Raw genomic sequence first — 90955 nt, 5'->3', positions numbered from 1 at the left:
CTGGGTAGATAGGCCAGAACTGTAAGCCCAGCAATGGGTTCAGGTGACTGGTACTAACCGGCCGAGGACTTCAACACACCACAGCAGAAAACATATGCCCTGCACGCGTCCACTTTGCACATCACAACTTGCAAACAACCCCCGCAAAAGGGAAACAGCAAGTTCATAGAGTTTCGGCGGTTATAGCGGCAGGGAAACGCCCAGCCACATTCCGAACCTGGAAGCTAAGCCTGCCAGCGCCGATGGTACTGCACTAGCGATGGTGTGGGAGAGTAGGACACCGCCGGACAATACTTCAAATATGGCCAGCCCACACGGGCTGGCCATATTTGTATTTCCCTGCCAATTCGAATTGCTTAGCTAATAGCGATAAGGACGGGCCGGTGAGTGAAGTAATAAGCATCGTCGGTCGAATCTTCCTCGATGACGTCCGGGTTGATTCGCTCTATGACGACATATTGGTTTGTCGCGTAAGTGATGCGGGCTTCGTATGGGGTTTCCGGCTCGTGCAAGAGGTTGATGCCTGAGCGGGCCATATCGCTGCCGTCGAGTCCGTTGACGGTGGCCAGGACGCGGCCGCTCACGAGCACGATGACGCGTTCGCCACTTGTCGCGAGCAGTGTTGACGGTGCTGGTGCGGTCCAGTGCCAGATGACGTTGCCGGTTCTCGGGTCTTGTCCCGTTAGCTCGGTGAGCTTCTTCGGGTCGTTGGGCACGATGGCGACGTCGCGGGCTAGCAGAGCTCCGGGTTGTGCCAAGGGGGCTGACTCGATCGGTTGAGATTCCGTCAGGAGCCAGCCGGTGTGGGTGCCGTCCGTGGAGGTTAAGCGCACGGCACGGCACAGTGAGGTGACGGTCGCGCAGGAGATGGGCTCTACTGACTTCACTGATGTGCCAAGGGGTGTTTGCGCGTTGCCACTGTGGGTGTCGATGCGCCGGACCGTCTGCGTGCACGTGTCGAGGAGGTAGATCTGCTCAGAGGTCGCGAACTCTTCACCGCGGCACTGGGCGTTGACCGGGTTGTCGATCTGCCACAGGCGTGTGCCTTCGGTCGAGTAGGCACGGATCGTTTCAGCGCCAACCGTGATGATGCTCGTGTCTGTCGTGAATAGACCGGGCGGGCTATAAACGGTGTCAGCACCCGTGCGGCGGCCGGTGTATTCGTCAGCGAGCACTTCGCCTTCGACCCGCCAGACAACCTTGCCAGTCTTGGCATCGATGCCCACGAGCACACCGTCAGACCATGACGTGACAACGATGGAGCGTGGTGACTCGGCCACGACGACGCCGGTGAGTTGAGCCGGCCAGCGACGGTAAGCCCAGTAGGCGCTTCGTTCGTAGTGATAGGACGGTGGACCGTCAGCCCACACCTCGCGCTTCTTGGCGAAGATGCGGATGCGGTCGTCGACGATAAGTGGTGCGGCGACAAAGACTCCGCGCTTACCCGGCCCGACAGTGTCTGTTTCGGACTGTGGATAGGGCGTGATGGCTGGAGTGGACACGTCTGCCGGGCGCAGGACTCGCCAGACCGTGACGCCAACCGCAGCAAGCAAAGCCCCGGTGACGACTCCGGCTAGGGCGACTCGGACCCGGCGGGATAGACCGCGTTCTGTCATCAGCTCGAGTGACTTTGGTCGGCTTCAGGGCCGAGATACCTCTCGGCCGCTGCGAGGAAAGCATCGTTTTCTTCAGGCGTGCCAATCGTGACGCGCACGCCGTCGCCCGCGAACGGCCGCACGATCACACCGTGGCTCTCACAAGCCTGGCCGAACTCAACGGCCCGTGCGCCCAGGGGCAGCCAGATGAAGTTGGCTTGGCTGGCCGGAACGTCAGGGAGCCACTTGGTCACGATGGACTGCACGCGCTCACGTTCGCTGATGATGATGTCGCAACGGCGGCGCATCTCCGCTTCGGCGTCAAGCGCCGCCATAGCGGCGCTTTGAGCCAGGGCGTTGGTCGAGAACGGTGTCACGACTTTGCGGATCGCGTCGGCGACGTCAGGCTGTGCCACGAGGTATCCGATGCGCAGCCCTGCCAGGCCCCAGGCCTTGCTGAGGGTCCGCAGGACGACGACGTTGGGGCGGTCTCCGTAGGTCTCAAGCCCGTCGGTGACCTCGGGATCAGTGACGAACTCCCGGTAGGCCTCGTCGAGCACCACGATGATGTCGTCAGGCACCGCTGCCAGGAACTCATCGAGCTCGGCGCGGCGGACACTCGTACCCGTCGGATTATTGGGGTTGCACACCAGAATCATGCGGGTATGCGGGGTGATCGCCGCGGCCATGGCCTTGAGGTCGTGCTCGTGCGATGCCGTGTTGGGCACCTTGATCGAGGTGGCGCCGGTGGTCGAGGCGATGATCGGGTAGGCCTCAAACGAACGCCAGGAGTAGAGCAGGTGGTCGCCAGGCACGCAGGCCGTCCGCACGAGGTGCTCAGCCAGCGCGACCGAGCCGCAACCGGTGACGACGCGGTTAGCCGCGACGCCCAGGCGATCGGCGATCTTGTCGCGCAGGGCGGCGACGCCCATGTCGGGGTAGCGGTGGACACCGTTGGCGGCTTCCGTCAGGGCTTCGACCACGCCAGGCAGCGGACCGAATGGCACCTCGTTACTTGCCAGCTTGATCGCGCCGGGCACGGACCGCCCAGGCACGTAGTTGGGTAACGCGGCCAGGTCGGGACGGGTGAGGCTCCTGGTTCCCATGGTTCTAGTGTCCTTTCTTGCCGGGCGAGCCCGGAAGTTGCACCACGAAGGTGCCCGCGGATCGATCGTGCCAGGCCATCCGCTGGGTGGAGTCGATGGCAACGAACATCACATCAAGTATCTGGGCTATGAAAACGAACGGTCCACAGAAAAACAGGAAAAGCAGCGGCAATGCCATCGGATTCCATCGGCGCCAGGACCGGAGCATGCCAATGGGCTCAAGGCTTTCCGCTCGTACCACCTTAATGCGCATCAACCGTTTACCCAATGTCTGTCCAGATTGGGCAGTTGAGGGCACTTCGTAGGCAAACCAGAGGGCCAGTCCAAGCAGCGTAATGATGATGGACAGGGTGTCGAGTTCGCCTGTGCGGGCCTCGGGCAGCGGGTCGCCGGTCGTGAGAACGGTGCGCATGAGCGGGATCAGCGTCTGGAACCACTTGTAGATGAACCAGCCGTTGATCAGGGCGTTCAGCAGCACCACGACGCCAATATCGATCAGCCGTGCGAGCATGCGGGCGCCTGGTGACGCCAGCGCCAGACCGTGCGGGCGGATCGGTGGGCCAGCCGGAAGACGGGTGGGCGGCCGCTGCCCGGGGCGAGGCGGACCGCCCGGGCTAGCGATGATTTGCGGCGGTGGCCCCGGGGGTGGTGGCACATCCTTGGGGATGGGTGCGCCAATCCAGCCGGCCCCGTCCCAGTAGCGCTGGGTATTTGGCTCGGCCGGATCCTGGTACCACCCGGGGCTGATCGTCATGGAGATATTTAACCGGCCTTCACCACGACGGTGCCGGCCGCCTTGTCATGTAGGCATTGCTGCAAGGGCTTATCCCACAGTTGCCAAAGACCATCGATCCATATCAGGAACGGTACGAAGGAAGCGGCGACCCACTCGACAGCCCACCGTTTGACCAGGTGAGCGCGAGTCAACGTGGCGTTGGGGTCGACCGGGATGATGCGCGAGCCCATGACCCGTTTGCCGATCGTCTGTCCCTTACGCAGCTGGTATTCCACGAAGTAGAGATACGTGAAGCCCAGTGAGACAAGGATGGAGGCCGCGAAGTAGGCGAGGAACGGAAGCCAGAACCGCGAGAAATCAAACGGGAAGGCCGCCGAGTCAACGTGAGTCTTCGCGGCTGCCGCGTTCATCTCCTCGAACATGACGAACATCCACCAGATGAGGAACGGCAGCGTCAGCACGAGGTAGACCCCGTAATAGATCGCGTAATCGATGATGAACGCGAGCGCACGGTTGCCAAAGTCGGCCAAGGGCTGGCCGTTGGGGGCGGCCGGCGGGGGTGCCGGCCGCCAGGGTGACGTAGGCGGAGGGGATGGGTAGCTCACGGGCGTCATCTTTCCATGAGCCAGCAATGATCAGAGGTTCCCGCGGATGTCCTGCTCGCGCTCGATCGCCTCGAACAATGCCTTGAAGTTCCCCTTGCCGAAGCCAAGTGACCCGTGCCTTTCGATGAGCTCGAAGAAGACGGTCGGGCGGTCCTGGACCGGCTTGGTGAAGATCTGCAGGAGGTAGCCGTCTTCGTCACGGTCGACGAGGATCCGCCGCTTCTTGAGCTCTACGATCTCGGTGCGGACCGTTCCAATGCGCCCACGGAGCACCGGGTCGTCGTAGTAGGAGTCCGGCACAGCCAGGAACTCCACGCCCGCGGCACGCATCGCGTCAACGGTCGCCAGGATGTCGTTGGTCGCCAGTGCTATGTGCTGCACGCCAGGGCCACCGTAGAACTCGAGGTATTCGTCGATCTGCGACTTCTTCTTGGCCACGGCTGGCTCGTTGAGCGGGAACTTCACCTTGCGGGTGCCGTTGGCGACCACTTTGCTCATCAGAGCGGAGTAGTCGGTCGCGATGTCGTCGCCCACGAATTCGGCCATGTTCGTGAAGCCCATGACGCGGTGGTAGAACTCCACCCACTCGTCCATCTTGCCGAGCTCAACGTTGCCGACGATGTGGTCGATGGCCTGGAAGAACCGCTTTGGTCCGCCCGCGGGACGTTCGATGATTGGGTCGGCGGCGACAAAGCCGGGGCGGAACGGTCCGTTGTAGGAAGTCCGCTCGATCAGGGTGTGGAGCGTTTCGCCATAGGTCGCGATCGCGGCGACGCGAATGGTGCCGTGCTCGTCGGTCTCGCTGGCAGGAGCATGCACTCCACGAGCGCCGTGCGCGATGGCGTATTCATAAGCGGCGTCCACGTCGGGGACCTCAAGAGCGATCTCGGTGACCCCGTCACCGTGCTTGGCGTGGTGCTCAGCACCGGGCGCGGCGGCGTGGACGGCACCGCGCAGGACGAACCGCGCCGAGCCTGATTCGAGGACGTATTCCGAGAAATCACGGAAGCCCTGTTCGGGGCCGCGGTAGGCGACAAGCTTCATGCCGAAGGCCGCCGAGTAGTAGTAGGCCGCCTGCTTGGCGTTGCCGACGAGGAAGGTGACGTGATCGACGCCCTTTACCGGGAACGGATCGTGAGCCTGTTTGGCCCGTGCTTCAGCGACAGCGGTCATGTGGTGATGGTGGTCACCTGGATTGATGATGCGCAAATGGTCCCGTGAACCCTGGGCAACGTGCGCAGAATTGTGCAACGATTCCGCCAGGAGGTGTACAACTTGTCCAGTGCAGTGGACGCCATCGATGTAATGATCATTGAGCTGCTGGCCGCTGAGCCGCGCATCGGCGTGCTGGAGCTATCGAGACGGCTCAAGGTCGCCCGCGGCACGGTGCAGGCCCGGCTCGACCGGCTGCAGGTGCGCGGGATCATCACGGGCTACGGTCCAGATCTCGATCCGGCCGCACTTGGGTTTGCCGTGATGGCGTTCGTGACTTTGGAGATTCGTCAGCACGAGGGACATGACATCGTCGCGGTGCATCTGTCGACGATCCCGGAAGTCCTTGAGGCACATACGATTACGGGAAGTGGCGATATTTTGTGCCGCATTGTGGCACGGTCCAATGCGGACCTTCAGCGGGTGATCGACGAAATTGTTGCCTACCAAGGGATCTTGCGAGCGTCCACTTTGATAGCACTTGCGGAACAAGTCCGTTTTCGTACGCTTCCCTTGGTGCGTAAGGCTTCTGGGGGATGAGCGCTATCCTGCTTGGATGGTTCAGGCCAAGGCGGGCACAGGCTGGCTCGTAGCCGTCGTCGCGGCCATGACCCTGCTTGTCACCACCGGACTCTGGAATCCGTTCCCGGGACTTTGGGATTGGATGACCAGGAGCCGTCCGCTCGCCGAACCCGCGGTGCATTGGCAGGAGCGCCTCGGGGGAGTACCAACGACGGTCACCCTGCTCGATCGCTTTGTTGTCGTTGAGCAACGTGAGTCAGTTGAGGTGCGCCAGCGTGCGAGCGGGCGGCGGGTGTGGGAGACGAAGGCCGATTGGGCGGCGATAGCGGGCCCTCCAGGCCGGACGGTTGTCGTCTCGGGAACCCTGCTCAAGAAGGGTTACGAGGTGCGCGACGCGGCCACGGGAATGGTGCTGCGCAAGGACGACAAGGCATCCGCGGTCTGGAGTTTCACCAACGCCATGCTCGACGTGTCCTGCCGGTCGTCACAGGACTGTGAAGTGCAGGCACGCGAGCCAGCCAGTGGTGATGTTCTCTGGCGTGCCGGGCTGCCCGGCATTGGCTTCGTGCTCTTCGCCGACAATCCGAAACTTGGCCTCGGCGCGACGTTTTCGCCCGAGCGCATTGAGCTCAACAGCCAGCTGCAGCCCATGCCACCTCTGCTCGCCTTTCCCATCGACGGGCGGCTGCACCTCGTGGAAACCAGCGAAGGCAGAGTGACCGCGGCGGTCGAGCCCGGAAAGCTCACGTCAGTCACGGTGCTCGGGGGACGGGTGGTCCACAGCATCGCGACGCGCAGTGAAGGCACCTGTCTGATCGCGTTGACGGGACGTGACGGGGTCTCGGGAGCGGAGGTCTGGCGCAGGCCGGGCTATCAGCTCAGGACACTTTCGGGTGCCGGGTGTGATCAGCCCAAGGAACCGGTCTCTGGCGGCAACGCCGTGCTCGCCGTGCGCCCGGACGGGCGGGAAGCGCTGCTCGACGCCGGCGACGGCCGCGAAGTCCTGACGTGTGAGACGGGCGAGAAAGTGCTCGCCACGAACGGCGTTTACGCCGTCGTCCTGAGCGCGGACAAGAGTAAGGTCAGCGCGTTTCAGCTCGGCAAGGCCAAAGCGCTGTGGAGCCGTAAGGCGGGAGCCGATGTCTCGGCTGTCATCGGCCCGAAGACTGTGATCATCTCTGAGCACACCCCGGACCGGATCACCATGCTCGACGCCGTGACCGGGCGCGTGCGCACGGAACTGCGCAGCGAGGCGACCGTCTCGGCCTTCGACGGAACCGGCGTGCTGCTAAGTGATCGGCGTGAACTCGGTTACGTTGCGCTCGTGGACTAGCGGGGGCCCAGCGAGAAGATTTACAACGGCGTTACGCTTGCTCCTCGTGACTGACTTCTCCTATTCACCGCTGCTGCCCATCGGGGCGGACACCACCGAATACCGCCTTGTCACTGACGAAGGCGTGGACGTCGTCACGGGACCGGGTGGGCGCCAATTCCTGACCGTCGAGCCGGAGATCCTGACCCAGCTCACGGCCGAGGCGATGCACGACATCGCCCATTTCCTGCGGCCAGCTCACCTGTCACAGCTCCGGTCGATCATCGATGACACCCTGTCGTCACCCAACGACCGTTACGTGGCCCTAGACCTCTTGCGCAACGCGAACATCGCGGCCGGAGGCGTTCTGCCGATGTGCCAGGACACGGGAACAGCCATCGTCATGGGCAAGCGCGGCCGGCACGTGCTCACGGATGGGCACGACGAGGCGGCCATCGCCCGCGGTGTCTACGAGGCCTACACGAACCTGAACCTGCGCTATTCGCAGCTCGCTCCGCTGACGACGTGGGAAGAAAAGAACACCGGCACCAACCTGCCCGCTCAGGTCGAGCTTTACGCCGAGGACCCGGACGGTCATCCCAACGCTTACAAGTTCCTGTTCATGGCCAAGGGCGGCGGCAGCGCCAACAAGTCCTACCTGTACCAGGAAACCAAGGCCCTGCTAAATCCCAAGGCGTTCATGCGGTTCCTCGATGAGAAGCTGCGCCTGATCGGCACGAGTGCCTGCCCGCCCTATCACCTGGCGATCGTCATCGGGGGAACGTCGGCCGAGCACGCGCTGAAGACCGCGAAGCTCGCGTCAGCTAAGTACCTCGATCACTTGCCGCGCCAGGGTTCGATGCTCGCGCACGGGTTCCGTGACGTTGAGCTCGAAGAGGAAGTGCTTGAGCTGACGCGCAACTTCGGCATCGGCGCACAGTTTGGCGGCCGGTACTTCTGCCACGACGTGCGCGTGATCCGCCTGCCCCGGCACGGGGCTTCGTGTCCAGTGGCGATCGCCGTGTCATGTAGTGCGGACCGTCAGGCGCTCGCCAAGATCACGCCAAGTGGTGTTTGGCTGGAGCGCCTGGAGACCGACCCGGCCCGGTTCCTGCCCGACTACGTGCCGGCGAGCGACGACGTCGTGAAGGTTGACCTGAACCGGCCGATGGCCGAAATCCGCAATCAGCTCTCGCAGCTGCCCGTGAAGACGCGGCTGTCGCTGAGCGGGCCGCTGGTTGTCGCCCGGGACATCGCCCACGCGAAGATCGCGTCCCTTTTGGACGATGGGCAGCCGATGCCCCAGTACATGAAGGATCACGCGGTCTACTACGCCGGCCCGGCCAAGACGCCCGAGGGTTATGCCTCAGGCAGTTTCGGGCCCACGACCGCTGGCCGCATGGACTCCTATGTGGAGCGATTCCAGCAGGCCGGTGGCTCGATGGTGATGCTCGCCAAGGGAAACCGTTCGGCACAGGTCACCAAGGCTTGCCAGGCTTACGGCGGCTTCTATCTCGGCTCGATCGGCGGCCCTGCGGCACGTTTGGCGCAGGATTGCATCAAGAAGGTCGAAGTCCTGGAGTACCCAGAATTGGGTATGGAAGCGGTTTGGAAGATTGAGGTGGAAGACTTCCCCGCGTTCATCGTGGTTGATGACAAGGGAAATGACTTCTTCGCCGAAACGTCCAAGCCCGTCCTGAGCATTAGTTCAGCGCGTTAGCGATCGCGGCGGCGGCCTGCTGGACCAGTGGGCCGACCGTCGGAGCGTCCAAACGCGACAATGCGATAACGCCGACGCTCGCCACCAGACCTGGAACGCCGAGCACGGGTGCGGCCAAGCCGTGGGCGCCTGACTGCAATTCGCCTTCGCTGATCTCCCAGCCTTCGGTGAGCGACAGCGCGCGGCCAGCGGCGCCCCGGTCAACAGGGTGCCGCGAGCCCACGCGATAGGCGACGTGGAACATCGTCGAACTCGGCTCGACGACTGCGACGGCCACGGCGTCGAGGCCATCGGCCAGGGTCAGGTGCGCTGTGGCGCCCACGCGTTCGGCCAGGCGCCGCAGGGGCGGAAGCGCCGCTTCGGCCAGCAGAGGCTGAGCGCGGCGGGCAAGGTGGAACAAACCGAGGCCGGTCCGCAGCCGCCCTTCGGGGTCGCGCCGCACGAGCGCGTGCTCGGTCAAGGTCGCCGCCAGCCGGTAGATCACCGCGCGTCCCACGCCCAGCCGGGATGCGGCCTCCGTCACAGTCACCCCGCCAGGCGTATCGGTGACCAGCGTCAAGAGCTTCAACCCGCGATCAAGGGTCTGGGCTGTGTCCATGCGGCAAAGGTATCGTGCGGAGCGTGATCACGACCGTTGCCTTCGATGCTGATGAAACCCTGGTTGCTACGTCGGCGGCGGTGAAGCTGGCGATCGAGGCCGTGGTTCAGCACGTGAATGACCCCGCGCTGACCTTTGAGGTGTTCCGCGAGGATGGCCGTCATTACTGGAAGATCATGCCGGAGAAGCACGCTCGCGTGATCCGGACCCATGCCCTCAGGCACTCCCTCGCTCGCGCGGGCCGGGAGCACCAGATCGATGAGGTCGCCGAGCTTTTCTTCAGCGTGCGGCTGGGCAGCACCAAGCCTTTCCCCGGTGTCGTCGAGACGCTCACCTCGCTGAAGGCTGACTATCAGCTGGGTTACGCCACCAACGGCAATAGCCTGAGCCACCTGTGCGGGCTGGAGGGCTACTTCGCCTTCGAGATCTACGCCCACGACGAAGGTGTTGTGCCAAAGAAGCCCAGTCCGCTGTTCTACAAGGGTCTGCTTGAGGCGGCCGGGGCGACTCCAGAGCAGGTCGTCTATGTCGGAGACGACTACGAAAATGACGTCGTGGGGCCCAAAGCCGCAGGCATGCGCGGGGTCTGGCTCAATCCAGGAAATCAGCTGGTACCGGGTGAAACGCGGCCAGACGCGGTCATCGAAAACTTAATAGAGCTCCCGCGTATCCTTGCAGGGTGGCGCTGAGACTCTATGACACGCTGTCCCGGCAGGTGCGCGACTTTGAACCGCGCGTAGCGGGCAAGGCCTCGCTGTACCTGTGTGGGCTCACCGTGCAGTCCGGCCCTCACATCGGTCATCTTCGGTCCGGCATTAACTACGACGTTTTGCGGCGCTGGCTTGTCCACCTTGGATACGAGGTCACCTTCGTCCGCAACATCACCGACATCGACGACAAGATCCTCGCCAAGTCGCTTGAGCAGAACCGCCCGTTCTGGTCGATCGCCTATGAGAACGAGGTGAAGCTCGGTGCGGCTTACCGCGCGCTGAACGTTCAGTCGCCGACCTATGAGCCGCGCGCGACACAGTGCATCCCAGAGATGCACGAGCTCATCGGTGAACTGATCGAGCGCGGTCACGCCTACGTGGCCAACGACGATAGCGGCGACGTCTACTTCAGCGTGCTGTCCTATCCCGACTATGGCCAGCTGACGAACCGGCGCGTGGAGGACATGCTCGCCGCTCCTGACGGCCCGGAGCGTGCCAAGCGCGACCCGCGTGACTTCGCGCTTTGGAAGGGTGTGAAGCCGAGCGAGCCGCAGGACGCGTACTGGCCGTCGCCGTGGGGACGTGGCCGTCCCGGGTGGCACATCGAGTGCTCCGCGATGACCTACCGCTATCTCGGTCCGGCTTTTGACATTCACGGTGGGGGGACGGATATCGCCTTCCCACACCACGAAAACGAGCTGACACAATCGCGTTCGGTCGGGCATCCGTTCGCGGGCTTCTGGGTCCACAATGGAATGCTCGACCTCGCGGGCGAGAAGATGGCGAAGTCCGTCGGCAACGTCATCGACGTGGGATCTGTTGTGGCGCGCGGCATCCGGCCGGTGGAGTTGCGCTACTACATGATCTCAGCGCACTACCGCGGCCGGATCGAGTTCAGCTGGGGTGCGCTGGAAGAAGCGGCGCTCGGCTATCAGCGCCTCGAAGGGTTCGTGCAGCGGGCGACCGAGCTGACCGGGCACTCCGATCCGACCATCATCTGCGCGGACTTCGAAGAGGCGATGAACGACGACCTGAACACGTCGGCCGCGGTGGCCGCGATTCACGAGGTCGTCCGGGAAGGCAACACGGCACTTGCTTCTGGCGACATGAAGGCGGCGCACGGCGCGCTCGGCAGTGTGCGGGCGATGCTCGGCCTGCTCGGGGTCGACCCGTTCGACCCGGCCTTCGCCGCCACGGAAGACAAGGGCCTGTACGAGACGGTCGACGCACTGGTGGCCCTCGCGCTACAGCAGCGGACAGCCGCACGCGAACGTAAGGACTGGGCCGCCGCGGATGCCGTGCGCGACCAGTTAAAACAAGCAGGCGTAGCCATTGAGGACACGCCCCACGGACCAAGATGGACACGCCATGCCGGGTAATTCGCAACGCCGCAACATTCGCAAAGTAGCCAAGAAGACGGCGGTGAAAGGCACCGGCGGCAAGAACAAAGACACGCTCACCGGGCGCGGCAAGACGCTGCCCGCTGACGAACGCCCGTGGCACAAGGGCTACTCCGGCACGGAGAAGCTGCCCTCCAAGACCGCGTGGAAGCAGGACAAGGAACGCAAGGCGGCGGCCGCCGAAGGCCGTGCCCCGAAGATCGGCAAGCCGGGAACCAAGGACACCACTTGGGGCCGGGGCGGCACGGGCCGGGGAACGCCACGCAAAGCCGCCGCTCCCACGCGCACGGGACCGCGGGTCGCTGCGGGACGCAAGAGCGCCACGCCCAAGGACGCCCCGGAACTGCTCGTCGGGCGTAACCCTGTCGTGGAAGCAATGCGCGCTCACGTTCCGGGCACGGCACTCTATGTGGCGCAAGGCATTGAGATCGACGAGCGGATCAACGAGGCTGTCCGCACGGCGGGCGACCGCGGTATCGCGATCCTCGAAGTCAGCCGCACCGAACTCGACCGGCTGACCGGAGGCGTGCTGCACCAAGGCATTGGGCTTCAGGTGCCGCCCTTCTCGTACGAGAACTTCGACGATCTGCTCATGAGTTCACTGGAGCACCCGTCACCACTGCTCGTCGCGCTCGACGGCGTGACCGACCCGCGTAACCTCGGTGCGGTCATCCGGTCGGCGGCAGCCTTTGGCGCGCAAGGGATTTTCCTGCCCGAGCGCCGGTCGGCAGGCATGACAGCGACAGCCTGGCGCACGAGCGCCGGAGCCGCCGCCCGCATGCCGGTCGCTCAGGTGACGAACCTGACCCGTGCGCTGAAGCAGGCACAGCAAGAAGGCTTCATCGTCGCCGGGCTCGACGCCGACGGCGAAACCTCCTTGTATGACTTGGAAGCCGCCATCGGCCCCATCATCGTCGTGGTCGGCTCCGAAGGCCGGGGACTGTCGCGTTTGGTCGGCACTACGTGTGACCTGCGTGTCAACATCCCGATCGGGTCGGAAGTCGAGTCTCTCAACGCCTCCGTCGCCGCCGCCATCACCCTCGCCGAAGTCGCCCGCCGCCGCTCGCTCTAGCCGCAGTCGCCCTAACCGAGGTCGGGGCGGGTCATGGCGAGGACGTCGAGGATCTGGTCGAGGTTGCCGATGTCGTGTCCGCGTTCGAGGACAACGTCCTTAATGGACTTGTTCTCGGCGAGGGCTTGTTTGGCGATGGCGGCCGCTTCTTCGTAGCCCACGTATTTGTTCAAGGGCGTCACGATCGAGGGGCTGCCTTCGGCGTACCCGCGGAGGATGTCCTCATTGGGACGCAGGCCCGCCACGCACTTCTCGGCCAGGAGAACCGCGGCCCGGCTCAAAAGGGTGATGGATTCGAGCAGGTTGCGCGCGATGACGGGCAACATGGTGTTGAGTTCGAAGTCGCCCTGTGAGCCGGCGAAGGTGACGGCGGTGTCGTTGCCGAAGACTTGGGCGCAGACTTGGCGGACCGACTCGCAGATGACCGGGTTGATTTTGCCCGGCATGATCGAGGAGCCGGGTTGCAGGTCGGGCAGCTGAAGTTCGCGAAGGCCGGCGCGGGGGCCGGAGCCCATCCAGCGGATGTCGTTGGCAATCTTGAACATCGAGACGGCGACGGTCTTGAGCTGACCGGACAGTTCGACCAAGGCGTCGCGGGCGCCGTGTGCTTCGAAGTGGTTCGCGGCCTCCACTGTGGACGGTAGGTAGGTGTAAACGGACCGCCGGAAGGAGGCTGTCGCGTTGATGCCGGTCCCTACCGCCGTGCCGCCTAAGGGGATTTCGCGCACGCGGGGAAGGACGGCCTCGACGCGTTCGGTGCCGCGGCGGATCTGCTGGGCATAACCCGAGAACTCCTGGCCGAGGGTCACGGGTGTGGCGTCCATGAGGTGCGTGCGGCCCGCTTTGACGATCTGCGTGAACTCAACCGCTTTGGTATCAAGGGTTTGCACGAGCAGCTTCAAGGATGGGAGCAGCTCATCGGTGACGAGGTTGAGCGCGGCTAGGTGGATCGCCGAGGGGAACACGTCATTGCTCGACTGGGACGCGTTGACGTGATCGTTGGGGTGGACCTTGTTGCCGATCTCCACGCCCGCGAGCGCTGCCAGCACCTCATTCATGTTCATGTTGGTCGAGGTGCCCGAGCCCGTCTGGAACACGTCGAGCGGGAAGTGCTCGTCGAGTTCTCCCGTTTGGACCCGCCGGGCCGCACTGGCGATGGCGTTGGCGACGGCCTGGTCCAGGACGCCGGTGTCCGCGTTGGCCTTCGCGCAAGCCTCCTTGATCTGTGCCAAGGCCTTAATGAGCGCCGGGGGCATGACCTGCCCCGAGACCGGGAAGTTGGCGATGGCCCGCTGGGTTTGCGCGCCCCAAAGCGCGTTGACCGGGACCTGAACCTCGCCCATCGTGTCGTGCTCAACGCGGTACTCCGTCATACGAGAATCCTATTTCCTCACCCTCGCGCGGAAGTAGAACTGCGTGCTACCTTGCTGCATAGCTTCCACATAAACAGATAGCGTCCACATATGTAGACAGGACATGTTGACGATGCGGCTGCAAGGACTCCTTTCCTTCCCCTTGACCCCTTTCACCGCTGAGGGTTCCGTCGACCTGCCGGCGTTCGCTGAGCATGTTGAGACCCAGATCAGCCACGATCCAACGGCGATCTTCGTGGCTTGCGGCACGGGTGAGTTCACGGCCTTATCTCTTGCCGAGTTCCGGGACGTGGTCTCGGCCGCGGTGGCTGTCGCTAAAGGACGGCTCCCCGTCGTCGCGGGATGCGGCGGCGGTCCTCAGGTGGCAAGCGAGTTCGCCCGCGCCGCCGCTGACTGCGGGGCTGACGGTCTGCTGCTCCTGCCGCCTTATCTCGTTTCGGCACCGCCGGCTGGCATTCTGCGCTACATCTCTTTTGTGGCCGCCGCGACACCGCTTCCGTTGGTCGTTTATCAGCGCTCCAACGCCAAGCTCGACCCTGCTACCGCCGTCGCGTTGCTCGATCTGCCCACGGTGGTGGGAATCAAGGACGGCCTAGGCGACGTCGATGCCATGCTGCGGATCGTGACGGCCATCCGCACGAGTGGGCACCCACGGGCGGCGTCCTTTGGTTTCCTCAACGGGCTGCCCACCGCTGAGCTCACGGTGCAGGCGTATCAAGCGATCGGTGTCGACAGCTATTCATCAGCCGTGCTCTGCTTCGCGCCCGACATCGCGAAGGCCTTCTATAAGGCCTACGTCTCCGGTGATGCTTCCATGGTCGAGCGGCTGCTGAGCAACTTCTATCTCCCGTTCGCCGCCTTGCGCGACAAAGTGCCTGGTTATGCGGTCAGTCTCGTGAAGGCGGGAGCTGGTCTTGGCGACGTGCGGCCGCCGCTGATAAATGTCACACCCGAGCACCAAGATGAACTCCACGACATCATCGCTCGCGGAAGGGCAGCGCTGTGATCGCCAAAGTCGTCATCACACCCGTCGCCTTCGCTGACGCGCCCTTGCTCAATGCCTCGGGCGTGCACCAGCCGTGGGCGCTGCGGTCCATTGTGGAGGTTCACTGTGATGAGTTCGTTGGGCTGGGCGAAACCTACGGGGACGCGCAGCACCTTGATCTGCTGCGCAAGGCTGGAGCGACGCTCGCCGGGCTAGATCCCTTTGACCTCAACGGCTTGGCCCGCCGGGTCAGTGCCGCCATCGGCGACGTGGACGCCCCGGATAAGCACGGTTTGACCGGGCCGTCCACCGCCGAGAAGACCACCCTGCGGGTGCTCAGCCCGTTTGAGGTGGCGTTCCTTGACTTGCAAGGCCAGATGACGGGCCGTCCCCTCGTCGACCTGCTCGGCGGAAAGGTCCGCGATCGGGTTCCGTTCTCGGCCTATCTGTTTTACAAGTGGGAGGGCGACGATCCTTATGGCGAGGCTGTCTCCCCCGAGGGCATCGTCGCGCAGGCGGGGCAGCTAATCGAGCGCTATGGGTTTACGTCCATCAAGCTCAAGGGCGGCGTGTTTAGCCCTGATGAGGAAGTCGAGGCGATCAGGGCGCTGCGCGAGGCGTACCCCCTGATGCCTTTGCGGTTGGATCCCAACGCGGTCTGGACCGTGCCGACGGCCGTGCGTATCGCGAAGGAAACCGAAGGCCTGCTTGAGTATTTGGAAGACCCGACCCGCGGCATAGCGGGAATGGCCGAGGTGGCGCGCACGGCACCGATGCCGTTGGCCACCAACATGTGTGTCGTCAAGCCCGATGACATCGAACCGGCCTTCACACAGAAGGCGGTCGGCGTGGTGCTCTCCGATCACCACTATTGGGGTGGACTGCGGCGCAGTGCCGAGCTGGCCGCGATCTGCCGCACCTGGGGCATCGGCGTCTCCATGCACTCCAACAGTCATCTGGGCATCAGCCTTGCCGCCATGACCCACCTGGGCGGAGCGTTGCCCGAGCTGACCTATGCGGCTGACACCCACACGCCTTGGCAGCTTGGGGTTGATGTGCTCGCTTCGCCTCTGCCGATTGTTGATGGTGCGGTGACCGTGCCTTCCGGTCCGGGACTTGGTGTTTCGCTAGACCGTGATGTGCTGGCCCGGATGCATGAGGACTATTTGTCTTGCGGCATCAGAGAACGTGACGACACCGGTTACATGCGCACGTTCCAGCCGGATTGGCAGCGGCCCACATGGTGATCTCGGCCCACGCCTATCCCTGGGATGTGCTGGGGGATAAGGCTTTCGTCGAGCGCGTGCAAGCGTCCGAAGTGGACAGTGTGACGCTCGCGGCTTCGTATCACACCACACGGGCTGCCACACCAAACCATCCGTCGCGCCGGGTCGTCGATGTGCCCTACGCGGCGCTTTACCGTCCGGTGCGGGATCTGCCGTGGGGACGTCTGGCACCGCTGTCTTTCGGTGAGGGGGACAGTTTTGGTGAGGCCTGCGGTGTCCTGGCCGATGCGGGGATCAAGGTCAACGCGTGGATCGTGCTGGCACACAACACACGGCTCGGTCTGCTCAACCCTGATGTGACGGTGGTGAACTGCTACGGCGAGCGGTATCCGTACGCGCTGTGCCCATCGTGGGCTGAAGTGCGCGATCACTGCACGCTGCTTGCCGCCGAGGCCGCACGAGATGTGCCGATCGCGTCAGTGTCGCTGGAGTCATGTGGGCAGATGGGTGTGACGCATCTCGGCTGCCATGACAAGACCTACTTCACGCCCTATGAAGCGCGCCTGTTGTCGATTTGCTGCTGTGCCGCATGCGGGGTTTCTGCCTCTTTGGTGCGGTCCCTGCTGGAGTCCGGCGATCCGCCTCCCGCTGACTTGCTTGAGCCGCGCGTCAAAGCGACTGATTTGCTCCGGCGGCAGGTGCTTTCCGCTCTGCCGTCCGGTGTCGCGGTGACGTTGCATGCCTCGGCCGACCCCTGGGCCACCGGACCGTCGCCCGGGCTGACGCCGACGGCACGCTCCGATGTGGACGAAATACTACTCCCGTGCTGGGCTGCGGACGCGTCAATATTGCCTGGTGCACACGCATATGTGTCCATCCTGCCGCCGTTTAGCGCCGACCACGTGGCTAGGCTCATCGCAGAAGGAGCAGGTGGGCTGGCGCTCTATCACCTCGGCCTGGCCCGCTCGCCGTCGTCAGCTTTTGCCGAGCTAGCCCGGATGTGGAGGAGTTCCCGTGTCGCTCTATGAGTGCGCTTCCCTGCTCGAGGACAGGGGCGCCGAAGTCATCGCGGTCGCCATGGAGGAGACCGGGCTAAGCGAGGCCCGGCTGCAGGGCGAACTCGCCCGCACCACCGGGCAATTGCGGCTACTGGCCGACGTCAAGCCGTGGCGGCGCGAAGCCGGGGGCATCGTGACCGTTCCCGTGCCGGTTGGCCGGGTCGCGGTCTTCGCCGCGTCCAACTTTCCGCTCGCGTTCGGGGTTTTGGGCGGGGACACGGCTTCGGCAACCGCGGCGGGTTGCCCGGTCACCGTTAAGGCTCACCCGGCGCAGCCCGCGCTGAGCTCGCTATTGGCGGGCATCGGTTCGCAGACGCTGCCCGGGTTCGAGATCGTCTACGGTGGGCCGGCCACATCCATTGCCCTGGTTCAGGATCCGCGCATCAAGGCGGTCGGGTTCACCGGCTCACTCGCCGGAGGCCGGGCGCTCATGGACGCGGCCGCGGCGCGGCCCGACCCGATCCCGGTCTACGCCGAGATGGGCTCGCTTAACCCCGTTTTCGTCCTGCCTGGCTATGACGGTGACGTCGCGGCGCTGGCCGCTTCGGTGACGGGCTCGTCGGGGCAGCTGTGCACGAAACCCGGCCTTGTAGTAACGCCATCGGCATCCTTTGCCCGGTCGCTGGCTGACGCCGTGGCCGCCTCACCCACGCACCGGATGCTGACACCGCACATGGCTTCCGCTCACGCTGACTGGCTTTCCTCCGCTCGTGCGCACGGAGAAGTCGTTGCGGGACAGGGAGATCCGGCGCCGTTCGCGGTCATTGTCGACTCACTGGCAGCGGCAGAGCTTCGCGAAGAACACTTCGGGCCGTCCGTCGTGATTTATGTCGGCTCCGAGGTGCCCGCGCTTGAGGGCTCTTTGACGGCAACGATTCTCGCCGGACCATCCGATTTGGACAGTGCGCGATCGATGCTGCCCTCACTGATGTCGCTCGCGGGACGGGTCGTATGGAACGGTGTGCCCACGGGAGTGCTCGTCAACGAAGCACAGCAGCACGGCGGGCCCTGGCCGGCCACGTCGGCGTCGTGGTCAACCTCCGTTGGCACAGAAAGCATTGAGCGCTTTAGGCGGCCGGTCGCGCTGCAAGGAGTACCAGCCGAGTTGCTCTGATGCTTTAGTTTTAGCCCCATGACGTACATGCCACCGCCGCCGCCTGCGAAGCCACGTAACAACCTGCGCACCATTCTCATCGTCGTGGGGATCGTGCTCGTGCTCTGCTGCGGTGGCGCTGTGGCGGGCGGGTTCTTTCTGTTCCGTACCGTCAGCGACGCCATGGGGCCGGCTCAAGCCAGCGCCAAGGCGTACACCGACGCCATCGTGGCCGAAAACTACCCGGCGGCCTACGGGCATCTGTGTGCGAAGGTGCGCAACGAGATGTCACAAGCGGCATTCGCGGACGCGATCAAGAAGACCTTTGACGTCGAGTCGTACTCGGTGACGGGGACGAACGTGACCACGATGAACGGGCGCACCACCGCGACCGTGACCCTGCGGGCCACCTTGAGCGATGGCACCACCCGCACGCAGATCTACCCGATGGTCCAGGAAGACGGCTCCTGGAAGGTATGCCAGTAGAGAGCCCAGTAAGGGACTCGAACCCTTAACCTCCTGTTTACAAGACAGGTGCTCTGCCAATTGAGCTAACCGGGCGTGCCGCTCGATGATACGTGGGAGACGATAACAGGGAGAAATCGGCCCTGACGACCGGTTTAGCGGCACGCCAGTACCAAATAGTGATCCTCAGGCTTGTTAACGGCGTCACTAGGCGGATACTTTGGCGAACGCACCAACCACCTTTTACTCGGATCGTCCGGCACGTTCCTGCCGGTGAAAGGAAACACCCCTAATGGCAACTGTTACCTACGCTGGGGCGACCCGGCACTACCCGGGCACTGACCGTCCCGCGGTCGACAAGCTCGATCTCGAGATTCGTGACGGGGAGTTCCTCGTCCTGGTCGGCCCGTCGGGTTGTGGAAAGTCCACCAGCCTGCGGATGCTGGCCGGTCTGGAAGACGTTGACGGCGGCAAGATCCTGATCAACGACAAAGACGTGACCAACCTCCCGCCGAAGTCGCGCGACATCGCGATGGTCTTCCAGAACTACGCTCTCTACCCGCACATGACGGTCTACGAGAACATGGCTTTCGCGCTCAAGCTGCGCAAGACGCCTAAGTCGGAGATCGACGTGAGGGTCAAGAAGGCTGCTGACATGCTGCAGCTCGGTGACTACCTCAACCGCAAGCCAAAGGCGCTCTCCGGCGGTCAGCGCCAGCGCGTCGCCATGGGCCGGGCCATCGTGCGTGAGCCGCAGGTCTTCCTCATGGACGAGCCGCTGTCCAACCTCGACGCCAAGCTGCGGGTGCAGACCCGTTCGCAGATCGCCACGCTGCAGTCGCAGCTGGGCATCACGACGGTCTACGTCACCCACGACCAGATCGAGGCCATGACCATGGGCCACCGGGTGGCCGTGCTCCTCGACGGTGTGCTGCAGCAGTGCGACACGCCGCGGGCGCTCTACGACACCCCGGCCAACGTGTTCGTCGCTGGCTTCATTGGCTCGCCGGCCATGAACATCAAGACGGTTGCCCTGACCGACGAAGGTGGAGTCTTCGGTCAGATGATCCTGCCGCTGACGCGTGAGCAGGTCGCCGCGGCTCGCGCCGGTGGCGACGGCAAGGTCACGGTTGGCTTCCGCCCCGAGGACTGCCAGCTGGTGTCGGCAACCGAGGGCGGCATGCCGGTCGTCGTGGACCTCGTTGAGGACCTCGGCTCCGGTGCCAACGTCTACGGCCACGCCGCGATCAACGGCGGTGACGAGCGGTTCGTCGTCTCGACGGAGCGCCGCTCGATGCCAAACCTTGGTGAGACCGTGTTCGTGAAGCCGCGGACCGACCACCACCACGCGTTCCACGCGACGAGTGGTATCCGGCTCGCTTAAGGGCTCAATGAAAAGGGGGACCCGATCTCGGGTCCCCCTTTTTCATTTCCTGCCGAGAGTGATCAGGCAGCGTGGCCACTCTCGATCGGGAGGATGCCGACGACGCCACCAACGAGCGGCAGGCTCTTGAGCACCTGCATCGGCGTGGAGAGCTGGCCAACCAGCGGCAGCTCACTTGCCAGCGGCAGCTGACGCACGAGCGTGCTCAGCGGCAGGCCACCGCCGCCGGTGAGAGCACCGAGCAAAGGCAGGCTCTCCTCGGCGTACTCGGGGTCGTTGACCATCGGGCGAACCGTGTCGGTCGGTGCACGGTGCTTGCCAACCGTGGGCTCCTGCGCCGGGCGCTGAATGCCTGCCCGGGCCGGTGCCTGCGGCTGGTTGACCGCGACCGGCTGAGCAACGGCGCGCGGGGCACCGCTAACCGGGGCCGGTGCGGGAGCACCGGTCAGGGCACCGAGCGGGCCGGCTCCCTGTCCACCGGTCAGTGCGCCCAGCGGGCTGGTGAGCGCGCCGAGGGCGTTCAGTGGGCTGGCGCCCTGGCCGCCGCCGGTCAACGGGTCGGTGAGCTTGCCCAGGAACGGGATGCTTCCGACCACTGGCAGCGACGGGCCGTCGCTTTGCAGCAGTCCCTGGCTCAGCACCTTGCTGACCACGGGCAGCTTGTCGAGGGCGGCAAGGTCAAGGCCACCATCACTGGTCAGGCTGCCGACGACGGGAAGCTTGTCGAAGATGTCGCCGACCACCAGGAACTGGCTGAGCGGGCCAGCCGGCCCAAGCAGGTCGCCGACAACCGGCAGGCCACCGACGATCGGCAGCGCTTCTTCGTGGGTCAGGGACTCGTCGTTCGGGTCTGGCATCAGGTCGGGCGAGCCGAACTGAGACGCGACCGCGTCGGCGATGAGAGCCGACACCATGGGCGAGGTGGCGTCATTGACCTGGCGAGCGATGTCCGGGTGCAGCTGCACCGGACGCTGGTCCGCCGTGTCCAGGGCGGTTCCACGCAGAGCCGGGTCCACAATGTCCGTGCTAAGTGGACCTGGCGTGCCGAGGTCACTGACCGGAAGGTCGCTCAGACCCAGGTCATCATTGTCCTCGCCACCGCCGAGCATGCCGCCGATGCCACTGAGCGGTCCGCCAGAGTTGGCCAGGCCGCTGGTTAGGGGAGCGGTGAGACTGCCCAGCGGGCCGTCTCCGCCAGTGAGCCCGCCAGTCAGGCCGCCCAGGGGACCGTCTCCCCCGGTCAGTCCACCGGTGAGGCCGCCCAGCGGGCCGCCGCCCTTGGTGAGACCGCCGAGCAGTCCGCCGCTGTCGCCACCGGTGAGACCACCGAGCAGACCGGCGCCTCCACCACCGGTCAAGCCACCGGTAAGCCCACCGAGCAGGCCACTGCCGCCACCTCCGGTGAGGCCACCCGTGAGCCCGCCGACCAGGCCGGAGCCACCGCCGGCCGCGCCGGTCAGGCCGCCCAGGAGGCCGCCGTTGCCACCGGCACCACTGGTCAGGCCAAGGCCTGGCAGCAGTTCCGGCTGACGGGTGCTCTCCGGGGCGATGCCGACCTTCGCCAGGTCGGGCATCGTGCCCGCGACGAAGGTGTCCTTGGCGACGCGCGACTGCGGGAACGTTCCGGGAATGTCGATTTGTAGGCCGAGGTGGTGCTGGCCGCCGGTCGGCGTGAAGAGGTCAGCCAGTAGCCCGCGCATCGCCTGCGGGTCGACTGTGCGATCTGCCTCGTTCACCGACCCGGCGTGCGCGACGCCTCCACCCAGCATCAAGGCGCCGCTCGCCACGCCAACGGCACGGTACAACCACTTGTTCATGTCCATCCATTCGATTGCTGACCGGTGCAATTCACCAGCTCTTTGAATCGCTGGCGGGTGCATTCGTCCGATGGTGCAACGAACAAATAGGGCATATCGTCGCGCTCGGGAAAGATCCGGCGGGGTGGTGCGGTGTGGCGCCCATCGATAGCATCCTGAGGTGTCTACGCCCCCTCAAGCGCGGCGCAACCGCAGCGGCCATTTCATTATCAATGGATCCGATGGGTTGGCCTACCGCCTCGCCGACCAGCTCACGCAGCGTTATGGCGCTGATGTTGTGGTCCTCATGACCCGCGATCAGCACCGGTCGGGGCGCGACTTCACTGAACTCAGCCGCGTGCGACTGGTCATTGTGGACCGCGTCGACGAAAAAGCGTTGCTCCAGGCGGAAATTCAGGAAGCCTCCGGCATCGCCCTCACGGTGCAAGACGATGTGGGCAACATCCACATTGCTTTGCAAGCACGTGACTTGCTGCCCAACCTTCGCGTCGTGGTCCGGATGTACAACACCCACCTCGGGCAGGCGATCGAACGTCTACTGGGCGATTGCCGGGTGCTGTCCGATGCGGAGATCGCCGCTCCGGCGCTGGTCGCCACGGCACTCGGCGAGGTCGCGGCGACGCCGGTGACGGTCGCGGGACGTACGCTCATTGTCGCCAAGCGAAACGACGTCCCTGAGCGCGACATCGTTTGTGGACTGGCCGACACCTCAACCCTGGGTGATCCGCGGTTGCTGCCAGCTGGCGAGTCGGATCTGGTGCTGGCGGAGGCACGCAGTGCCGAGGCGGTGGAACTGATCAATACGGTTCGTGTCCCGGGACCGGCGCCTAAGCACCGTTGGTGGCGGCTTCGCGCGGCACGGGCGATGGTGCGGGCACTCGTGTCGCGCAAGCTCGGCATCGCCTTCATCACGGTCATCTTGACGCTGCTCGTTTCCGGGGCGCTGCTGGCGTTCGCCAACGAGAGCATCGGCGGCTGGGACGGGTTCTACCTGACGCTCGTGAACGCGTTTGGCGGTCCGCAGGAGCACGCTGACTTCAGCCGGTTCGAGCAGGTCCTGCAAATCCTCATCGGCATCGCTGGGCTCGCGGTCGTTCCGCTCGTCACCGCGCTCATCGTGGAAGGCATGGTCAACGCGCGGATTGCGGTGACCCAAGGCAAGCTGGTGCAGCCGTTAGTTGATCATGTTGTCGTGGTGGGGCTTGGTGGCGTTGGCACGCGCGTGATCCGGCTCCTGTCTGACCGTGGCATGCGCGTGGTCGCGATCGACAACAATCCGCAAGCCCGTGGTGTCCCGCTGGCCAACGAGCTTGGCATTCCCGTGATCGTGGGCGACGCGAGTCGCGAAACGACACTGCGGTCCGCCGGAGTGGACCGTTGTCGCGCCCTGATGGCGGTCGCCAGCACCGATGTCATCAACCTGGAGGCAGCGCTGCACGGGCGAAATCTTCAGCCCAGTCTGCGTGTGCTGGTCCGGTTGTTCGACGGTGACCTCTCGCGCCGGGTGCGCACGGCCTTCAACCTCAAGTTCACCCGAAGCGTGTCCTACGTTGCCGCTCCAGCATTCGCGGAAGCGTTGATGGATCGCGATGTCATCGGCACCATCTCAGTCGAGCGCCGTGTGCTGCTGCTCGCCCAGATCGTCGTGGCACCGGGGTCACGCCTGGCAGGCAAGAAGGTGTCCGATGCCGACGAGGCTGGCGAGGCACGGGTGATCGCGCTGACCGAGCTCGGGGAACCGCGTCCGATGTGGAATCCCGCCGAGCACCGCGAAATCCAGGCGCGCGATTTGCTGACGGTCGTCTGCACACGCGATGGATTGAGCCGCCTGATCCGGCGCGCGGCCGCGCCACAACCGGTCGCTTAACGCGGAAACGGTGCGGCCGAGGCGCGCAGTCCTTGGCGGCGGCGGACCGTTGAGCCGAGTTGGGCGGCTAGGCCGGTGACCGCTCCGGAGCGGCGCCCGAAGCGAGATGCGGAAAGCGGCCTGCCAGGAGACGGAGTGGGGAAGAGCGAGCGCCGGCGCAGGCTTAGAGTCGCACTCGACAGGCCGAGGCCACCGAGCAGGATCAGGCCAGCCGTGCGCGTCAGGCCTGACTGGTCGACCGGTGGGCCGTCGAGTTGGCGCCACGAGTTAAACGCGACCCCGGCCTGGAAGACGGCGACCGTGGCCTCGCAGGTGAGGCTGGCGGCGCTGCACTGCACGTGCAGGTCTTTACTGAGCTGAGCGTCGATCTGGGCGCGCGCTGTTCCTGGCAGCTCGATGTTCTTCTTCCCGGCGTACCGCAAAAGGTCGTAGCCGTAATCGTGGGCCTGGCACGCGACGGTGAAGTCAAAAGGCTTGCCCTCGCCCGGTACCGAGCACGACCCCCGCGGGTTGATCAAGCGGGTCGTCCCGTCGGCGAGCTGACCGGCGACCGGCGTGTACCCCATGACGGCCGCGAAATCCGAAGGCACCTGTGAGACGTCAAGCGAAACGGCGGCGCCACTGGACGGCACGGCGACCGTGAGCGCGGCGGCGATGCCCAGAGTGAGCACAGCCAGCCGAGGCAGCCATCGCATCGTCGCGACCTCCACTTTTGGGGGAAAGGGGCTGCCCAGAGTACCTGACGTTTAGTCCTCGGGATCGAAGCCGAGGATCGCCTGTTCATCCGGACGGTGGATCAGCACATCCGCGAGGAACGATTGCACGGCTGGAGCGAGACCTACGTCACGTCCGGCTTGTTCGCTGAGCTTGTACCGGTGCTCGATGACCTGGACGAAAAGTTCCGGCGGCTCAAGCTTTCCCCGTAGGGCCGGGGGCACAGCCCGGTTGACCGGTTCGAACACTTCGGTCAGCCACCTGTGCGCGGCTTGCGCTTCGTCGGGCACGTCGGATTCAGCGCGGTACGCGTCGAGGTCGTTGAGCAGGGCCCTAGCTTGGTTCTCCTCGGCGTCGAGGCCTGTCAGGCGCATGAGACGGCGGGTGTGGTGTCCCGCGTCGACGACCTTGGGACGCATCGTCACGCGGCGCTCGCCGTGGTCCTCAACGACTGACATCGATACCTCTTCGACGTCGAACCCGAGTTCGTTGAGACGCCGGATGCGCCGGTCCATCTGCCGCCGGGCGTCGGATTCGACAGCCTGCTCAAACGTCAGCTCGTGCCACAGGGTCTCGTAGCGCCGGACAACTTCGTCGGAAACCTGCTCTGGATCGACGGTCTCGTGCAGCAGACCGGCGGCTTGCAGGTCGAGCGCTTCGCCAAAGATGTTGGTGCGCGCGATTTCCAGATCCTCGTCCCGCTGTCCGTTGGACAAGCGTGGGTGCAGCGCGCCGGTCTCGGCGTCCACGAGGTACGCCGCGAAGGCGCCCGCGTCCCGGCGAAACAGCGTGTTCGACAGCGAGCAGTCGCCCCAGAAGAAGCCGAGCAAATGCAGGCGGACCAGCAGGGCGGCGAGCGCGTCGAGAAGCCGCTCAAGCGTTTGCGGCCGCAGCGTGTGGGAGAACAGCGCACGGTAGGGCAAGGAGAACTGGAGGTGACGCGTCACCAGAACGGGTTCGAGGTCGCCGGCCCGGTCAGCGACGATGGCGATCGCCTCGACTGCTGGAGCGTCAAGGCGTTCCAGCGCACGCAACAGGTCGTACTCCCGCTCGGCGATCCGTTCCCGGGTCTCCTTCACGGCATAGACGGAACCGTGGAGTTTGACGAACCGCACGACGTGCCGCGAGATGCCCTGTGGCAAGGCGACGAGGTGGTCGGCCGGCCACTCCTCAAGCGGAGTGGACCACGGCAGGTCGATGAGGGCGGGGTCGACCAGGGCGGAGGTGATGCGCACGCCCTATAGCATGACCGTTTGGCCGAGCCACTGCATCAGGGCGTGTCTCGTTACACATGCGTGCGACGGACTATCACCTGGATCATCGGCACATTGACCGTCTTCGCCCTGGCCACGGCCGCGGGCGCCGGAACGGGCGGCGGCCCAGACTTTGAAATACCGCGACCCGCCGAATCAGGACGGGTAGAGCGGGTCAACACGGTGGTCGGCTATCTCGATGGCCAGAGCACCGCGACGTTTCGCTACCCCGGGGCTGAGTACCTGAAAATCCACGTGGGCAGTCTGCTTGTGCTGCCTGGCGACTATCTGACGGTCAGCAACGCTGATGGCACGGAGGAGCACCGGATCACGGGCACCGGCTGGGCCATGTCTGTCAGCGGCGACACGGCGAAGGTCAGGCTGCACCAGTCGACCGTCCTGAGTGCCACCGTGGGGCAGCTGACCACCGTCATCGACAAGGTCGCGCGGGGGTTCACCGAGCCCGAACGCCAAACCAAGGCGCAGGAAAGCCGGGACCGCAAGCGCGGCCGCGAAGAATCCGTGTGCGGGGGCAACGATCAGCGGGACGCGGTTTGCTACAAGTCCACTGACCCGACCATCTACCGCAAGACCAAAGCGGTCGCGCGTTTGCTGATTCGGGGCGTGGAGCTATGTACGGCATTTCGGGTCGGGACCTCGAACCGGCTCATCACGAACCACCATTGCGTCGGCAACGCCGAGGATGCCGCTGACACGGAAGTGTGGTTCAACTACCAGTGCGCCGAGTGCGGGGGCTACGACGTGTTCCGGCCGACCAAGGTCTGGCTCGATCAGGTGCTCGCGACCGACAAGACCCTCGACTACACCTTGTTCACGGTGACGAGTTTTGACCTCGTGCAGAAGTTCGGCTTCCTGGAGCTGGACCTGCGCCGGCCGGACAAGGGCGAGGAGCTTTACATTCCGCAGCACGCCACGGGTGCTCCGGGGACGGTCGCGATGACCAGCGATCAGGACCGGGCCGGGGTGTGCGCGGTGTCCGACAACGCTTATGACGGCTACGCCGCCGACACCGACGTGGGGTACTACTGCGACACCGAGGGCGGCTCCTCCGGATCGCCAGTGCTATCGAGGAACACGAATAAAGTCGTGGCTCTGCACCACTTCGGCGGCTGCCCCAACTCGGGCGTGCGGATGGAGCTGATCTACGAGCACCTCAAGGGCCTGCTCTAACCTTGGCCTCGTGCTCTGGAAATTCCGGGCGGAGGCCGCGTACGCGGCGGCCTTCGCCCTGATCACGGTCAGCGCGGCTAAGGGATGGACGGCCAGCGCGGATCTCGCGGTCGCCGATTGGTGTGCGCAGCATCAGCAGATCGTGATCGAGTGGATCGCCATCGTGCTCAACAAGCTCGGCCAGGGCTGGCTGGTGATGGTGCTCCTGAGCGGGGGGCTGACCGCGTGGCTGCTCTATAAGACCCGCAAGCTGATCGTCGCCGCCCCGATGGCGCTCGCGTTCGCGTTGACCTACTTCACCACCGGGCCGCTCAAACTCTGGTCCGAGCGCGACGCTCCTAGCTCGACACTGCCTAACCGCGTGGAATTCTTCAATGACGCCGCCGCCTATAGCCTGAGTTACCCGAGCGGGCACGTGGTCAATGCGATCGTTTGGTGGGGCGTCATCGAGATTTTGCTCAATCGCCAACTGACCTGGCTAAGGATCGCCGCACCGGCCATTGTCCTTTGCACCACAACGTATTTGGGCCACCACTGGCTTACCGATGGGCTTGGCGCGCTCACCCTGGGACTGCTGCTCGACCGTATTATCCATCGAGTGAAATGGGATGCGGTGCTTCCCCGATGACCACCCTAGCCAGGCGGCTTGGCCTGGCCGATGCGGTCGTCATTGGACTGGGCGCGATGCTGGGCGCCGGTGTATTCGTCGTGTGGGGGCCAGCGGCCAGGGCTGCCGGGAGCGCCACCGGCCTGATGATCGCGCTACTGCTCGCCGCCACGGTGGCGGCGTGTAACGCCACGAGTTCAGGGCGCCTCGCGGCTCGTTATCCGGAGTCGGGCGGGACCTATGTCTACGGGCGCGAACGCTTGGGGCCATTCGCTGGGTACCTAGCTGGCTGGGGTTTTGTGGTCGGTAAGACCGCGAGTTGCGCGGCGATGGCCCTGACGATCGGGTCTTATCTATGGCCGCAACAGGAACGCCTTGTCGCGGTGCTCGCCGTCGTGGTCATGACCGCGGTCAATCTGCGCGGTATCACCAAGACCGCGGGCGCCACCAAAGCCCTCGTCGTGGTCACCCTCGGGGTCCTTAGCCTGGTCGTGGTCCTAGGCCTTTCTTCATCTGGTACGCCGAAAGCACTCCCCGAGACAACGGCAACCCCTTTGGCGGCGGCAGGGCTGTTGTTCTTCGCGTTCGCCGGCTACGCCCGCATCGCGACACTTGGCGAAGAGGTCACCGATCCACATAGGACGATCCCACGCGCGGTCCCGATCGCGCTGGGCATCGTGCTCGTCGTCTACGTCGTGGTCGCGCTCACGTGTCTGGAAGTCCTTGGAGTGACAAGGCTAGGGTCCTCGAGTGCGCCACTCGCCGAAGTCGTTTCCGCTGCCGGTTTCCCAGAACTGTCCACAGTGGTCAGAATCGGCGCCGGAGTCGCGGTTTGCGGTGTGTTGCTGAGCTTGGTCGCGGGTGTGGGACGAACCGTTCTGGCGATGGCGCGCCGAGCGGATCTGCCCCGGCCCCTGGCAGCGGTGCACGAGCACTGGAAGACGCCCTGGATCGCTGAGCTGACCGTCGCCACTATCGTCATCGCGGTCGTCCTGGCCGCTGACATCCGTGCGGCCATTGGCTTTTCCTCGCTGACCGTGCTGGTTTACTACGCCATAACGAATCTAGCCGCGTGGACCCTAGGTGGCCCTTGGGTCCCGCGGCTAGTCGCTGGTGCTGGCTTGCTCGGCTGTGTGCTGCTCGCCGTGACGTTGCCGTTGTCTTCTGTCCTCGCCGGAACAGCCGTGCTGGCGGCCGGCGCTATCGCTTACGCGTTAAAGCCTCGGCACCGGCGGCAGTGACGGCGGTGTGCCCGTCGGTCTCGGCACCGGCACCGGAACCGGAGCTGGTTCTTCAACGCGCGGTGGGCTGGTGGTCCCCGCGGCGAACGTGATCGTGGCCGGTCCCGTGATGGGGACGGCTGTCGCGTCGCCGAAGGAATTGCCGCCATGCCAAGTGTTCACGTAGGACGCCATGGGCTCCGGCTCGTAGTACAGGTGGAGTTTGACGCTCTGGCCGTCCACGACGTTGAAGTGCAGTGGGCTTGCGTTGCACGGGTAGGCGTCCGCCTGCCCGGCCCGGTCACCACTCGCGGTGACCAGCTCCAGCCGGCAGCCGGAATTGCCGATAGGCACCACTACATCGATCGGGGCGCCTGCCCGGAACTGGAAGTTGTAAATCTTCACCGTGTTGGCGGCGACCTGAACCCGGGTGGCCTCGTGGCGGTTTCCCTTGCCGCCGCTGAATTGCGTGGCCTGGGTGTGGTGATAGAACCGCAGCGGCCAGGCATAGGGTCCGAGATTGTCAATCGAGTAGTTGCCCTCAGCGTCGGCGTAGATGTCGCCGTAGCCGCCGTCCCACGTGTCCACAAGCGACACTTGCGCGTTTGGCACCGGGGCACCATCGGGCGCGGTGATTTTGCCGCTAATGGTTCCGGCCTTGTCGAGCTTGACGACGGGCGCTTGCGCGGCTTCGCCCTTCTGGACGTAAATCGACACGGCTTCTAGCTGACTGCCCTTGCCTCCGGTCGTGCCAACCCATTGCCCGCCATAACCGTTGGCGCTCTCATCGACCGGCATCGCGAAGAGCTGATAGCGACCCGGAGTCTCGTCGTAGATTTCGAACATCGTCTTGCCGTCCGCGCCACTGCGGTAACAGGGATAGTCCCCGCCCATCGAGAAGCGCTCCAGGGTTCCCCCGAAGACACAAACACCAGCGACAGGCTGGCCGGTCTGGGCGTCAACGACGGTCGTCTCGATCCGCGACTTGGGCTCCAGCAGCACTTCGAAGTTCGTCTGCTGACCGGCAACGATCGTCACCTGCCCGGCGGTGAAGTTTTGGTGGTAGCCATAGGCGAAGGCGCTCAGCGAGTAGGTGCCGACAGGAATGCTGGCGAAAAACTCGACGCCGTCATCCGGATTGCCGTCTGGTACATGCGGAAGGTTACCGACATCGAACCTCGCGATGGGCCGCCCCGTGCGCTTGTCTCGCGCGGTCACCCGAAGCGAACCGCTAGCCAGCTGCGTGTCGTTGACCGTCGTGGTCTGTCCATCAAGGACGGTGAACTCATCGGCAGCGTCGGCGTCAACCGTGCCGTACGCATACTGCGAAATGTTGAGCGGGAAGCTGTGGAAGCGGACTTGGACCACGCGGCCAGCCTTCATTCGCTGGCGCCATGTTCCATCCGCACCCGTGGTGGTGTTGTGCTGGGTCGGTGTCGGACTGCTCGCGGTGATGCTGACTCCGACATCCTTCAGAGGGGCTCCAGCAGCATTGCGGAACGTGCCGCCGATGTGGCCGGTTGCCATGACGGTGTCGTTGACCTGCATCGTCTGGCCACCAGCGATGGTGAACACTTGCGCGTCGAGGGCACTGTCCTTGCCCGGGATGTGCTGGTAAAGAAAGTCCTGCGGTGTGCCGTCGCCGCGCAGCGTGAACCGGAACTGATAGCTGCCCGGACGCACTCGCACCAGATAGTCACCGTTGGCGTCGGTGTTGTGCCAAACGGTGGCGGTGCCCCAGAGGAATAGTTCGGTCTCGCCGGCTCCGGTCAGCCGGCCGGTGAAGGTGCCGTAAGGCATGATCTGTTCGTTGACCTCGATGCTCCCGCCCATGCTCACGGTCACCTTGAGCGCGTCCGCGGTTTCGACGGCCTGCGGTGCGTATTGGGACGGATAGCCCGCCGGGGCGAACCAGAGGAGATAGTTGCCTGTCGGCACGGCCTCGAAACTGTACTGCCCGCTGGCGTTGGTCGTGCCGGAAGCGGCAATATCCCAGGGCGTCTCCCACTTCTTCAGGTGAACGCTGACGCCGCCCATCCCGGAGCCGTCAAGCCCGGTGAACGTTCCGCTTACGGTGCCGGTTTCGGCCGCGGTGGCAGACCCGGACAGGCCAGCCGCGGCAAGAGTGGTGGCTAAAAGTAGCGCGGCGGAGCGCGCCCAGATGACTCGTCGCATGCTTCCTCATGAGGGTGGAGGGTTAAGGAGCACACGGGTGCTAGATATCCCCGTAGCGAGCACACTAGCGGGGATCGAGTCAGCTATGTGGTCACAATCTTGAGGAAATGCGCCACTGTCGCGGCCATCGCATCGCGAGCCGGGGCAACGTACTTACGCGGGTCGACCACCTTTTCGTCACGATCCAGAACAGACCGGACAGCTCCGGTAAACGCGATATTTAGCGCTGTACCAATGTTTATCTTGACGAGTCCACCCGCGACGGCGAGGCGAAGTTCGTCGTCGCCAACACCCGAGGAGCCGTGCAGCACGAGCGGGACGGGCACGGCGGCTTTCAGCTGTGCGATCAGCGAATGGTCCAGCGCGGCGTCACGCGATGTCATGGCGTGTGAGGAGCCGACCGCGACGGCCAACGCGTCCACACCCGTCGCCTCAACGTAAGCGGCTGCCTCCTGCGGGTTGGTCCGGGCGCCCGGTGCGTGTGCGCCGTCCTTGCCGCCGACTTCGCCGAGTTCACTTTCGAGCCACAGTCCGTGCGCGTGCGCGAATTCGGCCGCGGCACGGGTCGCCTGAACGTTGCCTTCATAGTCCAGTTTGGACGCGTCGAACATGGCTGAGGAGAAACCGTGCAGGGGAGCTTGCTGAAGCAGGTCATAGGATTCGACGTGATCCAGGTGCAGCGCGCAGTCGGCGCTGGAGGCCTTGGCCACGGCGACGGTCGCGGCGGCGATCGCGTCTACGCGCCCGCCGTGGAACTTCACCGCGTTCTCGCTGATCTGCAAAATCACGGGCACGCCCGCGGCCTCGGCTCCGGCAGCGATCGCCTCGGCGTGCTCCAGGGAGATGACGTTGAAGGCACAGACACCCGGGCCGGTGCGGCTGACGAGGCTACTGGTCGGCACGAGCGGCATTACGACTCCTCCATCACAATTTGCGGCAAAAGTTCCTGGTACACCGTGAGATCGACGTGACCGGCCACGGGGGAGGCGACAGCGGCCGCTGACAACGCCGCCGCGTCACGCAGCAGCTGCGGCCACGGGGTGCCGTGCAGCAGACCGCGGGCGAGGGCGGCCACGCACGCGTCGCCCGCGCCGGTCGGGTTTCCTTGCACGACAGGCGGTTTCGCGCGCCAGCCCGCGGCGGTCAGCCCATGGGGCCCATCCGAGGCCACGATGGTCGTTCCCTCCGGAATGCCCTTCGGAGCGGCCTTCGAAGTGGCGCCGGACTCGGTCGCGTCGTGGGCGGTGAGGAGGTCAGCCAGCTCGGTGGCGTTGGGTTTAACCACCGTCGGAGCGGCCATGAGGCCGGCGGCGAGGGCGGGACCGGACGTGTCCAAGATGGTCAGACAGCGCGCGTCCCGGGCGAGGCCAATCAGCGAAGCGTAGGCGTGCTCTGGCAAACCGCCCGGCAAGCTGCCAGAGAGCACGACGACTTTGGCTTCTTTGGCGAGCCGTGCGAACGAGACCGTGAAAGCGGCCCATTCCTCAGGCGTGACAACCGGTCCCGGCTCCCAAAAACCTGTAGCGTCAACGGCATCAGTCACCACGACGGTCCGTCGTGGGGCGGCGGCGATGGGGGAGAACGTGGGCGGTCCGTCGCGCAGCAGTCCCGTCGCCGTCACGGGGATGCCGAGCTGTGCCAGCACACCGGCAACGTTCACGCCTTTGCCGCCCAGTCGCTCGCTGACGCGCGACACCCGGTGCGTAGCGCCGGGGGTGAGCGCGTCCACGTGATACGTGATGTCGAGCGCTGGGTTCAGCGTGACCGTCAGGATCACTGAACTGATCCGGGGGAGTGCACCTGGAGTACCCTCAAGTGCTCATCGAGAATGACCACGTCGGCGTCGCACCCGGGCGCGAGCCTCTTGTCCAGCCCCAGAATCCGGGCTGGTGTGGTTGACGCCATGGTCGCCGCATCCACCATGGACAGTCCGGCCCCCACGGCCTGGCGGAACGCCGCATCCATGGTCAGCGTGCTGCCAGCGATCGATCCGCTGGCGAGACGGGCGACGCGGTCGCTGACGATGACGGCCTGGCCGCCCAATTCGTATGTGCCATCGGGCATTCCAGCGGCCGACATCGCGTCCGTGATCAGCGCGGCGCGATCTGTTCCCGCCGTGTGCGCCGCGAACGCGAGCGTCCCGTCATGCAGGTGCACGCCATCGGCGATCAGCTCGACCGTGATTTGCGGTGAGTCAAGGAGCGCGACGATCGGCCCGGGTTCACGGTGGGCTAGCGGGCGCATGCCGTTGAACAGGTGCGTCGCGACAGTCGCACCGGCGGCGATTCCAGCCAGCACCTGCTCGTAACTCGCGTCGGTGTGGCCGATCGCGGCCACGCAACCGTTGGCGCTCAACAGTTTTATCGCGTCAAGGGCACCGTCGCGTTCAGGCGCGATGGTCATCATGCGCACCGCGGTGCTCTTGGTCAGCTCACCGATCTCATCCATCGACGGGTCGCGCAGGAACTCGGGATTCTGCGCACCGCAACGGGCATGTGATAGGTACGGGCCCTCGAAGTGGATGCCGGCGATAACTCCCTCGGCGACCAGCGGCTCGAACGCGGCGACAGCGGAGCGCATCAGCTCGAACGGTGATGAGACAAGACTCGCCAAAAGCGTTGTGGTGCCGTGCTTGCGGTGGAAGGCCGCCGCTTCCCGCCCCGAATCCGCATCACCGGTCGTGAACGTGTGCCCGCCGCCGCCATGGTTGTGGATATCGACGAATCCGGGCACGATCCACTGATCGGCGGCCTTACCCTTGCGGATAGAGGCGATCTTTCCGTCCTCAATGGACAGAGAGCCCTCGACGATCCCTTTCGGGGTAACGATTCTTCCGCTGAGTTTCATGTCAGCTCCAGGGCCATCAGCGCCGCGCCAAGGCATCCGGCCTCATCGCCAAGCTTCGCCTTCATTATTTCTGGTACGCGGTGGAAGGTGACCTTTTTAGCCAAGGATTCCCGAAGCGGCCCAAGAAGCGTCTCGCCAGACTCTGCCAGCCCGCCACCGATAATGATCAGCTCGGTGTCGTAAAGCGCTTGTCCCGTAAGCAATCCATCGGACAGCGCGTCCACGACTTCGTCCCACACCTGCGCGGCCCTCTTGTCCCGCTTGAGCGTCGCGGAAACCTGAGCGGCGGTTTTCGTCTTGCCGCTCAGCTCGGTATAGCGGCGTTGCAAAGACGCGGCCGAGGCGACGCTCTCCAGACAGCCGCGCTGACCGCAGCCGCACTGGGGTCCGTTGGGCCGCACCACGATGTGCCCGATCTCGCCAGCGGCACCATGCGCACCGGTCGCGACAATGCCGTTGACGACGTGGGCGGCGGCGATGCCGGTGCCGATGGGCACGAACAGGACCTGTGAGCGCCCGGCGCCCGCGCCGAGCTTCGCTTCGGCTAGCCCGCCGGCCCGCACGTCATGGCCGATCGCGACCGGCATCCCCAGCGCTTGCGTGACCGTGTCGCGCAACGGAAAGTCCCGTGCGCCAAGGTTCGCGGAGAATCTCAGAATGCCGTTCGTCTCATCCACGATGCCGGGAACGACAACGCCGATCGCACTAACGTCGGCCCGTTTCGCAAGTCCTTTAGCGACGTCGATGATGGTCCCGACAACGGCCTCAAACCCACGCTCACGGCCCGTCGCATGCCGTTCGGTGTGCAGCACGCGGTGCTTGCTATCCACGAGCGCACACTTCATCCCGGTGCCCCCGACATCAATCGAGATCACCGTCTGCGTCTTCACCCGCGTCTTAGCCCCACCAGCCGCTTTAACCGAGCCGGCCGCCTTCGCAGGTTGCGCTTTAACCTTCGCTGGGGCGGCTTTGACTTTCGCGGTTTGCACCTTCTCCCCCGGCGAGGCGGCCTTGGCGGCAGCGCGAGCGCGTTTCGCCGACGGCACGGGTTTCGCCGGCGTCGCTTTGACTTTCGCGGTTTGCACCTTCGTTGTCGCGGAAGCGGCCTTGGCTGCAGCGCGGGCTGGCTTGACGCCGGAAGCGGTGGCGATGCGTTTGCCTGCCGCTGCGGTCGCCGGTGTGCCGTTGATTATTGGGGTCACCGCAGCACGACCGAGCGGGTGAGGTTGCGTGGTTCGTCGGGGTTGATTCCCTTCGCTTCAGCGATGGCGATCGCCTGGCGCTGAGCCAGGATCAGTTCGGCGAGCGGGTCACGGTCGTGGTGGACGAACGTCGCGCCGGTGGCCTCGACCTGGGCGGGCAGTCCGTCTGGCACCAAGCCAAAGGCCCACACGCCACGGCCGGGAGCGGCGATCGAGACCGGGCCGTGCCGGTAATCCATGGCCGGATAGGACTCGGCCCAGAACACGGCGGCCTCACGGCACTTGAGGGCGGCCTCGTGGGCGAGACCCACGGTCCAGCCCCGGCCGAGGAAGGTGATCTGCTCGGGGTCTCGCAGCGGCAGCTCGGCGGTCAAAGCGGCCGAAGCGTCGGCGATGGCCTGGGTCAGGTCTTCGCCAAGGGATGCGCGCAGCAGGGTCAGCGCGGTGGTCGCGAAGCGGGTCTGCACGACCGACTGCTCGTCAGCCCAGGGCAGCCCGATGACCCGCTTGAACGAGGCGGCAGGGCTGTCGATGTCGCCCAGGATGACCGTGTCCGGCTCCAGGTCGAGCACCTCTGTCGTGGTGCCGGAGCGGGTGATAGCGACCACACGGTCATAGCGGCGGCCTGCCGGGAACTCCGAGGCGGCGAAGGCGTCCGTTTCGCCGTGACCAGCCGCTTCGCGCAGGCTGGCATAGGCCATGGCCATGAACCATGACGTGCCACAGCCGACGACCGCGACGCGCTCGCCACGTTGCGGCAGAAGGTGTTCCACCTCAGGTACCAGGGCAACGGCACGGCGCCAGCAGTCAGGCTGGCTCTGTATTTCCGCGGCGACAAAGGTCATGACCGTTGCTCTCTCCTGGTGTCGTGCCTGCGCGTATTAGCTCGAAACTCAGTGGTTTCGCGCGTCATTCTGCTTGGCCGGATTCTGGTGCGGCAACCTTCGAGCAGCACCTTGCTTTGCACACGTGCGTTTCGAGCATTATTGTGCAGCAAACGAGCAGGAGTTGACACTTATGGACCGGTACACGAGGTGGAACTCGCTGCTGGAGCTGCTAACAGACTCCGGCCGGGTGACGGTCGAGGAGGCCGCGGAGCGGCTAGACGTCTCTCAGGCAACCATCCGACGCGATTTCGATCAGCTGGCTCAGCAGCAAATGATCACGCGCACCCGAGGTGGTGCGGTGGCCAACGGCGTGTCCTATGACTTGCCGTTGCGGTACAAGACGGCGAAGCACTCGGCGGAAAAGCAGCGCATCGGCACCATCGCCGCTTCACTGGTCAGTCCAGGGATGGTGGTCGGGCTCAACGGTGGCACCACGACCACCGAAGTCGCGCGGGCACTTGCCGTGCGGCCCGAGCTCAATTCGACGTCAGACGACGCTCAGCTGACCGTCGTCACCAACGCGCTGAACATCGCCAACGAGTTGCTCGTGCGCTCGCGCATGAAGATTGTCGTCACCGGCGGGGTGGTCCGGCCGCAGTCGTTCGAGCTCGTCGGCCCGCTTGGTGGCGGCATCCTGCGTGAGATCACGTTGGACCTGGCGCTGCTCGGTGTGGACGCGATCGACGTCTCGCTGGGAGCGGCAGCGCATCACGAGGGTGAAGCCGCGATGAATTCGCTGATGGTGGCACGGGCGAAACGGGTCGTCATCATCGCTGACTCGTCCAAATTAGGCAGTCATGCCTTCGCTCGCATCTGTCCCGTCGAGCGGGTTGAGACGCTGGTGACAGATGCTGGCGCGGCTCCTGAGACCGTGGCGGCGTTCCGTGCGGCGGGCCTCAAAGTCATAGTTGCGTAAGTCGTTTAAGGGATTTTTTCAGGGTTTCCCCGGGGCTGCTCAGCGCTTGTATACCGAGTATGGTCTGGCCATGACTTCCTCCGTGTTGGAGATCAAGGGCCTCAAGAAGACGTACCGTTCGCGCGGTGGCCCTCGCCGCGCGCTCGACGGTTTCGACATGCATGTCGAAGCTGGCCAGGTGCACGGCTTCCTCGGGCCTAACGGATCCGGCAAGACCACCACCCTGCGCACGCTGCTCGGCCTGATCAAATCTGACGGCGGCGAGATGCGCATTCTTGGGTCTGAGCTTCCCGAGGCGCTGCCGAAGGTCGTTTCCCAGGTCGGCGCCATCGTCGAGAGTCCGCAGTTCTTCGCCAACTTCACCGCGCGCGACACGTTGTCCCTACTGGCTGACGCTGGGGACCTGCCGCAGTCGCGAGTGGACTGGGCCTTTGAATTGGTGGGGTTGCGCGACCGCGCGAACGAGCGGGTCAAGACGTACTCCCTAGGCATGAAACAGCGCCTCGCGGTCGCTTCCGCGCTGCTCAAGCAACCACGGCTGCTCATCCTCGACGAGCCGGCCAACGGTCTGGACCCGGGCGGCATCCGGGAAATGCGCGAGATGATGGCGACGCTGTCGGCGGGCGGCATGACCGTCGTGCTGTCGAGTCACATCCTCAGCGAGATCCAGGTGATCTGTGACCAGGTGACCATCATTTCGCTGGGCCGCCGCGTCGCCTACGGCCCGGTTTCTGAGGTGCTGGCCGCTCACTCCACCGGGCAGGTCAAGGTCGTGCTCGAGTCTGCCGTTGACCTCGGGCTCGCCGCGTCGGTGCTGATGAACGCCGGGCTGGCCGCGACGGTCAACGGTGATCATTTGCTGGTGTCCGGAGTGGACAAGCCCGCTTCGATCAGCAGAGCCCTTGCCGCGCAACAGCTTTACGTCGCTGAGCTGACCCCACAGCACGCCGACCTGGAAAGTGTCTTCCTTGAACTGACCGGCACGGCCCCCGTGCCAGGACAGCACCGTTCCGTTGACGACAGCGTCAGAGTTGAGAGTGGCCAATGAGTCTCGTCAAGGCGGAACGCCGCCGGTTCTTCAAACGCCGCATGACGGTCTGGATGCTGGTGATCGGTTTGGCGATCCTCGGCGCGATCGGGGCCGGGTTTGTCGCGACCCACTCCAAGCACACTCCCGAGGCCGTGGCGGCTGGCGAGGCGAAAGCCAAAGCCGCCTATGCCAAGGAAGTGCGCGAGTTCGAGGACAAGTGGAAGAAAGAGTGTGAAGCCACATCGAAGGACCCGGCTGCCTGCCAGGGGCCACCCGCTGAGTACTTCACCGCCGAGCACTACATGAAGCCCGAGTTCGACTTCAAGCTGTTCTACGGCGAAATCCTCATCATCTGGGCCGCCATCATGGCGATGATCGCGTTCGTCCTCGGCGCGACCTACATCGGAGCCGAGTGGAGTTCCGGCGCGATGATGAACCTGCTCACCTGGCGCCCGAAGCGCATTAGTGTGCTCGGCACCAAGCTCGGTGTCCTCTTAGGGTCCATGGCCGCCATCGGCACCGCGACCCTTCTGCTGTGGACGGGCATGCTCTGGGGCATCGCCAAAGTCGCGGGGCACACCAACGGGATGACCGGCAGTGCGTGGGGCTCGTTCGGGCTGGCCGGCCTGCGCGGGGTCGCGATGATTATGGCCTTCGCGGCGCTGGGCTTCGGTCTGGCCTCGCTGGGCCGGCATACAGCGCTCGCCTTAGGTGTGGCGATTGGTGTCGTCATCGTGGGCCAGATCGGTTTGTCCATCGTTTTGGCGATGGCCGACGTGCCGTTCTTTGAGCGCTATCTGATCCCGGTTCACATGGACGCGTGGCTGAAGAAGTCGGTCGAACTCGAAGGCGGTGGCTACACCTGTGGCCCCAGCGGCTGTATCCCGGAGGCGGTGAGTGAACTGACCTACAAGACGTCAGGGCTGATCGGGCTCGCTGTCGTCGTCGCCGTCACCGCACTCGCTTTCTGGTCGATCAAGCGTCGCGACGTGGCATAACGTCGTTAGGCCACATAGACTCAAGGTTCTCGCCGGTTTGGCCCTGTGCCAGGCCGGCGAGAAAACCGGTTGAGCGAAATGGCCGAGAGGATCGCGATGCGGGATGACACGCACGAAGACGTGAAGGTGGATTCCCCGCTCCGCATTCCCGGTCAGCAGCGCCGCGTCGTCGATGACGAAGTCGACACCGATTTCGAGGCCACCGAGGTCCTAGAAGCACAACTTGAGGACACGGCGGCACTGTCCGAACGCGACCTGAGCATTCTCGCCTTCGAGAAGCAGGCTTGGCGTCACGCCGGCGCGAAGGAACAGGCCATCAAGGAGAAGTTCGGGCTGTCCGGCACCCGCTATTACCAACTGCTGAACGCTCTGCTCGACAATCCGGCCGCTCTGGAGCACGATCCGGTGCTCGTGGGGCGGTTGCGCCGCATCCGGGGTTCTCGCGCCCGGCAGCGCTCCAGGTAATTCTCGGGGTTCCCCGTAAGGGAAACCCCGAGCTTCGCACCCACCGTCCGCCAGAATCACAGGCTCCTTGCAGGAACGTGGGTCGAAACTTTCAGCAATCTTTCGCACTACCGCACGTAGTCTGGCTCCCATGCGTAAACGCTGGGTATCCATCGGTGTGGCAGCCGCCGTCCTGATCGGGCTCGTGACCTGGGCGATTCTGCCCGCTCCGGTCACCTATGACGAGATCGATGAGCGGATCACCGCTGGCGATGTCACTTTGGACGCCCGGCTCTACCGGCCCAAGGATGGCGACAAGGTTCCCGCGATCCTGCTGGCCCATGGCTTTGGCGGCACCAAGCTGAGCGTCGCCGAAGACGCCAAAGAGCTTGCCGCCCAAGGATATGCGGTCCTGACATGGACCGCCCGTGGCTTCGGGCAGAGCACCGGCCAGATTCATTTGAACTCCCGTGACCACGAGGTCAAGGACGCCCAGGCCCTGCTCGACTGGCTGGCGGCCCGCGACGACATTGAGCTCGACGCGGCCGGTGACCCCAGGGCGGGCGTGGTCGGCGGTTCCTACGGTGGAGCGCTGGCGCTGATGCTGGCGGGTCAAGACACGCGCGTTGACGCGATCGTTCCGATGATCACCTGGAATGACCTGAACGAGTCGCTTTTCCCGGGCGGAGTGTTCAAGCAGAGCTGGGCGGGGCTCTTCTTTACCGCTGGCATGTCGCGCAACCCGCTCGCCGGGGGCAGCCCGCAGTGCGGCCGCTGGGCTGATGACGTCTGCCAGACCTATCTGCGCATCGCCGAGACCGGCGTGCTCGACGCGGATGCCAAGGCGCTGAACCTGACCCGCAGCCCGTCCACGACACTGAACCAGATCAAGGCTCCGACCCTGCTCATCCAAGGTGAAGCTGACTCGCTGTTCCCGCTGTCCGAAGCGGACGCCAACGCGCGCGGCATCACCAACGCCAAGGTGCGGCTCGCTTGGTACACGGGTGGCCATGACGGCGGTTCCGGGCCACAGTCAGATCAGAACCGGGTCAAATTCCTTACGCTGCAATGGCTTGACCACTATGTGAAGAAGACCGGAGCCGAGCCGTCAGGCACCTTCACCTATTCGCGCATCGCTGGCCTTGACCCCGTTGAGCAAGGGCGCCTGGCCACGGGGTTCCAGCTCGGCACCTATCCCGGTCTGGCCGGCACCGAGGCGGTGACCATCCCCGTGAACGGATCGTCGCAGCAGATCGCCAACCCGCCCAACGGCAATCCCGCCGCGATCACGGCTTTGCCACAGGCGGGCGCACTGTCGTCTTTGGCGGGGCTGGCGGGAGGTGCTGGCTTCGCCGCGGATCTGCCTGGGCAGCATGGCAATTGGCTGTCTGAACCGCTCACGGAATCACTGAATGTCGTTGGCAGCCCGACGGTTTCCATCAAGGCGGCGTCACAGACCGGGGAAGCGGTGCTGTTCGTCAAGCTCTACGACGTCGATCAAAACGGACAGTCGAGCTTGAGCAACGGCCTGATAGCACCGATCCGGCTCACGGGGCTTCCGGCCAGCCTGGATCAAGCCCAGCCGATTAAGGTCACGCTGCCCGCGATCGTGCGCAACTTCGAAGACGGGCACCGCATTCGCATCACCATCGCGACCGCCGACCAGGCCTACCTCGGGCCGGTCGCGCCAATGCTCTACAGCGTCGATGTCGCCAGCGCGGTCGCGATCCCGGTAGTCCCAGCCACTGCCATCGCGACGGCTGACACGCTTTGGATCTACGTGCTGGGCGGTCTGGTCGCGCTTTTGGTCATCGGGCTCGTGGTGGGCATCATCCTGGCCCGCCGCCGGCACAGCCGTCGCGATAAGACAATCATCGACGGGTACGCCGATGTGCCCCTCCACGTTCGTGGACTGCGCAAGACATACGGCGATTTCGTGGCCGTCGAGAGCATCGACTTCACCGTGAAACGCGGCCAGGTCGTGGGTCTTCTGGGACCCAACGGTGCTGGCAAGACGACCAGCCTGCGGGTGCTGATGGGGCTAACGCAGGCGACCGAGGGCGAGGTGCTCATCTTCGGTCACCCGCTCGCGCCCGGAACCCCTGTCCTGTCAAGGATCGGGGCGCTCGTGGAGGGTCCGGGCTTCCAGCCGCACCTGACCGGACGCCAGAATCTGCACTCCTATTGGAAGGCCACCGGCCGTCCTACTGAGGACGCGAAGTTCCCTGAGGCGCTGGAGATCGCGGGCTTGGGCGACGCGATCGATCGCCGCGTCAAGGACTACAGCCACGGCATGAAGCAACGGCTCGCCGTCGCCCAGGCGATGCTAGGCCTGCCTGAGCTTCTCGTCCTCGACGAGCCCACGGACGGCCTTGACCCGCCACAGATCGCCGAAATGCGGCGGGTGCTGCAGCGCTACGCCACCGATGGCCGGGCGGTGCTGGTGTCCAGCCACCTGCTCGCTGAAGTGGAGCAAACCTGTACGCACGTTGTCGTCATGCATAAGGGCGTGGTCGTCGCGTCCGGCAAGGTCGACGAGATCGTGGGCGACTCACCGACCACGGTATTCGATGTGTCCGATGTGGACTTGGCACAGAAGACGCTCGACAAACTGTCCGTCACGTATGCCTTGGACGGCAACGGTTCTCTCGTCGTCGATCTCGGTGAGCACACCCGCGCAGAGACGGTGGCCGCTCTCGTCGCCGCGGGCGTCGGGGTCGACCGGGTCACGCCACGGCGCCGCCTAGAAGACGCCTTCCTTGCCCTGGTGGGCACCTCGACGGCTGGGAGTGGAGACCGATGAGCACGACTGTCACTAACGGAGCGGCTGCGGGTTATCGTCCAACCGCGACACTGACGTTCGCTTCTGAGTTCATGCGGCAGTGGCGCCGGCGGCGTACCCAATGGGCGTTGGGGTTTATGGTTTTGCTCCCGGTCATCATCTTGATCGCCTTCGAGATCGGCGGCGAGGGTGATGATGACAATGGCCGGGGCACCTTCGCCTCGATCATCGACGTCGCGCTAGCGGGCGGGCTGAACTTCGCCCTGTTCTGCCTGTTCGTGTCCTCGTCGTTCCTGCTCGTCGTCGTCTTCGCGTTGTTCCACGGCGACACGGTCGCGTCCGAGGCGAGCTGGGGAAGCTTGCGTTATCTCCTGGCGGTGCCGGTCCCACGTGGGCGGTTGCTCGGCATCAAACTCGCTGTGGCGCTTACCTATTCGCTCATGGCGGTCGCGGTGCTCGTGGCGACCGGGCTTCTGCTCGGCACCTTGCGCTACGGCTGGCATCCGCTCGCCTCAGGCATTTCGGCCGATGTTCCGCCTGGTGAAGGCTTGCTGCGCCTGCTCGGCATCGCGGGCTACTTCTGCATTTCGCTGCTGGTCGTTGCCGGGATCGCGTTCCTGCTCTCAGTGCTGACCGACGCACCCCTGGGCGCGGTCGGCGGAGCGGTGCTGTTGTTTATCGTGTCGAGCATCCTCGATCAGATCACCGCGCTCGGCGAGATCCGCAACTTCCTCCCGACGCACTTCGCGCGCAGTTACTTAGGCTTGCTCACGTCACCGGTGCAGTTCGATGGCATGGTCAAGGGGACGATCTCGGCCCTGTGTTATGCCGCCCTGTTCTGGGGTCTGGCCTTCTGGCGCTTCACCCGCAAAGACGTGACGAGCTAACGAGGTTTACCTAATTCTTACATTGGGCATGCAAAAGCCTTACTCGCTGAGATCATTGTCGGCGGGCGAGTCGTAACAACAGGCAGGGATCTTCGACTGGCCGCCCCTGAAGAAGATTTCTGCACTGCCCTCCCCAAATATCCCGCAATGCCTTGAGCCGGGCTCTCCCTGAGAGCCCGGCTCAAGACCTGTTACAGTGGGCGCGCAACGCCATAACTGAAAAGACCTCATCCAGAGGAGCAGAGGGACACGGCCCGATGAAGCTCCGGCAACCGGCCAGGTCGCAGGCAGTAACGGTAGAGGGACACGGCACAGTGATCCCCACCGAAGCTCCGATGACCCACGTTCGCTGAAGAACGGTTTGGTGCCAACTCCGTCCGGGATAACCCGGAAAGATGAGAGGAAAATCCTCATGACTCTTGCTGCACCCACATCCGTCCTCGGCGCCGCTTCGCCCGCTCGTGGCCTGGAATGCCGCGGCTGTGGAGCCCGCTTCCCCCTCGCCGCGCAGCACGCGTGTTACGAGTGTTTTGGCCCGCTTGAGGTGTGGTACGACGCCGAAGCGCTCGCCACGGTCACGCGGGAACAAATCGAGGCAGGTCCCCAGAACATCTGGCGTTATGCCGGGCTGTTGCCCGCTGGCCAGGACGCCGCTGCCCGCGTCACGCTCGATCCCGGCTTCACCCCGCTCGTGCGCGCTGACCATCTCGCGGCCGAGCTGGGCATCACCGGCAAGCTGTGGGTCAAGGACGACTCGGCCAACCCGACACACTCGTTCAAGGACAGGGTCGTGTCGGTGGCCCTGACGGCGGCCAAAGCGCTGGGCTTCACCCGCTTCGCCTGTGCTTCCACGGGCAACCTCGCCAACTCGGTCGCCGCTCACGCGGCCCGCGCGGGCGCGCCCTCGATCGTGTTCATCCCCTATGACCTCGAGCTCGGAAAGGTCATCACGACGGCGGTTTACGGCGGTGACCTGGTCGCGATCGAAGGCTCCTACGACGACGTCAACCGCCTGTGCTCCGAGCTGGTGGAGACCGACGACTTCGAAGACACCGCTTTCGTCAACGTCAACGTCCGCCCGTTCTACGCCGAGGGCTCCAAGACGCTGGGCTACGAGGTGGCTGAACAGCTCGGCTGGCGGATTCCGGCGCAGGTGGTCATCCCGATGGCCTCGGGCGAGCTGTTGACCAAGGTGGACAAGGCGTTCGAGGAACTGGTCGCGGCCGGTCTCGCCGTCGCACCTCAAGGGTGGCGTGTCTTCGGCGCTCAGTCGGCCGGGTGTAACCCGATCGCGACCGCGCTGCACGGCGGCGGCACGGAGATCGTGCCGGTAAAGCCGACTGGCATCGCGAAGTCCCTCAACATCGGTGACCCCGCGGCCGGGATCTACGCGCTCGAATCGGTCCGGCGCACGGGCGGCTGGATGGACTACGTGAACGACGACGAGATCCGCGACGGCATCCGGTTGCTGGCCCGCACGACCGGCATCTTCGCCGAGACCGCTGGGGGCGTGACCACCGCGGTGACGTCCAAGCTCGTCGCGAGCGGGAAACTTGACCCAACGCTCGAAACGGTGATCTACAACACCGGCGAGGGCCTCAAGACGATCGACGCCGTCGCAGGTCAGGTCGGCCCGACCTATCAGGTCAAGCCGTCACTGCGGGCCGCCCGGGAGGTCGGCCTCATCCAGTAATTCGGGTGCGCGCCAGCCGAGCAGTGCGCGAGGCTGGCGGTATGGCCATCGTTATCAAGCCGGCGGTTCCCGCTGATGCCGCCTCGATCGAGGCGTTTGTCGAGGCGGGCAACGCCGTCCGCGAGGTGAGCTTCCCAAAGTGGCGGCATTACACGCCACGCATGGCGGAGCTGATGCTTTCCGTGCCGATGCCCGCGGTCCGGCACGAGTTCTTCGTCGCCTGGCAGGACGGGCAGCCGGTCGGCCGCATCATGGCCGATATCCCGACTAAGGAGAACCTCGACGTTCTGGCCGCCGACGTCTGGGTGATCCCCTCCGCCCGGCGCAAGGGCATTGGCACCAAGCTCTTCGAGTTCACCAAGAGCCTGGCTGACTCCTATGACCGCAAGCGCCTGTTCGCTTCGTCGCTGTGGCCTGCGGAAGGGTTCGAGTATCCGGACTCTTCCGGGGCCGCCTTCGCCGAGCACCTGGGCTATAAGCCGTCGATGGTGGACATGAGCCGGCGTCTCGACGTGACAGCGGCCGATGATGCCGCCCACGAGGGAATGCTGCAGCGCGCCAAGGCCAAAGCCACCGATTACACGGTGGTTCAGTGGAAAGGGCTGCCGCCCAGCCAGTACGCCGAAGATCTCGCCTACCTGGATTCCCGTTTGGGAACCGATGCCCCCCAAGGCGAGCTGAACATCGAAGCCCCGAAGATCGACGCTGACCGGATGCGTGCCTTCCAAAAGGCCAACCTCGCCCGGGAAAAGATCGGCTATCACACCGCCGCGGTGCACGCGCAGACCGGGCGGCTCGTTGCCTGGACCACCATTACCAAGGAGCAATCCCTTGCCTGGCATGGCTTCCAGCAGATCACCATCGTCGATCCTGATCACCGGGGAAACCGTCTGGGCGCACTGGTCAAAGTGGAGAATCTGCGCTTCCTCCGAGCCGAGGAGCCGACCGTCACCTCGATCGATACGTTCAACGCGGCGGACAACTCTTACATGATCGCGATCAACGAATCGATGGGCTTTAAGCCGCTCTATGCCTTCCAGAACTGGCAACGCGAAATCTAAGGATTACCAATGACTTTCAGGATCACCTCAGACCTTGACGCCGCGTCAGCTGCCGTATGGGCACGCCTGCACGGTCAGGTCGCCGATCACGACCGCCCGGGCTGGCAGCATATGGACCCCGAAGCCGTGCTGCGACAGTGGAAATATCAGTGGGTCGGCAGGCAAACCGAGTACTACATCGCCTGGGAGGGCGAAGAACCCATTGCCATCATGGAGATTTCGGTTGGCACCCGGGAAAACCTCGACAAGGCTCAGGTCAGCATCGACGTCATGCCGCAGTGGCGTCGCCGGGGCGTTGGGCGCCAGCTGTTCGATCTCGCGGTTGAGCGATCGAAAGCCTTGGGCCGCAACAAAATATTGTCGCACACGGCGTGGTCGCTCCCCGGCATCCTCGCCCACGACGGCGGTGCCGGACCAGCGTTCGCACAGACGATGGGTTTCGAGAGCGCCAACCTGCCCGAGGTCATGCGGCGCCTCGATCTATCCACAGTGGACAATGACGTGCTCGATGGCTTGCTTTCCAAGGCCAAGGACAAATCCAGTGGGTACGCGGTGCGGCAGTGGATCGACACGGCACCGGATGATCTCGTCGATGACGTCGCCTACCTTGACGGCCGCCTGTCCACAGACGCACCCATGGGCGATCTCGACATGGACGCTGATCAGGTTGACGCGGCACGGATTCGCGAAGTCGAGCAGACGATGAAAAAGCGCGGCCGCAAGAACTATCACACCGGTGCGGTGCACGTGGAAACTGGCCGTCTTGTGGCCTGGACCACCATCAACACCGGTCCAGACACCCCGGAACACGCCTGGCAGTTCATCACGATCGTCGACCCCGACCACCGTGGCCACCGGCTGGGCGCTCTGGTCAAAGTGGAGAACCTGCGCTTCTTCCAGGCCAATGAACCTGCGGTGGAACGGATCGACACGTTCAACGCGGCGGAGAACAGCTACATGATCTCGATTAACGAGGACATGGGCTTCCGCGCCAAGTTCGCGTTCGCGAACTGGAAGCGTGACGTTTAGTGGTAGGGATTGAGCAGCTTTATCAGGCCTAGAGCACGGGTTGTCATGGCACGAAACACTTTGTGCCGTGACAACCCGATGAGGTCCTCCAGATAGGGCACGGCCAGCTCCATGACTTTGGTCGTGCGCTGCTGGTTGGGCGACTGGTCGTGCACCCAGTAGGCGACCAGGCCCAGTTGCGCCAGGAAGAGAAAGTCCGGCAGCTGTTCGCGCAGCTGTGCGTCCATTTTCAGCGTCGTCCCGGCAACGAACCGCCGGTAGACGTCCATCGCCATCTCCCGCGACTGCGCCGACTCGGGCGAGAACGGGCTCAGCGGCGATCCGGGGACGGCGGCGAGCCCGATGAACTTGCCGCCAAACTCGTGATGCGGGCGCCAAACCTCGATCCCGGCCCGCAAGATCCCCATCAGCTGCTCGGAAAACGATCCGCCTTTGGCGAGCACTTCGTTGACGCCGGCCAGATGTTCCTTCTGCAGCTGCAGATAGAACTCTTGCACCAGCACCTCTTTGGAGGCGAAGTAGTAATAGGCGTTGCCGACCGAGACCCCAGCGGCGCTAGCTATCGCACGCATCGTCGTCTTCTCATAGCCCAGTTCACTGAACAAGCGCAGTGCTGTGTCCACGATCAGCTTGCGGGTCTGCTCACCCCGGCCGGATTCGGTAGTCGTCATCGATTCACCAGCCTAACGATTCCCCAGACGATCGCCCCCGCCGCGGCCAGAACGGCGAACAGCCCGGCGAAGAACGGGGCGAGCGGAACCGCCCACAGTCCCAGCGCGAGAGTCAGTGTCCACAGCAGATAGCAGACGGTGGCCAGACCCCAGAGGTACCAAAGGATGCCGCTGTTAGCTGGTCTGTCCCGCCGGAGGCGGCGTGCTGACGCGACGCTCATCAGGACTCCGGGAAGCTGTGCCGCCGCGATGAACACCGCGATGAGGACGACGACACCCCAGCGCTCACGCGTGTGCTGCCAAGCCTCCGCGCTCGTGTATCGCACGTAGTTCGTGTGTATGAACACCGTCACGCCAGCCACCGACAGCAGCAGGCCGGTGATCCATACGCCTGCGTACCAGAGGGCGGTTTTCGCGTACCACGTCATCGGTTTCATAGCCGCGCAGCCTTGCACAGATTGACCGGGGTCATGACCCCGCGCTTGCGGACGACCCGGATCGCGTCTGCCAGAGCGAGCAGGGCCAGCCCGCCAATCACAGGAAACGCGGCGAACATGCTGACGTAGATGGCGCCAATGAACCAGCCGTATGGTCCGGCAAGCCAGCCGAAGGCGATCATCGCGGCCAGGGTGCCGGCGAAGGCCACCCAGAGGAGCCAAAGCATCGCCTGGCGGGGCCAAGCCAGAGCTCGCGCGGCTGGCTGGCGCAGCTGCACGAGCCCAAGGCCGGCCGCGTAAGCAAGAGGCACCAGAAGGTGGGCGAGCACGACCGCCGCGCCGAGGATGACGAGAGTCTCGGCGAATCCGACACCCGGCGTGGTCGTGCGGGCGATGAGGTTCAGGTGACCGATGATGCTGAGCACCCAGGCCGTGACCCAGACGGGCACGCACCAGAGCAGAACCAGAACGTGCCGGTTCATAGGACTGTCCTTTCGTGAGTTTTGAGGTGGTGGCCCGCCAGACACGAGCCACCACCTCCCCCGTTTGGTGCCGAGTTACTGCGGAGCGGTCAGGCCGCCCTGGGTGGGTGCGAACCGGGGCGCGCGCGGCGCGGGCGGCTCAAGCTGGCCGACGTGCTGGCGCTGGAAGCGCTTGCGGTAGCTGCCCAGCACGATGATGTTGAACAGGTGCATCAGGCCGAGCGCCAGCAAAATGACGCCGAGCTTCCACGCGCCGGTTTCGATGGCGCCGGTCGCGTCCGTGATGACGTCGTTGGTCTTCATGAACAGAGCGACGTAGCCGAGGTTGATCAGATAGAACCCGACTTGCAGCAGCCGGTTGACGGCTGTGGCCAGTTCTTCGCTGGCGAGCGCGTCGCGCAGGAACACCTGGCCGTTGCGGAACAGGGTGCGGGCGACCCAGATGGTCAGCCCGACGGTGATGACGAGGTACCCGAGGTACATGGCGAGCTTGGGGGTCATGTCGCACTCCTTTTTGAACGTGTTCAACTCTCATCACTCACGCTAGAGCACAAGTTGAACGCGTTCAAGTGTGTTGGCGGTCACGGGTGCGGCATGATGGAGCGCATGGATTTCTTCGCCACCCATGAGGAGCTTCTGACCACCGCTCTGCGGGCAATCTCCGAGCGCGGGTACTGGTCGGCCTACCCCGAATCGCCGAGCCCCAAGGTGTACGGCGAAACCGCCGCCGCCGACGGAAAGGCCGCCTTCGAAGCGGCACTCGGCAAGGACTACGCCCTGGGACAGTCCGCTAAGGAGACGATCGCGCCCGAGATCTCCCCGCTCGGCATCGAGCTGGGGGTCCGTTATCCACTGATGTCTGTGGACACGCTGATCACTAACGCACAGGGCGCCTGGCGCGGTTGGCGTGAGGCCAGCCCGCAAGTGCGTGCCGGGGTGAGCCTGGAAATCCTGTCCCGTTTGCACAAGCGGGTTTTTGAGCTAGCTAACGCGGTCCACGCGACCACCGGGCAAGCCTTCGTCATGGCGTTTCAGGCCGGTGGGCCGCACGCGCTCGACCGTGCGCTCGAAGCCGTCGCCTATGGCTATGCCGAGCAGACGCGCCAGGTGCCGTCGGTGACGTGGACGAAGAAGGCCGACTCGCTGGAGAAGACCTATCACGTCGCCCCGCGCGGCATCGGCCTGGTGATCGGCTGCAACACCTTCCCGACGTGGAATTCGTGGCCAGGCCTGTTCGCCTCGCTCGTGACCGGTAACCCGGTGATCGTCAAGCCGCACCCGCGCGCCGTCCTGCCCCTGGCCATGACCGTTCAGGTCGCCCGCGAAGTGCTGTCCGAAGCCGGTTTCGACCACAACGTGGTCCAGCTCGCGGCCGACACTCGCGAAGCCCCGATCACGAAAGACCTCGCGCTGCGGCCGGAGGTCAAGCTCATCGACTTCACCGGCTCGACCGCCTTTGGTGACTGGCTTGAGCAAAACGCCAAGCAGGCGCTGGTCTACACGGAGAAGGCCGGCGTGAACACGGTCATCATCGACTCCACCAACGACTTCGCGGGCATGACCCGCAACCTGGCCTTCTCGCTCATCCTCTACAGCGGCCAGATGTGCACGACACCGCAGAACCTCCTGATTCCGCAGGGCGGCATCGAGACCGAGGCCGGGCACAAGAGCTTCGACGAAGTGGTGCAGGGCATCGCCGGTGCCGTGTCCGCGCTGACCGCCGACCCGGCCAAGGCCGTCGAGCTGACCGGTGCCATCGTGAACGACGAGATCCCGGAGCGCATCGACGCGGCTCGCAAGATGGGCGAGGTCGTGCTCGACTCCGTTGAGGTGACCCACCCCGCGTACCCGGGGGCGGTCGTGCGCACGCCACTGATCGTCAAGGTGACCGACGGCTATGCCACCGAGTGCTTCGGCCCGGTGAGTTTCGCGATCCCGACCGAGTCCACATCGGACAGCATCCGCATCTTCCGCGAAACGGTCGGTGCCAAGGGTGCGCTCACGGCTGGCGTCTACAGCACCTCTGACGCCGTGCTCGACGACGTCGAGGATGCCGCTGTCGAAGTCGGCGTGCACCTGTCGCAGAACCTGACCGGTGGCGTGTTCGTCAACCAGTCAGCCGCGTTCTCCGACTTCCACGCCTCCGGGGCCAACCCGGCGGCCAACGCCTCGCTGACCGACGGCGCTTTCGTGGCCGGACGGTTCCGCATCGTCCAATCACGACGGCCCGTTACGGCGCCTGCTGCCTGAGATAAGGCATCAGTTGGGCACCGGCCGATTCACAGAGGCTGGTGCCCAACTCCATGCCTTCCTCAGCGGGGTAACGCACAAGCACACCCAGGCTCCACGTCGCGCCGATCGCCAGGCACGAGACGTGCCACAGGCCGTCTTCCTCCCGTGCGTACCAGCCGTTCTTGATCGCGATGTCCCGTGCCTCAGCGGCGGGAAACGCTTTTCTCGGACCAAAGTCGCCGTCACCGCGTACCCCCCTCATCTGGGTTAAAAGCCAAGCGGTCCAAGGCCCGGCGGCCCGCCCGTCAGCCACGCACCCACCCAGCCGGGCGGTGTCCCGCGCCGAAATAACGGTGTCGGACCAGCGATACTCGACCGTTCCCGCGTGCGCGTCGGTCAAACCGCAGACGCGGACCATCCGCTCGATGCTGGCCTTGGTCGCGTTGCGGTTGTGGAATTCCGTGGCGATGTCGTTATCGGAGTCGCGAATCATCTCCGAGAGCCGCTCTAGCGTTTCCCTGTCTGGCTTGGAGCGCGCCCGGGACAGAAAGTCGGCGGCGATCCACACCTTGACCAGGGACATCGTGTCTCCGGGTGCGGCCAGGTTGGCCGAGCCAATGAGTTCACCGGTCTTCAAGTCGAGCATGGCCCAGCTGGCGAATGAAGCTCCGTCAAGGGCGACGCGGGGGAAGCGCCGCGAACCCGAAGGGCTGGATCCCACCGCCGGCTGCTGACCCGCGTGCGATCGAGCAAAGAAGATCAATGTAATCCCGGATCCCGTGAGCACGATGGCGATTACGGTTGCCAATGCGTTCAGCCAGCTTCTTCGCATAAATACCCAACGAATCGCAGCCCCTGGGAGTGTCAGCTATCTGTTTTGGGTCTGTCCGAAGGGCTACTGCTTCGTGTAGCGTGCGAGGACGGCTGTTTTCCAGCCGGGGGCGCGGGGAGCACGAACCCGAACCCAGCTAAACAGAGTGAGGAAGTGCACAGTGGCACAGGGCAGCGTCAAATGGTTCAACAGCGAGAAGGGCTACGGCTTCATCGCGGTCGACGGTGGACAGGATGTTTTCGTCCACTTCTCCGCGATCCAGGCCGATGGCTACAAGTCGCTTGAGGACGGACAGCGCGTCGAGTTCGAGATCGCGCAGGGCCAAAAGGGCCCGCAGGCGGAGATGGTCCGGGTCATCGGCTAAACCGCAAGACAAAGACTTCTGACGCGAGCGAGGGGCTCGGCTGCCCAAAAAGGTAGCCCGGCTCCTCGCTCTTTTGTGTATCGTCCGCCTTCATGTTCGCCCTGCTCGCCGCCACGTGGAAACGTCTGCTGCTCCTCGGTTTGCTGGCACAGCTTCCTTTTGCCGTCATCTTCGGCGTCGCGTTCGCCGCTGTCCACGCGGGACTTGTCAGCCCGCTCGCGTTAACCCCCGTCAGCGTGGTTCTCGGCGAGTTCCTCGCGGCATGGATTTGGGCGGCCAGCCTGATTGTCTTGCAGGCAAGGGCATCCGGCGAACAGATGGCGGTTTGGGCCACCGTGCGCGCGGCTCTGCGGGACTGGCGGCAGGTGCTCAAACTGTGGGCGCTGTTCGTGATGCTGTCCTCGCCCTACCTCGCGTATACGGTCTATTTCGCGATGACGCTGGACATCAGCGCGGCACCGCTTCTCGGCCACCCCGTGGCCGAATTGGTTTTCCACTACCTGTCATTCGCTTTCATCCTGCTGCCGCTGGCGGTGCTCGTTGAGCGGCGCGGGCTGGCCCGTGCTTTCAGGCTGTCCCATTTTTCCGTCCGGACGGCCGCGGTCCTCATCGTCTGGCTCGTGGCCGGGATCGCCGTGGACAGGGCGCTGGACTTCGCGGAGGCCGTGGTGCCGTCGGCTGGAGCCACGGTCGCGCTGAGTTTCCTGATCGACATAGCCATGGGCGTGATCGGCTCGGTAGTGATCTACGCGATCTTCCTGCGCATCCGCACTGCTGAGAAAGCGCGGGAAATAGCCACTCCAGCGCAGGCTGCCGTGCTCTGAAGACTCACTTCGCTTGCACTCGGCGGGTGAGAGTGCTAAACAAGTGATTGGCACTCACCGCGTGTGAGTGCCAAAAACAAGACCAGAAGTCGGAGCGGTGGGGCTGCTGAATGGTGGCAGCCGGTCGTCGCGGGCTAACCGTCCGACCTCGGATTTGTCCAGGAGGACAACGCCGTTATGGCCAAGATGATCGCGTTCGACGAGGAAGCTCGCCGCGGCCTAGAGCGGGGCATGAACATCCTCGCCGACGCCGTTAAGGTGACCCTCGGCCCCAAGGGCCGCAACGTCGTGCTCGAGAAGAAGTGGGGAGCCCCCACCATCACCAACGATGGTGTGAGCATCGCCAAGGAAATCGAGCTCGAAGACCCGTACGAGAAGATCGGCGCAGAGCTGGTCAAAGAGGTCGCCAAGAAGACCGACGACGTTGCCGGTGATGGCACGACGACGGCGACCGTTTTGGCCCAGGCGCTGGTCCGCGAGGGCCTGCGCAACGTCGCAGCCGGCGCGAACCCGATGTCCCTGAAGCGGGGCATTGAGGCCGCTGTCGCGTCTGTGGCTGACGAGCTGGCCAAGCTCGCGAAGGATGTCGAGACCAAGGAGCAGATCGCTTCGACCGCCTCGATCTCCGCTGCTGACACCACCGTCGGCGAGATCATCGCCGAGGCGATGGACAAGGTCGGCAAGGAAGGCGTCATCACCGTCGAGGAGAGCAACACCTTCGGCCTCGAGCTGGAGCTCACCGAGGGTATGCGCTTCGACAAGGGCTTCAACTCGGCCTACTTCATCACCGACACCGAGCGCATGGAGACGGTCCTCGAGGACCCGTACCTGCTCATCGTCAACAACAAGATCTCCAACGTTAAGGACATGCTGCCGATCCTTGAGAAGGTCATGCAGTCCGGCAAGCCGTTGATGATCATTGCTGAGGACGTCGAGGGTGAGGCTCTGGCCACCCTGATCGTTAACAAGATCCGTGGCACCTTCAAGTCCGTCGCCGTTAAGGCTCCGGGCTTTGGTGACCGGCGCAAGGCCATGCTGCAGGACATCGCGATCCTGACCGGTGGCCAGGTTGTTTCCGAGGAAGTCGGCCTCAAGCTCGACTCCGTCGGTCTCGACATGCTGGGCCGCGCCCGCAAGGTCGTGGTGACCAAGGACGAGACGACCATCGTCGAGGGCGCTGGCGACCCGGAGCAGATCAACGGCCGGGTGAACCAGATCCGTTCCGAGATCGAGAAGTCGGACTCCGACTACGACCGTGAGAAGCTGCAGGAGCGCCTGGCCAAGCTGGCCGGCGGTGTCGCGGTCATCAAGGTTGGTGCTGCCACCGAGGTTGAGCTCAAGGAGCGCAAGCACCGCATCGAGGACGCCGTTCGCAACGCGAAGGCTGCCGTCGAAGAGGGCATCGTCGCTGGTGGTGGTGTGGCGCTGGTTCAGGCCGGCAAGACCGCCTTCGACAAGCTCGACCTGTCGGGTGACGAGGCCACCGGTGCGAACATCGTTCGCGTCGCCCTCGACGCCCCGCTGCGTCAGATCGCCGTCAACGCTGGCCTCGAAGGTGGCGTTGTGTCTGAGAAGGTTCGCAACCTCGAGATCGGCTGGGGCCTCAACGCCGCCACCGGCGAGTACGTGGACATGCTCAAGGCTGGCATCATCGACCCGGCCAAGGTGACCCGTTCGGCTCTGCAGAACGCTGCCTCGATCGCCGGTCTCTTCCTCACCACCGAGGCTGTGGTGGCGGACAAGCCTGAGAAGGCTTCCGCTCCTGCCGCTCCGGGTGGCGGAGACATGGACTTCTAATAGTCCGAGCTTTAACGAAGCTGGCCCCGTCCCTTGTGGACGGGGCCAGCTTTCTATGTGCCACTCTCGTCAGGCACGCGTGACATTGGCGAGTTGGGCCTCGAGATCAGCGAGCCGCGACTCCCAGTAGCGGACATAGGCGGCCGCTTGAAGATTGACTGGGCAAGGCCACACACGCATGCACCGGCACATGTCTCCGCTGGTTTCCCGCTGATGGAGCAGCACGGTATCGACGGCGGTGGTTAGCTCGTCGCGGCCATGGTTCACGATCTCTATGAGGTTGAGTGCAGCCATGTCACACCCCTCAGCGCGGCATCGAAGCGGGCAAGGGTGCGTCCTGTGCCCGCCTCAATGCACTCGCGGCGGGCCACCGGCGGAGGCATGGTGGCCCAGCTCGGCAACGACGATCCAGACTTTTCGTGTTCTGAACTGTCGCGTTTGGAACTGTTCACAGAATGACAGTCGCGCACCATGGTCACAAGGGTGAAGCCCGGCGTGTCGCTGAATAGTGAGAGCCGCACCGCCAATCGCGGTACGGCTCTGACCTCGAGCGAAAGGATCTATCGAAAGCTAGGCTCGTTCGAACTCACCCTTCAAGATGCCATCCTTGAAGCACGCGAACTCGTGATCAGTGAACTCAAGGACCGGGCTGGCGCCACCGAGCTTGCTGTCGCGGACCGCGACAACCCCCGGCACGTCGAAGCAAATCTCGAAGCAGCCGTTCGCGTCACCGGATTTCGTGGCCTTCTGCCACACGGTGAACTTGCCTGTTGCCATTGGGCCTTCCTTAACTATCTGGCCACCAGCTTGGCGGCCGCCTGTGCAATGAATGCCGCTGTGTCCACTTGGGACAGAGCGGCATCGCGCAGCCTGTCCCACAGGTGCACGTATGGTTCGACCTCGGCGGCTTCGGTCACCAATACGTCGTCGTTGATGGTAGGGATCATCATCGCGGTGCCGTCACCCGGATCTTCGTAGGTGAATAGATCAAACGGCATGAGGGGAGTGCTGTGCCGGCCGAATTGCGCGTCGACGGGCAACAGCCGCAGGTCAATACGCGGATTCGTCTCGGTGGTCTCGGCTAGGTGCCGTAGCTGCCTTGCCATGACCGGGCGATCCACCAGGGGACGGCGGATTACCTGTTCCTCGATCACGATGGAGATCTGTGGTCCGGCCTCGCCAGTGACTTCTGCCTGCCGGCGAAGCCGCGAGATGCCTTGGATGGGGTCGATCTGTGCGCCTTCCTCGCGCCAGGCGTGGTCGCGAGCCTCTATGTACTCACGTGTCTGCAACATCCAGGGAATGAGGGAGTTGTGGTAGTGGCGGATCGTGACGGCTCCACATTCGACATCGGCGCATCGCTTCTGCCGCTCTGATATCCCACTGAACTCAGCTTTCTCCCACCAGACGCCTTTCTTGCCCCCGTCGCGCGCCATGCGGACGATCTCGTGCCAGCGGGCTGAGCCTTCGTCGACTCCGGCTGCTTCCAAACAGGCCATGACCTTGCCCAGGTCTGGCCGCCGCAGGGCGGCTGTCTCCAGCCGTGTCACGTCGAGCCGGGTCAGTGACTGCGACCGTTTGGCGAAGGCTTCCGCGGTGAGGCTGAGGTCGTCGCGAAGTGTCCTAATCGCATAGCCAAGGCGAATCCTGCGCACGAGTGGGCTGGGCACCGGATCACCTTCCTCTGTTCACGACGGGAACTGTTCAAGACGGCAATGAGAGTAGCGTCTGCACAGCGCATGGGGCGAGTGGTATGCGGAGCTTGCGCTGAGGTGTCCGCATCTGCGCAGGCAGAGGCCACAATGGAAGATCTGCGCCCGAGCGTGTCCTACATGGACTCGAGTTCACGTCCCTTGGTTTCTTTGACGAACTTGAGCACGAAGAGCAGGGCAAGCAACGCGAACATCGCGTAAAGGCCGTAGGCGAAGCTGAGCCCTATGTTGGAAAGCGCCGGGAACGTGGCGGTGATCAGCCAGTTCGCGATCCACTGTGCCGAGGCCGCGACGGCCAGGGCGGTCACCCGGATCACGTTGTTGAACATCTCGCCTAGGAGCACCCAGACCACGGGACCCCAGCTCATGCCGAACGAGACGACGTAAAGGTTGGCTGCCACCAAGGCGATCTTGCCGTACGCACCGGGGAGGCTCGTGACGGTCTCTCCTGCCGCGTCAACGGATTGGATGGCGTTGCTGAAGCAGAACGCCATGAGACCCAGCGTGATCACCATGCCGGTCGCACCGATGATGAGCAGCGGCTTGCGCCCGATCTTGTCCACGAGCGCGATCGCGATGAGGGTGGTCACGATGTTGGTGACGCTGGTGATCACGGTGATCAGCAACGAGTTCGACTGGCTGAAACCGACCGAGGCCCACAGCGAGGAGGAGTAGTAGAAGATCACGTTGATGCCGACGAACTGCTGGAAGACCGAGAGCAGGATGCCGACCCACACGATGGGCTTGAGCCCGAGGGCGCTGCCCTTGAGCGCGGATAGCTTAATCTGATCGCTCGCCCCGGCCAGCGACTGCTTGATCTCGATGACCTTCTGGTCCACGTTGCCGCCGAGCACCCGGGTCAGCACTTCCTTGGCCTGCTGGATCATGCCACGGCGGACGAGATAGCGCGGTGACTCCGGAATCTGCAGGGCGAGGATCGCGTAAATGGCCGCCGGGATGACAGCCGTGGCAAACATCCAGCGCCAGGCGGCACCGCCCCACGGGACGCTCGCGTTGGGATCTCCGCCCGCGGCTTCGGCGAGCAGATAGTCGGTGAGCAGGGCGACGAAGATGCCCAGGACGATGGCGAGTTGTTGCAGCGAGCCCAGCCGGCCTCGCATCTTGGCCGGCGCGATCTCGGCGATATAGGCGGGTGCTATGACGCTTGCCGCTCCAACGCCGAAACCACCGATGACGCGCCAGATCGTCAGGTCCCAGGCGGCGAACGCCAGTGCCGAACCGATGGCGCTGATGATGAACAGGGCGGCGGCGAGCAGCATGACTTTGACGCGGCCGAGACGGTCAGCCAGCGGGCCGGCGAACCACGCGCCCACGGCACAGCCGAGCAGCGCGGAGGATACGACGAATCCGAGCACGACCTTGCTCAGGCCGAACGTTATTTCCAGGGCGTCCACGGTGCCGTTGATGACTGAGGTGTCGTAGCCGAAGAGGAAGCCACCAACAGCCGCGGCGGCCGAAATCATGATGGCTGCGCCGGGATTGTACTGAGCTACCGTTTCATCCTGTTTCACCACAGTTTCATCTTGCGGCAGGCAACGACCTCATTTGAGCGGTTTGGCGAACAGGAAGAAGACTCGCTCAATGAAGGCGCCGCAGGCTGATGAGTAGAACGGCACCGGGCCGACCCAGCCGATCTGTGCTTTAGACAAGCCAAGGGCAGCCTGATCATCGAGGCACCGGCGCAGGAGAATGCTGCCCAGCCCGAGCCCACCGGCACTGGGCAACGTGCCCATCGGGCCGAAATAACTGGGATGGCACCCGCCCCAGGCGGCGAACGCCACCGGCTCGTTGCCGCGGATCGCTAGGTGAACGCCGCCAGCTCCCAGAACGGAGCGCTCGATCTCGGTGACCCAGGCCTGTCCCCACTCGCCCAGCACGACGGGCAGCAGTGCGCTGAGGTCCTCTTTCGCGGCGCGTCTGACCACTATGTCCGGCGGGAGTGGACGGTCCTTGGCGGCCACGGGAACGGGCAGCGGAGCGCTCATGTTCCAAGCCGTGGTGTCGTGCACGTAGCCGAGCTTTTGCAGCGTGCAGATCGCCGGGGTGTAGCGCACATCGACGCCCGGCCAGGCGTAGTCGGGAGCGTTGCCCCTGACGACGATCTTCGCGTAGCCGGTGACCTTCGTTTCGAGTTCTTCGAGCATCGACGTCGCGATGCCCTGCCGCTGGTGGGCCGGGTCGACGAGCAGCAGGTCGAGGTGGGCCGCGGTGGCGTCTTTGTGCCCAGAGCTGGCCACGGCCGCGCCGATGAGGGTGTCGCCGTCGAATCGGGTGATCACCGCGATCGGGTCGCGGGTAAGAGCATCGACGATTGCCGAAGCTTCGGCGGCATCGTCAGGGAGCAGGCATTTCTGGGCTAGCGAGACAAGCGCGGCGCGGTCCACGCCGAGCGAGACTACTCGCCGCCGACGAAGACGGCGCGAGGCGCGTCGACCAATCCCGCTCCTTGAGTTTCCTCATCGCCGCAGGTAAAGACGCCTGTCACTGGGTTGGCGTTCTCTTTGATCCGCGAGTACGTAGCAGGAAGATCGCCGACCAAGGCTGGCTCGGCCGACCACATCAGCGCGATCACGCCCGCGATATGCGGCGTCGCCATCGACGTGCCGGTGTTGAGGCCGTAGGTGCCGCCGGGCATGGCCGACAGGATGTCCTGTCCCGGTGCGGCGATGTCGGGCTTACCTGACCCCGGCTTGCCCCGGCTGGAGAAGACGGTGATCTCGGCGTTTTCGTTGACCGCGGCGACCGTGAAGGCGGCTGGGTCGGTCGCTGGTGGATCGTCGATCGAACCGCAACGGTCGCCCTCATTGCCGGCGGCGGCGACGAACGCGATCCCTGCCGCCGCAAGGGCGTTGGTCGCTGGCCGGGTCAGCTCGACGTCGCAGCCCTCCTGAGCCGGGCAGCCCCACGAGTTCGTCAGCACGTGCGGAGCGCGGGCCGGGTTGCCATCCCGGAACGGGTCGCCACCGTGCGGGAACGGGGCGAGCATGAACTGCAAGCAGTCGAGGTACAGCGATGGGCTGGCCATGTTGCGGTCCAGGTTGACGCAGGCGATCCATTGCGCGTCCGGTGCCACCCCAACGTTTTTCTTGCCGACAGCGGTGGCCAGGGTGTGCGTCCCATGCCCGCCATTGTCCACAGGAGACGTCGTGCCGTTCCACGGGTCAAACCACGAGTCACTTCCGCCTCGGTAGCCCGGTGCGAGTGCTGGATGCGTTCCCTCAGCACCTGAATCGGAGCTGCCGACCACGATGCCGCTGCCGCGGGCACCGAGGCGCCACACGTCTGGCGCGCCGACCATCTCGATGTTCCAAAGTGGAGTGGACGGTGCTTCGCGGATGTCGCCCGTGGTCTGCGGCAGGTCGCGGGGCAGCGGGCGCACCCGCTGATCGACCAGGATGCGGTCGACGTCGCCGCGCAGTTCAAGCCACGCCCTGACCTCTGGGCCGCCGGACACCATGATGCCGTTGACCAGGTAATAGGGCTGATAACTGAGGTTGAGGCGATCGAGGTCGGCGCGCAACGGCGCCTGGGTCCGGTCGGCATGCTCGACAAGCCGCTGATAGACCTGCCGAACACGCTCGTCGCGCTGCGGCCCGACGCCGGTCGTGAGGGGAAGCCCGGTGAGCGATGCCTGATCCTTGAGCACGACGAAGAGCTGATCGCCGAAGAAGCCTGGCTGGCCGCCGACGAGATAGACGGCACCGGCTCCTAACGCGACGGCTGTGGCGACTCCGGCCGCGACCGGGCGCTTTACCCGTGACAGCAACGGTTCTGCCAGGCCGTAGGCCAGGCCGAGCACGGCGGCGATCAGCCAGGCCAAGGCGGCGGAAACGAACGCCCAGAACGGAACGTCTTCGAACCCGAGGAAGATGTTGATTTCCACCGGATCGAAGAAGGCGAGGGGGCCGAGCGCGGCGAGGGCCACGAGCCAGCGCACGTGACGCAGCGCCGCCGCGGCGAAGCCAAGCGGCGGAAGCACTAGGAGCATCAGCAACTGCGCGCCATTGGCCCCGGCACCACCGGCGATCAGGGCGAGGGTGACGCCTGCGATGAGTCCGCCGAGCAGGACCCGCTTAACGCGACTCGACTCGAAGGCCGCCCAGAACCGGCTGTCCATCGTGGACGCCGCGAGCGATCCGACAGCGATCGCGGCAGCGATAGCCAGCAGCGTCTCGAGCCAGCCGCCGAGGGCACCAAACCACAGGAACGGGACGAGCACGATCAGGCCGGCGACGGCGGCCCAGGCGGCGTTGACACTGGCCGTGTTGCCTTGGCGCCGCAGCACGAACGCGGCAACGCCCGCCGACAGAGCCAAAGCTATGAGATACCAAGCGTTTTGCAGCTCCGGCAAAGCACGCAACCCCGTGCCCAGGGCGAGGGCACCCGCACCGATCGCCCAGGCGCGCCCGGTCTCGCGAACCGGAATGCTCTTGGGGATCAAGGCGAGCAGTAATGCGGGGCCGCCTCCGAACAGGAGGATCACCACGCCAGTGATAGGCCACACATAGCCTGGCAGCTCCAAGCCGACCGCGAGCAGCAGCTGACTGGCGAACCAGCTGATGAGCTGGGTCATCACGGCCAGCAAAACCAGCCATATACCGAGGAAAACCGCGCCCACGATCGCGCCCGTGGACGTCTTTTCCCCGCGCGCCTCCGGCGCTGTCCACACGGGCTGTCCGGTCCAGGCCCAGTCGGGTTCTGATGCATGCCCGGGCTGTGTCACTCTCGCAAGGTACCGTGGTCGGGTGCGAGACCGCAGCGAGTCCCGCTTTGCAGCCGGTGCCCTGTCGCCAGAGCGGCGTGAGGCTGACCTGCAACGCTTGCGGGAAGAAACGTTCGACGTGCTGGTCGTGGGTGGTGGGGTCACCGGGGCCGGCGCGGCGCTGGATGCCGCGTCACGCGGGCTCAAGGTCGCCTTGATCGAAGCACGAGACCTCGCGGTCGGCACCTCATCGCGATCGTCCAAACTCATCCATGGCGGCCTGCGCTACCTGGAGCAGTTTGAGTTTCCCCTGGTCCACGAGGCGTTGCGAGAGCGTGGGCTGTTAGCGACCCTGCTCGCTCCGCATCTCGTGCGCCCGCTGCCGTTCCTGGTGCCGTTGCCGCATCACGGGTGGCTCAGCCGCGCTTGGCACCGGTTCTATTACGGCGCCGGCGTCGCGCTCTACGACGTGTTCGCGGGAGTGGTGGGGCACGGGCGCGGCATGCCTATGCACCGTCATTTGACCGCCTCAAGTGCCCGCAAGCTGTTCCCGTCCTTGCGGGAGTCCGCGGTCGCTGGGGCGATTCGCTACTACGACGGGCAGGTCGATGACGCGCGCTTCGTCGTGACGCTCGCCCGCACGGCGGCCAGCCTGGGTGCGGCTGTCGTGACTGGACTGCGGGCACGCGGCGTGGTCAGGGACGCCCGCGAGGTCACCGGAGTGACGGTGAGTGACGGTGAGTCAGAGTTCGTCATTCGGGCTAGGACGGTCATCGCGGCGACCGGGGTGTGGAGCGATGACGTTTCGACATGGCTGCCTGACGCGAAAATCGGGCTGCGGGTGCGTGCCTCCAAGGGCGTGCACCTCGTCGTGCCCCGGTCGGCGATCACGGGCGAAGTCGGGCTCATTTTGCGTACACCCAAGAGCGTTTTGTTTGTCATCCCCTGGGGCGGGCACTGGATCATCGGCACCACCGACACGGAATGGACCTTCGACCGGGCGCACCCGGCCGCATCGGCGCAGGATATCGCCTATCTGCTGGGCATGGTGAACGAAGTGCTCGAACGTCCACTCACGACGGACGATATCGAGGGTGTCTACGCCGGCCTGCGGCCGCTGCTGTCAGGCGAGTCCGACTCCACGTCGTCGTTGTCACGTGAGCACGCCGTCGTGGAACCGTTGCTGGGCTTGCTTCTGGTCGCCGGCGGGAAGTTCACGACCTACCGCGTGATGGCCGAAGATGTCGTCGACCGGGCGGCCCGCAGGCTGCCGGGCACACGGCACAGCGGGACAGCCGGGCTGCCGCTGCTCGGTGCGGATGGCTATAACGCGCTGTGGCGTGACCGCGCCGACCTGGCGCGCCGCCACGATCTCAGCCTCGGCGCCGTTGAGCACCTGCTCGAACGCTACGGATCCCTCGTCACCGAGATCATCGCCATCATCGAAGCTGACCGTTCCTTGGCGGAGCCGTTGCCGGGAGCGCCGGAATACCTTGGCGCGGAAGTGGTTTACGCCGTGCGCGCCGAAGGTGCCCGGCACGCCGTGGACATTCTCGCCCGCCGCACGCGGATCTCCATGGAGACGACCCATCGCGGTGTGCTGAGTGTGCGGCGCGTGGCCGAGCTGATGGCACTCGAGCTCGGGTGGGATGAAGCCGCGATGGAAGCCGAGGTGCAGGCTTATCTGTCGCGAGTGGAAGCCGAGCGCGAGTCGCAGCGCATGCCCGACGATCTGAGCGCTGACGCGGCTCGCCTCAGCTCGGGAGCACCTTTCCCGGGTTCAGGATCTGTCCGGGATCGAGCGCGTTCTTGATCCTGCGCTGAATGTCAAGGCCGACCTCGCCCAGCTCGCTGGCGAGCCAGTCCCGCTTCAGCAGGCCGACTCCGTGCTCGCCGGTGCATGTGCCGCCGAGGGCCAGCCCGAATTCCATGATCTCGTCAAAGACCTTGCGGCCCTTGGCAATGCTCTGTTCCGAGCCGCGATCGACAACGATGTTGGGGTGCAGGTTGCCGTCGCCCGCGTGACCGACGACGCCGACCGTGATCTCGTGTTTTGCCGCGATGGCTTCGATTTCGTCGAGCAGCTCAGCCAGACGTGTTCGTGGCACGGCGATGTCGTCGATGATGAGGCCGCCGTGTTCATGCATGCTCAGCGCCAGCTTTTCCATCGCGGGGTGTGCTCTTCTGCGTGCTTGCAACAGTTCCGCGGCTTCAACGGCATCGGTCGCTTGCCAGATCTCGGAAGCTCCTGCCGCGGTTGCCAGTTCAGCGATCCGGTCCAACCCCGTGTCGGCTGCGGCCAGGAGCACCGCTTTCGCTTCAACATTCAAACCCATTGGCTGGTACGCCTCAATCGCGCGCAAATGCACCTGGTCAATGAGCTCCAGCAAGGACGGGGCGAGCCCAGCGGTGAAGATCCGGTTGACCGCGTCCCCGGCCGCGCTCGTGGACGGAAACACCGCCACCAACGTCAGTGGTTCTGGCGTCAAAGGTTTGAGGCTCAATGTGATCTCGGTGATGATGCCCAGGGTGCCTTCTGACCCGACGAACAAACGCGTTAAGTCATATCCCGCAACACCCTTCGGGGTTTTGCGCCCGGTCTTGAGCACCCGCCCGTCAGCGAGCACGACCTCAAGTCCCAGAACGTATTCGGTGGTGACACCGTATTTGACACAGCACATGCCACCGGCGTTCGTCGCGACGTTGCCACCGATGGTGCTGGTCTCCCACGAGCCGGGGTCGGGCGGGTAGAACAGCCCTTCCTTGATGACGGCCCGGCTTAGATCAGCGTTGATGACGCCCGGCTGCACGACGGCGATCCGGTTCGACCGGTCGACTTCCAGGATCTGGTTCATGTTGACCATCGAGATGACCAGGCAGCCGTCAATCGCGTTGGCCCCACCGGCGAGCCCGGTGCGTGCGCCCTGTGGCACGATCTTGACGTTGTTGGCGTTGGCCCACTTGACCGCCTCGACCACCTGCTCGGTCGACTCCGGCCGGATAACCGCCAGTGGTGTGCCAGCCTCGCAGAGGTCGGCCTCATCGCGGCGGTAAGACTTAAGCAGATCCGGGTCGGTGATAACGCCCGGCAGGTCGATCGTCACCTTTGCACGCTAGCTTAGAGCCATGATTCTGTGCGACCGACCGGTCTGGCCGGGCCACGGGCGGTACTGGGCGCACCTCGTCAGTGACGTCTCGTTCGTGGAACTGCACGTGTTCGCCGAACTGCTCGGGGTGCCCAAGCGTGGGTTCGACCGCGACCACTACGACATCCCCGCGGAGCGGGTGCCTGCCGCCATTTGGCTGGGGGCGACGCAGGTGTCGACGAAGGAAATCGCCATCCGCCTGCAAGAGTCCGGCCTGCGCCGCCCCAAGCACCGTCCAGTGGGCTAGCTCAGCACAAGCCTTCCGCCGTGGTTGTGGAAACCGTTGCGCAGGAAGGCTTTTGCCATGGGCTCATTGGGCAGGTCGGTGTCGCCGCCGATAGCCTTTTCGCCTTGCTCGATAAGGAAATGCATGAGCTCGATCAGCATGTCGCTGACATAACCCTTGCCGCGCTGGCCTTCGGCGACCGTGATGTAGCCAACGACGGCGATCGCGCGGTTCTTGGCCGGCATGACGGCACCGGCGAGTTGACCGTCAGCCGTGTACGCGACGCGCCACCACTCGCGTGGAGACGGGAAGCCCGCTAGGTCTTCGACGATCTCGCGAGCCGCGGCCTCATCACCGTGAGCCTTGATGTTGGCGATCGAGTCGCCATCGAGCGTGCCCGGCAAGCCGAGCCGGACGGCCTCGATCATCTCGGCATCGTCAGCCGGGCGGAACGTCAGGCGACCGGTGCGCTCGGGGAGCGGATCGCCTTCGAACCAGCGGAAGCCAAGGCGCTCAAGCGAAATGGCCAGACCGGCACCTTCCGCGGCGGCCACCCGGTCCTCGATTTCCTGGCGGACGTCAGAGTCACGCCAGTTGGCTGGGACAAACAAGTGATATTCCGGGCGTACCGAGTAGTGGTCGTAGGCGGCTTTGAGCAGCGCTGTGCCTACGTCGACACGGTCAGCCGAGGTGCCGAGCTGAAACCAGTCGAGGCTGAACGGCTGTTCGTGGTCGGGTGGTCCCCAGAACGAGGCCCGGGCGAGCACCTTGCCGTCGCGCAAGGCGACCCAAGTCCACTCCGGACGGTATTCCCGTTTGGCGAGAAACTCCTGGTAGTCGCGGTGCTCCGCGCCCACTCCCGGTGTCGGCTCGCCGTCGTAGGACAGGAAAAGCGGGATGTCATCGGCACTGAGGTACTTAATTTCTAGATCATTCATCGCGGGCCAGCTTGCCACAGGATTTCGCGAGATGCCCGTTCATTTATTGACTCGGATAGTTAACTTTCCTAAACTTTCGGATGCATCGATCCCACTGCGCGTATCGGCGACGCGCCACACGAGGCAGGGGAAATTCATGTCCCTTTGGCGTACACGGCTGGCCGGAGCCAGCCTCGCGATAGCCAGCGTTGTCGCTGGCACCGCGTTCGCTACCAGTGCTGAAGCAGTGATTTTGCCCAACGGTTTCAAGAGCGTCGGCTACATGCCGTCGTGGGCGGGCAACGTCAACACGGTTCAGTACAACAAACTCACGCACATCAACTACGCCTTCGTGTTGCCGAACTCCAACGGCACACTGCAGGCACTGCCCAACCCGTCGAAACTGCAATCGCTCGTTTCGCTGGCACACGCCAACAGCGTGCGGGTGTCAATCGCGGTCGGCGGCTGGAACGACGGCAACGACTCCGCGTTTGAGGCACTGGCAGCAAACGCGGGCAGCCGCACCACGTTTGTCAACGCGCTCGTCAACCTCGTCACGCAGTACAACCTCGACGGTGTTGACATGGACTGGGAGTACCCAGACCCGGGCACGTCAGGCAACAACTACACCGCGCTCATGTCCCAGCTCAGCAGCGCGATGCACTCCCGCGGCAAGCTGCTGACCGCGGCGGTCGTCTCCGAAGGCACCACCGCCAACGGCGTTCAGCCAGCCGTGTTCGGTTACGTGGACTGGCTCAACATCATGGCCTATGACGGCGGCAGCCCACACGCCAACTACAACTGGGCGATCAACAGTGTGAACTTCTGGAAGGGCAGGGGTCTCCCGGCTTCGAAGGCAGTTCTTGGGGTTCCGTTCTACAGCCGCCCGACGTACTACACCTACTCCCAGTTGGTCGCGATGGATCCCGCCAACGCCAACCGGGACTGCACCACCGTCAGTGGCGTGCAGCAGTGCTACAACGGGCTGCCGACGATCCGCAGCAAGACGCAATGGGCTCTCGCTAACGCTGGCGGGATGATGAACTGGGAGCTGTCGCAAGACACCGCCGGGTCAACGTCGCTGGTCAGTGCGATCTACGAGACCGTCATGGGCGGCACCCCACCCGGACGCACGGGTCAGATCGTTGGCCAGGCTTCCGCGAAGTGTGTCGACATCGCCGGCGGGGCCACCGCCAATGGCACGGCGATTCAGCTCTACACCTGCAACGGCACCACCGCGCAGCGGTGGACCATTGGCACCGACGGCACGATCAGGGGTCTGGGCAAGTGCATGGACATCTCTGGCGGCTCGACGGCTAATGGTGCCCTCGTTCAGCTCTGGGACTGCAACGGCACCGGAGCACAGGTCTGGCAGCCACAGGCCAACGGCAATCTGCGCAACCCACAGTCGGCCAAGTGCTTGGACGCCAAGGACTTGGGCACGGCTAACGGCACGCGTCTGCAGATCTGGTCGTGCGCGGCCAGCGGCAACCAAATCTGGGCGCTGCCGTAACGCTTTCATGAGGTGGCCGCAGCAATCGCTGCTGCGGCCACCCTTTCGGCAGCCGTGCCGCAGGCTATCCGCGGCGGCGGGCGACGAGGTCTCTCACGGAGATGAGCGGAATGCCGTGCTGTCGCGACAGCGCGACAAGGTCGTCGAATCGCGCCATACTCCAATCTGGACGGACGACCTCGCAAATCGTTGTCACGCCAGAAAGTCCGGCGAGCAACGACAGGTCCACGCCGGCTTCGGTGTGGCCGTCACGGTCCAGCACCCCTCCGGGCACCGCCCGGATCGGGAAGATGTGCCCGGGTCGCCCGAGGTCGGCCGGCCGCGTCGAAGGATCAGCCAGCGCACGGATCGTGCGAGCCCGCTCAAACGCGGAAATGCCTGTCGTGCCATCCACGTGATCCACCGAAACCGTGAACGCCGTGTCGTGCAGGCCGGTGTTCGGCTCGATCATCTGATTGAGGTGGAGCGCCTCGATCCGCTCGTCTGACATCGCGACGCACACCACGCCGCAGGTGTGATCGAGGAGAAACCGCATCGCGGCCTCGTCAGTGAACTCCGCGGCGATCATCAAGTCGCCTTCGTTCTCTCGCGACTCCGCGTCGAACACGATCACGAACTGGCCGCGCGCGAACGCGGCGATCGCCTGGTCGACAGAGCTGCTCAGAGCTGTCGTCATCATCCCCTCCTGGTAATAGGCCAGGCCGGGGAACCGTTCCCCGGGCCTGGACTTACGGCTTCCGGGGACACGAGAAGAAGCACCTTCGTGAAGACAGGTGCGATCTGCTCGCCGCGTACTTCTCCCATCCGGACTTTCACCGTCGGTGCCGGAATTTCACCGGCTCAACCGTTAGCTGGCTGCCAACGGGTCGCGGACTATCACCGCCGGTTCGGAATTACACCGACCCCGGAGTACGCAAGCGTTACGGGCTGAGTGTAGCCAGCTCGCGGGCAAGATTGGCGCGTGCTGTGGCTTCCCTCTCAGGGTGCAGGCGGAACAGGGCCGGAAGGTCCAGCAGCGACTGGAGAACAGCTGCCCGCCCGATACGCCATAGCTCGTCTGGCACGTGGGCGTATTCGGCGCGCACAGCGTCCACATAGGACTGATAGCCGGGCCAGGGCCGGGTTAACACGGCCAAATCCGCGTCGGCTAACAGCGCTCCCCGGTGATCGTCAGCTTTCACGGCGTGGCCTGCCGTGAGGCGTACCAGACGGAGGGTTTCAGAAAGAACGGGAAGCGGAACGGCGCAGCGCTGGAGCAACCCCGCCATGAGCTGGGCGCTGCGCTCTTCATTGGCGTTCGACCGGGGATCGTAGATCGCGTCGTGACCCCAGGCCGCCAGTGCCGCGATGGGGTCGGCCTCGGTCTCCTCAAGCACGGCCTCAAGGTGATCAAGGTTGTGATAGCTGCGGTGCGGCTCGGACCAGCGGGCGATCAACTCGGCTTCGACGGCGTCGAGCGTGGACGCCAAAGCCGTGGCTCCAGCGGCCCGGGCCGATGCGCAGAAACGCCCTTCCAGCGGCATGAGCTGAGCATAAGTTGACCCCATGGACGCCGGCGAGATGGCCGCGCGGTCGCGTGCGTCACTGAAAGACCGCGTGAACCGCGTGCGCGGCGCGCTCGCGCTGGCCCTTCAAGTCGGTGTCGCGGCCGGGCTCGCGTGGTATGTCTCGCACCATCTGCTCGGCCACCACCAGCCGTTCTTCGCCCCGATCGCCGCCGTCGTGGTGCTCGCGGTCAGCGTCGGTGAGCGGATGCGCCGCGCGGCCGAGATCGTCGCCGGAAACGCGGTCGGCATCCTGCTCGGTGAGGCACTGATCCTCGTCATTGGCCGAGGCGCTTGGCAGGTCGGTCTGGCCGTGCTGCTCGCCGTGCTAATCGCGATCTTCGCGGGCGGATCGGCACCGCTGGTTACCCAGGCCGCGTCATCGGCTTCACTGGTCGCGACCCTGATCCCTCCGCAAAACGACTACTACTTCAGCCGTTTCGTGGACGCTGTCGTTGGCGGGGCGGTCGGGCTGGGCGTGATGGCGTTGCTGCTGCCGCTCAATCCGCTGACCGTCGTGGGGCGCGCGGCGACACCGATGCTGAACTCGCTGGCCGAAGGCCTGGCAGACACCGCCATAGCGCTGTCGAAAAAGGACCAGGCGATGGCCGACGCCGCGCTCGACCGGTTGCGGGACGCCGAGGCACAACTGCGCGCCTACAACGACGCCATCAACGCGGGACGCGAGATCTCTACCGTGGCACCGTTGCGGTGGCGCAAGAAGCTGGCTCTAGCGCAGTATGTCGAGTCTTCCGACTACGTCGCCCGCGCGTTACGCAACACCCGTGTGCTCGTGCGGCGTTCGCTGTCCATGCTCCAAGACGGGGAGCCGATTCCGCCTTCGCTTTCGGCCGCTATCCAGGCGCTGTCCGAAGCGGTTACCTGGCTGCGCCGCGAACTAGGCGAGGGCACTGAACCGCTGGCCGCCCGCGCCGCCGCCGTGCGAGCAGTGCGGGCTTGTGCTGAGGCCTATCAAGCGGGCCTCGGCTTTTCCGGCAGTGTCGTCGTCGCCCAGATTCGTTCCACGGCAACCGATCTCATCACCGCATCGGGGCCGACGCCAGAAGAAGCCAACCGCCTGGTGCGTAAGTCGGCTAAAGCTCCGTCGATAGCGCAGCCAGCAGAGCGTCCACATCAGATTCCGTAGTGCCCAGGCCAATACTCGCCCGCAGGGCCGTTGCCGGAACCCCAGCCCAGCCTCCGCGCACACTGGCCTCACCGAGCAGCCTGCGGGCCAAGGGATGCGCACAAAACAATCCATCGCGTACGCCGATGTGGTGCTTTCGCGCGAGCGCCTCAGCGATCTCGGCTGAGTCACGGCCCTTGACAGCAAAGGAAACCACGCCGATGCGGGGTGCGTTCGGCTCGAAGGTGCGCAGCTCTTCCACACCATCCAGTTTGGACAGGCCCTCCCGCAGCCGGTTCAGGAGCTGTTGCTCCCGGGCGTGCAGGGCTTGCCGGTCAGCGGCTTCGAGCGTCGCGCAAACCTTGGCCAAAGCGACCGCTCCGAGCAGGTTTGGCGTGCCAGCTTCATGCCGGGCCGGGCCGGTCGTCCACTGAATGTCGTGTGTCGCGTCACCCACGCGGGCCGTCGCGCCGCCGCCCTTGATGGCTGGCGGTGCGGCATCGAGCCAGTCGCCACGGCCCACGAGCACACCAGCGCCGAACGGGGCATAAAGCTTGTGGCCCGACAACGCCAAGTAGTCAAGGTCCAATGCCGACATGTCCACGGGCACATGCGGGGCGAGCTGAGCGGCGTCCACCGCGATGCGGGCACCGTGACGATGCGCGATGTGGGCCAGCTCAGCGATCGGCCACAGCTCACCGGTCACATTGCTGGCACCGGTCACGCTCACCAGCACGTCGGTCTGGAAGTTAACGCTGAGCGCTTTCGCCAGGCTCCGCAAAGCTTCCGTGCGCGAAGAGGGCACAGGCAGGCGTACCGGGTGGTGCCAGGGCAGCAGATTCGCGTGGTGCTCACTGCCGAAAGTGATGACTGTCGTGCCCCGGGGCAGACAGTGCGCCAGCAGGTTGAGCGCATCGGTCGTGTTGCGGGTGAAGATGACGTGGTCGTCGGCACGGGCGCCGGCGAAGTCGCCGACCGTCTGCCTCGACCGTTCGTATTCGAGCGTGCAGCGCTGGGAAAGGGCGCCCGCGCCACGGTGCACCGAGCCGTACCAAGGCAACAGCTCCGTTACCGCGTCAGCGGCCGCCTTGAGACAGGGTGCCGTAGCGGCGTAATCGAGGTTGATTTGCCCAGGAACACCAAGGACTTCAAGGCTTCCCGGGGTCACCGGTGTCGTGGACACGGGGACGTCAACGGGCGTACAGACGATAGTCACAGAGCACCTCCGCACTTGCGCCCGGCGCGGCCATCGCGCCTGGGGCCCGGTCATCACCCGGGGCACCCCACCGCGGAGGAGGGTTGCCGGCCAGCAAGCCGGGGCTTTTCTGCTGGCACTCGTGACCTGTTGGACAGTTTAAGTCTGTAGCCTGTCGCCATGGCAATAGTCCCAGGACCTGAGACCGGGATCTCACCTCCTCCGGCACCGGCCTTCGCAGCGAAGCGCCGCGGGCGGATGCCCAGGTGGGCGCTGCTGACCATCGTGATCGTGCTGATCGTGGCCGGCATGGCGAACATGGGCGTCGTCTTGAGTTTCGGGCTAGGCCCGCTGGGCATCGCGATCGGTCTCGCCGCCGCGGTTTTGCCAGTGCCTGTCCTGGTTGCCTGCTTCATGTGGCTCGACCGGTTCGAGCCAGAACCCAAGCACTACCTGGTGCTCACGTTCCTGTGGGGCGCGTTCGTCGCGACATCCGTCGCCTACTGGACGAACACGGGCGCCTCGAACCTGCTGCCAGACGCGCTCGTCGGCGTGCTGGTCGCACCGTTCATCGAAGAAATCATGAAGGCGGCGTTCCCGCTCGCGGTGCTGTGGTTCCGGCGGGAGAAGATCTCCGGGTTCACCGACGCGATTGTCTACTGTGGACTTTCCGCCGTCGGGTTCGCCATGGTGGAAAACATCCTTTACCTGGGCGGCCACGGCTTCGCCTCAAGCTACGAGCAATATGGCCCGGCTTCCGGTGTGGCGTCGGTCTTCGCCCTGTTCCTCGCCCGCATCTTCATGTCCGGGTTCGCCCACCCGCTGTTCACGGCGATGACGGGCATCGGCATTGGTTTCGCCGCTCGCGCCTCACAAACCTGGGTGCGTGTGCTGGCACCGCTGCCCGGCCTGATTCTGGCGATGATGCTGCACGGCGCGTGGAACCTCATGGCACTGCTCAGTGCCGACCGTGGGCCCTACGTCTTCCTCTACGGCTACGTGGCCGTCATGGTGCCCATCTTCCTCGGCATGGCGGGGCTCGCGCTCTGGCTGCGTGCCCACGAAGGCCGGCTCGCCGTCAGGATGCTGCCTGTCTACGCCGCGGCCGGCTGGATGAGCCCGCCAGAAGTGGCCGCCATGGCCACCCTCAGCGGACGGCACGCCGCGCGCACCTGGGCCCGTCGCGTCGCCGGTGAGCCCGGCCGTCGCGCCATGAAGGAGTTCCAGGCCGCGGCGACCCGTCTGGCGATAGTGCGCGACAACCTCGACCGTGGGCTTGACACCTACACAGCGGCAGACGAACACCAGATGCTGCAACGGATAGTGAACGCCCGCAATGTCTACGCCGCCCGCGACCCGCAGATGCCACAGGCGTTCTGGGACGGAAACGCCTATCACATCACGTTCCCCGATGGACAAACCCGCGTTGTCGGACCGCCAGCGGAGCCAGTCGTGCCCCTGCCGATCCAGCTGTCACCCGTAGGTGTTCACTACTAGGGTGGGTTTGTCGTAACCAGGGGAGGCTCAGTGGGCCGGTTTGAACAGGCGCGTGCCAATATCCGCCGTGCTTATGAGGCGGTGCGCGCCGCCCGGGTGGCCGAAGACCAGCGCACCGAACACGACGCTCTCGAGGCCGCCGAAACGGCCGTCACGGAACTCAACCACAGCACCACTATCAGCCGCGATGATGTTCACGTGGCGCCCGGCGTGCGCATCGCGGGGGCCTGGGCCTGGCGCCTGATCGCCATCGCTGTTGTGGGCTGGGGCGTGTTCTGGCTGATGGGCCGGCTCAGCATCGTCATCATTCCGCTCACCATCGCGATGCTGCTCACCGCGCTGCTGTCACCGGCCGTCGGCTGGCTGCGCCGCGCGCGTGTGCACCCTTCGCTCGCCACGACGATCGTCGTGATCGGAGGGATCGCGGCCATCGTGGGCACGCTCACCCTGGTCGTGAATTCGTTCGTCGAGGGCCTGCCGGAGCTGACGACCAAGGCCGAAGCCGGCCTCACCGAGGTGCAGAACTGGTTGCGCAACGGGCCGTTGCACCTCAACGATTTCCAGCTGCAGAACCTGATTAAGCAAGCCCAGGAAATGCTCAACGCCAACAAGGACTCGCTGACCTCGGGTGCCATCCACACCGCGACGACCGCGATCGAAGTGCTCAGCGGCACGTTCCTGGCGATCTTCGCGCTGTTCTTCTTCCTGCGTGACGGCCGCAAGATCTGGAAGTTCAGTCTCTTCCTCGTGCCCGCGCGCGCTCGCGAGCCCATGGACCGCGCCGCTGTGGCGGCCTGGCGCTCGCTGGTCTCTTACGTCCGGGCGACCGTGCTCGTGGCCTTCATCGACGCCGTGGGCATTGGAACAGCGCTGTTGCTGGTCAAGATTCCGCCAGCGCTCGCGCTGCCACTAGCCGCGCTGGTGTTCCTCACCGCGTTCATCCCGATCATCGGTGCCACGCTGTCTGGCGCGGTCGCGGTGCTCGTCGCCCTCGTCATCAGGGGACCGGTCGTCGCCCTGATCGTGCTCGGTGCCGTGATCGCGGTGCAGCAGATCGAAGGGCACCTGCTTCAGCCCCTCATCATGGGCCGGGCAGTGGCGATTCACCCACTGGCCGTGATCGTCGGCATCGCGGCGGGCCTCGTGCTCGGTGGCATCATCGGCGCCCTGATCGCGGTGCCGCTGATCGCCATGCTGAACACCGGCATCCGCGTGCTCGCCGAACGACCACGTCCAGAAGTGGAAAAATCGATAGAAGCCGCTGAGGCGACGCCTTAGTTGCGCGCGATGCGCACCACGACCTGGGTGTCAGAGACCTTGTCGAGGTAGACCATCAGGCCGGCCACTTCCGTGCCGGTCTGGCCGGTCGTGAGCGTGATCTGCTCGCCGGCGACTTCTAGCGTGACGTTGTCACCTTCGGCGCTGACCAGCTTCGCCTCGACGCCGAGCACCGAAGCGCTCGCCGACACGCCACGGTCAAACGTCACCTTGCACTCGTCGATGCCGCAGCTCACGTTGTCGCTGCTGCAACCAGCGAGCAGGGTCAGACTGAGCAGGGCGGCCGCGATGAATCGAGTCATGCAGCCGAGCGTACGTCGTTAGGGCAACGCGCTATCGTGTGGCCGTGACGAAAGCCCACTCCGACGCCGGTTTGCCAATCCGCCTGCTGCACGACCGAGTGCTGGTGCGGACCGAAGCCGCCGAAGGCGAGCGCCGCTCGTCAGCCGGTTTGGTGATTCCCGCCACGGCCTCCGTCGGGACGCGGCTCAGCTGGGCCACGGCGGTCGGTGTCGGCCCGCACGTGCGCTCCATCCAAACCGGAGACCGGGTGCTCTTCGACCCCGATGACAGATCCGAAGTGGAACTGCACGGTGAGTCATTTGTCCTGCTACGTGAACGGGACGTGCACGCTGTCGCGGCGTCGCGAGTGGAGGACAACGCCACCGGGCTTTATCTCTAGCCTTTCAGCTGATTTTGAGCTTTCATTCGGCTCTTTAGGTTCCTTGCGTCTAGTCACCCTTCACGGGAGGAACCCCTGCAATGCGAGAATTGACCAACTATTTCGTCGGCGATGGATTTCTGATCTACGTCGGTGTCCTTTTTCTGAGCGCGGTATTGCTGCTCGTCAACTTCTTCATGGGCATCGGAAGCAAGGCGGCCAACGGCATCCTCGGTGTCGTGGCTCTTGGGTATTCGGTATACCTGGTCTACCTGTACTTCTTCGGCGAAGAAGGCAGCACGGTATTCGTCTCGATCTACGCCTTCATCCTGCCGATCTTCGCTATTTACGAACTGGTCAAGGGCATCAAGGCACGCAACGCGGCGGCTTCGCAGCCGGCCCCGCCTGCGGCGTGAGCTAGCGGATTATGTAGCGGCAAGGCGCTTCAGGGCACCTTGCACCACTTCTGGCTTAGTCGTGTACCAGAACGGCGGCAGGCTCGCCCGAAGGAAAGAGCCGTAGCCTCGCGCCGACTCCAGCCGCGAATCGAGGACTGCCACGACACCACGGTCGTTTGTGGACCGGATCAAACGGCCCACGCCCTGGGCTAGCCGGATCGCGGCGATGGGAACGCTGACCGCGGCGAAGCCGGAACCGCCGGAAGCGTCGACGGCCGCGGAACGGGCCGCCGCGAGCGGCTCATCGGGCCGCGGGAACGGCAAGCGGTCGATCACGACCAGCTGACACGCGTCGCCAGGCACGTCAACGCCTTGCCACAGCGACATCACGCCGAACAAACAACTGTTGCGGTCCTCGCGGAATTTGCGCACCAGGATTGGCAGCGTCTCGTCGCCTTGCAGCAGGACGGTCAGGTCGGTCTGCGCTCGCACCAGGTCCGCGGCTTGCTGCGCCGCCCGCCTGGAGGAGAACAAGCCGAGGGTACGCCCGCCGAGTGCATTGATAAGCGTCAAAAGTTCTTTACCCGCGGCGTCGGACAGCCCTGACGTGGTCGGCCGGGGCAAATGCGCGGCGACATAGAGGATGCCTTGCTTCTGATAGTCAAACGGCGAGCCGACGTCGAGCGTGCGGTAACCGTCGGTCTGGCCTAGTGCCTGTGCGATGGTGTCGAACTTTCCGCCCAGAGCAAGAGTGGCCGACGTCGCGATGACGGTGCGTTCGTCATAGAGCTTCTCGCGCAACAGCCCCGCGACGGACAGCGGCGCGACGACCAGCGCGCGGCGTGGCTCGGCGTCGACCCAGGCCACGTCTTGTGCCGAGTCGGCCAGGAGCCGTTGCGCCGTCTTGGACGCATCGTCGAGCAGCGCCCGCGCCTGTTGTTTGCGGACCGGATCCGGATCGTCAGCCTTAACCTCGCCGATCGCGGTCAGAGCCTGGCGCGTTCCCGCGTCGATGAGCGTGCACGCTTCGAGAAGGCCCGGTGGCAGACCCTCGGTCAGGCGCCCGGGCTGGATGTCGGCCAGGCCAACCGTGAGGGCGTCGGCACTCTCCTGAAGCGACAGGAATAGTTCTGGCTCCACGAACGGGCGAGCCGCCCGCGCCGTGGCGTCCATTGCCGACGGTGTCAGCTCGGCCTGCGCCGCGCTGGAAACGCGGTCGGCCAGCTCGTGGGCCTCATCAATGACGAGAAGTTTGTGTGGCGGCACGATGTGCCGGCCGGCCAGCATGTCGACCGACAGCAGGGAGTGGTTGGTCACCACGATGTCGGCCTCGCGCGCGCGGGCCCGGGACAGCTCGGCGAAACAGTCTGGGCCGTAAGGACACCGTGTCGCGCCAACACACTCGCGCGCTGGAGTGGACACCGCGCGCCATGCCGTGTCGTCAACGCCGGGATCGAGCTCGTCGCGGTCACCCGTCAGTGTCTTGTCGGCCCATTCGCGAATGCGAACGATCTGCTTGCCTAGCTTGCCGGCCTCGCCGAGCCACTTGGTGCGCTCGAACAGCGCGTCCTGCGGGTCTTCCTCGTCGGCGTGCTCCATTTTGGCCAGACAGAGGTAGTGATGCCGCCCCTTGAGCAGGGCATAGACCGGTTCGCGGCCGAGCAGCGGCTTGACCGCGGCACTGAGCCGGGGAAGATCCTTTTCGACCAGTTGGGACTGCAGCGCCAGGGTCGCTGTCGAAATGACGACTGGACCGTCCACGGTCAGCGCGGGAGCGAGGTAGGCCAAGGACTTCCCGGTGCCGGTGCCCGCCTGGACCAGGAGGTGTTCCCTAGCCTCAACGGCATCGGCGATCGCGGCGGCCATGGCCTGCTGGCCAGGGCGAGTGTCTCCGCCCGATACCGAAGCGACGGCTGCGGCGAGCAACTCGAGGGCGTCGGGCATGTCCGAGACGCTACCCGCCCCCGCAGACATTCCTTCGACCGCCATCGTGGCGCGCCGCCCTACACTAGATCGCATGACCGAGGTCCGGATGGAGATCCGGAAGTACGACGGCAGCCCGCACCGGGGCATCACGACCCGGTTGCTGGGCCGGGACAGGTATGGGACCTGGCTGGCTATCCCACCAGGCACGGTCGCAGACTCGGGCAAAGTCTGGGAAATCCCCTGTGTGCTGCTCGTGCCACACGTCGGCTGGTACACAGCGATGTTCAACGCGGCACCCCGCAACACCTCGGTCTACTGCGACATCACCACCCCGGCGGCGTGGACGAGCAACCGCATCGTCGTGACCGACCTCGACCTTGACGTTCGCAAGATCCGGGAGACCGGTGAAGTCCAGCTCGTTGACGAAGATGAGTTCACCGCGCATTCCCGCAAGTTCGAGTACCCCGAGGAGGTCATCCAGCAGGCGAGGTCAGCCGCCGCGTGGCTGCTCGACGCGCTGCACACCGGCGCAGAGCCATTCGCGGGCCATTTCCACCGGTGGCTTGCGCTATTCCAGGACAAAGCAGCGATAGCTGTTAGATGATCCTTCTGTGTCCCAAGTGTCCGGGTTACTGCGTGTCGGTCCCAAGCTGACGCTGGCTGATATCGATCCGGCCAGCACGCCCGGTTTGCCCGGCCGCAAGGTGGTGCGCCGCGACCCCAAGGCGTGGGCCCGGGCCGAGCTAGCCGAGCTGGGCGCTGAACTGGCCAGGCAGCAGGAGATGCTGTTCGCCAACGCCAAGAAGGACAGGACCTTCCGTCATCGGGTGCTGCTCGTGTTGCAGGCCATGGACTGCGGCGGCAAAGACGGGACGATCAAGAAGGTCGCCGGCACGATGAACCCGCAAGGGCTGCACATCGTCGGCTTTGGGCCGCCGACGCCACTGGAGCTCAAGCACGACTTCCTTTGGCGCATCCGCAAAGCGGTGCCGTCAGCCGGGCTGGTCGGCGTCTTCAACCGCTCGCACTACGAGGACGTTCTGGTCGTCCGTGTGCGCAAGCTGGTGACGAAGAGGGTTTGGCTCACCCGGTACCCCCAGATAAATGATTTTGAATTGGAGCTGTTTGAGAGCGGCGTCACGCTGGTAAAGGTGATGTTGCACATCTCATATGAGGAGCAACGGCAACGCCTTTTGGCGCGGCTCGACGACCCGACGAAGCACTGGAAATACAACCCAGATGACGTGGATAACCGGGCTTATTGGCCGGCCTATCAGGAGGCTTACCAGGACGCGCTGGCACGGTGCAGCACTGATCACGCCCCCTGGTACGTTGTGCCAGCTGATCGCAAGTGGTACCGGGACTGGGCCGTCGCTCACCTGTTGCTCGACGCGATGAGCGGCCTAAATTTGCGTTACCCGGCAGCTGATTTCGACCCCCAGCGGGAACGGGCCCGGCTCGAGGAAGGTACGAGATGAAGTTTTCGCTGCGGCCCAGCGAGGGCGCCTTTTATGAGATGTTCAGCCGGGCGGCCCAAAACCTGGTCAAGGGCGCCGATCTGCTGACTGAGCTGGCCCTTCCGGGCGCGGACGTGCAGTCGGTCAGCGAGCGCCTGATCGAGGTCGAGCATGACAGCGACCAGATCACCCATGAGCTTTACAACAAAATCAACTCCACCTTCATCACCCCGTTTGACCGCGAGGACATCTACCGCCTCGGGTCCGGGCTCGACGATGTCATGGATCACATCGAAGCCGTGGGCAGCCTCGTCTACCTCTACGGCCTGACGAAACTGCCGGCGCTGCCACGCGAAATGCACGAACTCGTTGACGTGCTGAACAAGCAGGCCGCGATCACGGCTGACGCGATGGAGCGGCTGCGCACTGGCGCGCCAGGGGTCAAGCGGCCCAAGGGTGTGCCGAAGATGAAGGATCTGCACAGCCTCAAGGACTACTGGGTCGAGTGCAACCGGCTGGAAAACGACGGTGACCGGGCTTACCGCATGCTGCTGGTGCGCCTGTTCAGCGGCGAATACGACGCGCTGACCGTGCTGAAGATGAAGGAGGTCGCCGACGAGCTCGAAGCCGCCTGCGACGCCTTCGAGCACGTTGCCAACGTTGTGGAAACCATCGCGGTCAAGGAGTCCTGAGTGGACTCGCTGTTGATCGGAGCGATCGCGGTCATCGCGGTCGCGCTGATATTTGACTACACCAATGGCTTTCACGACGCCGCGAACGCCATCGCCACCAGTGTTTCCACCCGTGCGCTGACCCCACGCATCGCGCTGGGCATGGCCGCGGTCGGTAACTTCGTCGGCGCGCACCTCGGCGCCAAGGTCGCCAAGACTGTCGGCAGTGGAGTCGTTTCGCTGCCGACCGGCCTCGCCGCGCTGGGAGTCGTGTTCGCGGGCGTGCTTGGCGCGATCTGCTGGAACCTCATCACGTGGTATTTCGGGCTGCCGTCCTCCTCTTCCCACGCGCTCATCGGCGGTCTCGTCGGCTCGACCCTTTGCGCCATCGCGTTCGGCATCGACGGCGATATTCTGTGGAGTGGCATCCTCAAGAGCGTTGTCATCCCGATGGTGCTGTCACCGATCGCCGGCTTCATCCTGGGTGCGATCGTCATGCTGCTCGTGATGTGGATCTTCCGTAAGGGTCACCCGGGCAAGATGAACCGCGGTTTCCGCTGGGCTCAGTCGGCGTCGGCCGCGGCGATGTCGGTCGGGCACGGCATGCAGGACGCCGCGAAAACCATGGGCATCGTGGTGCTGGCGCTCTACACTGCCGGGATCCAGGACGACAAGACGCACATCCCCGAGTGGGTTTTCTGGGCGTCAGCAACGGTTCTAGCCCTCGGCACCTATGCCGGAGGCTGGCGCATCATCCGTACCCTGGGCCGGCGTGTCATCCACCTTGACCCGCCAGCGGGTTTCGCGGCCGAAACCGTTGCCGCGTCGGTGCTTTTCACCGCCTCGAACCTGGGCTGGCCGATCTCGACCACGCACACGATCACGTCAGCGATCATGGGTGTTGGTGCGACGAAGAAACTGTCAGCGGTGCGCTGGGGCGTCGCCGGGAACATCGTGATGGCTTGGGTTCTGACGTTCCCGGGCGCCGCCTTGATCGCTGGACTCGCTTATTTGATCTCCCGCCCCATATTCGGGTAGACCACGCCGATCTGGGAGCGGATGGCGTCTAGGGTCGCCATGACGTCCAAGGTGGACTGAAGGGGCACCATCGGTGACTCCAGCAAACCCGCTTGCAGGCACCGGCCCGCCTCCGCGGCCTGGAAGTGCAGGCTGGACGGCGCGGCGGTGAACTCCTCTTTGCCGCCATCGCGATGAAGCGTGAAAGACGACGCGTTGTGGAAGCCGTAGTCGAACTCGATGCGCCCCTTCGTGCCGACCACGGACGCCGATCGCACATCGCTGCCCGCGCCGCAGTAAAGCGACGCCACCGCACCGTCTTCGTAACCGAGCACGATGCCCGTACGCTCGTCGGTGCCTTCCGGATACAGATGCGCCCAAGCACGTGTGAACCTCGGCGGGCCGAGCAGCAGATGGGCGAAGTGGACCGGATAGACCCCCAGGTCCAGCAAGGCACCGCCGCCCAGGAGCGGATTGCGCAACCGGTGATCAGCCTCGAAGCGGGCCGCTAGCCCAAAGGAAGCGTCAACAAGCGTCACGTCCCCGATCGCCCCGTCGGCGACAAGGTCCAGCATCTTGTGAATCGCCGGAAGCGTGCGTGTCCACATGGCTTCCATGAGGAACAACTGCCGTTCACGGGCGACCGAGACCAAGTCCTGCGCCTGTGCGAGATCCAGCGTGAACGCCTTTTCCACCAACAGCGGCTTGCCACTTCTTAGGCAAAGCAACGCGGCTTCATGGTGATGTGAATGCGGAGTCGCGACATAGATGATGTCGACCTCCGGGTCGTTGGCGAGATCGGCCCATGACCCGTGCGCTTTGGGGATGTCGTGCTTAGCGGCAAAGGCTTCCGCCGTGTCCCGTGAGCGCGATCCAACCGCTGTCACCACGCCGTTTCCCGCTTGCGGCAGCTCTGTCACAAAGCGGGTCGCGATGCCACCGGTGGCGAGAATGCCCCACCTAACCGCCGACACGGAGCAACCTCGCACTCAAATGTGGCGTGAGCGGCTGCCCCACGGCGGCCATCTCGTGTGCGTAAAGCAAAGCGCCCTCCACAATCCCGAACAGACGGTGCGCGCCGTTGACTTCTTTGGCAGTTGGCGTGCGCAGGACATAGTCCGTCGCCATCTCGATCTTTAGACCGTCAATGCGTCCAAAGTAGAGCTCCATGATGCCCGTGGGCGTCGACAGCAGCACCTCGATCTCATCGCCCTGACCGTCGCCCACGGGACGCCACCAGCCCGACTCACGGCCAGCGGGACGGATCGGCTGAGACTGCTCATCGATGAGCCAGGAACGTGATTCGTAGTACAGGAAGGGCCGGCCATCGTGGCTGATGGTGATCTCTTGCCCGTAGTCGAAGTCTTCCTCGATCGTCGGATAGCCACCTCGGCCGCGGCCGCGCCACTTGCCGACATAAGGCAGCAGGCCAAGCAGCGACGGATGCAGATCAGGCCCGTGCCGAAGGTCGAAGGTTTCTTCGAAGGGGTAAGGATCCAATGGCGGGGCATTTAGCCACGGCGGTGCTTCCAGCGGATTTTGACTTTCGGCGCTCACCAGCGACCCCTTGCGATTCTCAGTGCTAAATAGACAAAGCCTCCGGCCAGCAGCCCAAAGCCGGCGACGAGCAGGCTAACGAACCCGATCTCCGTGACCACACCAGACATCTTAGGCTGACGACATGAGCGAGCTTGTCGAGCGAATCAATATTGCAGCCTTCGTTGGTGCCTCATGCCGAAACTCCGCTCTCTTTGGAGTTTCGGCATGAGTACCAGTCTTGTTGTCAAGGTGACGGCGGGAGCCGACGCGCCCGAACGCTGCGCACAGGCCTTCACCGTAGCCGCGACCGCGCTCGCGGCCGGCGCGCCCGTTTCGCTTTGGCTAACCGGCGAGGCGTCCTGGTTCGCCCTGCCAGGCCGGGCGGATTCGTTCGACCTGCCGCACTCGGCACCGCTCAAGGATCTTCTCGCCGCGGTGCTCGCCGGGGGCACGATCACCCTGTGCACACAGTGCGCCGCCCGCCGCGGCCTGGCTGGAGATGACGTCATCGAGGGCATCCGGATCGCCGGGGCGGCCGTCTTCGTCGAGGAGTGCCTGGCCGAAGGAGCGCAAGCCCTTGTCTACTAACGCGAAACTGTGGTGGGTCATCGGTGCCGCCTGGGGACTGCTGCTGCTCGGCCTCGGCGCGTGGTCCGCGTTCAGCAGCCCGCCGACCGTGCGTGATCAGTCGCCCCTCGCCTCGGCCAAAGAAACGACCGAGACCGTCGTGGGCCAGATCCGCGCCACTGTCCCGACCGAGGCGTTTTTCCAAGACAGTGGGTACTCCGAGAGCACGTGCTCGCTAACGCCAGTGCGCAGTGGCACTTCCGCCGTGCGGACCCTCACCGTGACGGGTCTAACCGGGATGGAGGCGGCGACTTTGCGTTCCCTGCACGGCGCCTTGAAAGGTTCCGTGTTGCAGCCCGGCGACGGCATCCCAACCGGATTCTTCTACGACGCGAGCAACTTCATCGTCGTCCGGGGCGAAATCACCGAGCCCGGAAAACTGACCGTCGAACTCAAAACCGGTTGCCGCCCAAACGAATAGGGCCCGTCCACGTGGGACGCGCCCTATTCGCTGGGAGATGGGTTTAGTTACTGACGATGACGGCCAGTTGGTTGACCCCACGGTCAGCCGTAACCTGAGCGTCTCCGTTGCCAAAGCGCGACAGGGCACGCAAGGTCCAGGTGCCAGGAGCGGCGAAGAAGCGGAACTGACCGGCCGGTGACGTGACGACCTCGGCGGTGAACTCACCGCTGCGGTCAAGCAGGCGCACGTAGGCACCGGCAACCGGGTCTCCGCCTTCGGCCTGCACGATGCCGGTGATGACGGTTTCCTTCTCCAGGTCAACGCTCAGCGGCAGCGGGGCGGCCTGATCGGGGGCCGCGCAACCGGCGGCGGCGGTAGCAGCAGGTGTGGTCATGGAAATCACGCCTTTCCGGGCTCGTCGCCCAAAGCCACCGGCACGCCAACTAGCGAGCCGTATTCGGTCCAGGATCCGTCGTAGTTCTTCACGTTCTTCTTGCCGAGAATCTCCTGCAGCACAAACCAGGTGTGCGAAGAGCGCTCGCCGATGCGGCAGTACGCGATCGTGTCCTTGCTGTCGTCGAGACCGGCCTCGCCGTAAAGCTTGGCGAGCTCCTCATCGGACTTGAACGTGCCGTCTTCGTTGGCGGCCTTGGACCACGGAACGCTCAGCGCGGTCGGGATGTGACCGGCGCGCTGCGCCTGCTCCTGGGGGAGGTGAGCGGGGGCGAGGAGGCGTCCCGCGTATTCATCGGGGGAACGGACGTCGATCAGGTTCTGCACGCCGATCGCCTTCACCGCGTCGTCACGGAACGCGCGGATGGACAGGTCCTGCTCCTTGGCGGTGTATTGCGTCGCGGGCCGGGAAACGGCGTCCTTCACCAGCGGACGGGCGTCGAGCTCCCACTTCTTGCGGCCACCGTCGAGGAGCTTGATGTCGCCGTGGCCGTAAAGCTTGAAGTACCAGTACGCGTAGGCGGCGAACCAGTTGTTGTTTCCTCCATAGAGGACAACCGTGTCGTCGTTGCTGATGCCCCGGCTGGACAGGAGCGCTTCGAATTGCGCCTTGTTAACGAAATCCCGGCGTACCGGGTCTTGAAGGTCCTGGCGCCAGTCGATTTTGACCGCACCGGCGATGTGGCCGCCGTCGTAAGCGGTGGTGTCCTCGTCGACCTCGACGAACACGACTCCTGGCGTGTTGAGGTTCTTTTCGGCCCAGTCGGCTGAGACGAGGGCTGAGTCGCGGCTCATGGATGATTCTCCCTAGATTGATGTCTGCTTGGGGAGGATCCATGTACGACAAGAAGTCGCACACAGATCCACAGTGGGATGTGTATGCGACGGCGGCTTTAGCTCAACGGTGAGAAAGCTGGAAAGAGTGCGCGCTTTATTGGGCCGCCGTCAGATGACGGGGCAACACAGGCAGGTGGCCACGCGGCACAGGTCGACCGCGCGCCGCTTGGTAAGCAGCGGACTCATGACGCAGACCATATCAGCGAATTGGCGATTTCGGGAATGTGTCGTCCATCATCCGGGACTAGCCGAGTTCGACTTCGGTCGCCGAGACCTCGGCGATCACGCCACCCGGTGTCGGCCGGACGTTTTCGAGCTTGAGCCCAAACGGCAGCGGGGGAAGGGCGAAACTGCGATTCAGCAGACTGCGATAGTCATTGACGATCTTGTTTGCCTGCGCGGTCAGATTACTTGCTGACAGCGACATCACTTCCAGGTGCACCTGACCACTGACCACGGTCACCCGAGCGGACCCCTTAACTTCACCCGCTAGCGGGACCATGCCGCTGACCTGAAGCAGCTCGCCATCGCCGCCGAGCGAAACGTCCTTGAGCCCACTGGCTTTCGCCAAGTCCGCATAGGACAGGGTCCCGGTGCCGGTCATCCTCGTGGCGACCGGCTTCTCCGTGCCGTCGCGCAGCCCATCCAGTGACGCGCGCACGTCGTAGGCGTGCACCTCCAGCACCGGCAACGGCAGCACACCGCCGCGCAGATCCCGCAGGTTCAGCACGATCTCGTCGTAGTTGCCCGCCATCACCTGCGTCAGAAAGGGTATTCCAACGATCTCGACGTCTGGCGGAGCGGCGGTGATATTGCGCGAAGCGAGGTTGGCCGACACCTGCTTGGCGATTTGCTCCTCGGCATAACTGGCGGCTAGACGGTCACCGATGCCCAGGGCTACGCCCACGACGATGACCAGGACACCGACGGTGACCAGGAGTTTTCTCATGAACCCGTCCACATCCAGGCGTTGAGGAGGTAGGCGACCGGTGCCACGATGGCGAACCCGGCCAGCGGACCTTGCATGTGCCTTGCGAGCCACATCGTGGGCGGGTCGCCCTCGAGCTCGCGGCCAGCCTCGGCGAAGCCAATGGTGAGGTCGACGGCGATGGCCACGATCGCGGCTAGCCCGCCGACGAGAGCGGCATTCTCCGGCTTATAGCCAGCCAGGTAGCTGCCGATGTAAGTCGTGGTGAGCGTGCCAAGCATGGCGCCCAGCACCACGCCAACGGCACCACGCGGGACTTGTGGTGCCATGCGGGGCAGGGGAATGACCGTGTCGGCGAAACGCGCCACGCTCAGCGCCACCGCGGCACCGGACAGGCAGATCACGATGGTCTGCCCTCCCAGCGGGTAGCGCACGAGCACGAGGAAGACCGAATAGGCGGCTGTGCCCAAGACCACGACGGCAGTGGCGCCGAACGACTCGCTGATGCGAACCCGGCCCTCACGCCACATGAGCTGGCCCAGCGCGCCGACACCAAAGCCTGCGGCGGAGACCAGCGCGATGCGGGTAAGACCCGCGATGCCAGTCGCCGACTCGGTGGCGAAATAAGCCCCCGCGACCGCGCAAGCGATCGCGACCGCGGCCACAAGCTTCCCGTTGGGCGGGCGCAGGGCCATGGAGGTCGCGAGGACATAGAGCACCTGTGCCCCGAACACGACGATGGCAAACGGCAGGCGCTGTGCCACACCGGAGGTCTGAGCGCCCATGATGAGGCCCACACCGAGCAGCGCGGCGAAGCCGCCAATCGTCAGCGCCAGCAGCCGCCGCACCGGGACGAAAGGAATCTCCTCCTCGAGCTCCTCAGGCGAGGGCTCGGGCGCGCGCCCGCCACGCCGTGGCGGGCGCTCACGTGCGGTTTTAGGTGCGGGAGGCAGATCCCGAACCGAGGGGGCAGGGGGAGCGGGCTTCGCGCCCGCACCGGGTGCGAAGGGTGAAGTGGACCTGCGCCCGCTTCTGGGTGCGCCGCCGGGAGGGGAAGAGCCGAACACGAACCGATCCTGCCATTCATGTGACGCGGTTAGCCAGTTGTGCTCTATTAATTAGGCTGAACTGGGTTATGCTCTTGCATTAACCGTCAACGTGGCCGGCGCCTTGTGGGTGGTCGCGGTGTGGCGGGCCGAAGGCCCGACATCTCCGAGCATCCATTGGGCGGACGAGGAAATAACCTGCCCACGGACGGAGGCCATCTGTGGAGATCCTGTTATTGGTCAGTGGCCGGGCTGGCGAGCCGTCAGCCGTTCTTCCCTCGCTAGACCTCCTGCCCCACACGGTCCGCACCGCGCCGCGTGATGTGCGCACTCTCGTGTCCGCTCCGAGCCCCGACGCCGTTCTTGTCGACGCGCGCACCGAACTTTCCGAAGCCCGCTCGACCTGCCGCATGCTTAACGCCACCGGCATTGGCGTGCCGCTGATCGCCATCGTGACCGAGGCCGGTCTCGTGGCGATCAACGCCGACTGGGGCGTCGATGACGTGATCCTGGCTGGCGCCGGGCCCGCTGAGGTGGAAGCCCGCCTGCGCATGGCGGTCGGCCGGCTTAATTCCGCCACCGCGGCCGCGGGTGGTCTCATCCGGGCCGGCGAGCTGACGATCGACCCCGACACCTATGCGGCCAAGCTAAAGGGACGCCCACTCGACTTGACCTACAAGGAGTTTGAGCTGCTCAAGTTCCTGGCGCAGCACCCGGGCCGCGTGTTCACGCGCGACCAGCTGCTGCGTGAGGTCTGGGGCTATGACTACTTCGGCGGCACCCGCACGGTTGACGTGCACGTGCGGCGGCTGCGCGCCAAGCTCGGTTCGGAGTACGAATCGATGATTGGCACTGTGCGCCAGGTGGGTTACAAGTTCGTCGTGCCGTCGTCACGCCAGCTAGCCGACCGTGATTCGGGGATGCTTGAGGCCAGGTTTCCCGACTCCCTCGAAGCGCTCGCCTGACGATACAGTTAGAGAGTGATTGTCACCGCTGAGCGTTTTGACCGGCTTACCCCGGCTGAGGTTCAGTCCATATTGGAGCTCGCAGGCGCCGCCAGTGACACTGACGGCGCCTTTCCCTTGTCTGAACACGTCGTCCTCCACCTGCGCCACGGCGGCGACGAGCCGTCGGTGCACCTCGTGGTGCGCGATGACGGTCAGCTCGTGGGCTATGCGCATGTGGACGTGACCGACCCGGTTGACGGGCCCTCGGCGGAACTGGTTGTCCATCCCCAGCACCGGCGCCACGGGCTGGGCCGCAGCCTGGTCAAGGCCGCCGTGCAGGTGGCCACCGAGGCTGACCCGGCGGGCCGGCTGCGGCTGTGGGCGCACGGCGATCACCCCTCGGCCAGTGCTTTGGCTCTGGGACTGGGTTTTAGCCGCAGCCGGGTGCTGTGGCAGATGCGCCGCTCGCTATTCGCCGACGTGCCGGAGCCCGTGCTCAAGGACGGCGTGACGCTGCGGCCGTTCGTTCCCGGTCAAGACGAGGAAGCCTGGCTTCGGGTCAACTCGCGTGCCTTCAAGGACCACCCGGAACAGGGCAAGTGGGAGCTGCGTGACCTGCTGCTGCGCATGAAGGAGCCGTGGTTTGACCCGCAGGGCTTCCTCCTGGCGGAACGCGCGAGTGAGCTGGTTGGCTTCCACTGGACGAAGGTGCACGGCACCCTCGACGGCGAGCACCACCATGACCCGATCGGCGAGGTTTATGTGCTTGGTGTCGATCCGTCGGCGCATGGTCTCGGGTTGGGTAAAGCTCTGACAGCGGCCGGTCTGCGCTATTTGCGCAGCCGATGCCTGGATCAGGTCATGCTCTATGTCGATGAGTCCAATGTGGCCGCACGCTCGCTTTACACCTCTATGGGCTTCTCGCGATGGTCAACTGACGTTCTTTTCGTCCGCGCACAGTATTGATGCCACCAGTGATGAGCGTCACTATCAGTGCATGACCGATACCCCTGCGGTACCACCGGACTTTGTGTCCTATGTAGAGCGACGGCTGCCCGCGCTCGAGGGTGCGGCTTTGCGGTTGACCGGTCAGGAAGCACAAGCGGAACGGTTAGCCCGCGAAATGCTGGGTTTGGTGGCCCTGCGGTGGTCCCGGCTGACGAGAGCTGATGTCAAACGCGGGCTGGAGCCCACGGCGTCGGCCGACGCCTACCTCCTGCGGCTGTTTCGCCAGGAGGCCGAGGAGCTGGCTTTCCCGCAAACGGAGCTGAGGCTCGACGGGACCGGGATCAGGCGCCGGGCGACCGCTTTACCGCGCATGCGTACCAGCGATGAAGCCGAAGTCATCTGGGGCGGCGCTCGCCGCACGATCAAACGCCGGTGGATCCTGGCCGCCATCGCCGCAGGCACGGCCGGTGTGCTGGCGCTGTGCCAAGGGCGCGATCGCGAGCCCGAAGCGTCCAGTGAGCCGGAGCCCGTTTCGAGCACGCTGCCAACCGGGGCAGACCGTTTGCCCGCCGCCGTGAGTGCCGGCGAGGCGATCCCTGGACTGCCAGAAGAACTGACCGTGCCCGGGAGCAACGTCGCCGCGTTGACCGCGCTGCCCGTGATGCGGGCGCTCGCGATGCTCACCTCGGCGCGCACTGACACGAGCCCGATCTATGTGCTGGGCACGGATATGGTCTGGCGCCGGGTGGACAACGCGCCCGAGTTCGGGGCGATGTGGCTGCACACGGGCTCACTGTCGCCCGATGGCCACTACGCCGCCTTCGGCACCAGCAATTCGACCGTTGTCGTCGACCTGCGCACGGGCCAGTCCAAGGCCTATCCGCCCGCGCGGCCGTCTAACCGGCCGGTTTGGCTGACGTCACAGCACTTGATCCTCGCCAAGGACCAGATGATTGATGTCGTCTCCGGAGCTAATGTCGCGATCCCGGTCGGGCCCGAAGATGTTCTGCTGCCCCAGAATCCGCCCGGAGCACCGGCCCAGCCGTTCGCGCGGTTGTCCCAACTGCTCTCGGTGGGTGAGCCGGTCACGGCTCCGGCACGGGCCCAGCGCTGGGCGACGAGCGCGGTGAGCACGGCACTCACGCCGGTGAACCAGCAGTTGCGTGGCCCGATAGGTGACCTGGTCGGACCGTGGCGCGGTCAGGGTTTCGTGTCTGGCAACGGTTTCGCGGTACGGGCCTGTGCTCCGGCGGCGGTTCCCAGCCTGAACGGTGCCACCGGGGTCGCCATCGCCGCACGTTTGGACGGTCAGCTCGTCCGCGCGCTAGTCATTGGCCGGCCGGTCAGCCTGAGGGTGCTCGGCTGGCTGGACGGGACCCGTGCGCTACTCGGCCTAGTTTCCGGTCGGCAGCAACAGATTGCCAGCTGGGACGTGGTGCAGGGGACCCTCGTGGTGGTGTCGCGGGTGAACAGTGACGGCATTCTTTCGTTGCCGGACCTGACCAGCGCAGGGTGACCTTATTCACCTTTTGGCCACGCGCTGCTGTCGTGACTGACATCGCGCGAACCGATGTTGTTCACCTTGCGTTCACTTGAGACGGAAGAACCGGCCACCTACGAGGGGCAACCTCGGGTTTGTCAGGCCATAAGGCCAGTCACCCCTTCTAGGAAGGCATCCCTCCTGTGAACCGAAACGTGCTTTCGCGGCGCGGCGTCGCCGGTATCGCGCTCGCTGCAGCGGCCGCGATCGCCCTGGCCGGTTGTGGCACCGACACACCCAGCAACACGCCAACGTCCGGCGCAGCCAGTGGTCTCGCCACACTCTCTGGTGAAATCAAGGCCTCCGGCGCGAGCTTTCCTTCAGCGTTTTACCAGGAAGTCATAGCCGAAGCTAAGACACTGGCGCCGAATCTCAAGATCACCTATAACTCGGTGGGCTCAGGCACCGGCAAGAAGGAGTTCGCTAGCGGGCTCAACGATTTCGCCGGCACCGACAGCCTGGTTAAAGACACCGAGGTTGACAAGACTAAGCTTCCTTTCTTCTATATCCCGACTGTCGCCGCCCCGATCACGGTTTCTTACAACCTCAAGGGTGTCGACAAGCTGCAATTGAGCGCGGACACCATCGCGAAGATCTTCCAGCGCGACATCAAGACCTGGAATGACCCGGCGATCGCCGCTGACAACCCAGGGGTCACGTTGCCCGCCACCGCGATCACGGTGGCCCACCGCTCAGACGCATCGGGCACGACGAGCAACTTCACCAAGTATCTGGTCGCCGCCAGCCCGGCGTGGAAGCTTGGCAGCGGTGACACAGTGCCGTGGCCAGCCGACACTATTGGCGGCCCGCAGAACACCGGTGTTGCCACCGCCATCAAGCAGACTGACGGCACGATCGGCTATGTGGACCTGTCCGACGCCAAGTCGTCCGGACTGGCCTTCGCTGCGATCAAGAACAAGAACGGCAAGTATGTGCTGCCGTCACTCGAAGGCACCACCGCAGCCCTGGCCGGCGCGGAGGTTAAGGAAGACCTGACCTACAACCCGCTCAACGCCGCAGGTGACGCCTCCTACCCGATCGCGGCTCCAACCTTCATCCTCGTGAAGCAGAAGTACGACGACCCGGCCAAGGCCAAGCTGGTCAAGGAGTTCATTAAGTATCTCCTGACCGATGGCTCAGCTCTAGCCAAGGAAGTTGACTTCGCCCCGCTGCCCGACTCACTCAAGGCGAAGGCTCTGGCCCAGCTCGACAAGATCAGCTGACAGTAGATTTACGCGACGCGTGGAGGCGGTTCGCCGTCTCCACGCTCCACGTAGGACAGAGATAGGTTAATGACACAGTCGAGGACACTGACCCAGAAGGACCGCGGCCGCATAAACGACCGGGCCTTCTGGCTGTTGTGCGTTACGGCAGGTGTCGCGGTCCTGGGCATCCTTGCCGCGATCCTGGTGAGCACCATCCAGCAATCGTGGCCTGCCCTTTCAAACGCAGGCGCGAACGGATTCTTTACCAGCACAGGGTGGGATCCAAACGTTGGGAAATACGGGATCCTGGCGTTCATGTTCGGCACCGTTGTGGTGTCGCTGATCGCGGTCCTTTTCGCGGTGCCAGTCTCGATCGGTATCGCCTTGTTCCTGACCGAGTTGGCGCATCGTCGCGTTAAGGCTGTTGTTGTAACGCTTATCGATCTACTCGCTTCGGTGCCTTCGGTCGTGTTCGGGCTCTGGGGACTTTATGTTTTCTCATCCTGGACGAAGCCTTTGTATGAGTGGCTACATGACACGCTGGGTGGCATTCCAGTCATCGGCGCCCTGTTCGGCTCAGTGACCGGCCTGAACTTCATGACAGCGGGACTGATCCTTGCGGTCATGATCATCCCTATCATCACGTCGATCACTCGAGAGGTTTTCGATACGGTGCCCGCCGCGGATAAGCAAGCGGCTTGGGCACTCGGAGCCACCAAATGGGAGATGATCCGTGGCGCTGTGTTACCGCACAGCTTCGGTGGCATCGTCGGGGCGGTGATGCTCGGTCTGGGCCGAGCGATGGGTGAGACCGTCGCGGTTGCGCTCGTCATCGGCGCGGCGATTCAGGTCACTCCAAACCTTTTCGCCCCGGGCTACACCATTCCTGCGGCGATCGTGAACCTGTTTGGTGAGTCGAGCGGCGAGTTCACCGCTGCACTTATTGGCATGGGCGTAGTGCTATTTGTCTTGACTATCGCGATCAACCTGCTTGCCCAGGTGGTCGTGCGGCGCGCCGAGATCCGTATGAAGGGGGCCGTGGCA

91 protein-coding genes, 1 tRNA gene, 1 rRNA gene and 3 riboswitches (2 of these 96 cut by a window edge) are annotated in these 90955 nt (G+C 64.7%); of the genes, 50 read left to right on the top strand and 43 right to left on the bottom strand.

What is annotated here, in order from left to right:
• The first annotated feature begins 172 nt into the window (after nt 1-172).
• Nucleotides 173-289: ribosomal RNA gene (rrf, locus tag A3E1_RS0110590) — 5S ribosomal RNA — on the top strand.
• 67 nt (nt 290-356) lie between these two features.
• On the opposite strand, the gene A3E1_RS0110585 is transcribed toward rrf, so the two are convergent.
• The 5 genes from A3E1_RS0110585 to hppD are packed head-to-tail and all read right to left on the bottom strand — an operon-like array spanning nt 357 to nt 5215.
• Nucleotides 357-1616 carry an outer membrane protein assembly factor BamB family protein gene (locus A3E1_RS0110585; protein WP_020520739.1) on the bottom strand — a complete coding sequence of 420 codons (1260 nt, stop codon included), beginning with the start codon at nt 1614-1616 and terminating at the stop codon, nt 357-359.
• A complete protein-coding gene (gene hisC, locus A3E1_RS0110580; RefSeq protein ID WP_020520738.1) occupies nt 1616-2701 on the bottom strand; it encodes a histidinol-phosphate transaminase in 1086 nt (361 codons plus the stop codon). The genes A3E1_RS0110585 and hisC overlap by 1 nt, the downstream gene beginning before the upstream one ends.
• Nucleotides 2702-2705: 4 nt before the next feature.
• Complete coding sequence (locus tag A3E1_RS0110575; RefSeq protein ID WP_020520737.1) at nt 2706-3455, bottom strand: RDD family protein; 750 nt, start codon at nt 3453-3455, stop codon at nt 2706-2708.
• Between the two features lie 8 nt (nt 3456-3463).
• Complete coding sequence (locus A3E1_RS0110570; RefSeq protein ID WP_051104966.1) at nt 3464-4042, bottom strand: RDD family protein; 579 nt, start codon at nt 4040-4042, stop codon at nt 3464-3466.
• A gap of 30 nt (nt 4043-4072) precedes the next feature.
• Complete coding sequence (gene hppD, locus A3E1_RS0110565) at nt 4073-5215, bottom strand: 4-hydroxyphenylpyruvate dioxygenase (protein ID WP_020520735.1); 1143 nt, start codon at nt 5213-5215, stop codon at nt 4073-4075.
• Nucleotides 5216-5308: 93 nt separating this feature from the next.
• On the opposite strand from hppD, the gene A3E1_RS0110560 reads away from it, so the two are divergent.
• The 3 genes from A3E1_RS0110560 to A3E1_RS0110550 are packed head-to-tail and all read left to right on the top strand — an operon-like array spanning nt 5309 to nt 8808.
• A complete protein-coding gene (locus tag A3E1_RS0110560; RefSeq protein ID WP_040390642.1) occupies nt 5309-5794 on the top strand; it encodes an Lrp/AsnC family transcriptional regulator in 486 nt (161 codons plus the stop codon).
• A gap of 16 nt (nt 5795-5810) precedes the next feature.
• Nucleotides 5811-7109, top strand: a complete 1299-nt coding sequence (locus A3E1_RS0110555) for an outer membrane protein assembly factor BamB family protein (protein ID WP_020520733.1) — start codon at nt 5811-5813, stop codon at nt 7107-7109.
• Nucleotides 7110-7155: 46 nt separating this feature from the next.
• The gene (locus A3E1_RS0110550; RefSeq protein WP_020520732.1) at nt 7156-8808 is read left to right on the top strand and encodes a fumarate hydratase; all 1653 of its coding nucleotides are present in this window, start codon (nt 7156-7158) and stop codon (nt 8806-8808) included.
• Here the strand turns inward: A3E1_RS0110550 and A3E1_RS0110545 are convergent.
• Nucleotides 8792-9406 (bottom strand): IclR family transcriptional regulator, encoded by a 615-nt coding sequence (locus A3E1_RS0110545; protein ID WP_020520731.1) that lies wholly within the window; start codon nt 9404-9406, stop codon nt 8792-8794. The genes A3E1_RS0110550 and A3E1_RS0110545 overlap by 17 nt on opposite strands.
• Before the next feature lie 23 nt (nt 9407-9429).
• Between A3E1_RS0110545 and A3E1_RS0110540 the strand changes: the two genes are divergently transcribed.
• Genes A3E1_RS0110540 through rlmB form a run of 3 tightly spaced genes read left to right on the top strand, consistent with a single transcriptional unit; the run spans nt 9430 to nt 12588 of the window.
• Nucleotides 9430-10095: an HAD family hydrolase gene (locus A3E1_RS0110540; RefSeq protein ID WP_020520730.1), complete on the top strand. Its 666-nt coding sequence runs from the start codon at nt 9430-9432 to the stop codon at nt 10093-10095.
• Nucleotides 10086-11495, top strand: coding sequence for a cysteine--tRNA ligase (gene cysS / locus A3E1_RS0110535; RefSeq protein WP_020520729.1), 1410 nt, complete (start codon nt 10086-10088; stop codon nt 11493-11495). Before A3E1_RS0110540 ends, cysS begins: the two co-directional genes overlap by 10 nt.
• On the top strand, nt 11485-12588 hold the full coding sequence (gene rlmB, locus A3E1_RS0110530) for a 23S rRNA (guanosine(2251)-2'-O)-methyltransferase RlmB (protein ID WP_020520728.1): 1104 nt from the start codon (nt 11485-11487) through the stop codon (nt 12586-12588). The genes cysS and rlmB overlap by 11 nt, the downstream gene beginning before the upstream one ends.
• A gap of 11 nt (nt 12589-12599) precedes the next feature.
• Here rlmB and A3E1_RS0110525 read toward each other — a convergent pair whose 3' ends face one another.
• The gene (locus A3E1_RS0110525; RefSeq protein ID WP_020520727.1) at nt 12600-13961 is read right to left on the bottom strand and encodes a class II fumarate hydratase; all 1362 of its coding nucleotides are present in this window, start codon (nt 13959-13961) and stop codon (nt 12600-12602) included.
• Between the two features lie 103 nt (nt 13962-14064).
• On the opposite strand from A3E1_RS0110525, the gene A3E1_RS0110520 reads away from it, so the two are divergent.
• From A3E1_RS0110520 to A3E1_RS0110500, 5 genes are read left to right on the top strand one after another with little or no spacing between them, the layout of a single operon-like run.
• Nucleotides 14065-14967 carry a 5-dehydro-4-deoxyglucarate dehydratase gene (locus A3E1_RS0110520; protein ID WP_020520726.1) on the top strand — a complete coding sequence of 301 codons (903 nt, stop codon included), beginning with the start codon at nt 14065-14067 and terminating at the stop codon, nt 14965-14967.
• Nucleotides 14964-16193 carry an enolase C-terminal domain-like protein gene (locus tag A3E1_RS0110515; RefSeq protein WP_020520725.1) on the top strand — a complete coding sequence of 410 codons (1230 nt, stop codon included), beginning with the start codon at nt 14964-14966 and terminating at the stop codon, nt 16191-16193. Before A3E1_RS0110520 ends, A3E1_RS0110515 begins: the two co-directional genes overlap by 4 nt.
• A complete protein-coding gene (locus A3E1_RS0110510; RefSeq protein ID WP_020520724.1) occupies nt 16187-17200 on the top strand; it encodes a hypothetical protein in 1014 nt (337 codons plus the stop codon). Before A3E1_RS0110515 ends, A3E1_RS0110510 begins: the two co-directional genes overlap by 7 nt.
• Nucleotides 17187-18344, top strand: a complete 1158-nt coding sequence (locus A3E1_RS0110505) for an aldehyde dehydrogenase family protein (RefSeq protein ID WP_020520723.1) — start codon at nt 17187-17189, stop codon at nt 18342-18344. The genes A3E1_RS0110510 and A3E1_RS0110505 overlap by 14 nt, the downstream gene beginning before the upstream one ends.
• 18 nt (nt 18345-18362) lie before the next feature.
• A complete protein-coding gene (locus tag A3E1_RS0110500) occupies nt 18363-18809 on the top strand; it encodes an Rv0361 family membrane protein (RefSeq protein WP_020520722.1) in 447 nt (148 codons plus the stop codon).
• Between the two features lie 2 nt (nt 18810-18811).
• Here A3E1_RS0110500 and A3E1_RS0110495 read toward each other — a convergent pair.
• Nucleotides 18812-18884, bottom strand: a tRNA-Thr gene (locus A3E1_RS0110495).
• Nucleotides 18885-19080: 196 nt separating this feature from the next.
• Between A3E1_RS0110495 and A3E1_RS0110490 the strand changes: the two genes are divergently transcribed.
• Nucleotides 19081-20172: an ABC transporter ATP-binding protein gene (locus A3E1_RS0110490; protein WP_020520721.1), complete on the top strand. Its 1092-nt coding sequence runs from the start codon at nt 19081-19083 to the stop codon at nt 20170-20172.
• Nucleotides 20173-20234: 62 nt separating this feature from the next.
• On the opposite strand, the gene A3E1_RS0110485 is transcribed toward A3E1_RS0110490, so the two are convergent.
• Nucleotides 20235-21989, bottom strand: a complete 1755-nt coding sequence (locus tag A3E1_RS0110485) for a hypothetical protein (protein ID WP_020520720.1) — start codon at nt 21987-21989, stop codon at nt 20235-20237.
• A gap of 160 nt (nt 21990-22149) precedes the next feature.
• On the opposite strand from A3E1_RS0110485, the gene A3E1_RS39735 reads away from it, so the two are divergent.
• Entirely contained in the window at nt 22150-23856 is a 1707-nt protein-coding gene (locus A3E1_RS39735; RefSeq protein WP_083929428.1) for an NAD-binding protein, read from the top strand.
• On the opposite strand, the gene A3E1_RS44590 is transcribed toward A3E1_RS39735, so the two are convergent.
• A complete protein-coding gene (locus A3E1_RS44590; protein WP_051104935.1) occupies nt 23853-24551 on the bottom strand; it encodes a phospholipase A2 in 699 nt (232 codons plus the stop codon). The genes A3E1_RS39735 and A3E1_RS44590 overlap by 4 nt on opposite strands.
• Nucleotides 24552-24602: 51 nt before the next feature.
• Nucleotides 24603-25805, bottom strand: a complete 1203-nt coding sequence (locus tag A3E1_RS0110470) for a DUF4032 domain-containing protein (RefSeq protein WP_020520717.1) — start codon at nt 25803-25805, stop codon at nt 24603-24605.
• Between the two features lie 60 nt (nt 25806-25865).
• On the opposite strand from A3E1_RS0110470, the gene A3E1_RS0110465 reads away from it, so the two are divergent.
• Genes A3E1_RS0110465 through A3E1_RS0110455 form a run of 3 tightly spaced genes read left to right on the top strand, consistent with a single transcriptional unit; the run spans nt 25866 to nt 28862 of the window.
• Nucleotides 25866-27014: a trypsin-like serine peptidase gene (locus A3E1_RS0110465; RefSeq protein WP_020520716.1), complete on the top strand. Its 1149-nt coding sequence runs from the start codon at nt 25866-25868 to the stop codon at nt 27012-27014.
• A gap of 10 nt (nt 27015-27024) precedes the next feature.
• Nucleotides 27025-27642 (top strand): phosphatase PAP2 family protein, encoded by a 618-nt coding sequence (locus A3E1_RS39725; protein ID WP_020520715.1) that lies wholly within the window; start codon nt 27025-27027, stop codon nt 27640-27642.
• Nucleotides 27639-28862: an APC family permease gene (locus A3E1_RS0110455; RefSeq protein ID WP_020520714.1), complete on the top strand. Its 1224-nt coding sequence runs from the start codon at nt 27639-27641 to the stop codon at nt 28860-28862. The genes A3E1_RS39725 and A3E1_RS0110455 overlap by 4 nt, the downstream gene beginning before the upstream one ends.
• Here the strand turns inward: A3E1_RS0110455 and A3E1_RS0110450 are convergent.
• The 6 genes from A3E1_RS0110450 to A3E1_RS0110425 form a co-directional block, all read right to left on the bottom strand.
• Nucleotides 28836-31016, bottom strand: coding sequence for a carboxypeptidase-like regulatory domain-containing protein (locus A3E1_RS0110450; protein ID WP_020520713.1), 2181 nt, complete (start codon nt 31014-31016; stop codon nt 28836-28838). The two genes, A3E1_RS0110455 and A3E1_RS0110450, sit on opposite strands and share 27 nt — an antisense overlap.
• Before the next feature lie 83 nt (nt 31017-31099).
• Nucleotides 31100-31927: a class II fructose-bisphosphate aldolase gene (locus A3E1_RS0110445; RefSeq protein WP_020520712.1), complete on the bottom strand. Its 828-nt coding sequence runs from the start codon at nt 31925-31927 to the stop codon at nt 31100-31102.
• Nucleotides 31927-32793, bottom strand: a complete 867-nt coding sequence (locus A3E1_RS0110440; protein WP_020520711.1) for a 1-phosphofructokinase family hexose kinase — start codon at nt 32791-32793, stop codon at nt 31927-31929. Before A3E1_RS0110440 ends, A3E1_RS0110445 begins: the two co-directional genes overlap by 1 nt.
• Nucleotides 32790-33863, bottom strand: a complete 1074-nt coding sequence (nagA, locus tag A3E1_RS0110435) for an N-acetylglucosamine-6-phosphate deacetylase (RefSeq protein WP_020520710.1) — start codon at nt 33861-33863, stop codon at nt 32790-32792. Before nagA ends, A3E1_RS0110440 begins: the two co-directional genes overlap by 4 nt.
• Nucleotides 33860-34753, bottom strand: coding sequence for an ROK family protein (locus A3E1_RS0110430; RefSeq protein ID WP_026208289.1), 894 nt, complete (start codon nt 34751-34753; stop codon nt 33860-33862). Before A3E1_RS0110430 ends, nagA begins: the two co-directional genes overlap by 4 nt.
• A 308-nt stretch (nt 34754-35061) precedes the next feature.
• Complete coding sequence (locus A3E1_RS0110425) at nt 35062-35910, bottom strand: SIS domain-containing protein (protein ID WP_020520708.1); 849 nt, start codon at nt 35908-35910, stop codon at nt 35062-35064.
• Between the two features lie 172 nt (nt 35911-36082).
• On the opposite strand from A3E1_RS0110425, the gene A3E1_RS0110420 reads away from it, so the two are divergent.
• The 9 genes from A3E1_RS0110420 to A3E1_RS0110380 all read left to right on the top strand — a co-directional run bounded on the left by A3E1_RS0110420 (nt 36083) and on the right by A3E1_RS0110380 (nt 46792).
• Nucleotides 36083-36868, top strand: coding sequence for a DeoR/GlpR family DNA-binding transcription regulator (locus A3E1_RS0110420; RefSeq protein WP_020520707.1), 786 nt, complete (start codon nt 36083-36085; stop codon nt 36866-36868).
• Nucleotides 36869-36938: 70 nt separating this feature from the next.
• The gene (locus A3E1_RS0110415) at nt 36939-37916 is read left to right on the top strand and encodes an ABC transporter ATP-binding protein (protein ID WP_020520706.1); all 978 of its coding nucleotides are present in this window, start codon (nt 36939-36941) and stop codon (nt 37914-37916) included.
• Nucleotides 37913-38896 (top strand): ABC transporter permease subunit, encoded by a 984-nt coding sequence (locus tag A3E1_RS0110410; protein WP_020520705.1) that lies wholly within the window; start codon nt 37913-37915, stop codon nt 38894-38896. The genes A3E1_RS0110415 and A3E1_RS0110410 overlap by 4 nt, the downstream gene beginning before the upstream one ends.
• A gap of 78 nt (nt 38897-38974) precedes the next feature.
• Nucleotides 38975-39361 carry a DUF3263 domain-containing protein gene (locus A3E1_RS39720; protein ID WP_083929427.1) on the top strand — a complete coding sequence of 129 codons (387 nt, stop codon included), beginning with the start codon at nt 38975-38977 and terminating at the stop codon, nt 39359-39361.
• 130 nt (nt 39362-39491) lie between these two features.
• Nucleotides 39492-42143: an alpha/beta fold hydrolase gene (locus A3E1_RS0110400; protein ID WP_020520703.1), complete on the top strand. Its 2652-nt coding sequence runs from the start codon at nt 39492-39494 to the stop codon at nt 42141-42143.
• The gene (locus A3E1_RS0110395; RefSeq protein WP_020520702.1) at nt 42140-43009 is read left to right on the top strand and encodes an ABC transporter permease; all 870 of its coding nucleotides are present in this window, start codon (nt 42140-42142) and stop codon (nt 43007-43009) included. The genes A3E1_RS0110400 and A3E1_RS0110395 overlap by 4 nt, the downstream gene beginning before the upstream one ends.
• A gap of 224 nt (nt 43010-43233) precedes the next feature.
• A riboswitch (SAM riboswitch) is annotated at nt 43234-43411 on the top strand.
• A gap of 10 nt (nt 43412-43421) precedes the next feature.
• Nucleotides 43422-44702 (top strand): threonine synthase, encoded by a 1281-nt coding sequence (gene thrC / locus A3E1_RS0110390; RefSeq protein ID WP_020520701.1) that lies wholly within the window; start codon nt 43422-43424, stop codon nt 44700-44702.
• 41 nt (nt 44703-44743) lie between these two features.
• Nucleotides 44744-45763 (top strand): GNAT family N-acetyltransferase, encoded by a 1020-nt coding sequence (locus A3E1_RS0110385; protein WP_020520700.1) that lies wholly within the window; start codon nt 44744-44746, stop codon nt 45761-45763.
• A 9-nt stretch (nt 45764-45772) separates the two neighbouring features.
• Complete coding sequence (locus A3E1_RS0110380) at nt 45773-46792, top strand: GNAT family N-acetyltransferase (RefSeq protein WP_020520699.1); 1020 nt, start codon at nt 45773-45775, stop codon at nt 46790-46792.
• Here the strand turns inward: A3E1_RS0110380 and A3E1_RS0110375 are convergent.
• The 4 genes from A3E1_RS0110375 to A3E1_RS39715 all read right to left on the bottom strand — a co-directional run bounded on the left by A3E1_RS0110375 (nt 46789) and on the right by A3E1_RS39715 (nt 48883).
• Entirely contained in the window at nt 46789-47463 is a 675-nt protein-coding gene (locus tag A3E1_RS0110375; RefSeq protein ID WP_020520698.1) for a TetR/AcrR family transcriptional regulator, read from the bottom strand. The genes A3E1_RS0110380 and A3E1_RS0110375 overlap by 4 nt on opposite strands.
• Entirely contained in the window at nt 47460-47900 is a 441-nt protein-coding gene (locus A3E1_RS0110370) for a hypothetical protein (protein WP_020520697.1), read from the bottom strand. The genes A3E1_RS0110375 and A3E1_RS0110370 overlap by 4 nt, the downstream gene beginning before the upstream one ends.
• Nucleotides 47897-48382: a hypothetical protein gene (locus A3E1_RS0110365; RefSeq protein WP_020520696.1), complete on the bottom strand. Its 486-nt coding sequence runs from the start codon at nt 48380-48382 to the stop codon at nt 47897-47899. The genes A3E1_RS0110370 and A3E1_RS0110365 overlap by 4 nt, the downstream gene beginning before the upstream one ends.
• A 75-nt stretch (nt 48383-48457) precedes the next feature.
• Nucleotides 48458-48883, bottom strand: coding sequence for a hypothetical protein (locus A3E1_RS39715; RefSeq protein WP_020520695.1), 426 nt, complete (start codon nt 48881-48883; stop codon nt 48458-48460).
• 105 nt (nt 48884-48988) lie between these two features.
• Between A3E1_RS39715 and paaN the strand changes: the two genes are divergently transcribed.
• Nucleotides 48989-50632, top strand: coding sequence for a phenylacetic acid degradation protein PaaN (paaN, locus tag A3E1_RS0110355; protein WP_020520694.1), 1644 nt, complete (start codon nt 48989-48991; stop codon nt 50630-50632).
• Here paaN and A3E1_RS39710 read toward each other — a convergent pair.
• Nucleotides 50613-51335 carry a hypothetical protein gene (locus tag A3E1_RS39710; protein ID WP_157631423.1) on the bottom strand — a complete coding sequence of 241 codons (723 nt, stop codon included), beginning with the start codon at nt 51333-51335 and terminating at the stop codon, nt 50613-50615. The genes paaN and A3E1_RS39710 overlap by 20 nt on opposite strands.
• A 271-nt stretch (nt 51336-51606) precedes the next feature.
• Between A3E1_RS39710 and A3E1_RS0110345 the strand changes: the two genes are divergently transcribed.
• From A3E1_RS0110345 to groL, 3 genes are all read left to right on the top strand, one after another.
• Nucleotides 51607-51810, top strand: coding sequence for a cold-shock protein (locus A3E1_RS0110345; RefSeq protein WP_020520692.1), 204 nt, complete (start codon nt 51607-51609; stop codon nt 51808-51810).
• Nucleotides 51811-51902: 92 nt separating this feature from the next.
• On the top strand, nt 51903-52634 hold the full coding sequence (locus A3E1_RS0110340) for a hypothetical protein (protein WP_020520691.1): 732 nt from the start codon (nt 51903-51905) through the stop codon (nt 52632-52634).
• A 177-nt stretch (nt 52635-52811) separates the two neighbouring features.
• Nucleotides 52812-54431, top strand: coding sequence for a chaperonin GroEL (gene groL, locus A3E1_RS0110335; protein WP_020520690.1), 1620 nt, complete (start codon nt 52812-52814; stop codon nt 54429-54431).
• Nucleotides 54432-54500: 69 nt separating this feature from the next.
• Here groL and A3E1_RS0110330 read toward each other — a convergent pair whose 3' ends face one another.
• From A3E1_RS0110330 to A3E1_RS0110300, 6 genes are all read right to left on the bottom strand, one after another.
• Nucleotides 54501-54725 carry a hypothetical protein gene (locus A3E1_RS0110330; protein WP_020520689.1) on the bottom strand — a complete coding sequence of 75 codons (225 nt, stop codon included), beginning with the start codon at nt 54723-54725 and terminating at the stop codon, nt 54501-54503.
• A gap of 276 nt (nt 54726-55001) precedes the next feature.
• A complete protein-coding gene (locus tag A3E1_RS0110320; RefSeq protein ID WP_020520687.1) occupies nt 55002-55208 on the bottom strand; it encodes a DUF397 domain-containing protein in 207 nt (68 codons plus the stop codon).
• 14 nt (nt 55209-55222) lie between these two features.
• Nucleotides 55223-56101: a DUF5753 domain-containing protein gene (locus A3E1_RS0110315; protein WP_020520686.1), complete on the bottom strand. Its 879-nt coding sequence runs from the start codon at nt 56099-56101 to the stop codon at nt 55223-55225.
• A gap of 158 nt (nt 56102-56259) precedes the next feature.
• Nucleotides 56260-57675, bottom strand: coding sequence for a sugar porter family MFS transporter (locus A3E1_RS0110310; protein WP_020520685.1), 1416 nt, complete (start codon nt 57673-57675; stop codon nt 56260-56262).
• 30 nt (nt 57676-57705) lie between these two features.
• A complete protein-coding gene (locus tag A3E1_RS0110305) occupies nt 57706-58548 on the bottom strand; it encodes a GNAT family N-acetyltransferase (protein WP_020520684.1) in 843 nt (280 codons plus the stop codon).
• 11 nt (nt 58549-58559) lie between these two features.
• Nucleotides 58560-60737: a S8 family serine peptidase gene (locus tag A3E1_RS0110300; RefSeq protein ID WP_083929440.1), complete on the bottom strand. Its 2178-nt coding sequence runs from the start codon at nt 60735-60737 to the stop codon at nt 58560-58562.
• Nucleotides 60738-60909: 172 nt separating this feature from the next.
• Here A3E1_RS0110300 and A3E1_RS0110295 point away from each other — a divergent pair, with 172 nt between their 5' ends.
• Nucleotides 60910-62679 carry a glycerol-3-phosphate dehydrogenase/oxidase gene (locus A3E1_RS0110295; protein WP_020520682.1) on the top strand — a complete coding sequence of 590 codons (1770 nt, stop codon included), beginning with the start codon at nt 60910-60912 and terminating at the stop codon, nt 62677-62679.
• Here A3E1_RS0110295 and A3E1_RS0110290 read toward each other — a convergent pair.
• Nucleotides 62621-63970 (bottom strand): FAD-binding oxidoreductase, encoded by a 1350-nt coding sequence (locus tag A3E1_RS0110290; protein WP_020520681.1) that lies wholly within the window; start codon nt 63968-63970, stop codon nt 62621-62623. The two genes, A3E1_RS0110295 and A3E1_RS0110290, sit on opposite strands and share 59 nt — an antisense overlap.
• A gap of 22 nt (nt 63971-63992) precedes the next feature.
• On the opposite strand from A3E1_RS0110290, the gene A3E1_RS0110285 reads away from it, so the two are divergent.
• Nucleotides 63993-64259 carry a DUF4031 domain-containing protein gene (locus A3E1_RS0110285; RefSeq protein WP_020520680.1) on the top strand — a complete coding sequence of 89 codons (267 nt, stop codon included), beginning with the start codon at nt 63993-63995 and terminating at the stop codon, nt 64257-64259.
• Here A3E1_RS0110285 and A3E1_RS0110280 read toward each other — a convergent pair.
• The gene (locus tag A3E1_RS0110280) at nt 64256-65176 is read right to left on the bottom strand and encodes a GNAT family N-acetyltransferase (RefSeq protein ID WP_020520679.1); all 921 of its coding nucleotides are present in this window, start codon (nt 65174-65176) and stop codon (nt 64256-64258) included. The genes A3E1_RS0110285 and A3E1_RS0110280 overlap by 4 nt on opposite strands.
• Before the next feature lie 136 nt (nt 65177-65312).
• On the opposite strand from A3E1_RS0110280, the gene A3E1_RS0110275 reads away from it, so the two are divergent.
• Nucleotides 65313-66668, top strand: a complete 1356-nt coding sequence (locus A3E1_RS0110275; protein WP_020520678.1) for a glycosyl hydrolase family 18 protein — start codon at nt 65313-65315, stop codon at nt 66666-66668.
• Between the two features lie 64 nt (nt 66669-66732).
• Here A3E1_RS0110275 and ribB read toward each other — a convergent pair whose 3' ends face one another.
• Together ribB and A3E1_RS0110265 are read right to left on the bottom strand one after the other, a co-directional pair.
• Complete coding sequence (ribB, locus tag A3E1_RS39705) at nt 66733-67344, bottom strand: 3,4-dihydroxy-2-butanone-4-phosphate synthase (protein WP_211215893.1); 612 nt, start codon at nt 67342-67344, stop codon at nt 66733-66735.
• Nucleotides 67345-67455: 111 nt separating this feature from the next.
• A riboswitch (FMN riboswitch) is annotated at nt 67456-67585 on the bottom strand.
• Nucleotides 67586-67588: 3 nt separating this feature from the next.
• Nucleotides 67589-68191, bottom strand: coding sequence for an HD domain-containing protein (locus A3E1_RS0110265; RefSeq protein WP_026208286.1), 603 nt, complete (start codon nt 68189-68191; stop codon nt 67589-67591).
• 22 nt (nt 68192-68213) lie between these two features.
• Here A3E1_RS0110265 and A3E1_RS0110260 point away from each other — a divergent pair, with 22 nt between their 5' ends.
• Entirely contained in the window at nt 68214-69359 is a 1146-nt protein-coding gene (locus tag A3E1_RS0110260) for an FUSC family protein (protein WP_020520675.1), read from the top strand.
• Here the strand turns inward: A3E1_RS0110260 and A3E1_RS0110255 are convergent.
• Entirely contained in the window at nt 69307-70521 is a 1215-nt protein-coding gene (locus A3E1_RS0110255) for an aminotransferase class V-fold PLP-dependent enzyme (RefSeq protein ID WP_020520674.1), read from the bottom strand. The genes A3E1_RS0110260 and A3E1_RS0110255 overlap by 53 nt on opposite strands.
• Nucleotides 70522-70560: 39 nt before the next feature.
• Nucleotides 70561-70681: riboswitch (SAM riboswitch) on the bottom strand.
• Between the two features lie 32 nt (nt 70682-70713).
• Between A3E1_RS0110255 and A3E1_RS39700 the strand changes: the two genes are divergently transcribed.
• The gene (locus A3E1_RS39700) at nt 70714-72030 is read left to right on the top strand and encodes a PrsW family intramembrane metalloprotease (RefSeq protein ID WP_157631422.1); all 1317 of its coding nucleotides are present in this window, start codon (nt 70714-70716) and stop codon (nt 72028-72030) included.
• A 30-nt stretch (nt 72031-72060) separates the two neighbouring features.
• Entirely contained in the window at nt 72061-73308 is a 1248-nt protein-coding gene (locus tag A3E1_RS0110245) for an AI-2E family transporter (protein ID WP_020520672.1), read from the top strand.
• Here the strand turns inward: A3E1_RS0110245 and A3E1_RS0110240 are convergent.
• Nucleotides 73305-73610 (bottom strand): hypothetical protein, encoded by a 306-nt coding sequence (locus A3E1_RS0110240; protein WP_020520671.1) that lies wholly within the window; start codon nt 73608-73610, stop codon nt 73305-73307. The two genes, A3E1_RS0110245 and A3E1_RS0110240, sit on opposite strands and share 4 nt — an antisense overlap.
• 44 nt (nt 73611-73654) lie before the next feature.
• On the opposite strand from A3E1_RS0110240, the gene A3E1_RS0110235 reads away from it, so the two are divergent.
• Nucleotides 73655-73990 carry a GroES family chaperonin gene (locus A3E1_RS0110235; protein ID WP_020520670.1) on the top strand — a complete coding sequence of 112 codons (336 nt, stop codon included), beginning with the start codon at nt 73655-73657 and terminating at the stop codon, nt 73988-73990.
• 80 nt (nt 73991-74070) lie between these two features.
• Nucleotides 74071-74385: a hypothetical protein gene (locus tag A3E1_RS0110230; protein WP_020520669.1), complete on the top strand. Its 315-nt coding sequence runs from the start codon at nt 74071-74073 to the stop codon at nt 74383-74385.
• Between the two features lie 9 nt (nt 74386-74394).
• On the opposite strand, the gene A3E1_RS0110225 is transcribed toward A3E1_RS0110230, so the two are convergent.
• Complete coding sequence (locus A3E1_RS0110225) at nt 74395-76311, bottom strand: ATP-dependent DNA helicase (RefSeq protein WP_020520668.1); 1917 nt, start codon at nt 76309-76311, stop codon at nt 74395-74397.
• Between the two features lie 73 nt (nt 76312-76384).
• Between A3E1_RS0110225 and A3E1_RS0110220 the strand changes: the two genes are divergently transcribed.
• Genes A3E1_RS0110220 through A3E1_RS0110205 form a run of 4 tightly spaced genes read left to right on the top strand, consistent with a single transcriptional unit; the run spans nt 76385 to nt 79459 of the window.
• Nucleotides 76385-76897: a DUF402 domain-containing protein gene (locus tag A3E1_RS0110220; RefSeq protein WP_026208292.1), complete on the top strand. Its 513-nt coding sequence runs from the start codon at nt 76385-76387 to the stop codon at nt 76895-76897.
• Nucleotides 76898-76904: 7 nt separating this feature from the next.
• On the top strand, nt 76905-77771 hold the full coding sequence (locus tag A3E1_RS0110215) for a PPK2 family polyphosphate kinase (protein WP_020520666.1): 867 nt from the start codon (nt 76905-76907) through the stop codon (nt 77769-77771).
• Nucleotides 77768-78442 (top strand): DUF47 domain-containing protein, encoded by a 675-nt coding sequence (locus A3E1_RS0110210; RefSeq protein WP_020520665.1) that lies wholly within the window; start codon nt 77768-77770, stop codon nt 78440-78442. Before A3E1_RS0110215 ends, A3E1_RS0110210 begins: the two co-directional genes overlap by 4 nt.
• Nucleotides 78443-79459 carry an inorganic phosphate transporter gene (locus A3E1_RS0110205; protein ID WP_020520664.1) on the top strand — a complete coding sequence of 339 codons (1017 nt, stop codon included), beginning with the start codon at nt 78443-78445 and terminating at the stop codon, nt 79457-79459.
• Here A3E1_RS0110205 and A3E1_RS0110200 read toward each other — a convergent pair.
• From A3E1_RS0110200 to mtfM, 3 genes are read right to left on the bottom strand one after another with little or no spacing between them, the layout of a single operon-like run.
• Nucleotides 79429-80412 carry a Gfo/Idh/MocA family protein gene (locus A3E1_RS0110200; RefSeq protein WP_020520663.1) on the bottom strand — a complete coding sequence of 328 codons (984 nt, stop codon included), beginning with the start codon at nt 80410-80412 and terminating at the stop codon, nt 79429-79431. The two genes, A3E1_RS0110205 and A3E1_RS0110200, sit on opposite strands and share 31 nt — an antisense overlap.
• Complete coding sequence (locus A3E1_RS0110195) at nt 80399-80995, bottom strand: FABP family protein (protein ID WP_020520662.1); 597 nt, start codon at nt 80993-80995, stop codon at nt 80399-80401. Before A3E1_RS0110195 ends, A3E1_RS0110200 begins: the two co-directional genes overlap by 14 nt.
• The gene (mtfM, locus tag A3E1_RS48810) at nt 80992-81096 is read right to left on the bottom strand and encodes a small membrane protein MtfM (RefSeq protein WP_020520661.1); all 105 of its coding nucleotides are present in this window, start codon (nt 81094-81096) and stop codon (nt 80992-80994) included. Before mtfM ends, A3E1_RS0110195 begins: the two co-directional genes overlap by 4 nt.
• A 106-nt stretch (nt 81097-81202) precedes the next feature.
• Here mtfM and A3E1_RS0110190 point away from each other — a divergent pair, with 106 nt between their 5' ends.
• Both A3E1_RS0110190 and A3E1_RS0110185 read left to right on the top strand, forming a co-directional pair.
• Complete coding sequence (locus A3E1_RS0110190) at nt 81203-81565, top strand: DsrE family protein (protein ID WP_020520660.1); 363 nt, start codon at nt 81203-81205, stop codon at nt 81563-81565.
• Nucleotides 81555-82025: a hypothetical protein gene (locus A3E1_RS0110185; RefSeq protein WP_020520659.1), complete on the top strand. Its 471-nt coding sequence runs from the start codon at nt 81555-81557 to the stop codon at nt 82023-82025. The genes A3E1_RS0110190 and A3E1_RS0110185 overlap by 11 nt, the downstream gene beginning before the upstream one ends.
• 43 nt (nt 82026-82068) lie before the next feature.
• Here the strand turns inward: A3E1_RS0110185 and A3E1_RS0110180 are convergent, their stop codons facing one another.
• The 5 genes from A3E1_RS0110180 to A3E1_RS0110165 all read right to left on the bottom strand — a co-directional run bounded on the left by A3E1_RS0110180 (nt 82069) and on the right by A3E1_RS0110165 (nt 85073).
• On the bottom strand, nt 82069-82401 hold the full coding sequence (locus A3E1_RS0110180) for a DUF1416 domain-containing protein (RefSeq protein ID WP_026208283.1): 333 nt from the start codon (nt 82399-82401) through the stop codon (nt 82069-82071).
• Between the two features lie 5 nt (nt 82402-82406).
• Nucleotides 82407-83255, bottom strand: coding sequence for a sulfurtransferase (locus A3E1_RS0110175; RefSeq protein WP_020520657.1), 849 nt, complete (start codon nt 83253-83255; stop codon nt 82407-82409).
• A gap of 150 nt (nt 83256-83405) precedes the next feature.
• Complete coding sequence (locus A3E1_RS48925) at nt 83406-83483, bottom strand: Ms5788A family Cys-rich leader peptide (protein ID WP_322786257.1); 78 nt, start codon at nt 83481-83483, stop codon at nt 83406-83408.
• Between the two features lie 58 nt (nt 83484-83541).
• Nucleotides 83542-84246, bottom strand: coding sequence for an LmeA family phospholipid-binding protein (locus A3E1_RS39695; protein WP_020520656.1), 705 nt, complete (start codon nt 84244-84246; stop codon nt 83542-83544).
• The gene (locus A3E1_RS0110165) at nt 84243-85073 is read right to left on the bottom strand and encodes a hypothetical protein (protein WP_020520655.1); all 831 of its coding nucleotides are present in this window, start codon (nt 85071-85073) and stop codon (nt 84243-84245) included. Before A3E1_RS0110165 ends, A3E1_RS39695 begins: the two co-directional genes overlap by 4 nt.
• 419 nt (nt 85074-85492) lie before the next feature.
• Here A3E1_RS0110165 and A3E1_RS0110160 point away from each other — a divergent pair, with 419 nt between their 5' ends.
• Entirely contained in the window at nt 85493-86236 is a 744-nt protein-coding gene (locus tag A3E1_RS0110160) for a winged helix-turn-helix transcriptional regulator (protein WP_020520654.1), read from the top strand.
• Nucleotides 86237-86251: 15 nt separating this feature from the next.
• A complete protein-coding gene (gene mshD / locus A3E1_RS0110155; protein WP_020520653.1) occupies nt 86252-87184 on the top strand; it encodes a mycothiol synthase in 933 nt (310 codons plus the stop codon).
• Nucleotides 87185-87215: 31 nt separating this feature from the next.
• Nucleotides 87216-88682, top strand: a complete 1467-nt coding sequence (locus A3E1_RS0110150; RefSeq protein WP_026208282.1) for a SigE family RNA polymerase sigma factor — start codon at nt 87216-87218, stop codon at nt 88680-88682.
• Between the two features lie 167 nt (nt 88683-88849).
• Nucleotides 88850-89929 (top strand): phosphate ABC transporter substrate-binding protein PstS, encoded by a 1080-nt coding sequence (gene pstS / locus A3E1_RS0110145; RefSeq protein ID WP_020520651.1) that lies wholly within the window; start codon nt 88850-88852, stop codon nt 89927-89929.
• A 69-nt stretch (nt 89930-89998) separates the two neighbouring features.
• Nucleotides 89999-90955, top strand: the 5' portion of a protein-coding gene (pstC, locus tag A3E1_RS0110140; protein ID WP_020520650.1) for a phosphate ABC transporter permease subunit PstC. Its footprint extends 3 nt past the window's final position; the window shows 957 of its 960 coding nt (coding positions 1-957); the start codon lies at nt 89999-90001; its stop codon lies off the right edge, out of view.
• A protein-coding gene (gene pstA / locus A3E1_RS0110135) for a phosphate ABC transporter permease PstA (protein ID WP_020520649.1) crosses the window boundary here: on the top strand, nt 90955 shows a 1-nt sliver of it. Its footprint extends 920 nt past the window's final position; only 1 of the gene's 921 nt is visible here; only part of the start codon is in view: it crosses the right edge, with 1 base visible at nt 90955; its stop codon lies beyond the right edge, outside the window. The genes pstC and pstA overlap by 4 nt, the downstream gene beginning before the upstream one ends.

Source organism: Catelliglobosispora koreensis DSM 44566 (genome assembly GCF_000379685.1).
GTDB classification, from domain to species: Bacteria; Actinomycetota; Actinomycetes; order Mycobacteriales; family Micromonosporaceae; genus Catelliglobosispora; species Catelliglobosispora koreensis.
Note: the sequence above shows the minus strand (reverse complement) of the source record. Positions and strands in the feature narration are given on the sequence as shown.

Coding starts and splice junctions, on each gene's coding strand:
- A3E1_RS0110575 (WP_020520737.1), bottom strand. CDS start 3,455: ATGACGATCAGCCCCGGGTGGTACCAGGATCCGGCCGAGCCAAATACC.
- A3E1_RS0110525 (WP_020520727.1), bottom strand. CDS start 13,961: ATGACGGAGTACCGCGTTGAGCACGACACGATGGGCGAGGTTCAGGTC.
- A3E1_RS0110285 (WP_020520680.1), top strand. CDS start 63,993: ATGATTCTGTGCGACCGACCGGTCTGGCCGGGCCACGGGCGGTACTGG.
- A3E1_RS0110385 (WP_020520700.1), top strand. CDS start 44,744: ATGGCCATCGTTATCAAGCCGGCGGTTCCCGCTGATGCCGCCTCGATC.
- A3E1_RS0110190 (WP_020520660.1), top strand. CDS start 81,203: ATGAGTACCAGTCTTGTTGTCAAGGTGACGGCGGGAGCCGACGCGCCC.
- A3E1_RS0110220 (WP_026208292.1), top strand. CDS start 76,385: ATGACCGAGGTCCGGATGGAGATCCGGAAGTACGACGGCAGCCCGCAC.
- A3E1_RS0110320 (WP_020520687.1), bottom strand. CDS start 55,208: ATGGCAACAGGCAAGTTCACCGTGTGGCAGAAGGCCACGAAATCCGGT.
- A3E1_RS0110585 (WP_020520739.1), bottom strand. CDS start 1,616: ATGACAGAACGCGGTCTATCCCGCCGGGTCCGAGTCGCCCTAGCCGGA.
- A3E1_RS0110300 (WP_083929440.1), bottom strand. CDS start 60,737: ATGACCCAGCTCATCAGCTGGTTCGCCAGTCAGCTGCTGCTCGCGGTC.
- rlmB (WP_020520728.1), top strand. CDS start 11,485: ATGCCGGGTAATTCGCAACGCCGCAACATTCGCAAAGTAGCCAAGAAG.
- A3E1_RS0110510 (WP_020520724.1), top strand. CDS start 16,187: ATGGTGATCTCGGCCCACGCCTATCCCTGGGATGTGCTGGGGGATAAG.
- A3E1_RS0110395 (WP_020520702.1), top strand. CDS start 42,140: ATGAGCACGACTGTCACTAACGGAGCGGCTGCGGGTTATCGTCCAACC.
- A3E1_RS0110450 (WP_020520713.1), bottom strand. CDS start 31,016: ATGCGACGAGTCATCTGGGCGCGCTCCGCCGCGCTACTTTTAGCCACC.
- A3E1_RS0110445 (WP_020520712.1), bottom strand. CDS start 31,927: ATGCCGCTCGTGCCGACCAGTAGCCTCGTCAGCCGCACCGGCCCGGGT.
- A3E1_RS0110375 (WP_020520698.1), bottom strand. CDS start 47,463: ATGACGACTACCGAATCCGGCCGGGGTGAGCAGACCCGCAAGCTGATC.
- A3E1_RS39720 (WP_083929427.1), top strand. CDS start 38,975: ATGGCCGAGAGGATCGCGATGCGGGATGACACGCACGAAGACGTGAAG.
- A3E1_RS0110365 (WP_020520696.1), bottom strand. CDS start 48,382: ATGAACCGGCACGTTCTGGTTCTGCTCTGGTGCGTGCCCGTCTGGGTC.
- A3E1_RS0110260 (WP_020520675.1), top strand. CDS start 68,214: ATGGACGCCGGCGAGATGGCCGCGCGGTCGCGTGCGTCACTGAAAGAC.
- A3E1_RS39715 (WP_020520695.1), bottom strand. CDS start 48,883: ATGACCCCCAAGCTCGCCATGTACCTCGGGTACCTCGTCATCACCGTC.
- A3E1_RS0110425 (WP_020520708.1), bottom strand. CDS start 35,910: ATGACCTTTGTCGCCGCGGAAATACAGAGCCAGCCTGACTGCTGGCGC.
- A3E1_RS0110380 (WP_020520699.1), top strand. CDS start 45,773: ATGACTTTCAGGATCACCTCAGACCTTGACGCCGCGTCAGCTGCCGTA.
- A3E1_RS0110150 (WP_026208282.1), top strand. CDS start 87,216: ATGACCGATACCCCTGCGGTACCACCGGACTTTGTGTCCTATGTAGAG.
- A3E1_RS0110225 (WP_020520668.1), bottom strand. CDS start 76,311: ATGCCCGACGCCCTCGAGTTGCTCGCCGCAGCCGTCGCTTCGGTATCG.
- A3E1_RS48925 (WP_322786257.1), bottom strand. CDS start 83,483: ATGAGTCCGCTGCTTACCAAGCGGCGCGCGGTCGACCTGTGCCGCGTG.
- nagA (WP_020520710.1), bottom strand. CDS start 33,863: ATGAAACTCAGCGGAAGAATCGTTACCCCGAAAGGGATCGTCGAGGGC.
- A3E1_RS39695 (WP_020520656.1), bottom strand. CDS start 84,246: ATGAGAAAACTCCTGGTCACCGTCGGTGTCCTGGTCATCGTCGTGGGC.
- A3E1_RS0110340 (WP_020520691.1), top strand. CDS start 51,903: ATGTTCGCCCTGCTCGCCGCCACGTGGAAACGTCTGCTGCTCCTCGGT.
- A3E1_RS0110330 (WP_020520689.1), bottom strand. CDS start 54,725: ATGGCTGCACTCAACCTCATAGAGATCGTGAACCATGGCCGCGACGAG.
- A3E1_RS0110240 (WP_020520671.1), bottom strand. CDS start 73,610: ATGACTCGATTCATCGCGGCCGCCCTGCTCAGTCTGACCCTGCTCGCT.
- A3E1_RS0110210 (WP_020520665.1), top strand. CDS start 77,768: ATGAAGTTTTCGCTGCGGCCCAGCGAGGGCGCCTTTTATGAGATGTTC.
- groL (WP_020520690.1), top strand. CDS start 52,812: ATGGCCAAGATGATCGCGTTCGACGAGGAAGCTCGCCGCGGCCTAGAG.
- paaN (WP_020520694.1), top strand. CDS start 48,989: ATGGATTTCTTCGCCACCCATGAGGAGCTTCTGACCACCGCTCTGCGG.
- A3E1_RS0110175 (WP_020520657.1), bottom strand. CDS start 83,255: ATGAGCCGCGACTCAGCCCTCGTCTCAGCCGACTGGGCCGAAAAGAAC.
- ribB (WP_211215893.1), bottom strand. CDS start 67,344: ATGACGACAGCTCTGAGCAGCTCTGTCGACCAGGCGATCGCCGCGTTC.
- thrC (WP_020520701.1), top strand. CDS start 43,422: ATGACTCTTGCTGCACCCACATCCGTCCTCGGCGCCGCTTCGCCCGCT.
- A3E1_RS0110400 (WP_020520703.1), top strand. CDS start 39,492: ATGCGTAAACGCTGGGTATCCATCGGTGTGGCAGCCGCCGTCCTGATC.
- A3E1_RS0110275 (WP_020520678.1), top strand. CDS start 65,313: ATGTCCCTTTGGCGTACACGGCTGGCCGGAGCCAGCCTCGCGATAGCC.
- A3E1_RS0110490 (WP_020520721.1), top strand. CDS start 19,081: ATGGCAACTGTTACCTACGCTGGGGCGACCCGGCACTACCCGGGCACT.
- A3E1_RS0110265 (WP_026208286.1), bottom strand. CDS start 68,191: ATGCCGCTGGAAGGGCGTTTCTGCGCATCGGCCCGGGCCGCTGGAGCC.
- hisC (WP_020520738.1), bottom strand. CDS start 2,701: ATGGGAACCAGGAGCCTCACCCGTCCCGACCTGGCCGCGTTACCCAAC.
- A3E1_RS0110500 (WP_020520722.1), top strand. CDS start 18,363: ATGACGTACATGCCACCGCCGCCGCCTGCGAAGCCACGTAACAACCTG.
- A3E1_RS0110455 (WP_020520714.1), top strand. CDS start 27,639: ATGACCACCCTAGCCAGGCGGCTTGGCCTGGCCGATGCGGTCGTCATT.
- A3E1_RS0110420 (WP_020520707.1), top strand. CDS start 36,083: ATGGACCGGTACACGAGGTGGAACTCGCTGCTGGAGCTGCTAACAGAC.
- A3E1_RS0110230 (WP_020520669.1), top strand. CDS start 74,071: ATGCGAGAATTGACCAACTATTTCGTCGGCGATGGATTTCTGATCTAC.
- A3E1_RS0110415 (WP_020520706.1), top strand. CDS start 36,939: ATGACTTCCTCCGTGTTGGAGATCAAGGGCCTCAAGAAGACGTACCGT.
- A3E1_RS0110280 (WP_020520679.1), bottom strand. CDS start 65,176: ATGAATGATCTAGAAATTAAGTACCTCAGTGCCGATGACATCCCGCTT.
- A3E1_RS0110520 (WP_020520726.1), top strand. CDS start 14,065: ATGTTGACGATGCGGCTGCAAGGACTCCTTTCCTTCCCCTTGACCCCT.
- hppD (WP_020520735.1), bottom strand. CDS start 5,215: ATGACCGCTGTCGCTGAAGCACGGGCCAAACAGGCTCACGATCCGTTC.
- A3E1_RS0110555 (WP_020520733.1), top strand. CDS start 5,811: ATGGTTCAGGCCAAGGCGGGCACAGGCTGGCTCGTAGCCGTCGTCGCG.
- A3E1_RS0110410 (WP_020520705.1), top strand. CDS start 37,913: ATGAGTCTCGTCAAGGCGGAACGCCGCCGGTTCTTCAAACGCCGCATG.
- A3E1_RS0110370 (WP_020520697.1), bottom strand. CDS start 47,900: ATGAAACCGATGACGTGGTACGCGAAAACCGCCCTCTGGTACGCAGGC.
- A3E1_RS0110545 (WP_020520731.1), bottom strand. CDS start 9,406: ATGGACACAGCCCAGACCCTTGATCGCGGGTTGAAGCTCTTGACGCTG.
- A3E1_RS39700 (WP_157631422.1), top strand. CDS start 70,714: ATGGCAATAGTCCCAGGACCTGAGACCGGGATCTCACCTCCTCCGGCA.
- A3E1_RS0110180 (WP_026208283.1), bottom strand. CDS start 82,401: ATGACCACACCTGCTGCTACCGCCGCCGCCGGTTGCGCGGCCCCCGAT.
- A3E1_RS0110485 (WP_020520720.1), bottom strand. CDS start 21,989: ATGAACAAGTGGTTGTACCGTGCCGTTGGCGTGGCGAGCGGCGCCTTG.
- A3E1_RS44590 (WP_051104935.1), bottom strand. CDS start 24,551: ATGCGATGGCTGCCTCGGCTGGCTGTGCTCACTCTGGGCATCGCCGCC.